This is a genomic window from Sporosarcina sp. GW1-11 (assembly GCF_033088395.1).
In the GTDB taxonomy this organism is placed as follows: Bacteria; Bacillota; Bacilli; order Bacillales_A; family Planococcaceae; genus Sporosarcina.
Genome location: NZ_JAPMIW010000003.1, coordinates 50,095 through 165,015 on the forward strand (window position 1 = coordinate 50,095; position 114,921 = coordinate 165,015).

Annotated in this window: 127 protein-coding genes, 5 tRNA genes, 4 riboswitches and 2 other annotated features (1 of these 138 only partly in view); of the genes, 119 read left to right on the top strand and 13 right to left on the bottom strand. The window is 41.9% G+C overall.

Annotation, left to right across the window (positions count from 1 at the left end):
• Window position 1: 1 nt before the first annotated feature.
• From opp4B to ORD22_RS03360, 7 genes are read left to right on the top strand one after another with little or no spacing between them, the layout of a single operon-like run.
• Window positions 2-967 (top strand): oligopeptide ABC transporter permease, encoded by a 966-nt coding sequence (gene opp4B, locus ORD22_RS03330; RefSeq protein WP_317644463.1) that lies wholly within the window; start codon window positions 2-4, stop codon window positions 965-967.
• 12 nt (window positions 968-979) lie between these two features.
• Window positions 980-1,879, top strand: a complete 900-nt coding sequence (locus ORD22_RS03335; RefSeq protein WP_317644464.1) for an ABC transporter permease — start codon at window positions 980-982, stop codon at window positions 1,877-1,879.
• A gap of 14 nt (window positions 1,880-1,893) precedes the next feature.
• Window positions 1,894-3,636: an oligopeptide ABC transporter substrate-binding protein gene (locus ORD22_RS03340; RefSeq protein WP_317644465.1), complete on the top strand. Its 1,743-nt coding sequence runs from the start codon at window positions 1,894-1,896 to the stop codon at window positions 3,634-3,636.
• The gene (locus tag ORD22_RS03345; protein WP_317644466.1) at window positions 3,584-3,940 is read left to right on the top strand and encodes a hypothetical protein; all 357 of its coding nucleotides are present in this window, start codon (window positions 3,584-3,586) and stop codon (window positions 3,938-3,940) included. The genes ORD22_RS03340 and ORD22_RS03345 overlap by 53 nt, the downstream gene beginning before the upstream one ends.
• 57 nt (window positions 3,941-3,997) lie before the next feature.
• Window positions 3,998-4,918 (top strand): S66 peptidase family protein, encoded by a 921-nt coding sequence (locus tag ORD22_RS03350; protein ID WP_317644467.1) that lies wholly within the window; start codon window positions 3,998-4,000, stop codon window positions 4,916-4,918.
• Window positions 4,919-6,028: a mandelate racemase/muconate lactonizing enzyme family protein gene (locus ORD22_RS03355; RefSeq protein ID WP_317644468.1), complete on the top strand. Its 1,110-nt coding sequence runs from the start codon at window positions 4,919-4,921 to the stop codon at window positions 6,026-6,028.
• Window positions 6,021-6,911: a C40 family peptidase gene (locus ORD22_RS03360; protein ID WP_317644469.1), complete on the top strand. Its 891-nt coding sequence runs from the start codon at window positions 6,021-6,023 to the stop codon at window positions 6,909-6,911. Before ORD22_RS03355 ends, ORD22_RS03360 begins: the two co-directional genes overlap by 8 nt.
• A 47-nt stretch (window positions 6,912-6,958) precedes the next feature.
• Here ORD22_RS03360 and ORD22_RS03365 read toward each other — a convergent pair whose 3' ends face one another.
• A complete protein-coding gene (locus ORD22_RS03365) occupies window positions 6,959-7,432 on the bottom strand; it encodes an immunoglobulin-like domain-containing protein (RefSeq protein WP_317644470.1) in 474 nt (157 codons plus the stop codon).
• Between the two features lie 126 nt (window positions 7,433-7,558).
• Between ORD22_RS03365 and ORD22_RS03370 the strand changes: the two genes are divergently transcribed.
• A complete protein-coding gene (locus ORD22_RS03370; protein ID WP_317644471.1) occupies window positions 7,559-8,038 on the top strand; it encodes an acyl-CoA thioesterase in 480 nt (159 codons plus the stop codon).
• 281 nt (window positions 8,039-8,319) lie between these two features.
• Here the strand turns inward: ORD22_RS03370 and mscL are convergent, their stop codons facing one another.
• On the bottom strand, window positions 8,320-8,703 hold the full coding sequence (gene mscL / locus ORD22_RS03375) for a large conductance mechanosensitive channel protein MscL (RefSeq protein WP_317644472.1): 384 nt from the start codon (window positions 8,701-8,703) through the stop codon (window positions 8,320-8,322).
• A gap of 27 nt (window positions 8,704-8,730) precedes the next feature.
• Window positions 8,731-9,384 carry a phosphatase PAP2 family protein gene (locus ORD22_RS03380; RefSeq protein WP_317644473.1) on the bottom strand — a complete coding sequence of 218 codons (654 nt, stop codon included), beginning with the start codon at window positions 9,382-9,384 and terminating at the stop codon, window positions 8,731-8,733.
• 274 nt (window positions 9,385-9,658) lie between these two features.
• Between ORD22_RS03380 and desA the strand changes: the two genes are divergently transcribed.
• From desA to dsdA, 4 genes are all read left to right on the top strand, one after another.
• Entirely contained in the window at window positions 9,659-10,705 is a 1,047-nt protein-coding gene (gene desA, locus ORD22_RS03385) for a Delta(5) desaturase DesA (RefSeq protein ID WP_317644474.1), read from the top strand.
• Window positions 10,706-10,819: 114 nt separating this feature from the next.
• Window positions 10,820-11,947 (top strand): sensor histidine kinase, encoded by a 1,128-nt coding sequence (locus tag ORD22_RS03390; RefSeq protein ID WP_317644594.1) that lies wholly within the window; start codon window positions 10,820-10,822, stop codon window positions 11,945-11,947.
• 5 nt (window positions 11,948-11,952) lie between these two features.
• On the top strand, window positions 11,953-12,564 hold the full coding sequence (locus ORD22_RS03395) for a response regulator (RefSeq protein WP_317644475.1): 612 nt from the start codon (window positions 11,953-11,955) through the stop codon (window positions 12,562-12,564).
• Window positions 12,565-12,586: 22 nt separating this feature from the next.
• A complete protein-coding gene (gene dsdA, locus ORD22_RS03400) occupies window positions 12,587-13,897 on the top strand; it encodes a D-serine ammonia-lyase (RefSeq protein ID WP_317644476.1) in 1,311 nt (436 codons plus the stop codon).
• A gap of 454 nt (window positions 13,898-14,351) precedes the next feature.
• Here the strand turns inward: dsdA and thiW are convergent, their stop codons facing one another.
• From thiW to thiM, 4 genes are read right to left on the bottom strand one after another with little or no spacing between them, the layout of a single operon-like run.
• Entirely contained in the window at window positions 14,352-14,840 is a 489-nt protein-coding gene (thiW, locus tag ORD22_RS03405) for an energy coupling factor transporter S component ThiW (protein ID WP_317644477.1), read from the bottom strand.
• Window positions 14,841-14,851: 11 nt separating this feature from the next.
• Window positions 14,852-15,514 (bottom strand): thiamine phosphate synthase, encoded by a 663-nt coding sequence (thiE, locus tag ORD22_RS03410; protein WP_317644478.1) that lies wholly within the window; start codon window positions 15,512-15,514, stop codon window positions 14,852-14,854.
• Window positions 15,514-16,329: a bifunctional hydroxymethylpyrimidine kinase/phosphomethylpyrimidine kinase gene (thiD, locus tag ORD22_RS03415; RefSeq protein ID WP_317644479.1), complete on the bottom strand. Its 816-nt coding sequence runs from the start codon at window positions 16,327-16,329 to the stop codon at window positions 15,514-15,516. The genes thiE and thiD overlap by 1 nt, the downstream gene beginning before the upstream one ends.
• Before the next feature lie 22 nt (window positions 16,330-16,351).
• Entirely contained in the window at window positions 16,352-17,122 is a 771-nt protein-coding gene (thiM, locus tag ORD22_RS03420; RefSeq protein ID WP_317644481.1) for a hydroxyethylthiazole kinase, read from the bottom strand.
• Window positions 17,123-17,184: 62 nt separating this feature from the next.
• Window positions 17,185-17,286: riboswitch (TPP riboswitch) on the bottom strand.
• A gap of 192 nt (window positions 17,287-17,478) precedes the next feature.
• Between thiM and ORD22_RS03425 the strand changes: the two genes are divergently transcribed.
• The 6 genes from ORD22_RS03425 (at window position 17,479) to ORD22_RS03450 (ending at window position 24,946) form a co-directional block, all read left to right on the top strand.
• Window positions 17,479-18,675, top strand: coding sequence for a DUF3238 domain-containing protein (locus tag ORD22_RS03425; protein ID WP_317644482.1), 1,197 nt, complete (start codon window positions 17,479-17,481; stop codon window positions 18,673-18,675).
• Between the two features lie 229 nt (window positions 18,676-18,904).
• Complete coding sequence (locus tag ORD22_RS03430) at window positions 18,905-19,999, top strand: GerAB/ArcD/ProY family transporter (protein WP_317644483.1); 1,095 nt, start codon at window positions 18,905-18,907, stop codon at window positions 19,997-19,999.
• Between the two features lie 27 nt (window positions 20,000-20,026).
• On the top strand, window positions 20,027-21,481 hold the full coding sequence (locus ORD22_RS03435) for a spore germination protein (protein WP_411567613.1): 1,455 nt from the start codon (window positions 20,027-20,029) through the stop codon (window positions 21,479-21,481).
• Window positions 21,478-22,629: a Ger(x)C family spore germination protein gene (locus ORD22_RS03440; RefSeq protein WP_317644485.1), complete on the top strand. Its 1,152-nt coding sequence runs from the start codon at window positions 21,478-21,480 to the stop codon at window positions 22,627-22,629. The genes ORD22_RS03435 and ORD22_RS03440 overlap by 4 nt, the downstream gene beginning before the upstream one ends.
• A gap of 374 nt (window positions 22,630-23,003) precedes the next feature.
• A complete protein-coding gene (gene adh, locus ORD22_RS03445; protein ID WP_317644486.1) occupies window positions 23,004-24,545 on the top strand; it encodes an aldehyde dehydrogenase in 1,542 nt (513 codons plus the stop codon).
• 44 nt (window positions 24,546-24,589) lie between these two features.
• Window positions 24,590-24,946, top strand: coding sequence for a DUF779 domain-containing protein (locus ORD22_RS03450; protein ID WP_317644487.1), 357 nt, complete (start codon window positions 24,590-24,592; stop codon window positions 24,944-24,946).
• Between the two features lie 36 nt (window positions 24,947-24,982).
• Here ORD22_RS03450 and ORD22_RS03455 read toward each other — a convergent pair whose 3' ends face one another.
• Window positions 24,983-25,384, bottom strand: a complete 402-nt coding sequence (locus tag ORD22_RS03455; protein ID WP_317644488.1) for a thiol-disulfide oxidoreductase DCC family protein — start codon at window positions 25,382-25,384, stop codon at window positions 24,983-24,985.
• 170 nt (window positions 25,385-25,554) lie between these two features.
• On the opposite strand from ORD22_RS03455, the gene ORD22_RS03460 reads away from it, so the two are divergent.
• Both ORD22_RS03460 and ORD22_RS03465 read left to right on the top strand, forming a co-directional pair.
• Window positions 25,555-25,755: a hypothetical protein gene (locus tag ORD22_RS03460; RefSeq protein WP_317644489.1), complete on the top strand. Its 201-nt coding sequence runs from the start codon at window positions 25,555-25,557 to the stop codon at window positions 25,753-25,755.
• A 141-nt stretch (window positions 25,756-25,896) separates the two neighbouring features.
• Window positions 25,897-26,253: a hypothetical protein gene (locus ORD22_RS03465; RefSeq protein ID WP_317644490.1), complete on the top strand. Its 357-nt coding sequence runs from the start codon at window positions 25,897-25,899 to the stop codon at window positions 26,251-26,253.
• Between the two features lie 458 nt (window positions 26,254-26,711).
• On the opposite strand, the gene metH is transcribed toward ORD22_RS03465, so the two are convergent.
• A complete protein-coding gene (gene metH / locus ORD22_RS03470; RefSeq protein ID WP_317644491.1) occupies window positions 26,712-30,152 on the bottom strand; it encodes a methionine synthase in 3,441 nt (1,146 codons plus the stop codon).
• Window positions 30,133-31,992, bottom strand: a complete 1,860-nt coding sequence (locus tag ORD22_RS03475) for a bifunctional homocysteine S-methyltransferase/methylenetetrahydrofolate reductase (RefSeq protein ID WP_317644492.1) — start codon at window positions 31,990-31,992, stop codon at window positions 30,133-30,135. The genes metH and ORD22_RS03475 overlap by 20 nt, the downstream gene beginning before the upstream one ends.
• A gap of 129 nt (window positions 31,993-32,121) precedes the next feature.
• A riboswitch (SAM riboswitch) is annotated at window positions 32,122-32,233 on the bottom strand.
• A 164-nt stretch (window positions 32,234-32,397) separates the two neighbouring features.
• Here ORD22_RS03475 and ORD22_RS03480 point away from each other — a divergent pair.
• The 88 genes from ORD22_RS03480 to ORD22_RS03915 all read left to right on the top strand — a co-directional run bounded on the left by ORD22_RS03480 (window position 32,398) and on the right by ORD22_RS03915 (window position 105,514).
• Window positions 32,398-32,595: a hypothetical protein gene (locus ORD22_RS03480; protein WP_317644493.1), complete on the top strand. Its 198-nt coding sequence runs from the start codon at window positions 32,398-32,400 to the stop codon at window positions 32,593-32,595.
• A 162-nt stretch (window positions 32,596-32,757) separates the two neighbouring features.
• Window positions 32,758-33,357, top strand: coding sequence for a biotin transporter BioY (locus ORD22_RS03485; RefSeq protein WP_317644494.1), 600 nt, complete (start codon window positions 32,758-32,760; stop codon window positions 33,355-33,357).
• Window positions 33,354-34,358, top strand: a complete 1,005-nt coding sequence (gene bioB / locus ORD22_RS03490; RefSeq protein WP_317644495.1) for a biotin synthase BioB — start codon at window positions 33,354-33,356, stop codon at window positions 34,356-34,358. Before ORD22_RS03485 ends, bioB begins: the two co-directional genes overlap by 4 nt.
• Before the next feature lie 225 nt (window positions 34,359-34,583).
• Window positions 34,584-35,054 (top strand): CtsR family transcriptional regulator, encoded by a 471-nt coding sequence (locus ORD22_RS03495; protein WP_317644496.1) that lies wholly within the window; start codon window positions 34,584-34,586, stop codon window positions 35,052-35,054.
• The gene (locus ORD22_RS03500; protein WP_317644497.1) at window positions 35,051-35,614 is read left to right on the top strand and encodes a UvrB/UvrC motif-containing protein; all 564 of its coding nucleotides are present in this window, start codon (window positions 35,051-35,053) and stop codon (window positions 35,612-35,614) included. Before ORD22_RS03495 ends, ORD22_RS03500 begins: the two co-directional genes overlap by 4 nt.
• On the top strand, window positions 35,604-36,692 hold the full coding sequence (gene mcsB, locus ORD22_RS03505) for a protein-arginine kinase McsB (protein WP_317644498.1): 1,089 nt from the start codon (window positions 35,604-35,606) through the stop codon (window positions 36,690-36,692). The genes ORD22_RS03500 and mcsB overlap by 11 nt, the downstream gene beginning before the upstream one ends.
• Before the next feature lie 184 nt (window positions 36,693-36,876).
• A complete protein-coding gene (locus ORD22_RS03510) occupies window positions 36,877-39,324 on the top strand; it encodes an ATP-dependent Clp protease ATP-binding subunit (RefSeq protein WP_317644595.1) in 2,448 nt (815 codons plus the stop codon).
• 89 nt (window positions 39,325-39,413) lie between these two features.
• Window positions 39,414-40,784: a DNA repair protein RadA gene (gene radA, locus ORD22_RS03515; RefSeq protein ID WP_317644499.1), complete on the top strand. Its 1,371-nt coding sequence runs from the start codon at window positions 39,414-39,416 to the stop codon at window positions 40,782-40,784.
• Window positions 40,785-40,933: 149 nt separating this feature from the next.
• Window positions 40,934-42,022, top strand: coding sequence for a PIN/TRAM domain-containing protein (locus tag ORD22_RS03520; protein WP_317644500.1), 1,089 nt, complete (start codon window positions 40,934-40,936; stop codon window positions 42,020-42,022).
• 28 nt (window positions 42,023-42,050) lie between these two features.
• Window positions 42,051-42,722 carry a 2-C-methyl-D-erythritol 4-phosphate cytidylyltransferase gene (gene ispD, locus ORD22_RS03525; protein ID WP_317644596.1) on the top strand — a complete coding sequence of 224 codons (672 nt, stop codon included), beginning with the start codon at window positions 42,051-42,053 and terminating at the stop codon, window positions 42,720-42,722.
• An 8-nt stretch (window positions 42,723-42,730) separates the two neighbouring features.
• Window positions 42,731-43,210, top strand: a complete 480-nt coding sequence (ispF, locus tag ORD22_RS03530; protein WP_317644501.1) for a 2-C-methyl-D-erythritol 2,4-cyclodiphosphate synthase — start codon at window positions 42,731-42,733, stop codon at window positions 43,208-43,210.
• Window positions 43,211-43,292: 82 nt separating this feature from the next.
• Entirely contained in the window at window positions 43,293-44,753 is a 1,461-nt protein-coding gene (gene gltX / locus ORD22_RS03535) for a glutamate--tRNA ligase (protein WP_317644502.1), read from the top strand.
• A 56-nt stretch (window positions 44,754-44,809) separates the two neighbouring features.
• Window positions 44,810-45,026 (top strand) — a binding site (T-box leader).
• 86 nt (window positions 45,027-45,112) lie between these two features.
• Window positions 45,113-45,787, top strand: coding sequence for a serine O-acetyltransferase (cysE, locus tag ORD22_RS03540; RefSeq protein ID WP_317644503.1), 675 nt, complete (start codon window positions 45,113-45,115; stop codon window positions 45,785-45,787).
• Complete coding sequence (cysS, locus tag ORD22_RS03545) at window positions 45,768-47,168, top strand: cysteine--tRNA ligase (RefSeq protein ID WP_317644504.1); 1,401 nt, start codon at window positions 45,768-45,770, stop codon at window positions 47,166-47,168. The genes cysE and cysS overlap by 20 nt, the downstream gene beginning before the upstream one ends.
• Before the next feature lie 4 nt (window positions 47,169-47,172).
• Entirely contained in the window at window positions 47,173-47,592 is a 420-nt protein-coding gene (locus ORD22_RS03550; RefSeq protein ID WP_317644505.1) for a Mini-ribonuclease 3, read from the top strand.
• Window positions 47,589-48,347 carry a 23S rRNA (guanosine(2251)-2'-O)-methyltransferase RlmB gene (gene rlmB / locus ORD22_RS03555; protein ID WP_317644507.1) on the top strand — a complete coding sequence of 253 codons (759 nt, stop codon included), beginning with the start codon at window positions 47,589-47,591 and terminating at the stop codon, window positions 48,345-48,347. Before ORD22_RS03550 ends, rlmB begins: the two co-directional genes overlap by 4 nt.
• A complete protein-coding gene (locus ORD22_RS03560; RefSeq protein ID WP_317644509.1) occupies window positions 48,344-48,859 on the top strand; it encodes an NYN domain-containing protein in 516 nt (171 codons plus the stop codon). Before rlmB ends, ORD22_RS03560 begins: the two co-directional genes overlap by 4 nt.
• A gap of 82 nt (window positions 48,860-48,941) precedes the next feature.
• Window positions 48,942-49,580: an RNA polymerase sporulation sigma factor SigH gene (gene sigH / locus ORD22_RS03565; RefSeq protein ID WP_317644597.1), complete on the top strand. Its 639-nt coding sequence runs from the start codon at window positions 48,942-48,944 to the stop codon at window positions 49,578-49,580.
• A gap of 80 nt (window positions 49,581-49,660) precedes the next feature.
• A complete protein-coding gene (rpmG, locus tag ORD22_RS03570) occupies window positions 49,661-49,810 on the top strand; it encodes a 50S ribosomal protein L33 (RefSeq protein WP_317644510.1) in 150 nt (49 codons plus the stop codon).
• A 56-nt stretch (window positions 49,811-49,866) separates the two neighbouring features.
• Window positions 49,867-50,052, top strand: a complete 186-nt coding sequence (gene secE / locus ORD22_RS03575; RefSeq protein WP_114925007.1) for a preprotein translocase subunit SecE — start codon at window positions 49,867-49,869, stop codon at window positions 50,050-50,052.
• Window positions 50,053-50,159: 107 nt separating this feature from the next.
• A complete protein-coding gene (gene nusG / locus ORD22_RS03580; RefSeq protein WP_317644513.1) occupies window positions 50,160-50,696 on the top strand; it encodes a transcription termination/antitermination protein NusG in 537 nt (178 codons plus the stop codon).
• 172 nt (window positions 50,697-50,868) lie between these two features.
• On the top strand, window positions 50,869-51,294 hold the full coding sequence (gene rplK / locus ORD22_RS03585) for a 50S ribosomal protein L11 (protein ID WP_317644514.1): 426 nt from the start codon (window positions 50,869-50,871) through the stop codon (window positions 51,292-51,294).
• Between the two features lie 121 nt (window positions 51,295-51,415).
• Entirely contained in the window at window positions 51,416-52,114 is a 699-nt protein-coding gene (rplA, locus tag ORD22_RS03590) for a 50S ribosomal protein L1 (protein ID WP_317644515.1), read from the top strand.
• A 43-nt stretch (window positions 52,115-52,157) separates the two neighbouring features.
• Window positions 52,158-52,295, top strand: a sequence feature (ribosomal protein L10 leader region).
• Between the two features lie 30 nt (window positions 52,296-52,325).
• Window positions 52,326-52,826, top strand: a complete 501-nt coding sequence (gene rplJ / locus ORD22_RS03595) for a 50S ribosomal protein L10 (protein WP_317644516.1) — start codon at window positions 52,326-52,328, stop codon at window positions 52,824-52,826.
• 66 nt (window positions 52,827-52,892) lie between these two features.
• Complete coding sequence (gene rplL, locus ORD22_RS03600) at window positions 52,893-53,252, top strand: 50S ribosomal protein L7/L12 (protein ID WP_317644517.1); 360 nt, start codon at window positions 52,893-52,895, stop codon at window positions 53,250-53,252.
• Window positions 53,253-53,332: 80 nt separating this feature from the next.
• Complete coding sequence (locus ORD22_RS03605) at window positions 53,333-53,953, top strand: class I SAM-dependent methyltransferase (protein WP_317644518.1); 621 nt, start codon at window positions 53,333-53,335, stop codon at window positions 53,951-53,953.
• Window positions 53,954-54,154: 201 nt separating this feature from the next.
• Complete coding sequence (gene rpoB / locus ORD22_RS03610; protein WP_317644519.1) at window positions 54,155-57,700, top strand: DNA-directed RNA polymerase subunit beta; 3,546 nt, start codon at window positions 54,155-54,157, stop codon at window positions 57,698-57,700.
• Window positions 57,701-57,925: 225 nt separating this feature from the next.
• Window positions 57,926-61,516 carry a DNA-directed RNA polymerase subunit beta' gene (gene rpoC, locus ORD22_RS03615; RefSeq protein WP_317644521.1) on the top strand — a complete coding sequence of 1,197 codons (3,591 nt, stop codon included), beginning with the start codon at window positions 57,926-57,928 and terminating at the stop codon, window positions 61,514-61,516.
• Window positions 61,517-61,815: 299 nt separating this feature from the next.
• Complete coding sequence (rpsL, locus tag ORD22_RS03620) at window positions 61,816-62,235, top strand: 30S ribosomal protein S12 (protein ID WP_029053282.1); 420 nt, start codon at window positions 61,816-61,818, stop codon at window positions 62,233-62,235.
• Window positions 62,236-62,269: 34 nt separating this feature from the next.
• Window positions 62,270-62,740 (top strand): 30S ribosomal protein S7, encoded by a 471-nt coding sequence (gene rpsG, locus ORD22_RS03625; protein ID WP_317644522.1) that lies wholly within the window; start codon window positions 62,270-62,272, stop codon window positions 62,738-62,740.
• 48 nt (window positions 62,741-62,788) lie between these two features.
• Window positions 62,789-64,867 carry an elongation factor G gene (gene fusA, locus ORD22_RS03630; protein WP_317644523.1) on the top strand — a complete coding sequence of 693 codons (2,079 nt, stop codon included), beginning with the start codon at window positions 62,789-62,791 and terminating at the stop codon, window positions 64,865-64,867.
• A gap of 118 nt (window positions 64,868-64,985) precedes the next feature.
• A complete protein-coding gene (gene tuf, locus ORD22_RS03635) occupies window positions 64,986-66,173 on the top strand; it encodes an elongation factor Tu (protein ID WP_317644525.1) in 1,188 nt (395 codons plus the stop codon).
• A 473-nt stretch (window positions 66,174-66,646) separates the two neighbouring features.
• A complete protein-coding gene (rpsJ, locus tag ORD22_RS03640) occupies window positions 66,647-66,955 on the top strand; it encodes a 30S ribosomal protein S10 (RefSeq protein ID WP_029053278.1) in 309 nt (102 codons plus the stop codon).
• 38 nt (window positions 66,956-66,993) lie between these two features.
• On the top strand, window positions 66,994-67,623 hold the full coding sequence (gene rplC, locus ORD22_RS03645; RefSeq protein ID WP_317644527.1) for a 50S ribosomal protein L3: 630 nt from the start codon (window positions 66,994-66,996) through the stop codon (window positions 67,621-67,623).
• Between the two features lie 25 nt (window positions 67,624-67,648).
• Entirely contained in the window at window positions 67,649-68,272 is a 624-nt protein-coding gene (gene rplD, locus ORD22_RS03650) for a 50S ribosomal protein L4 (RefSeq protein ID WP_317644530.1), read from the top strand.
• Window positions 68,272-68,556 (top strand): 50S ribosomal protein L23, encoded by a 285-nt coding sequence (gene rplW / locus ORD22_RS03655; protein WP_317644532.1) that lies wholly within the window; start codon window positions 68,272-68,274, stop codon window positions 68,554-68,556. Before rplD ends, rplW begins: the two co-directional genes overlap by 1 nt.
• Before the next feature lie 32 nt (window positions 68,557-68,588).
• Window positions 68,589-69,419, top strand: coding sequence for a 50S ribosomal protein L2 (rplB, locus tag ORD22_RS03660; RefSeq protein WP_317644533.1), 831 nt, complete (start codon window positions 68,589-68,591; stop codon window positions 69,417-69,419).
• 60 nt (window positions 69,420-69,479) lie between these two features.
• Complete coding sequence (gene rpsS / locus ORD22_RS03665) at window positions 69,480-69,758, top strand: 30S ribosomal protein S19 (RefSeq protein ID WP_081243208.1); 279 nt, start codon at window positions 69,480-69,482, stop codon at window positions 69,756-69,758.
• Between the two features lie 20 nt (window positions 69,759-69,778).
• Window positions 69,779-70,123: a 50S ribosomal protein L22 gene (gene rplV, locus ORD22_RS03670; protein ID WP_099687615.1), complete on the top strand. Its 345-nt coding sequence runs from the start codon at window positions 69,779-69,781 to the stop codon at window positions 70,121-70,123.
• A gap of 3 nt (window positions 70,124-70,126) precedes the next feature.
• Window positions 70,127-70,783, top strand: a complete 657-nt coding sequence (rpsC, locus tag ORD22_RS03675) for a 30S ribosomal protein S3 (protein WP_317644534.1) — start codon at window positions 70,127-70,129, stop codon at window positions 70,781-70,783.
• A 2-nt stretch (window positions 70,784-70,785) separates the two neighbouring features.
• Entirely contained in the window at window positions 70,786-71,220 is a 435-nt protein-coding gene (rplP, locus tag ORD22_RS03680) for a 50S ribosomal protein L16 (RefSeq protein ID WP_317644535.1), read from the top strand.
• Entirely contained in the window at window positions 71,210-71,410 is a 201-nt protein-coding gene (gene rpmC / locus ORD22_RS03685; protein WP_009499049.1) for a 50S ribosomal protein L29, read from the top strand. The genes rplP and rpmC overlap by 11 nt, the downstream gene beginning before the upstream one ends.
• Before the next feature lie 17 nt (window positions 71,411-71,427).
• Window positions 71,428-71,691 carry a 30S ribosomal protein S17 gene (gene rpsQ, locus ORD22_RS03690; RefSeq protein WP_317644536.1) on the top strand — a complete coding sequence of 88 codons (264 nt, stop codon included), beginning with the start codon at window positions 71,428-71,430 and terminating at the stop codon, window positions 71,689-71,691.
• 39 nt (window positions 71,692-71,730) lie between these two features.
• Window positions 71,731-72,099, top strand: a complete 369-nt coding sequence (gene rplN, locus ORD22_RS03695) for a 50S ribosomal protein L14 (protein WP_317644537.1) — start codon at window positions 71,731-71,733, stop codon at window positions 72,097-72,099.
• A gap of 36 nt (window positions 72,100-72,135) precedes the next feature.
• Window positions 72,136-72,447, top strand: coding sequence for a 50S ribosomal protein L24 (gene rplX, locus ORD22_RS03700; protein ID WP_099687619.1), 312 nt, complete (start codon window positions 72,136-72,138; stop codon window positions 72,445-72,447).
• 26 nt (window positions 72,448-72,473) lie between these two features.
• Window positions 72,474-73,013 (top strand): 50S ribosomal protein L5, encoded by a 540-nt coding sequence (gene rplE / locus ORD22_RS03705; protein WP_085132008.1) that lies wholly within the window; start codon window positions 72,474-72,476, stop codon window positions 73,011-73,013.
• Between the two features lie 20 nt (window positions 73,014-73,033).
• Window positions 73,034-73,219 carry a type Z 30S ribosomal protein S14 gene (locus tag ORD22_RS03710; protein ID WP_317644538.1) on the top strand — a complete coding sequence of 62 codons (186 nt, stop codon included), beginning with the start codon at window positions 73,034-73,036 and terminating at the stop codon, window positions 73,217-73,219.
• Window positions 73,220-73,249: 30 nt separating this feature from the next.
• Window positions 73,250-73,648 carry a 30S ribosomal protein S8 gene (gene rpsH / locus ORD22_RS03715; protein WP_029053265.1) on the top strand — a complete coding sequence of 133 codons (399 nt, stop codon included), beginning with the start codon at window positions 73,250-73,252 and terminating at the stop codon, window positions 73,646-73,648.
• 30 nt (window positions 73,649-73,678) lie between these two features.
• Window positions 73,679-74,218: a 50S ribosomal protein L6 gene (gene rplF, locus ORD22_RS03720; RefSeq protein ID WP_317644539.1), complete on the top strand. Its 540-nt coding sequence runs from the start codon at window positions 73,679-73,681 to the stop codon at window positions 74,216-74,218.
• Between the two features lie 33 nt (window positions 74,219-74,251).
• Entirely contained in the window at window positions 74,252-74,614 is a 363-nt protein-coding gene (gene rplR, locus ORD22_RS03725; protein ID WP_317644540.1) for a 50S ribosomal protein L18, read from the top strand.
• A gap of 22 nt (window positions 74,615-74,636) precedes the next feature.
• On the top strand, window positions 74,637-75,137 hold the full coding sequence (gene rpsE / locus ORD22_RS03730; protein ID WP_317644541.1) for a 30S ribosomal protein S5: 501 nt from the start codon (window positions 74,637-74,639) through the stop codon (window positions 75,135-75,137).
• A gap of 13 nt (window positions 75,138-75,150) precedes the next feature.
• A complete protein-coding gene (gene rpmD, locus ORD22_RS03735) occupies window positions 75,151-75,333 on the top strand; it encodes a 50S ribosomal protein L30 (protein WP_317644542.1) in 183 nt (60 codons plus the stop codon).
• A 32-nt stretch (window positions 75,334-75,365) separates the two neighbouring features.
• A complete protein-coding gene (rplO, locus tag ORD22_RS03740) occupies window positions 75,366-75,806 on the top strand; it encodes a 50S ribosomal protein L15 (RefSeq protein ID WP_317644543.1) in 441 nt (146 codons plus the stop codon).
• Entirely contained in the window at window positions 75,806-77,098 is a 1,293-nt protein-coding gene (gene secY, locus ORD22_RS03745; RefSeq protein ID WP_317644544.1) for a preprotein translocase subunit SecY, read from the top strand. Before rplO ends, secY begins: the two co-directional genes overlap by 1 nt.
• A 48-nt stretch (window positions 77,099-77,146) precedes the next feature.
• Window positions 77,147-77,800: an adenylate kinase gene (locus tag ORD22_RS03750; protein WP_317644545.1), complete on the top strand. Its 654-nt coding sequence runs from the start codon at window positions 77,147-77,149 to the stop codon at window positions 77,798-77,800.
• Window positions 77,801-78,143: 343 nt separating this feature from the next.
• Complete coding sequence (infA, locus tag ORD22_RS03755; RefSeq protein WP_040759924.1) at window positions 78,144-78,362, top strand: translation initiation factor IF-1; 219 nt, start codon at window positions 78,144-78,146, stop codon at window positions 78,360-78,362.
• Between the two features lie 38 nt (window positions 78,363-78,400).
• Complete coding sequence (rpmJ, locus tag ORD22_RS03760; RefSeq protein ID WP_076758849.1) at window positions 78,401-78,514, top strand: 50S ribosomal protein L36; 114 nt, start codon at window positions 78,401-78,403, stop codon at window positions 78,512-78,514.
• 24 nt (window positions 78,515-78,538) lie between these two features.
• Complete coding sequence (rpsM, locus tag ORD22_RS03765) at window positions 78,539-78,904, top strand: 30S ribosomal protein S13 (protein WP_317644546.1); 366 nt, start codon at window positions 78,539-78,541, stop codon at window positions 78,902-78,904.
• A 25-nt stretch (window positions 78,905-78,929) separates the two neighbouring features.
• The gene (gene rpsK / locus ORD22_RS03770) at window positions 78,930-79,319 is read left to right on the top strand and encodes a 30S ribosomal protein S11 (protein ID WP_009499031.1); all 390 of its coding nucleotides are present in this window, start codon (window positions 78,930-78,932) and stop codon (window positions 79,317-79,319) included.
• A gap of 124 nt (window positions 79,320-79,443) precedes the next feature.
• Window positions 79,444-80,388: a DNA-directed RNA polymerase subunit alpha gene (locus ORD22_RS03775; RefSeq protein WP_009499030.1), complete on the top strand. Its 945-nt coding sequence runs from the start codon at window positions 79,444-79,446 to the stop codon at window positions 80,386-80,388.
• 31 nt (window positions 80,389-80,419) lie between these two features.
• A complete protein-coding gene (gene rplQ, locus ORD22_RS03780) occupies window positions 80,420-80,800 on the top strand; it encodes a 50S ribosomal protein L17 (RefSeq protein WP_317644547.1) in 381 nt (126 codons plus the stop codon).
• A 269-nt stretch (window positions 80,801-81,069) separates the two neighbouring features.
• Window positions 81,070-81,927 carry an energy-coupling factor ABC transporter ATP-binding protein gene (locus ORD22_RS03785; protein ID WP_317644548.1) on the top strand — a complete coding sequence of 286 codons (858 nt, stop codon included), beginning with the start codon at window positions 81,070-81,072 and terminating at the stop codon, window positions 81,925-81,927.
• Window positions 81,903-82,778: an energy-coupling factor ABC transporter ATP-binding protein gene (locus tag ORD22_RS03790; RefSeq protein WP_317644549.1), complete on the top strand. Its 876-nt coding sequence runs from the start codon at window positions 81,903-81,905 to the stop codon at window positions 82,776-82,778. The genes ORD22_RS03785 and ORD22_RS03790 overlap by 25 nt, the downstream gene beginning before the upstream one ends.
• A complete protein-coding gene (locus ORD22_RS03795; protein ID WP_317644550.1) occupies window positions 82,772-83,569 on the top strand; it encodes an energy-coupling factor transporter transmembrane component T family protein in 798 nt (265 codons plus the stop codon). The genes ORD22_RS03790 and ORD22_RS03795 overlap by 7 nt, the downstream gene beginning before the upstream one ends.
• 5 nt (window positions 83,570-83,574) lie before the next feature.
• The gene (gene truA / locus ORD22_RS03800; protein WP_317644551.1) at window positions 83,575-84,312 is read left to right on the top strand and encodes a tRNA pseudouridine(38-40) synthase TruA; all 738 of its coding nucleotides are present in this window, start codon (window positions 83,575-83,577) and stop codon (window positions 84,310-84,312) included.
• 172 nt (window positions 84,313-84,484) lie between these two features.
• Window positions 84,485-84,922 (top strand): 50S ribosomal protein L13, encoded by a 438-nt coding sequence (rplM, locus tag ORD22_RS03805; RefSeq protein WP_317644552.1) that lies wholly within the window; start codon window positions 84,485-84,487, stop codon window positions 84,920-84,922.
• Between the two features lie 19 nt (window positions 84,923-84,941).
• Window positions 84,942-85,334, top strand: a complete 393-nt coding sequence (gene rpsI / locus ORD22_RS03810) for a 30S ribosomal protein S9 (RefSeq protein ID WP_099687636.1) — start codon at window positions 84,942-84,944, stop codon at window positions 85,332-85,334.
• A gap of 206 nt (window positions 85,335-85,540) precedes the next feature.
• Window positions 85,541-85,717: riboswitch (cobalamin riboswitch) on the top strand.
• 132 nt (window positions 85,718-85,849) lie between these two features.
• On the top strand, window positions 85,850-87,508 hold the full coding sequence (gene cobJ, locus ORD22_RS03815; RefSeq protein WP_317644553.1) for a precorrin-3B C(17)-methyltransferase: 1,659 nt from the start codon (window positions 85,850-85,852) through the stop codon (window positions 87,506-87,508).
• 9 nt (window positions 87,509-87,517) lie between these two features.
• Window positions 87,518-88,300 carry a precorrin-6A reductase gene (gene cobK, locus ORD22_RS03820; RefSeq protein WP_317644555.1) on the top strand — a complete coding sequence of 261 codons (783 nt, stop codon included), beginning with the start codon at window positions 87,518-87,520 and terminating at the stop codon, window positions 88,298-88,300.
• The gene (locus tag ORD22_RS03825; RefSeq protein WP_317644598.1) at window positions 88,290-88,955 is read left to right on the top strand and encodes a precorrin-8X methylmutase; all 666 of its coding nucleotides are present in this window, start codon (window positions 88,290-88,292) and stop codon (window positions 88,953-88,955) included. Before cobK ends, ORD22_RS03825 begins: the two co-directional genes overlap by 11 nt.
• 16 nt (window positions 88,956-88,971) lie before the next feature.
• A complete protein-coding gene (locus ORD22_RS03830; protein WP_411567615.1) occupies window positions 88,972-90,066 on the top strand; it encodes a cobalt-precorrin-5B (C(1))-methyltransferase in 1,095 nt (364 codons plus the stop codon).
• Window positions 90,041-91,234 (top strand): precorrin-6y C5,15-methyltransferase (decarboxylating) subunit CbiE, encoded by a 1,194-nt coding sequence (gene cbiE / locus ORD22_RS03835; protein ID WP_317644601.1) that lies wholly within the window; start codon window positions 90,041-90,043, stop codon window positions 91,232-91,234. Before ORD22_RS03830 ends, cbiE begins: the two co-directional genes overlap by 26 nt.
• Window positions 91,234-91,938, top strand: coding sequence for a precorrin-2 C(20)-methyltransferase (cobI, locus tag ORD22_RS03840; RefSeq protein WP_317644556.1), 705 nt, complete (start codon window positions 91,234-91,236; stop codon window positions 91,936-91,938). Before cbiE ends, cobI begins: the two co-directional genes overlap by 1 nt.
• Window positions 91,938-92,720 (top strand): precorrin-4 C(11)-methyltransferase, encoded by a 783-nt coding sequence (gene cobM / locus ORD22_RS03845; RefSeq protein ID WP_317644602.1) that lies wholly within the window; start codon window positions 91,938-91,940, stop codon window positions 92,718-92,720. Before cobI ends, cobM begins: the two co-directional genes overlap by 1 nt.
• The gene (locus ORD22_RS03850) at window positions 92,713-93,846 is read left to right on the top strand and encodes a cobalt-precorrin 5A hydrolase (RefSeq protein WP_317644558.1); all 1,134 of its coding nucleotides are present in this window, start codon (window positions 92,713-92,715) and stop codon (window positions 93,844-93,846) included. The genes cobM and ORD22_RS03850 overlap by 8 nt, the downstream gene beginning before the upstream one ends.
• Window positions 93,846-95,201, top strand: coding sequence for a cobyrinic acid a,c-diamide synthase CobB (locus ORD22_RS03855; protein ID WP_317644559.1), 1,356 nt, complete (start codon window positions 93,846-93,848; stop codon window positions 95,199-95,201). The genes ORD22_RS03850 and ORD22_RS03855 overlap by 1 nt, the downstream gene beginning before the upstream one ends.
• Window positions 95,201-95,830: a precorrin-2 dehydrogenase/sirohydrochlorin ferrochelatase family protein gene (locus ORD22_RS03860; RefSeq protein WP_317644561.1), complete on the top strand. Its 630-nt coding sequence runs from the start codon at window positions 95,201-95,203 to the stop codon at window positions 95,828-95,830. Before ORD22_RS03855 ends, ORD22_RS03860 begins: the two co-directional genes overlap by 1 nt.
• Window positions 95,827-96,588, top strand: coding sequence for a uroporphyrinogen-III C-methyltransferase (cobA, locus tag ORD22_RS03865; RefSeq protein ID WP_317644562.1), 762 nt, complete (start codon window positions 95,827-95,829; stop codon window positions 96,586-96,588). The genes ORD22_RS03860 and cobA overlap by 4 nt, the downstream gene beginning before the upstream one ends.
• Window positions 96,582-97,136 carry a nitroreductase family protein gene (locus ORD22_RS03870; protein WP_317644563.1) on the top strand — a complete coding sequence of 185 codons (555 nt, stop codon included), beginning with the start codon at window positions 96,582-96,584 and terminating at the stop codon, window positions 97,134-97,136. The genes cobA and ORD22_RS03870 overlap by 7 nt, the downstream gene beginning before the upstream one ends.
• Window positions 97,137-97,149: 13 nt before the next feature.
• Window positions 97,150-97,689: a cob(I)yrinic acid a,c-diamide adenosyltransferase gene (locus ORD22_RS03875; protein WP_317644565.1), complete on the top strand. Its 540-nt coding sequence runs from the start codon at window positions 97,150-97,152 to the stop codon at window positions 97,687-97,689.
• Window positions 97,689-99,170 (top strand): cobyric acid synthase, encoded by a 1,482-nt coding sequence (locus tag ORD22_RS03880; protein ID WP_317644566.1) that lies wholly within the window; start codon window positions 97,689-97,691, stop codon window positions 99,168-99,170. Before ORD22_RS03875 ends, ORD22_RS03880 begins: the two co-directional genes overlap by 1 nt.
• Window positions 99,171-99,206: 36 nt before the next feature.
• Complete coding sequence (locus ORD22_RS03885; protein WP_317644567.1) at window positions 99,207-100,046, top strand: methyltransferase domain-containing protein; 840 nt, start codon at window positions 99,207-99,209, stop codon at window positions 100,044-100,046.
• The gene (locus ORD22_RS03890; protein ID WP_317644568.1) at window positions 100,039-101,079 is read left to right on the top strand and encodes a FecCD family ABC transporter permease; all 1,041 of its coding nucleotides are present in this window, start codon (window positions 100,039-100,041) and stop codon (window positions 101,077-101,079) included. Before ORD22_RS03885 ends, ORD22_RS03890 begins: the two co-directional genes overlap by 8 nt.
• A gap of 2 nt (window positions 101,080-101,081) precedes the next feature.
• Window positions 101,082-101,846: an ABC transporter ATP-binding protein gene (locus ORD22_RS03895; protein ID WP_317644569.1), complete on the top strand. Its 765-nt coding sequence runs from the start codon at window positions 101,082-101,084 to the stop codon at window positions 101,844-101,846.
• A 16-nt stretch (window positions 101,847-101,862) separates the two neighbouring features.
• A complete protein-coding gene (locus tag ORD22_RS03900) occupies window positions 101,863-102,855 on the top strand; it encodes an ABC transporter substrate-binding protein (RefSeq protein ID WP_317644570.1) in 993 nt (330 codons plus the stop codon).
• 21 nt (window positions 102,856-102,876) lie between these two features.
• Window positions 102,877-104,070 (top strand): CbiX/SirB N-terminal domain-containing protein, encoded by a 1,194-nt coding sequence (locus ORD22_RS03905; RefSeq protein WP_317644571.1) that lies wholly within the window; start codon window positions 102,877-102,879, stop codon window positions 104,068-104,070.
• A gap of 172 nt (window positions 104,071-104,242) precedes the next feature.
• Window positions 104,243-104,348, top strand: a riboswitch (TPP riboswitch).
• Window positions 104,349-104,433: 85 nt separating this feature from the next.
• Complete coding sequence (gene tenA / locus ORD22_RS03910; RefSeq protein WP_317644572.1) at window positions 104,434-105,126, top strand: thiaminase II; 693 nt, start codon at window positions 104,434-104,436, stop codon at window positions 105,124-105,126.
• A 55-nt stretch (window positions 105,127-105,181) separates the two neighbouring features.
• The gene (locus ORD22_RS03915; RefSeq protein ID WP_317644573.1) at window positions 105,182-105,514 is read left to right on the top strand and encodes a DUF3889 domain-containing protein; all 333 of its coding nucleotides are present in this window, start codon (window positions 105,182-105,184) and stop codon (window positions 105,512-105,514) included.
• Window positions 105,515-105,670: 156 nt separating this feature from the next.
• Here the strand turns inward: ORD22_RS03915 and hpaB are convergent, their stop codons facing one another.
• The gene (gene hpaB / locus ORD22_RS03920; RefSeq protein WP_317644574.1) at window positions 105,671-107,104 is read right to left on the bottom strand and encodes a 4-hydroxyphenylacetate 3-monooxygenase, oxygenase component; all 1,434 of its coding nucleotides are present in this window, start codon (window positions 107,102-107,104) and stop codon (window positions 105,671-105,673) included.
• 135 nt (window positions 107,105-107,239) lie between these two features.
• On the opposite strand from hpaB, the gene ORD22_RS03925 reads away from it, so the two are divergent.
• The 4 genes from ORD22_RS03925 (at window position 107,240) to ORD22_RS03940 (ending at window position 110,184) form a co-directional block, all read left to right on the top strand.
• On the top strand, window positions 107,240-107,836 hold the full coding sequence (locus ORD22_RS03925; RefSeq protein ID WP_317644575.1) for a hypothetical protein: 597 nt from the start codon (window positions 107,240-107,242) through the stop codon (window positions 107,834-107,836).
• Between the two features lie 88 nt (window positions 107,837-107,924).
• A complete protein-coding gene (locus tag ORD22_RS03930) occupies window positions 107,925-108,221 on the top strand; it encodes a rhodanese-like domain-containing protein (protein ID WP_317644603.1) in 297 nt (98 codons plus the stop codon).
• Window positions 108,222-108,335: 114 nt separating this feature from the next.
• Window positions 108,336-109,049 carry an N-acetylmuramoyl-L-alanine amidase gene (locus ORD22_RS03935; protein WP_317644576.1) on the top strand — a complete coding sequence of 238 codons (714 nt, stop codon included), beginning with the start codon at window positions 108,336-108,338 and terminating at the stop codon, window positions 109,047-109,049.
• A 76-nt stretch (window positions 109,050-109,125) separates the two neighbouring features.
• The gene (locus ORD22_RS03940; RefSeq protein ID WP_317644577.1) at window positions 109,126-110,184 is read left to right on the top strand and encodes a P-loop NTPase; all 1,059 of its coding nucleotides are present in this window, start codon (window positions 109,126-109,128) and stop codon (window positions 110,182-110,184) included.
• 21 nt (window positions 110,185-110,205) lie between these two features.
• Here the strand turns inward: ORD22_RS03940 and gerD are convergent, their stop codons facing one another.
• Window positions 110,206-110,799 (bottom strand): spore germination lipoprotein GerD, encoded by a 594-nt coding sequence (gerD, locus tag ORD22_RS03945; RefSeq protein ID WP_317644604.1) that lies wholly within the window; start codon window positions 110,797-110,799, stop codon window positions 110,206-110,208.
• A gap of 138 nt (window positions 110,800-110,937) precedes the next feature.
• Between gerD and ORD22_RS03950 the strand changes: the two genes are divergently transcribed.
• Window positions 110,938-111,627 (top strand): KinB-signaling pathway activation protein, encoded by a 690-nt coding sequence (locus ORD22_RS03950; RefSeq protein ID WP_317644578.1) that lies wholly within the window; start codon window positions 110,938-110,940, stop codon window positions 111,625-111,627.
• Window positions 111,628-111,768: 141 nt separating this feature from the next.
• Here ORD22_RS03950 and ORD22_RS03955 read toward each other — a convergent pair whose 3' ends face one another.
• Complete coding sequence (locus ORD22_RS03955; protein ID WP_317644579.1) at window positions 111,769-112,434, bottom strand: polysaccharide deacetylase family protein; 666 nt, start codon at window positions 112,432-112,434, stop codon at window positions 111,769-111,771.
• 179 nt (window positions 112,435-112,613) lie between these two features.
• Here ORD22_RS03955 and ORD22_RS03960 point away from each other — a divergent pair.
• From ORD22_RS03960 to ORD22_RS03985, 6 genes are all read left to right on the top strand, one after another.
• Window positions 112,614-112,685: transfer RNA gene (locus tag ORD22_RS03960), tRNA-Asn, on the top strand.
• 10 nt (window positions 112,686-112,695) lie between these two features.
• A tRNA-Thr gene (locus tag ORD22_RS03965) sits at window positions 112,696-112,771 on the top strand.
• Window positions 112,772-112,786: 15 nt separating this feature from the next.
• Window positions 112,787-112,861, top strand: a tRNA-Glu gene (locus ORD22_RS03970).
• A 29-nt stretch (window positions 112,862-112,890) separates the two neighbouring features.
• Window positions 112,891-112,975 (top strand) — tRNA-Tyr (locus ORD22_RS03975).
• Window positions 112,976-113,021: 46 nt separating this feature from the next.
• A tRNA-Gln gene (locus ORD22_RS03980) sits at window positions 113,022-113,096 on the top strand.
• A gap of 183 nt (window positions 113,097-113,279) precedes the next feature.
• Window positions 113,280-114,921: the 5' portion of an EAL domain-containing protein gene (locus ORD22_RS03985; protein ID WP_317644580.1), read on the top strand. 455 nt of this gene lie beyond the right edge of the window; the window shows 1,642 of its 2,097 coding nt (coding positions 1-1,642); its start codon is at window positions 113,280-113,282; the stop codon falls past the right edge of the window.

Below are 114,921 nucleotides of genomic sequence, written 5' to 3' on the forward strand. Positions count from 1 at the left end.
GATCGCATTCATTATCAAAAGGACCTTCCTAATGATTCCGCAATTACTATTATTGAGTGTGCTTATTTTCTTTTTAGCGAAACAGATGCCGGGTGATGCGGTGACGGGAGCATTCATGGGGAAACCGAATGTATCAGCTGAACAGATGGAGAAGATTCGACTACAGCACGGTTTGAATGACCCGTGGATTGTTCAGTACGGGCGCTGGATTGGGGACGCTATTCGAGGAGATTTCGGGCAATCATTCGTGCATAAACAACCCGTTACACAATTACTAGCCGGGCGCATTGAAAATACGATCTGGTTATCGCTAGCAACGCTGATCGTTACGTACTCACTAGCGATTCCACTTGGCTTACTAGCGGGTAGGTGGACAGGAAGCTTTGCAGATCAAGTGATCGTGACGTATAACTATATTTCATTCGCAACGCCGGTGTTTGTTTTTGCGTTGTTGATGTTGTATGTCTTCGGCTTTGTCCTTGATTGGTTTCCTAGTGGAGGCAGTGTAGATATTCGAATGGAAGAAGGCACTGCGGAATACGTCTGGGATAAGCTGAAGCATTTAGTATTGCCTGTGTTGTCTGGCTCCCTTTTATTGACGTATTCCACGGTACAGTATTTACGCAATGAGATCATTGAGACGAAAATGAAGGATTTTGTGAAGACTGCGCGAGCGAAAGGTGTGCCGGAAAATGTGGTCTATCGTCGGCATATATTGCGCCATTCGATGTTGCCAATCGCTGCGTTTTTAGGCTATGAACTTACGGGATTAATCGCAGGTTCCGTATTTATTGAAACGATTTTTAGCTATCCGGGACTCGGGCGGCTGTTTATTGATTCGATTATGGCAAGGGATTTCACTGTAGTAACGGCACTCGTACTTATTTCGGGAGCTGCAGTTATTGTTGGGACATTGCTGTCGGATATCATTTTGCGAATAGTTGATCCACGGATTCGTCTTGGATGAGGAGGGGTGGCATTGACACTTTCAAAAGACGCAGTGCAAATAGCGAAAGCGGAAAATCGTTCATTTCTATCTATGGTTTGGTACGAAATTCGCCAGGATCGACTGGCATACCTATCCATAATCTTGCTTACTTCCATAGTAGTCATCGCTTATTGTTCACCACTCTTTTTCCCTGTCGACCGTGTCACAAGAATTGAGTTATCGCGTATTTATCAGCCGCCATCTGCTAGCTACTTGCTTGGGACAGATGATGGCGGGCGCGATGTGTTTGGCCAGTTATTACTTGGGGCAAGGAACTCGTTTACGATTGGTGTTTGCGTTACATTGCTTGCTAGTTTATATGGTTTAGCGATTGGCTTATTGGCAGGTTATTACGGAGGCATTGTCGATCAAATCATTTGTCGGATTCTCGACTTTTTAATGATTTTACCGTCGCTAATGATCATTATTGTATTTGTTGTCATTGTACCGAATTATAGCGTCTTAAATTTCATCCTCATTATGAGCGTCTTCGCCTGGTTCGGCAAAGCGCGTCTCATTCGATCGAGGGGACTTGCTGAGCGGGAGCAAGAGTATATTCAAGCTTCTAAAACGCTTGGAACGCCTGATTGGAAGATCATGTTGTTTGAAATGTTGCCGAATTTAAGCTCGCTTATTATTGTCAATATGACGTTGACGCTAGCGGGCAATATTGGATTGGAAACAGGTTTGACGTTTCTCGGTTTCGGCTTACCGTCGGGAACACCTTCACTTGGCACATTGATCGCGTTAGCTAAAAATCCAGATATTGTCCAAAACAAATGGTGGGTCTGGTTACCCGCTGCCTTGCTCATTTTAGTCATCATGCTGTGCATCAATTATATCGGTCAAGCGGTGAAGCGAGCAGCAGACGCTAGGCAACGAATCGGATGAAGGAGGAGAATGGTTTGCGAAAACAGTGGATCATACTAGTAGTGGGTTTATTATTGGCAGGATGTAGTGAATCACACTCGCAAGCCCGTGTGGAAATGGAGCTACCTATATTTCCAGTAGAAGTATCCAATACGAGCCTTCCACTAGAAGATGGGGAAATGACTGTCGCATTGGTCAGTTCAGATCCGTTTGAAGGAACGCTTAGCCGGCCATTTTACAGTGGTTCATTTGATGCGGAAATCATGACGTGGTTTGACGAATCGCTACTTTCGATAAACAGTGACTTTGAGATTACGAATGAAGGTGCCGCGACATATGAGTTATCTGAAGATAAACGGACAATCACGTTGCGCATAAAAGAAGGTGTCTATTGGCATGATGGTGAACCTGTCAAAGCGAGTGATTTACTATATGCCTATGAATTATTAGGTCATCCCGAATATGCAGGAGAGCGCTACACGTTTACGATTGAAAATATCGTGGGGATGGATGCTTATCATGCCGGGCGCGCAAAGGAAATTTCCGGAATCAGTGTACCTGATGAACGAACGATTCGTGTGACATTTAAAGAGGCGACTCCTTCCATCCTGACTGGTTTCTGGTCCGTTCCGGTTCCAAGGCATCATGTAGGAGATGTGACGAAAGGTGAGTTGACGATGAGAGATCTAGAAGCCTCCGATAAAATTCGTGTCACACCCATCGGTTTCGGTCCGTATATCATCGTCAAGATTGTGCCAGGCGAGTCTGTTTTATTGGAACGCAATGAAAACTATTGGCGAGGCCGACCACAACTGCAATCAGTCGTGCTAAAAACAGTGAATGAATCGATTATAGTAGAGTCGCTTAAAAAAGGAGATGTGGATTTAGCTAGAGTACCTGTAGATCAATATGAATCGGTCGGCAGGCTCTCAAATATTGAACTGCTTGGAGATTTGGACATGGCCTATAGCTATATTGGGTTTAAACTCGGTACATGGGATGACAAAAAGAAAGAAAATAGAATGAATCCTAACGCAAAATTGGCGACTAAACTTGTTCGCCAAGCAATGTGGTATGCGCTTGATAATGAGTCAGTCGGTATGTATTTATACCATGGTTTGCGATTTCCAGCGACGACACTTATCGTTCCTGTATTTGATTCGTATCATGATGTGGGGAACCAGGGGCGTCCATATGATCCTATAAAAGCAAACGCTTTACTCGATGAGGCAGGCTATATCGATGTGACAGGGGACGGCTACCGGGAAGATCCTAATGGTAAGCCGTTCATTCTGCGTTTTGCTTCGATGGCAGGGGGAGATGTGGCAGAGCCAATTGCGAAGTATTATATTCAAAATTGGGCAGATGTCGGTTTGCAAGTGGAATTAACGGACGGCCGCCTACATGATTTTCACTCCTTTTATGAGTTAGTAAAATCAGATGACCCTAAAGTCGATATTTTCCAAGGGGCGTGGGGGACGGGTTCTGATCCTGATCCGTCGGGGTTATATGGACGTCAGGCACTGTTTAATTACTCGAGATATACGAGTAAGTTGAATGATCAATTATTGAAGGCGGGAACATCAGAAAAGGCTTTTGATGCGGAGTATAGGCGAGCGATCTATAAGGATTGGCAAGCATTGATGGTCGAAGACGTGCCGCTCGTACCGACGTTGTATCGCTATGAGTTACTTGGTGTGAATAAGCGTGTAGTAAATTATTCGATTGATTCGAAATCAGAAAATCGTCATGTGTGGAGGTGGGGCGTGTCAGAATGATTATGGTGTTTGCGCGCTTATAGCCCCTGGCTTCGCGCTCATAGAATGCGTTCGCGCGCTCATAGATCCTGGCTTCGCGCTCATAGATCCCGTTCGCGCGCTCATAGAATCCGTCTTCGCGCTCATAGATCCCGTTCCCGCGCTCATAGATCCCGGCTTCGCGCTCATAGATCCCGGCTTCGCGCTCATAGAATCCGTCTTCGCGCTCATAGATCCTGTTCCCGCGCTCATAAAATCCGTCCTCGCGCTCATAGCCCCACCACTTCGAATATATAGTTTTCATCCAAATGTGGAACTGCGGTAGTAAGTATGTCCGTTGTTGAATATGATAGAGTAAGTTGTAGAAAGGGTGATAAATAGAATGATTCGTCCAGAACGATTAGTAAAAGGTGATGTGATTGGAATTGTAGCACCTGCTAGCCCGGTTACACGCGAACAAGTAGAGCACTCATTTTCATTTTTAGAGCAACTCGGACTGCGCTATAAAGTAGGACAGTCTGTTTATGCGAAGAACGGCTATTTAGCAGGATCTGATGAAGAGCGACTAGCTGATTTACACGAAATGTTTAAGGATCCTGAAGTAAAAGGAATTATTTGTGCTGGCGGGGGGTATGGTTCTGCGCGCTATGCAGAACAACTTGATATGGAATTAATTCAAGAAAATCCAAAAGCGTTTTGGGGATTTAGCGATATTACGTATTTACATACGGCGATTCGGCAGGGAACGGGCCTTGTTACTTTCCACGGACCGATGCTGGCTTCCTGTGTTGCGAAAAATGAATTCCACGAACTGTCAGGTAAAATGTTCGGACAACTATTTGCCCCTGTAGAAGTTCATTATTCACAAGCGATTTCGCCATTGGAAAGAATTGTTGGCGGTGTAGCAGAAGGGGAAGTTGTTGGAGGGAATTTGACACAACTGGCAAACAGTCTTGGCAGTGAATTTGAGATACAAACCAATCAAAAGTTACTGTTTATTGAGGATGTTGGGGAAGAGCCGTATAAAGTAGATCGCTTATTGAATCAACTGAGACTAGCGGGTAAGTTACGTGAAGCGGCAGGTATCATTATAGGGGACTTTGCGAAGGCGGAACCAGCCAATAAAGACGCAACACTTACGCTAGACGAAGTGTTTGTTCATTACTTTAGCAATTTAGGTAAGCCTGTTGTTAAAGGTTTCAAAATGGGACACTGTGAACCGAATATCGCTATTCCGCTCGGAGTTAAAGGGCGTTTGAATGCCGAGGAATTGACGTTGACTATTTTACCAGGAGTGAACTGATTGAAAATACGCACCGTAGAAACGTTTTTGGTGCATTCACCGCTACGTAAACCATTCATCACTGCGCTACGCACCGTTCATACAGTGCAGTCGGTAGTTGTGAAGATTACTGCGGATAATGACATGATCGGCTGGGGTGAAGCAGTACCAACACATGTGATTACAGGCGATTCACTTGGCGGTATTCGTTATGCTATTGATCACATTCTAGCACCAGTATTAATTGGACAGGATCTGACGAGGCGTGAAAGGATATTTGACCGAATGCACCGGGTGACTATTGGTAATACGAGTGCAAAAGCGGCTGTTGATATGGCACTTTATGATTTATTGGGGCAGTATTGTGGATTGCCGGTAAGTCGTTTATTGGGTGGTTATCGAAAGGCTTTGGTGACCGATCTGACTGTTAGTATCGGTACACCGAATGAGATGGCAGATGAAGCAGCTGAGCATGTGGCGAAAGGATTCACTACGTTGAAAGTGAAAATGGGAACGGGGAATTTTCATGAAGAAAGGGAACGGATACGAGCGATTCGTCAGCGTGTGGGTCCAAAAACGATCATTCGTTTAGATGCCAATCAAGGTTGGAAACCGAAAGAAGCGATTCGCATCATTCGCCGGTTGGAGGATGATGGATTCGATATTGAACTAATCGAACAACCAGTTGCTGCACATGACATAGAAGGATTAAGTGAAGTGACAAAGAGTACGTCGACACTCATTATGGCGGATGAATCAATGTTTTCTGCAGTAGATGCACGTAAATTACTGGCGTTACGTGTTGTAGATGTTTTGAATATCAAATTGATGAAGTCGGGGGGAATCCACGAAGCCTTGAAGATAAACGCATTGGCAGAGTCGTATGGTGTGGAGTGCATGGTTGGTAGCATGATGGAGACATCAATCGGAGTGACAGCTGCTGCACATTTGGCTGCGAGTCAGCCGAATGTTACCCGAGTAGATTTAGATGCACCACTTTTAGTAATGGATGAATTTACGGCTGGCGGATTGAAGTATCAAGGGTCCGTCATTGAGTTCGATGGTATGCCTGGTCTCGGTTTTGATGCAGAACGGATGATTACATGGGTGAAGGAGCATGCATGTGAATGAGCGTTGGATATGTGCGGTCAGTGTTGCAGCTGTTTGGACAGATCCAGATGCAGCTCGCTTAGTGGATCTTCCTGCTTTGGATCATCCAGTGCAGTTGGAAAAATGGCTTGGACAACTGTCATATCAAGAGCGCCTCGCTTTAAGTACAGAGAAGCGTATTCAGACCCAACTTTTATATGGCGAGTCAGTGATTGTGGAAGAAGTAGTAGGTGATTGGGCAAAGATCATTGCGATTTCGCAACCTTCGCAAAAAGATCCGCGTGGTTATCCAGGCTGGGTGCCACTTGTCCAATTGTCGATGCGAGAAAAACCGCGTGTGCAGCAATTTGTCAGAGTGACAGCCCGCGAGACATGGATCACAGAACTAACAGGTGAACCGTTTTTACGTGTGTCATTTAATACAGTGTTCCCATGTGGCTTACCTGAAGGAAAACGAATGCGTGTATGGACTCCGCATGGTTGGAAGTTAATCGGTGTTTCAGTTGTTGAACGTCTAGATGAAGTAACTAATCCTAACCCACTAACTGCAGGCAGAAAATTTATCGGATTACCGTATTTATGGGGCGGAATGTCTGCATGGGGCTTTGATTGCTCAGGGTTCATCCATAATCTATGGAAAGCTTGTGGTGTTTTATTACCTCGCGATGCTTGCGATCAGGCGGAAACTGGAATTCCTGTCTCACTGAATCAGGAGGAGTGGAAACTAGGTGATCTGCTGTTCTTTAGTACTAATGAAGATACGTCTATAAGCCATGTGGGGATGTATGCTGGAAATGGGCGTATGCTCCATGCGCCGTCTACTGGTAAATCAGTGGAGCAGATCAAACTAGTGGGATCCGAATATACTGAGAGTTTATGTAGTGTGCGTAGAGTGAATGAGTGATTATCTTTGTGGAAAAACCGAACGGGATAGTCGTTCGGTTTTTATATTTATTGAACTGTGAATGGAACTGCCACTGTCACTTCGTGGTAAGGATCGTGCTGCAGTACTGTTTTGACGAGTCGGTACGTTCCAACAGGTAAACTGATACCTAACTTCTCTACAGAAAAGGTTTGTTGAATCTCTTGATGTCCCTCAAGTACCATTCCTCCATCTCGAAATTGTGGATCTCGAAGAAATACGGCATCGGAATATGTGAGAATGTACCAAAGATCATCCTTTAATACTTCTATATGATAAAATGGACCAATTTCAAATGCATCAGCATTTGCATTGATTACTTTCGTTTCGATATGAGTGGGAGGCTCTGCAAATTCATGCTGCAATAGTTTCAATGAAATCCCTTCACTTTCTGATGGAATGACTTGGTTTGGGACAGGGTCAACCAATGTAGTAATAGATTGTTCATTTCCGCAACTAGCTAATAAAAATAATGTGCTAACTAAAAACAACCATTTTTTCATATTCCTCACCTCCCAATAATTATAAAATTATAGAGCGTACAAAACCTTGATGCCTATCAAGAATTAGTGAAATGCGTCTCGTTTTAGTTATACTAGAACTAGGAAGTAAAAAAGGGAGTTGTCGTAATGTCTGAAAGAAAATCAATGAGCCAATCCAGAACGATTCAAAGTAAACTGGTCTTGCCGCCAGACACCAATCACATTCATTCCATTTTTGGAGGGAAGGTATTAGCGTATATCGATGAAATTGCGGCTATTTGTGCAATGAAACATGCGGGCACGAGAGCAGCCGTCACCGCATCCATTGATTCAGTCGACTTCGTTTCGCCTGCATTGTTAGGAGACGTCATTGAACTCGAAGCAATTGTCACTTCTGTCGGTCGCACATCAATGGAAGTTTTCGTTTCTGTTCATTCGAAAAACTTGGTGACAGGAGAAGTGAAGCTGACGACAGAATCGTTCTGTACGATGGTGGCGGTAGATGATACGAATCGACCGATCCCGGTTGCTGATATTTATCCGGAAACGGAATTCGAACGACGCCTCTATAACTCTGCACCAGCGAGGAGAGAACTTCGTCAGCAAAGACGATTGATGAAACATTAAGTAACGTAAAAACAGCAGCAAATGGAGTGGCTAGAACCACTTCATTTGCTGCTGTGTGTTTGTTTTTTAGTTATTGCTGCTGAATGTACGAACTAAGCCTAGTATAGTTCCACCTAGAATAAATGCAAACAACGCATACATGATGTAAACGAACCACATGAATATCCACTCCTTTAATCAGTATCCTGCCTACCATTGTAACACTGAGCAAGTCGCGTTGCAATGACGTTTGTCAGACAATTATGTCGGCAGAGCGACTAAATGAACGGATACTATTTATTTTATTGTTGCTTCTTCAATAAATCGCGGATATCAGTTAGCAATTCTTCTTTCATATCCAACGGTTTTGCTTCTTCCTCTTCGACAGGCTCTGGTTCTTGCATTTTAAACTTCATAAGCACGCGTAGGAAGACGAAGATAGAACCTGCTACAATCAAGAAATCAATTATGGATTGAATAAATAGGCCATATTTTATTTCAGCATCATCAACTGTATAACTTAGTTGTGAGAAGTCCAGACCACCTAATAAAATACCAAAAATCGGTGTCATAATATTTTCGACTAGTGAAGACACGATTGTACCAAACGCCGCACCAATTACGACACCTATTGCCAAATCAAAAATATTTCCCTTAAACGCAAACTCCTTAAAATCTTTCCACATACACATCATCCTTTTTCATTTTTTTCTTTACTCAGTGCTGTTTTTCTCCTTTTGACGTTGAAATCTCTGATACATCGCAATGGAAGCGATTAGCCATACCATACTCGCAAGAACGCCACCGACGATGTCACTAGGGAAATGAACGCCTAAATAGATTCGACTCAACGCAATCATAGCAATCATCACAGCAGCCAAGACCACAACAACTACACGACTCCAAGTAAACCGCAAGTTCCGCCATACGATATACGCTAGAATCGTATACAAGCTAAATGCCATCATCGTATGTCCACTCGGAAAGCTATAGCCTCCGATATCGATTAGGCGATGAAAGGTAGGTCGCTCTCTTTTGAAAATGAATTTCAGCACTTGATTTAAAATACCCGTTCCAGCCAAAACTGAAACTAATAAAATAGCTTGTGCACGATTTTTTTTCCATAGTAGAAAAGCTAACGTGAAAACGGTTAGCAATGCGACGATAGTTGTCGAACCAATTGTTGTAAAAGCTTTCATAATCGTCGTTAGCCAAGGAGTTTCTGTACCTTGTACAAAATCAATAATCGGATCATCAAAACTAGTAATAGTATGTAAATGAATGGTTCTGGCAAGAAACGCAAAAAAGCCTGTCAAGAGTATACAGATCAACCAAGTAAACAATAAACGTAGAGATAATTCACGCACGACTAACATCCTTTCTATATCATTTATATTTTGAACGAAGCTTAAAAAATGTACCGTGAAAGATTGAATAACGCAAATTACATTGCTGTTTTAAAAAATGTCTACTATCAAAGCGCATCCTATCAAAAGGGGACGTTTTTTCATATACTGTCATAGATATGATGGCTAGTGTGACATTTGTCATATCAAAGTCATGACATCTACATCTACCCCTATAGATGGCTGCGAGGTATTCTTAATGTATTAGCAAACCCACTAGGAGGGAAATTCAAACATGAGTAAAGAGAAAACGAAGCAACTGCACAAAGACGTTGCCCCTTTTGCGAAGTCTGACTTAAAGAAAAGTATTTTTCAGTTGGTGAATACAATACCGCCTGTTTTCATTTTATGGTTCTTAGCGTATCAAAGCATGGAAATTTCTATCATGTTGACAGTTGGCTTGTCCATAGTGGCTGCATTCTTTGTAGTCCGTACTTTCATCATCTTTCACGACTGCACGCACGGTTCATTCTTCCGCAATAAAAAAGCAAATAACATTGTTGGAACAATTACTGGCGTCCTGACATTATTCCCTTATGAAAAGTGGAAAAGAGAGCACTCAATCCACCACGCGTCTAGTTCAAATTTAGACAAACGCGGTGTTGGAGACATTTGGGTAATGACAGTTGAAGAATATCAAAATGCTTCGAAGTTAACGCAATTAGGTTATCGCTTCTATCGTAGTCCCCTAGTATTGTTTGGATTTGGACCTTTGTATTTAGTATTAATCTCAGGTCGTTTCAACCGTAAAGATGCACGTAAAAAAGAACGTATGAATACGTATCTTATCAATATCATCTTAGTTGTATTATATAGTGTACTAGTTGTATTGGTTGGTTGGAAAGCATTCTTGCTAATCCAAGGAACGATGATGTTCACAGCAGCTGCACTTGGAATTTGGTTGTTCTACATTCAACACACATTCGAAGATTCATACTTTGAAGAAGAAACGGATTGGGATTATGTTAAAGCGGCTGTCGAAGGTAGCTCATACTATAAATTACCACGTGTTCTGCAATGGGCAACAGGTAATATCGGTTTCCACCACGTGCATCACTTAGCACCACGTGTACCGAACTACAACCTTGAAATGGCACATGAGTTAACACCACCATTGCACAAGGCAACAACGATTACGCTGAAAACAAGTCTAGAATCATTACGTTATCGCTTGTATGATCCGACAAACAAAAAGTTCATTACATTTAAAGAAGCGAAGCAATCCGCAATGAAAAAGAAATTGTCGATTGATTTAAAACCAAAACGTACAACATTACAATAAACAGGCGTGAGAGGGTCTTCCTTCTCCGCCTTTTTATTTTGTGTAAATAGCTTCAGTATATGAAATGTGAGATATTTGTTACAATGAAATGACAGAAGGTGGCGATGAGTGGCGATGAGCAGTTGGTACAGTATTTTTCCAAAAAATCCATGGCTTAGTATTTACGCATGGGTTGTGTTTTGTATACTACCTTTTTTCTATATTCTACGGAGTGCATCACCGTTCGATTTAATGATTGGTATTATTCTTCTAGTATTCTTTTTCCTATCCTATTACTTCTCCACTAAATCTCAGAGTGGGCTTATGTATATGTGGATTAGTTTTGAAATTGTTATAACTGTTTTAATGACGTTGTTATTTGGTTATGTATATTTATCTATTTTTATTGCTTTCTTTATCGGGAATATTCGAAACCCAGTTGGCTTTTTCATTATATATGGTTTACATATTGCTATTTTAATCGGGGCTGTCGTCGCAGGATTCTTTATTGAAATTGAGTTGTTTTTACCACAAATTCATTTTATTATCATTTCTATTATTGGAGTCGTCCTACTGCCGTTTAACTTATATAACAGACAGAAACGCGAACGGCTTCAAGATCAGTTGGAAGTTGCTAGAAAGCGAATTTCAGAGTTGACGATCATTCAAGAGCGTGAACGAATTGCGAGGGATCTTCATGATACACTTGGTCAAAAGTTATCAATGATTGGCTTGAAAAGCGATTTAGCTGTTCGTTTAATCGAGAGGGATAAACAGGCGGCTATGGAAGAATTGCAAGATATTCGGCAAATCTCCAGTACTGCATTAAAAGAGGTTCGTGATTTAGTCAGTGGAATGCGCCGCGTGAAGTTGAAAGATGAATTAGTTCGCGTACAGCAATTACTCAAGGCAGCAGAAATCGAATTAGAAATAGAAGGAGATCCGAACTTTCCAGACATGTCACCGATTGTAGAAAACGTCTTAGTCATGTGCTTGAAAGAAGCGATCAATAATGTTGTGAAACATAGTTATGCTGAGCGGTGTTGTATCGTGTTTCGACGTACAACGAAAGAGTTTACTATTAAAGTTAAAGATAACGGCATTGGGATTGCGCAAAATGGAGTCAATCTACCAGGCAACGGATTAGACGGTATGGAAGAGCGGTTAGAGTTTGTAAATGGCAAGTTACGGATTGCTAATGAAGAAGGAACGGAATTAAAAATAACAGTTCCTGCAGTATTAAAGCAAATAAAGGAAGGGTGATTTATATGATCCGCATTGTAATAGCGGAAGACCAAGGGATGATGCTCGGTGCGTTAGGGTCGTTATTGAATTTAGAAGAAGATATGGAAGTTGTCGGTATGGCGAAAAATGGCCAGGAAGCTGTGGATCTAGTTAAAAATCTGGAACCTGATATTTGTATTATGGATATTGAAATGCCTATTAAAACGGGTTTGGATGCAGCGGAAGAGTTACAGGATTTGGATTGCAAAATTATTATTTTGACAACATTCGCAAGAGCAGGATATTTCGAGCGAGCGCGTAATGCAGGGGTACGGGGTTATTTACTGAAGGATAATCCAATTGAAGAACTCGTTCGATCAATTCATTCCATTATTAAAGGTGGACGAATTTACGCACCAGAACTAATCGACTTGGCATTTGATATGAAAGAAGAAGAGAAGAATCCGTTGACTGAACGTGAAGCGGAAGTTTTAAAGTTAGTTTCTGAAGGTAAGACGACGAAACAGATTGCAACTGAATTATTTCTGTCACCTGGAACTGTGCGGAATTATGTTTCAACTATATTAGATAAATTAGGTGTTCGAAATCGAATTGAAGCGATTTCAATGTTCCGAGAAAAAGGCTGGTTTAAATAATTAATAAGGAGCGATCGATTGAATGAATCATCTGACGCAAAGTGATTGGATAGCCAAACTACCTTTATTACAGGCTGTTATGGAGAAGAATGAAGTATTGTGGCGTAATCCTTCCGTTGAGCCAATGACGACCGGGTTGGCTAAGACGAACTTATCAAAAGTAGATGTAACAGATGCTAGTGAACGGTTGGAACGATTTGCATCGTATCTAGTAAAAGTATTTCCAGATACTTTGGAAAACCACGGCATCATTGAATCGCCAATCACATCTATTGCAGCAATGAAGAAAGTGCTTGCGAAAGAGTACGCGATCAACATTCCAGGAAAACTCCTATTAAAACAAGACAATGCCTTGCCTATATCAGGCTCAATTAAAGCGCGTGGTGGTATTTACGAAGTATTGAAACATGCTGAAACATTAGCGATTAAAAGTCAGCTACTCAACGATACACAAGACTACAGTCAGTTTGCAGAACCTGCGTTTAAAGAGCTGTTCTCAAAGCATAAGATTGCGGTTGGTTCGACAGGTAATTTAGGATTAAGTATTGGTATTATGAGTGCAAAATTAGGATTTAACGTCACGGTTCATATGTCTGCCGATGCCAAGCAATGGAAGAAAGATTTACTGCGTTCTAAAGGGGTTCAAGTCGTTGAGTATCAAGAGGATTACAGTAAAGCGGTAGAAGAAGGCAGACGGCAAGCGGATGCAGATCCCGCATGTCATTTTATAGATGATGAAAATTCGACAGATCTGTTCATGGGCTATGCCGTGGCTGGAGAACGCGTGGCGAATCAGCTAAAGGCGCAACAAATACGAGTCGATGAAGAACATCCTTTGTTCGTCTATTTACCTTGTGGAGTAGGCGGAGGGCCAGGCGGCGTGGCATTCGGATTAAAATTAGCATTTGGTGACCATGTGCATTGTTTGTTCGCAGAACCTACGCATTCACCGTGCATGATGATCGGTATGATGACGGGGCTACATGATCAAGTGTCCGTAGCTGATTTCGGTTTAGATAATAAAACAGCAGCTGACGGTTTAGCAGTCGGCACAGCTTCTGCATTTGTCGGAAAAACGATGGAGCCATTGCTAGCAGGTTGTTACACAATCGAAGACCAAACCTTATTCAATCTACTGAAACAACTAGCGGACAGTGAAGATATTTGGTTAGAACCTTCCGCGCTAGCGGGAATGATAGGTCCGGTGCAAGCGATACAGTCTGCTCTTCCGTCAGCTAATTCTCCGCAAGCGACTCATCTTGTATGGGCAACAGGCGGGAATATGGTTCCAGCAGAAGAAATGCAAAGCTATTACAAGCAAGCAGGGAAATAATCCGCGTTATTTCCCGGGGAATCGACAGGGAATTTGTATGTGAAAAGTATATCATTTTACTTCGTTCCAAGCGTTTCAGGTGACGACCTCAGAATAGAATCTTCTACTTCCGTTTACTACAATCAAAAAGAAAAATGCGTGAAGGCGAATTATCCTTCACGCATTTTTCTTTTGACTGCTTATTGATAAACGTATCTTTTTTAAATACGGAGTGTACCGGAGCGGAAAAAGGCCGACTCCTGCGGGATCTAGCACGAATGTTGAGACCCCGCAGGAAGAGCCGTCACGAAGAACGGCTTTTGCGAGTAAAAGCGTCAGCGTTAGGAGCACGGTTCCAGCGACGAGGAGGCTCAAGCGTGCCCCGCGGAAAGCGTGCCTTTTGGAGCGCAGGGGAACGGACTATTTTCTAGTCATGTCCCAGTCTCTATTTTTGTATGGTTTTATGTAACTAACTTTAACGCAAGTTCTGAAACATCTTTAACTTCAAAAGTCGGGGAGCGAGTAGTAGACCGATGATCGTACCACTTATTGTTGACACTAAGAATGGCGGGAAAAAGAAGAAGGCCGTTACGGTTGTCCCCATTAAAATCTTCGCATACGGAACAGCGAATAATGGAGCAATCAACCCTGTGCCTATAATCTCGCCTAACCCCGCACTCCAATTCTTTTTAAATGCTTTATAGAAGACACCCGCTAAAAGCGCGCCAATCATACCGCCTGGGAATGCGAGCAATGAACCTGTTCCAGTGAGCACGCGCACGAGACCAGTCATAAAAGCTACAATGACTGCAGGAACAGGTCCCATGACGATTGCGACGATGACGTTTACAGCATGCTGGATTGGATAGGCTTTAGCGATGCCAGCAGGGAAAGAGACGAAAGCAGAACCAGCTACTGCAATCGCGACAAACATAGTCATGTAAATCATTTTACGTGTATTCATAAGTACCTCATTTACTTTTTTAATAGGGTTTGTATTTCTTCAGAAAAAAGTTGTGTAGCTTTTAAAGGATGTTCTGCTGAAGCGATTGAAGAAATAATCGCGATACCATCAGCTCCTGCATGGAAAACAGGTTCAATGTTCGCCATAGAAATGCCACCAATCCCAACGAGCGGCATCGACGGAAATGCGCTACGAATTTCTTCGATTAGTACAGGTCCTACAACAGCGGATGCATCCAATTTTGACGTGGTTGGATAAATTGGACCGAGTCCAACGTAATCAGCACCGATCGACTTTGCCAGACGTACTTCCTCTACGTTATGTGTAGAGACACCAAGCCACTTATCTGGACCAATCCGTTTACGGACGAGGCTAGCTTGCTCATCGTCTTGCCCTACATGTACACCATCGGCATTAAGTGCAAGTGCCAGATCTACATCGTCATTGATGATAAAAGGCACGCGGTACAGTCTGCATAAGGCTTGGCACTTTCTCGCAAAATTTAGCAACGCTTCACCTTCTAATGCACCTAGTCCTTTTTCGCGTAACTGAAAACAAGTAATACCCCCACGAAGTGCTGCTTCTAAGACAGCTAACGGTTCGCGTGTATCAACATTTTGTGTACCCATGATAAAATATAGACTCATCGCGTTTCGTACATCTGTGTTCCGCATCAGTTCATCTCCTGCTTTAACTTGCTATAAGCCCAATGATTCGTAGGTCCGTGTCCAGAGCCGATACGCAGGCCGTTTTCAATCGCGACTTGGATGAATTGTTTTGATTCAGCCACTGCGTCAGGAAGGGAGCAGCCTTTAGCTAAAAATCCTGTCAAAGCTGCTGCGAATGTGCAACCAGTCCCGTGTGTATCCTTTGTGTGGATCCAAGGAGTTGTCAGTGTGAATGACTGGCCTTCGCAATCGACGTAATAATCTTTTGCTTCTAGTACATCGTTGCGGTGTCCGCCTTTCATGACAACTGCTTTTGCACCTAACCCAATAATTATTTGTGCAGCTTGCTGGATCTCCTCATCTGTAACGATTTTCATCCCCGTTAGCACTTCAGCTTCCGGAATATTAGGTGTCACAATCGTAGCAAGAGGAATCAAGTGATCCTTCAGCGCTTGAATCGCTTCTTGTTGCAACAATGATTGACCACCTTTGGCAATCATGACAGGATCAATTACGAGTGGGATGGGTGGATATTCTTTTAGCACAGTAGCAATCGCTGTAATAATTTCTGCCGAGAATAGCATGCCTGTCTTACACGCTTTCACATCAAAGTCATCTAATACCGCCCGCACTTGTGCGACGACGCCTTCTTTGGCAACAGGATAGACCCCATGAACGCCTTGCGTATTTTGTGCAGTCACTGCTGTTAGTGCTGATGTACCGAATACTTCGAGCTCTTGAAACGTTTTTAAATCTGCTTGGATACCTGCTCCACCACCACTATCTGAACCAGCGATGGTTAGCGCCACTTTTACTGTCAATGAAAAAACCCCCTTGCGTTAGTTATACTAAGAACGTTTTTGTTTCACGATCTAATGTATGTAGTATATTTAAAAAATTCATAGCAAAATCACCAGGCCCTGTTGAAATTTTAGCTGTTTCTTCGCCTACTCGTTTATAAAATGAAAGTGCCTCTGCAGTTGCTTCTAACGGCTTTTCCATTCCTGCAGTTAAGAATGCACCTACTACAGAGCTAAGCAAGCAACCTGTACCCGTTATATTCGTCATCATCGGGTGACCACCTGTAATGGTTAGCGTAGAGTGTCCGTCCGTAACGATGTCTACTTCACCGGATACTGCTACAAGACATCTATGCTCGAGTGCGACCTCTTTTGCAATTTTTTCTATATCTGCGTTACCCTCGCCAGCATCCACGCCTTTAGCATGCCAAGGAATGTTAGCGATTGCGGCTAGCTCACCAGCATTACAGCGAATGACAGTCACATCCACTTCTTTTAATACGTGTAAGGCACTTGCTTTACGGAAAGGTGTCGCTCCTGCGCCGACGGGATCTAATACGACTGGTTTTCCAGCTGCGCGCGCACTTTTTCCTGCTAAAATCATCGCGTCTACCGTTTGTTGTTTTAAAGTGCCGATATTTAGGACACTACAAGCCGCCACATTCGCGATATCTTCTGCTTCTTCTATTGCATCCGCCATGACCGGAGAAACGCCAAGAGCTAATAGTCCGTTTGCTTGGAAGTTGGCTACGACAAAATTTGTAATGCAGTGAATTAGCGGTTGTTCTTTTCTAAGTTGTTGAATCAGTTGCATGTTTCTCTTCCTTTCTTTAAAGGTATATATACAAAAAACCCATACAAAGATGGGCTGTTGGGTACGCGAACTACCCACTTCCCTCCGCTAGCATGTACTAGATCAGGTTCCAAGGGTTTGCATAATTACATCTCAGCCGAATGACGGCACCCCTAGTGGTGAATATGAATTAGACAGCCTAATTATAACATACACATCTAAAAGGATAAAACGATACCGGAAAGAGAAGAATATATTGTATGAAATTGAGTGATTGCGCATAGTGAGGAAAGTGTAATGATATGTCCAACATTACATAATCCCTTAAGTTATGACAGAGGATTCATATGGAGTAGCCAAAAGGAGTGGATAGAAAAATGGAGGATTTATTCGAAATTCAACGGATGACACATTCATTGGGTGAATTATTTTTTGCCTGGACAGATAGCGGGGAATACTATCGAGTCTATAAAAATAAACAGCAAGTATATGAAGGTACGGCGGCAAAACTTACCGATGGGGAGCTCGATACTAGACAACCTTTCCAATATACGATTGAACGTGTCGATGGAGGGCAGGTCAAGGACGTCATCGTGATTCAAACATCTGCTTTAACAGAAGTAAAAGAAGACGAACATCCGTTACAGCGTTTAGTCATTACGGTTATTGTAGCTTCTTCGCAGATTGCTTTGTCTTGGGAACGCATCAAAGGAGTAGAAACATTTGATATTTATCGAGACGGTAAGTTTCTACAGACCGTGGAGGATAATCGTTTCATCGACCGCGAAATGGATGTATCTGATTCTGTCACCTACAGCGTAACTGCCACTCGTCCATTGATCGACAGTAATCGAAAATTGAATGTTAGCAAATCGATTGCAGCCACGCTATTTGAAGCTGTTATACCATCAAGTACTAACAACAAACCGACAGAAGAAATTTATACATTCACTGTTCGTGTCAATCGCCGTGATCAATTATTACGTCCTGTTACGGATCACAAAAAAGCGAAAGAAGTAGCACGATGGAAGTTTCGCTACGCCACATTTTTGAAAGAGGATATCATCAAAAATCCAAACTTTATGTCACCGTTCCCATACTTTACAGGAGATGATCGGAATTTTGATGTGCAAAGTGAACGTTTCCGGACACGCGTTGACATGCAAGGTGAATTTACGGCTGGAAAGAGTTCGCTTACGTATACAAAAGCAACTGGTCCAACGATTGGTTTGAATTATGTAAAGCGCTATAAACGCCACGACCATGCTTCAGTAGATGATATTGTAATCGAGCGCTTAGACGCAAAGCCGACAGACATTCGTTTTACAATATCTCATGATGTCGGCAATCCGCTGACAGCTTCACCCCCTATCCACTACGAAGTAACAGGACGTCTGGATCAGGAAGGCAATATAGATCTGGTTGGCTATCATAATATCTCGCCTCATCATGAAATCTATCTTTCACTCGATGATCAGGAGTGGCAGACTGTACATCTGGCGGAAAGTGAAGGGTTAGCTTATTTGTCAGGTGTGCCAGGCAATAATTATTGGCGTTATATGACATGTGACTAATGTAATGACAAAAAAACGCTGTATTCCTATTTGGAGTACAGCGTTTTTTTGTCATTATAGTAATCCAGTTGCAAAAAACTAAAACTCTATTGTACTAGTATGCGAGAAATGTTGTAAACACTGCTGTACGAAAATAGCATCCTTACCTTCAATTCCATCGCCTAGTAAGTATAATTCTAGGCATTTTTGTCAAGGCTACATGATATTAAAAATGTTAGAGGGTTTTCATATGAAAAAAACAGGATCTATAAGCGTTTTACACGTTATTTTCCTGTCCATGACAATGGTTGGTTTGAAAAATCATGTAACCATTATTCCGTCGTTACTAAAAGGGGCAGGGAGGGATGGGTGGATATCTATTCTGTTGGCTACTATTGCAATCTTTCCTTGGCTTTTTCTAGTACTTTACATTCACAAGAAATCGAATCAACAGCCACTAACAGAGTGGTTGGAAAACACTATTGGAAAAGTTGCTTCAGCCATTGTTCGGTATGTGGTCGCCATTTTTTTACTTATTATGGCCGCTTTTACATTAGGTGAGACAATGTCGTGGATTATTTCTACCTTTTTACCGAAATCGTCCGTGGTGCTATTGTTAATCGTTTTTACTATTCTATGCATCCTACTTGTTACTACCAACTTACAAACGATTGCGATGGTTAACGTGCTCGTTCTCTTTTGGGTCGTTGTCTTAGGTTTTTTTATTGCATTTACAAATCTGCAAGTAAAAGATTATATGTTGCTCCGACCCTTTTTGGAGCATGGGTGGCAACCTGTTCTAACAACGACCGTGTTTGCTGCATCCGGTTTTGTCGAGATCCTGCTTTTCCTGTTCATTCAACATAAAGTAAAAGATCGTATTCGATGGTATCATTTTGCGGTCATGCTATTCATTTTAATGGGGTTAACAATGGGGCCTACCATTGGAGCTATAACGGAGTTCGGCCCAATCGAGGCGGCGAAACAAAGATTTCCAGCCTATGAAGAATGGCGAATTGGGTCAGTTGGTCGTTTTATTGAACACTTTGACTTTTTTTCGATTTATCAATGGCTGACTGGTGCATTCATACGCGTGGGGCTTCTTTTATTCATTGCAGCGGATTTATTGAAGATGACGGGAGATAGACAGCGTATTTGGAAAGTACTAACGCCAGCCTTTTTCTTTATGACCTTGTCGTTGGTTCCTATGGGTGACGTTCTTTTTCATCGCATTAAAGGAGATTATTTATTGAAAATCACCTTTTTCTTCATGCTTTTACTCTCCCTTTTTTTGGGAACTGTTGCCCTTGTCTCAGGAAAGTCATCTAAGAAGATCAAAACATAAAATCTATGCAGAAGATGGTGAAGAGCAATGGAGTCGGATGAAAAGGAAATGGATTTAAATTCCGTGAAACAAATGTTTCAAAAATCCGCTGATATTCAGTTTCAATCCTATACGTTCAATCAACGTCAAGTAGTATTTATCACATGCGATGCTATGATTGACCAGCAACTATTGAATCAAGTCATTGTTCAGCGAGTTCAACTTATAATGGATAATTTGAAGGGTGAAACGATAGAAGAAGCGGTCGTTGCGCAATTACACATTCCGGATTTTAAAAAAGTAGAAGACATTAATGAAGTAGGTACACTCGTGTACACCGGCCATTTACTTTTATACTTTGAAGATGAAGGTTTTCTCTTTTCGAGTAATATTGCGAAAAAGCCAAATCGTAATCCAGAGGAGACAAAAATAGAAGTACCGGTAAAAGGGCCAAGGGATAACTTTATTGAAGATGTTTCGGTTAATATTGCGTTAATCCGAAAGAGGTTACCAACGAATTCATTATGCGTAGAGAAGTTCGAATTGGGGAAACGAACTAAAACGACGGTAGCTCTTCTGTATTTTGACGATATTTCCAGTAAAGAGACATTGTATAGCATAAAAAAACAGTTGAAAAAGGTCAATACCGACATTATCTATAGCGGGGACATACTGATGGAAAGTGCGAATATGAGTGCCAAACTTTTTCCAAGGCATGATTATACAGGTCGACCCGACAGTGCGATTCAAGCGCTTGTAAGAGGACGGTTCCTTATTCTTATTGACGGAGTAGCTTATGGTGTGATTACGCCAGTGAACCTATTACTGCTTATAAAAACAACTGATGATGATGATAGCCCTACCATATTCAGTTCCCTTGATCGATTACTGCGTGTTTTTGGGATGGCCATCGGTATTGGTTTGCCGGCATTTTGGCTTGCCTTAACAACTTTTCATCAAGATCAATTGCCACTTCTATTACTGGCTACAGTCGTAAAGTCGAATACGGGACTTCCATTTCCTACAGCGCTTGAAATGTTAATTATGCTAATTATGTTTGAATTATTTCGGGAAGCCGGGTTACGTCTTCCATCAGTACTTGGAGGAACGATTGGTGTGGTTGGTGGGTTAATTATTGGTGATGCCGCCATTCGGGCCGGAATTACTAGTCCGGCGATGATTGTCATTATTGCGACTTCGACGATTGCAACTTTTACGTTGGTCAATCAATCGCTAGTGGTAGCCGTGAGTGTGCTACGGGGGTGTTTCATTATCCTAGTATCGTTTTTTGGAATGTTTGGGTTCCTTGTCTCACTATTACTTACTATCCTTTTTTTATCAAACATTCGTGTGTTTGGGGTTCCGTATATGAATATTGCGGCAGATTTAAGTTGGGAGACACTGAAGAAGTCATATCTGCGCTTATCAGCTAATCAATATAAGGAACGTCCGAATATGTTGAATCCCAAGGATAAAACACGGAGTAAAGAGGGGGAAAAATGAATAAACGTATACTAGTGATGATCGTGCTACTTTTGACATTCCTTTCAGGCTGTTTAGATATGAATGAACCTGAAAGAATGCTTTATGTTAATGGAATCGGTATAGATTTTAAGGATGGAAAATATGAGCTTTATACTCAGTTTGTTAATTTTTCCAATACAGCAAAATCCGAACAACCTATTGATGTTGAGGCAGTGCAGGCTGAAATCGGACATGCTACGGGTGAGACAATGGACGAAGCCATTTTTGAATTATACCATTCCGTAGATCAAAAGATTTATTGGGGTCTTATGACCTATATTGTTGTATCAGAAGAAGTGATGGTAAATAGGAAATTGAGTCCGGTTATCGATGCTTTTATTCGCTTTAAAGAAACGCGGTACCAAATATGGGTGTATGCTACTAAAGATTCCGTGCAAGACGTTCTATTAATAAGGCCTGTTCTCAATGCATCATTAACGTTGTCTAAGCTTAGTGATCCCAAGAACTCCTTTAAGCAGGAATCTTTTATTGAGCCAGTAGATTTCCGCAGAGTTATTGTCGGCCTGAACGAACCAAGCCACGAAGTAAATATTCCGCTAGTTTCAGTAGAGGAAAATTGGCAATCGTTGAATGGTACCATTAAAGCACCGGTTTTATCAGGGGTTGGGGTGGTTACTCCGACTAGCTTCAAAGGATTCATCTCGGGGGACAAAGCGCTTGGAATACAGTGGATGTCAAGCAAAATGAAAAGAGGGCAAGTGACCTTTAAACTGGACGGGGGAAATTACTTCACAATGATTATAGATCATGTGGAAGTGAAAATTAAACCAATTGTCCAGAAAGGAGAAGTGAAGTTTGATATTGATGTCCAGTTGGAAACATCCGTCAGTAGTATTGGAGGAAAGATTACAAAAGCGCAGATTCGCAAGGAGATAAAAAAAGTGATTAAAAATGATATCCAAGCAACGTATCAAGAAGCTTTGGAGAAAGACATTGATATTTACAATTTTTCTAACGTTCTATACCGTAAAAACGTTAAGGAGTGGAAGAAGTACCACAAAGACGGTGAACTTGACTTGACAGAAGATTCTATTCGAAACCTTAAGGTAACTATTACCAATCTTACTTCTGAAAGAAAATCATATGAAGAGACGATTAAACCTTAAGGAACAGACTCACAACTATGGAAAAGATGCTTTCCGTTCAATAGACTAAAATCGTGGCGGGGAGTGGTATCCAACTTGATATATCAAAGTTGCAATACTACTTCCAGCTTTGTATATATTCTCATTTTATAAAGAGCGAGTTAGGTTTTAATAGGTTGCTTCTATGCGATGGATGGACAGAATTTCTTTCAATTATTTCCAGCTAGATGTAAATAGTTGAAAGAACCACAATACTCCGATAGAATAAAAGATAATTCTTGTAAGCGTATTCATTTGACATAAAGCTAGTAAAAGATTCATATAGTAGCTTTGTGTGCAAAAATGATTGCACTAAAGTACAAGCAAACTAAAGTGAATAGGGAGTGTGAAGCAATATGGTACAAACTACAGAAAATCAGGTGTATGCGAACCCGAATACAGAAGGTGCAAAGGTTCATTTTAAAGAACGCTACGATAACTTTATCGGTGGCAAATGGACAGCGCCTGTAAAGGGTCAGTATTTTGATAACACAACACCTGTGACGGGGAAAGTGTTCACACAAGTAGCGCGATCCACAGCAGAAGATATTGAACTAGCACTCGATGCAGCTCATGCAGCAAAAGACGCGTGGGGTAAAACTTCAGTTACTGAACGTTCAAATATTTTATTGAAAATTGCAGACCGTATTGAAGAGAACTTAGAGATGCTTGCGGTTGCAGAAACTTGGGACAACGGGAAAGCAGTTCGAGAAACATTAAATGCAGATCTTCCGTTAGCGATCGATCATTTCCGCTACTTTGCTTCTGCTATTCGTGCGCAAGAAGGCGGCGTTAGCCAACTTGATAATAATACAGTGGCCTATCATTTTCATGAACCACTTGGCGTTGTCGGACAGATCATTCCTTGGAACTTCCCGATCTTAATGGCAGTGTGGAAACTCGCGCCCGCATTAGCAGCGGGGAACTGTATCGTCTTAAAGCCAGCAGAGCAGACACCTACCTCTATCTTAGTGTTGGTTGAGTTAATCGAAGACTTGCTTCCACCGGGCGTTCTTAACGTCGTCAACGGCTTTGGTCTAGAAGCGGGTAAGCCTTTAGCTTCTAGTCCACGAATCAGCAAGATTGCATTCACGGGTGAGACGACAACTGGTCGTTTGATCATGCAATATGCATCTCAAAATTTAATTCCTGTTACGTTGGAATTGGGTGGGAAATCTCCAAACATTTTCTTTGAAGATGTAATGGCAGAAGATGATGCGTTCTTGGATAAAGCAATTGAAGGGTTTGTTATGTTCGCCTTGAACCAAGGGGAAGTATGTACATGTCCGTCCCGTGCATTGATTCAAGAATCTATTTACGATAAATTTATGGAGCGTGCACTAGAACGCGTAAAAGCGATCAAGACAGGCAATCCGCTAGATCCAACAGTGATGATGGGTGCACAGGCGTCTACAGAGCAATTGGAGAAAATCCTTTCGTACTTAGACATCGGTAAGCAAGAAGGTGCTGAATGCCTGACAGGTGGAGAGCAAAATATGCTAGAAGGCGACTTGAAAGATGGATATTATGTAAAGCCTACTGTATTTAAAGGCCATAATAAAATGCGTATCTTCCAAGAAGAGATTTTTGGTCCAGTGTTAGCAGTAACGACATTTAAAGATAAGGAAGAAGCGTTAGAAATTGCGAATGATACATTATACGGACTAGGATCAGGTGTATGGACACGCGATATGAATACAGCGTATCGTTTCGGACGTGGTATTCAAGCGGGCCGTGTATGGACAAACTGCTATCATGCGTATCCTGCACACTCTGCATTCGGTGGCTATAAAGCATCTGGTATTGGCCGTGAGAATCACTTGCAGATGCTAGCGCATTATCAACAGACGAAAAATATGCTAGTGAGCTATGATGAAAGCAAACAAGGATTCTTTTGATCGAATCTGTCTCGAGGATCCGAAGTGAAATGGAGGAATCCATCATGCCAGATCGTGTAATAGCTACAGACGAAGCATTGGCCCTCATTAAACTACTACAAGAAAAACATGGTCCTTTAATGTTTCATCAGTCAGGTGGTTGCTGTGACGGCTCGTCTCCTATGTGTTACGAGGAAGGCGATTTGCTTATCGGCGATCAAGATGTCTTGCTAGGTCATATCGGCGATGTGCCTTTCTATATGATGAAAAGCCAATATGATTATTGGAAACATACTCAATTGATCATCGATGTAGTGGATGGTCGTGGCGGGATGTTTTCGCTCGAAGGAGTGGAAGGCAAACGGTTCTTGACTCGATCCCGTGCATTTACAGATGAAGAATATAGACAGTTAACCTTGTAAAAAATGCCTTCCGGGTTTATCGGAAGGCATTTTTGGTTATGATATGAAACGTTTGCGTTCCTCTGGGGTAGGTAACATACACGATAGCTCTTTTTTGCCGAACCATTTATAGCGATTGGCAGCAATAAAGTCATACACCCGATTACGTATAGCGGGTGGCACGATAATGAAAAGAAAAGCTAAATGCCAAAGCCCATCTAATTTCTTGGCAATCCGCAATGCAGCGCCTGACTTCGTGTGAGCTTTACCATTCTCAATCAATACCAAACTATCTACGTCGTCTGGAATCTGATATTTTTCGCGTAGTTCTTTCCCTACATCGTCCTGTAAAGATGCAAAAGAAAAGTGTTGATAGGGATCGCGTTTAATGATGAACTGCACACTGGCATCGCAAAAGTTGCATTCACCATCAAATAATACGATTCGATTTCGATTCATATACGTTCTCTCCTTACTAATCAGTTATATCGTAGTATACCCTGTTCTATTAGATTTCACTCCTAACGTTCTAATTTGAATGTTTGAACTACTCGTATAGCGGGGTATATTAGATAGTAAATAGATTAGTTTGGACTTGTGAATAATGAATTTAGAAAGGGTGAAAGAGTATGGAACGTCAATTCATTGATCCTGCTGAGCTTGAGTTACGGCGTGATTCTGACTTTTTACGCTCTCAAAATATGGTGGGCGAAGGTGCACCAGTCTACGATCCATTGAACGAATGTGAGATTATGGTGAAGAAGCTTGAAATGATCGAAGCCGCAAAAGGTTATGATGGTCCAGCAGCACCTAGAAGTTGCGAATTATAAAAAAGTAAAAGTAATCCTTCCTATCTGCATCACATGAGAAGGGTTACTTTTTTATATTTATCGTCAAATTTCTGCTTCCCATGGCGCTAGCCCGTAGTAAGTGCGAAGACTCGCATGTAATAGGGTATAGGAGGTGAGATGATGAATCAAGGACAATGTGGAATGTCAGGACATTACCAGGGAATGCCGGGTCAACACCTAGGGATGCCGGGTCAACAACCAGGCTTTCCAATGCAACCAATAGTTTGCCCGACGCAATACCGTTATAATGATTGTTTTACCACGCAAGAAATTCCTTATATCCATCCGATCGTCAACGTCAATCGTCATAACACAGTGGGTGTACCGCAACACTATTATACTGAAACAACACAGGACGTCATGGGTTCTACAATTATGCCAGGTAGAGGACCAGGATATGGACCAGGAATGGGACCAGGATACGGGCCGGGACCAGGTTACGGAGGATGTGGCCGCCGTAGAAGATGCGGTCGGTAATTCCTAAGTAGAATAAGAAAAACCGCTGTCTCTATTTTATTAGAGATGGCGGTTTTCGTTATTGTCGCCTCTGATCAGCCGTTTCTGCTTTAGTTATCGTCCAGCTACAGACGCCAACCTCTCGGGCCGTTTCGGACTTGCTAAAAAGGCAAAGAGCGCCTTTCCAGCAAGCCCTCCAACGCCTGTCGAGGCTAATACGGCGTCTTCCGCTTTAGTTATCATCCAGCTGCAACGGCTAGCTCCTCGGGACGTTTCAGGAAAGCAGTAAAGGCAAAGAGCGCCTTTATTGCTTTCCTTCCAACGCCTGTCGGAGCTGACCAGCCGTTTCCGCTTTAGTTATCGTCCAGCTACAACGGCTAGAGGCTCGGGTCATAAGCCAAAGCTGCTGTGTGGCAAAAGGCGCCACTTCGCATCTTCGTCTTATGCCTGCCGCCTCTGACCAGCCGTTTCCGCTTTAGTTATTCCACGTTAAAGTATCTTGCGTCTGGGTGTGCGAAGACGATGGCGGATACGGATGCTTCTGGTTCCATCATGAATTCTTCGGTTAATACGACGCCGTGGTCTTCGGGTTTGATGAGGCCGAAGAGTTTTGCTTGGTCTTCTAGGTTCGGACATGCTGGGTAGCCGAATGAGAAACGTTGGCCTTGATATTTGGCTGCGAATCGTTCGCGCATTGTGAAATCTGTTGCGTCGGGGAAGCCCCATTGGTCACGGATTTCTTGGTGGATTCGTTCTGCGAATCCTTCTGCTAATTCCAAAGCTGTTGCTTGGAATGCGTGACTTTCTAGGAATTTACCTTGTTCTTTTAGTTCGTTTGCGTATTGACGAACACCTTTACCTGCAGTTACTTGCATGAAAGCTACATAATCCATTTCGCCACTATCGACTGTTTTTAAATAGTCAGCTAGACAAAGGAATGGTTCTTTTGCCTGGCGTGGGAATGTGAAACGCTCGATTTCTGTTGTTGAATCTTCTGGATCGTAGATAATGACGTCATCTCCATCTGCTTGGGCAGGGAAGAATTGATAGATACCAGAAGCGGTCAGTTTATCAGATTTCAAGAACTCTGTTACCATTTCATGAAGCTGTACAGCACGTTCTTCTTTCTTCGCTAACATGCTGTCGACATTTCCGCGTAAACCTAGGTGATGACCGATCAGTGTGCGCATGTTTACGTAAGGATGTAAGTGAGCTACTGAATAATCTTTTATTACGCGTCTGCGTAAATCTGTCGGCACGAACACAGGGACATCTGTGCGAACCGTTTTTACTGGGCGGGGGGCGACGGCTACATTTGTTGTTCCGCGACTTGCTTTAATCGCATCATTCGTTTCACGTTTTTCAAGGTTCTCCTGCAATTCATCAAGAAGTGCTTCTTTGCCATCGCTTTGTAGTCTGTTTGCTAAGTCTAGTCCTTGCATCGCATCTTTCGCGAATATTACAGGACCGTCATATTCAGGTGCGATTTTTGTTTCTGTAAATCGTCTTGTCAAAGCAGCTCCACCGACCATAACAGGCAAATCGATACCTGCTGCTTTGAAGTCCTGCGCTGTAATGACCATTTGCTGTGCAGATTTTACTAATAAACCTGACAAGCCGACAATATCCGGTTTTTCTTTACGAATCACTTCGATTAATGCTGCCGGAGTAACTTTGATGCCAATATCAATTACTTTAAAGCCGTTATTGCTTAAAATAATATCGACTAGATTTTTCCCAATATCATGAACATCGCCTTTGACGGTGGCAAGAATGATTTTACCTTTTCCGCTGTCGTCTTCTTTCTTATCCATGAATTGCTCTAGGTAGGAAACGGATGCTTTCATAACTTCGGCACTTTGTAGTACTTCCGCTACGATTAGCTGGTTGTCGTTGAATAAACGACCAACTTCCCCCATCCCTTCCATCAACGGCCCATTAATGATGTCAAGCGGCGTATCATATGTTTTCATCGCAGCTTCTAAGTCTTGGATTAGACCTTCCTTCGTGCCTTCTACTACATAATAGGCAAGACGCTCAGGCACTGTTTTCGGAATATCATCTTCCGTTTTTTCTTTTTTCTTATCACGATAAAAGTCTGCAAAGTCTGCCAATGTTTCATCAGTTGTTGTAAATAATAAATCATTAGCTAGTTTAATTTCTGCTTCCGGAATAGAAGCAAAGCGTTCTAATTTCTCTGTATTAACAATCGCGTAATCTAAACCAGCTTGCGTACAGTGGTATAAATACACAGCGTTTAACACTTCACGACCTACTGGAGGCAAGCCAAATGAAACGTTACTGACACCAAGTGTTGTCAAGGTGCGAGGTAGTTTTTCCTTTATCAAACGGATTCCTTCAATCGTCTCTACAGCAGAACCGATATACTGTTCGTCACCTGTGCCGACAGGGAAGACTAAAGGATCAAAAATAATGTCTTCTGGTGCGATTCCCCATTTGTTCACGAGTAAGTCATATGAACGTAAAGCAATTTCAAGTTTGCGTTCTCTAGTGACAGCCATCCCGATTTCATCGATTGTACCAACAACTACAGCCGCTCCATACTTTTTCACGAGTGGTAATACAGCGTCAAAACGTTCTTCTCCATCTTCTAAGTTGATCGAGTTAATGATTGCTTTCCCTTGAGAAAACTTCAATGCTTCTGCAATGACATTTTCATCAGTGGAGTCAATTACTAAAGGAACTTTAACCTTTTTAACAACTTCCTTCATGAATCGTGTCATGTCATACAGCTCATCACGGTCTGGGTTCGCTAAGCAAATATCCAGTACATGCGCGCCACGCCTTACTTGAGCTCGTGCGATTTCAGAGGCTTCTTCAAACTTTTCGTCAACGATTAACTGCTTAAACTTTCGTGAACCGATAACATTTGTCCGTTCACCGATCAGTAGTGGTCGTAATGTATCATCGTAAAGTAAAGGTTCGATACCAGATATGGCATGCCCGTGTGGTTCTTCTGGCATTTGACGAGGGGCTTTATCTTTTACAGCTTCCCGTATTGCACGGATATGATCAGGAGTCGTACCACAACAGCCGCCAACCATATTTAACCAACCTTTATCAGCAAAGCCTTCAAGCTTCTTAGATAGAGATTCAGGAGATTCGTGGTAATGACCTTCCTCGTCGGGAAGTCCAGCGTTCGGATAACACGTAACATAGCTAGTTGCCAAATCTGAAAGTGAACGTAGGTGGTCTGTCATGAATTCAGGACCAGTCGCACAGTTTAAACCGACAGAAAGGGGGTTAACGTGTTCAATGGAAATATAAAATGCTTCAATACTTTGACCAGCAAGCGTTGTACCCATCGGTTCAATCGTACCTGAAATCATAATAGGTACTTCGCGTCCGAGTTCTTCAAATGCTTTTTTAATTCCGATTGTGCCTGCTTTAACATTCAGCATATCTTGACTTGTTTCCATTAAGATTAAGTCGCTTCCTGCGGCTACTAGTGCTTTTGCTTGTACGTAGAAGTCATTGGATAATTCGTCGAATGTAATACCGCCTGTAACGGAAAGCGTCTTAGTTGTCGGCCCAATCGCACCAGCTACAAAACGAGGCCATTCAGGAGTCGAATACTTTTCAGCACTTTTTTTTGCAATTTCAACGGATTTCGTGTTGATCTCATCTGCACGATGGCCGAGGGAGAATTCATTTAACACAAGGGGAGTACCACCGAAAGTATTCGTACAAATAATATCGGCCCCTGCTTCCAAGTATTCATCATGAATTCTTTCCAAAATGTCAGGACGTAAAACACTTAAGTATTCGTTACAGCCATCATATTCTTCGCCGCCGAAATCTTTAGTAGAGAGATCTTCTGCCTGCAGCATCGTCCCCATCGCACCATCAATGATAAGGATTCGTTTCTCTAGTTGCTCTTCAATAGGATGTTTCTGCATGTTTTAATTCCCTCTCCTTCTGTTCATCTAAGTGCTTAATATACTCATATAATTCAAGTGTCATGTCGTAACGAAGGAATGGAGTGATCAAATAGATTCCATTAAAGTATTTCGCAGCTGTATCGATAAGCTCTTTTGCAATATCAATACCTGTTGCGGTGGATTGCCCTCGATCATCTCCACATTCGCGCATTCTTTCCAGCACATCCTCGGATAGTTTAATCCCTGGAACTTCGTGATGTAAGAACTCGGCATTACGAATATTCGTCAACGGCATGATCCCGATGAAAATCGGAGTATCTAAATGCTTCGTAGCTTCGTACACGTCAATGATCTTTTCTTTTGTATAAACAGGCTGGGTAATGAAATAATCCGCACCTGCTTCAATTTTCTTCTCAAGCCGCTGCACTGCACGATCAATTACGCGTACATTTGGATTGAAAGCTGCAGAAACAGAGAAGTTTGTTTTTTTACGCAATGGTTTACCAGAGAATGAAATTCCTTCATTCAACTGCTTAATCAGTTGCAATAGTTCCATACTCGAGACGTCATAGACACTTGTCGCACCAGGGAAGTCGCCTACTTTTGTCGGGTCACCCGTTACTGCGAGAATGTCATGTATGCCTAGTGCATCAAGTCCCATCAAATGTGACTGTAAACCGATTAAGTTATGGTCACGACACGTCAAGTGAACAAGGGGACGGATATTGTGTTGCATCTTAATGATAGAACCCATCGCCATATTACTGATTCGTGGTGATGCTAATGAGTTATCCGCCATAGTGATAGCATCTACACCTGCATCATATAAGAGGTTTGCACCTTTAATGTAATCTTCAGTTTCTAAATGACGTGGCGTATCCAGTTCAACGATGACAGTACGTTCTGTCTTCGCTTTTTCGTGAAGTGGCTGATGTTTAACAGGACCTGCTTCTTGAATAATAATTGGTTTTGCAGGTGCTACAACTTTCTCGGTAACAGGAGCTAACCCTTCCAAGCGTGTTTTAGCTGCTTTTATATGTTTAGGTGTTGTTCCGCAACATCCACCGATTAATCGAACGCCTTGATCACGTAGCAATACAGCAGCGCGACCGAAATACTCAGCTTCTGATTCATAGACGATACGACCATCTTCTACGTCTAGCAAGCTAGCGTTAGGGAAAGCTGATAAAAATGCCTTATCCGGCAATGTAACGTTTTCGAATGCTTGAATTGTATGGTAAGGCCCTAAGCGGCAATTCACTCCGACAATGTCAGCGCCTAGTGATTCTAACTGATGTAGTGCATCGTTTAATGAAAGGCCATTTTGCAGCACACCAGGGTCATGCATTGAAACTTGCGCAATTAACGGAACATCTGTGATTTGGCGCAAAGTGGTGACGACGGATGAAAGTTCTTCAAAATCATAATAGGTTTCTAACAATAAGCCATCCGGATCACCAGTCAGTAATGCGTTCGCTTGTTCAAGCACAACTTTCTGGATTTCATCTAATGAGGCATCGCTTTTTCTAATCCCACGCAAACCACCAATCGTCCCAAGCACAAACTGACCTCCTGGTGCTGCTGCGCGTTTGGCAATTTGAATCGCCGCTTTGTTAAATTCTGTAACTCGACTTTCCAATCCGTAACGAGCTAACTTCACCGCATTGGCACTGTATGTGTTCGTTTGGATTATATCTGCCCCTGCAGTAATGTAATCTTGGTGGATTTTCTCTATTATTTCAGGTTTCTCTACGTTTAATTCCTCATAACAATAATCTATACCGTATGAATACAATATCGTTCCCATTGCCCCATCCGCTGTTAAGACATTTGTTTGAAGTTTCTTTAGCAATGACATAGTCAAGTCTCCCCTTTTACTTTAATAATCTATCTACATGTGTCAGAACGTCTAGACATTTCACCTTTTTACTAATCAAAAAAAGCCTTCAAGTAAAAAGAAGGCTTTGTAATCACAATGACTAGATCCCTCTCATCTGTCAGTTTGCCGCTAGGACAAACCGCTGGAAGTAGCACCTTGCCTATAATGGCTGGTTGCTGAAGCGTCGACGGGCCAGTCCCTCAGCTTCTCTTGATAAGATATGATTCTTATTAAATTATTTCGATTATTCTAAGCATAGCATAGCGAGTTTGTTAGTTATCGTCAAGTGAATGTTTAGTGAAGTTGATAAAGGGAGCTCGTCGCATAGAGAAAACTGGAGGAATATGATAAAATTAAAGGACTAACTTGAAAAGGTGAGGGATTATGCAATTTTTTAAATACTCTATTCCGATTGCCTTCTTAGTAGGTACGCTTGCTTGGATTATGCTAGGTAATAGTTATGAAGAAGTACCCTATGATTCACGTGTCTATATAACATTTGGTGCAGCCGTATTTAGTGGTTTAATTGCTTTTGTGTTATTCCGGAAAGAAAAAGAAGAGAAAATTGATAAAAAGAAGTAAGCTGACAAAAAGTATATCGACAGCCTAAGCTGTAGCTAAACTCACGAAAAGGAGTTTGGCTACAGCTTTTTTCTTTTGTTAACTAGATTCTTAAAGTTGTTGACACAATATGTGTAAACCATTATCATTTTTATAGTAACTAAAATATGAAGAGGTGGAATGATGGCAACAGTAACAGAAGGGCGTTCCCAAAGTAAGTTCAGTGCATTAACTATTGTATATAGTGGAATGTTCGCAGCGCTAATGATGATTGGAGCGAATATTACTTCATTCGTTCCATTTTTGGTGGTCGGGGGAGTACCGATTACATTACAAACATTCTTTGCCATATTGTCAGGATTGTTATTAGGTAGTCGACTAGGTGCATTATCTATGACCGTCTATATGTTGATTGGTCTTGCAGGGGCACCTGTATTCGCTAAATTTTCAGGCGGCTTTGGACAAATACTGAGCCCGACATTTGGCTTCATTCTTACCTTTATCTTAATCGCCTACATAGCAGGTAAAATAGTCGAGCGGAAACGAACATTATCCGCATTCATTATTGCATCTCTTGTAGCAACTTCAGTTAACTACTTACTTGGTACGAACTGGATGTATTTTGCCTATAAAATGTGGGCTGCTGCACCAGATGCATTTACGTATAAAGTTGCTTGGCTTTGGATGGTTCCGCCACTGCCAAAAGATATTGTATTAGCGGTACTCGCAGGAATCTTTGCTTTTAGAATTTCAAAACACTTGAAGGTGAGGCGTACATTTTGACAAATTATCAGCTGTTGGCAGACAAAGTATTGCAAGGACATATTCTTACAGACGCAGAAGCGCTCTCTATATTGAACAGTCCAGACGAAGATTTATTGTTGCTACTTCACGCGACCTATTCGATTCGTTCTCATTACTATGGAAATAAAGTAAAACTAAATATGATTATCAATACAAAATCAGGACTATGCCCGGAGAATTGTGGGTACTGTGCACAATCTATCGTTTCAAAAGCGCCTGTTGAAAAGTATGCGATGATGAAAGCGGAAGAAATCTTAGAAGGTGCAGAACGCGCAGCCGCTAATAAAGCTGGTACGTATTGTATCGTAGCTAGTGGACGTGGACCTCGCGACAGTGAACTTGAAATCGTAATTGATTCCGTTAAGCAGATCAAAGAAAAGCATCAAGGGATGACTGTCTGTGCATGCCTCGGTATCTTGAAGCCCGAGCAAGCCGTTCGATTGAAGGAAGCGGGCGTGGATCGTTATAACCACAACTTGAATACTTCTGCAGCGCACCATGAAAGCATCACAACATCACATACGTATGATGATCGTGTAAATACAGTAGGACATGCAAAAGAAGCAGGGATTTCACCATGCTCAGGCGTGATCGTTGGTATGCGTGAAACAAAAGAAGACGTAATTTCCATGGCGCATAGTTTACGCGTTCTTGATGCAGACTCTATTCCAGTAAACTTCTTACATGCTGTAGATGGTACGCCGTTAGAAGGTACATCTGAGTTAGATCCGCGCTATTGCTTAAAAGTGCTTTGCTTATTCCGTTATATCAATCCAACAAAAGAAATCCGTATTTCAGGCGGACGCGAAGTTAACCTTCGCAGTCTACAGCCACTTGGCCTATACGCAGCAAACTCCATCTTCATCGGTGACTACTTGACAACAGCCGGTCAAGAAAATGATCAAGATCGAAAAATGCTAGAAGACATGGGCTTCGAAGTAGATTTAGAACCATTGAAAAAAGAACCAGTTACTATATAAAATACAAAAAACCACGTAAATCCATACGTGGTTTTTTAGTATGTTTAAAAAGATCGGGACTCTATGAATAATCGTCTATGAATAGAGACAGCCTATCGCTATAAATTTGAAATAAAAAGCATACGCCGCCAATCAAAAGAATTGCATCCAGCCTAATTTCTGCGATACAATCAAGTCAAAGATAGTCAAAGTCAACCAAGAAATGAGCAGAAACGAGGTGACGAGATGCGGAATATTTCTGACATTATAGAAGGGTATTTGAAGTCGATTATCGAAAAGGAAGATAGTGCTTCTATTGAGATCAAACGGAATGAAATTGCCGAGAGGTTTCAATGCGTTCCTTCGCAAATAAACTATGTAATTAAAACACGCTTCACGGTCGAAAGAGGCTATGCAGTCGAATCGAAACGTGGAGGTGGAGGCTACATTCGGATTTATCGTGTGCAGACGAACTCCCGTAAGGATCTGCTAGAACAAGCATTAGACATCTTAGAAGTAGAAGCGTCCTCCACTATGGCGGAAGATGTAATCTATCGTTTAATTCAAGAAGAAGTAATTTCAGAGCGAGAAGCCAAACTTATGCTAGCCGCGGTTGGTCGTGCGACACTGCGCTACATGTTACCGGAACGTGATGCATTGCGTTCACGTATACTTCGCGCCATGTTAGTTACGTTACTATACGAAGAAGTAGAATGAGGTGGATACAGATGCTTTGTGAAAACTGCAAAGAACGACCTGCAACTGTAGTCTTTAAACAAGAGACGATGAATGGTGTAACCGAAAGGCATTTGTGTGATAAATGTGCATTTTATTCTCAGACATTTTCATTCAGTCCAGATCAAGAACCGTTATCCATTCAACAATTTTTAGCGCACTGGTTAGGCGGCACGGAACTGTTATCGGGGCAAAAGCCGAACGAAGTAGTCGCAGGTCCGGAATGTCCAAATTGTGGTCTGACGTTTCATCGTTTTTTAGACGTCGGAAAATTTGGCTGTGCGACTTGCTATGACACGTTTCGTGAACAATTACCACGTGTGTTTGCTAAATTGCATAATGGTAACTCAAGTCACAGTGGGAAGATACCGGTTTCTCTAAACGAACGTTTTGCTTTGAAAAAGAAGCTGGAAGATATTCGAGTAAAGATGCGGGAAGCAGTAGACAATGAACGCTTTGAAGAAGCTGCGGTTTTACGTGATGAAGCCAATCAAGTCAAACAGCAATTGTCTGATGGAGGTGATGATCAAGATGTCATTTGAAAAATTCATCAAACGTGAACTGGCTGGCTGGATGGTCGCAAAAGGTGAACATTCAGACATCGTTCTATCCACGAGAATCCGTCTGGCGCGCAACTTACAAGATCGGCTATTCCCTATTTGCGCCTCTGAAGAAGAAGCTAAACGTGTCAATGAAGCCGTCGATCAAGCAGTAGCAACGATGGAAGAACACCAATTCGCGGGGATATCGATGGCGGACTTATCATCCCTTGAGCGACAAATTCTAGTGGAAAAACATCTAGTAAGTCCGCAGTTGATTGAACCTGATCGATATGGGTCTGTTCTATTATCTGAAGATGAGACAATTAGCATTATGGTGAACGAAGAGGATCATATTCGCATTCAATGTATTTATCCAGGCTTTCAAATCGATACTGCATACGAACAAGCGGATCATGTGGATAGTGAACTAGAACGTAATCTAGAGTATGCATTCGATGAGACATTTGGTTATTTAACTAGCTGCCCATCGAATACAGGAACGGGCATGCGGGCATCTGTCATGATGCATTTGCCAGCGCTAACCATCACTAAGCAGATTGAGCGTATCATTCCAGCAATCTCGCGGCTAGGTATGGTTGTCCGTGGAAGCTATGGTGAAGGTAGCGAAGCACTCGGTAATATTTATCAAATATCTAATCAAATTACACTAGGTAAATCGGAATCAGAAATTTTGAAGGATTTAGAAAGTATTACGAAACGTTTGATTGCACATGAGAAGAAATCGCGTGAGTTGCTTCTAGCAAAATCTGAAGTGCATTTGGAAAATCGTCTATTCAGATCCCTCGGTACGATTACGCATGCAAGAATTCTTCCTTCAGCAGAAGCGGCTAGATGTTTGTCGGACGTTCGTTTGGGTATTGATTTAGGTATCATCAAAAATATCGACATGGCCATTTTAAATGAATTAATGATTTTTATGCAACCGGGTTTTCTTCAGCGTTACAAGGGGACGGAATTAACATCTGATCAACGAGACGTTCTACGCGCACAATTATTCCGTGATCGCCTTCTAATGGCGAAGTCGACAGTTGAAGAGGATGCGCCTGAAGAGTCATAAGCAAACTTTTTGCAAGATCCTTAATTTAGATTTATAATTAATCAAAGATAGTCAAAGTCAATACAAATGATATGGCTTTTTATGAAGTAGTTTGAATATGTATAGTAATGCGGAGTAAAGCAAGGTTGCTTCAATTGGCATACCATAGAATATATCTACTGATGAAGGAAAGAGGGGAATGGATATGATGTTCAATCGATTTACACAACGTGCACAAAAAGTTTTACAACTTGCTCAAGAAGAGGCGATCCGCTTAAAACATGAATCTATCGGTACGGAGCATATTTTGCTTGGGTTAATCCGAGAAGGTGGCGGAATTGCAGCGAAAGCACTGGAAGCGATTAATGTGAATGCAGATACAATCGAACGTGAAGTGGAGATTCTTGTAGGTGTGGGTTCGAAAGATGTGGGCCCGATCGTTCATTATACGCCGCGCGCAAAACGTGTCATAGAACTTTCAGTTGATGAATCACGTAAATTGGGTCACTCCTATATTGGTACAGAACATATTTTATTAGCTTTGATTCGCGAAGGTGAAGGTGTAGCAGCTCGCGTACTAAATAATGCAGGCGTTAGTTTGAACAAAGCTCGTCAGCAAGTGCTTCAATTGCTTGGCAGTGATGAAAGTTCTGTTGGGAGTACAGCGAACTCAGCTTCAGCTGCAACACCGACTTTGGATAGTTTAGCTAGAGACTTAACTGAAATTGCACGCGAAGGCACGCTTGATCCAGTAATTGGACGAAGCAAAGAGATCATGCGTGTAATTGAAGTGTTAGCCCGTCGTACGAAAAACAACCCTGTGCTCATTGGGGAACCAGGTGTTGGTAAAACGGCGATTGCCGAAGGTTTGGCACAACAAGTCGTGAATAACGAAGTGCCTGAAATCCTACGTGATAAACGCGTCATGACGCTGGATATGGGTACAGTCGTTGCGGGTACGAAATATCGTGGTGAGTTTGAAGATCGTATGAAAAAGGTAATGGAAGAAATCCGTCAAGCAGGGAATATTATTCTCTTCATTGATGAGTTGCATACATTGATCGGTGCAGGTGGAGCGGAAGGTGCGATTGACGCATCTAATATTTTAAAACCTTCACTTGCTCGTGGGGAACTGCAATGTATCGGTGCGACAACACTTGACGAATACCGTAAATATATTGAAAAAGATGCAGCTCTTGAACGCCGTTTCCAACCGATTCAAGTGGATGAACCTACAGTAGACGAAACAATCCAGATTATTAAAGGATTGCGTGACCGCTACGAAGCGCATCACCGTGTGAAGATAACTGACGAAGCTGTTGAAGCAGCTGCGAAAATGTCTGACCGTTATATTTCAGATCGTTTTTTACCGGATAAAGCGATTGACTTGATTGATGAAGCGGGATCAAAAGTCCGACTTCGTTCATATACAACGCCGCCGAATCTAAAAGAGCTAGAAGTAAAGTTGGAAGCCATTCGTTCTGAAAAGAATGCAGCTGTTCAAAGTCAAGAATTTGAAAAAGCCGCTTCATACAGAGATAAAGAACAAAAGATGAAGGAAAAGCTGGAAAAGACGAAGGCAGCTTGGAAAGAGAAGCAAGGAAAGACGGAATCTGAAGTAACAGTTAACGACATCGCGACAGTTGTAGCAATGTGGACAGGGATTCCAGTCGATAAGATTGCTGAAACAGAATCTGCGAAGTTGCTCAATATGGAAGAGATTCTACATGAACGTGTAATCGGTCAAAACGAAGCAGTGCTAGCTATTTCTAAAGCAATTCGCCGTGCTCGTGCGGGATTGAAAGATCCGAAAAGACCAATTGGTTCATTTATCTTCCTTGGTCCAACGGGTGTAGGTAAAACAGAACTAGGTCGTGCACTAGCTGAAGTGATGTTCGGCGATGAAGATGCGATGATTCGTATCGACATGTCAGAGTATATGGAAAAACACGCGACATCACGTCTTGTCGGATCACCTCCAGGGTATGTAGGCTATGAAGAAGGCGGTCAGTTGACGGAGAAAGTTCGCCGTAAGCCATATTCTGTCGTCTTGCTAGATGAAATTGAAAAAGCGCATCCAGATGTTTTCAATATCTTACTGCAAGTATTGGAAGATGGACGTTTAACAGATTCTAAAGGACGAACAGTTGATTTCCGTAACACGGTCATTATCATGACATCTAACGTCGGAGCGACTGAATTGAAGAAGAACCGTTATGTTGGCTTTAATATCGGTGATGCTGATTCTAGTTATGACGATATGAAAGAAAAAATGCTTGCTGAATTGAAGAAAGCATTTAGACCAGAATTCCTAAACCGTGTGGATGATATGATTGTGTTCCACTCCCTTGAAAAAGAACACCTACGTCAAATCGTTAGCTTGATGTCAAATGAGCTGTCTAAGCGATTGGCTGAACAGGACATCGAGTTAGTGTTGACTGAAGCTGCGATGGACAAAATTACCGATGAAGGATATGATCCGGAATATGGTGCGCGTCCACTACGTCGTGCATTACAAAAACATGTTGAGGATCGTTTATCTGAGGAGTTATTAGAAGGTAAAGTTCTGATGGGTGAAAAAGTAGTAATTGATGTGGAAGAGGATAAGTTTGTTGTTAAGACTGAAAAACAAACACAAACTGTAGAAAATTAATTAAATGAAGATCAGGATAGCTCGCTCGCTTGGAATTTCAAAAAGCGTGGCGGGCTGTCCTTTTCGTATTTCAAGAAAGGAGATATCGTATGGCAAAGCGTAAATCGAAGTTTATGTGTCGTTCCTGTGGGTATGAGTCCCCTAAGTGGATGGGGCGCTGTCCAGGTTGTGGGGAATGGAACACAATGGATGAAGAAGTAGAAATCGTACAAAAAGGACCGCGTGGTGCTTTTCAGCATGGAGATAAAGTAAAGCAGAAAGCATTGCCAATCAGCAAAGTTGAAATGGTTGAAGAGCCGCGAGTGAAAACGGAACTAGAAGAATTGAATCGTGTATTAGGTGGAGGAATCGTGCCTGGCTCGCTTATATTGATCGGTGGAGATCCGGGTATCGGTAAATCGACTTTGCTTTTACAAGTTTCCTCATTGCTTGCGAATCAGCAACAGCGCGTACTATATATTTCTGGTGAAGAGTCTATTCGCCAGACGAAATTACGGGCGGAAAGATTAGGTGTGAAGTCGGATGAACTTTATATTTATGCAGAGACCGACCTCGGCATGATTCATGAAACGGTCGATGAAGTTCAGCCGAAATTCGTCATTGTGGACTCTATTCAAACGGTACACCACCCAGAGGTTACATCAGCCCCCGGTAGTGTTTCACAAGTTCGTGAGTGTACAGCGGAGCTGATGAGAATTGCTAAAACGCAAAACATCGCTATTTTTATCGTTGGACATGTGACTAAAGAAGGGCAAATTGCTGGACCAAGATTGCTCGAGCATATGGTAGATACTGTGTTGTATTTTGAAGGGGAACGACATCATACATACCGTATTTTACGTAGCGTGAAAAATCGTTTCGGTTCGACTAACGAGATTGCTATTTTTGAAATGTTACAGTCAGGTTTAAAGGAAGTATTGAACCCGTCCGAATTATTTTTACGAGAACGATCGCAAGGCGGAGCGGGTTCCACCATTGTTGCTTCTATGGAAGGGACTCGTCCAATTCTAGTTGAAATCCAAGCGTTAATGACGGCTTCTAGCTTTAATTATCCAAAACGAATGGCGACCGGACTGGACCAAAACCGCGTGTCGTTACTGATGGCGGTACTTGAAAAGCGAGCGGGTATGCTATTACAGACACAAGATGCGTATATTAAAGTTGCTGGTGGTGTGAAGTTAGATGAACCGGCGATTGATTTAGCGGTCTTGCTGAGCATTGTCTCGAGCTACAAGGACGCCGCAGTCGGTGCGCGAGATTGTTTTGTTGGAGAAGTAGGATTAACAGGTGAGGTTAGACGGGTATCTAGAATAGAACAGCGTGTAACAGAAGCTGCTAAGTTGGGGTTTGATCGAGTCATTATACCAGCTTCAAACCTTGGTGGTTGGGATATCCCGTCCGGCATCGAAGTGGTAGGGGTAGAAACAATTACAGAAGCGCTTGGGATTGCATTTAAATAATGGCAGTTTAATGAAACAATAGGAACCTCTGATTTGATAATATAGTCCTATTATAGATAGTGGGGAATTTTCAGAAGTTCCTCACTTAACCTAAGCGACTAAGTGTAATTCGTTGTATACTAATAGGAAGGAAAAGGAGGTGGGAAAATATGTTGAACAGAGCGGTTCAAGTTTCTTTTCTTTTAATTGGAGGAACTCTTGGTGTTTTATTTTTGCCGCACTTATTTGCTATGTTTGCATTTACATCAAAACCCATAATTAATAATGCATACGTAGAGGCCGTTTTAGGAGCCATTATTCTATATTTATTAAGCTTATTTTTAACAGAACCGATTGTGAATTTTATTAAATGGATTGAAGAGCGACTTTTGAAAGCGCCAATTATGGATCTATTGTTTGGAACCATAGGGTTAATTGGAGGTTTGAGTGTTGCATTCTTATTTAGTTTTGGTTTGAATGCTATTGATATTCCTGTAATTTCGTCCGTATTACCGGTCTTACTATCTATTCTTTTAGGCTATTTAGGATTCCAAGTTGGATTTAAAAAGCGTGAAGAGTTTATCGGCGCCATGTCTAGTATGCGTAATACGACGAAAAAGAAAGAGCTTGTGGAAACTACAGAGCCCATGGCACCACAAAAAGACGTCTATAAATTATTGGACACAAGCGTTATTATTGATGGAAGAATCGCGGACATTGTAGCGACTGGATTTTTACAAGGGATTTTAGTCGTTCCGCAATTTGTGTTGACTGAACTTCAACATATAGCGGATTCATCAGATACGCTAAAACGAACGAAGGGCCGACGTGGATTAGACATACTTAAACGTCTCCAAACCGACGATGGCCCACACGTTTTGATTACAGATGAAGATATACCGAGCGTTGCAGAGGTTGATTTGAAACTTGTGAAACTAGCGAAAAAAATGCAGGGTCTTGTGGTGACAAATGACTTTAATTTGAATAAAGTATCTGATCTACATGGTGTGGCGGTATTGAATATTAATGATTTAGCTAATGCGGTAAAGCCGGTCGTTATTCCAGGTGAAGAAATGCATGTAGTTGTGATCAAAGATGGTAAAGAGCATAATCAGGGTGTGGCTTATTTGGATGATGGGACGATGATTGTTATTGAAGAGGGTAGGTCACATATCGGCCAGGCAATTGATGTTGTGGTGACGAGTGTCCTGCAAACATCTGCCGGAAGAATGATCTTTGCGAAGCCGAAAGGTCGATGAATTTATGAAGGAAAGCAGAGGAACGAATGTGAAATATACAGTGATGATTCCGGCTGCAGGTAGCGGTAAACGCATGGGCGCCGGACAAAATAAACTTTTCTTAAAAATTGGCGAACATCCTATTCTGTATCATACAGTTCGTGTGTTTCAACAAGATCCTCAATGCGAAGGAATTATTATCGCGGTAAAACCTGAAGAGCAGACGGTTATTCAAGAGATTCTTGAACAGCCTGAAAGTATTACGTTTGTTGAAGGTGGAGGCGAGCGACAGGACAGCGTTGCAGCATGTATTGCAGCGTATAAAGGCAACGGCATCGTGCTTGTGCATGATGCTGCGAGACCTTTCCTGAAGTCGTCTGTCATAGGTGATTTAGTCAACGCCGCGAATGACAAAGGTGCTGCAATTGCGGCGGTAAAAGTAAAGGATACGATTAAGTATGCGGAAAACGGCACGGTACAGCAAACGGTAGATCGGGAAAAGTTATGGATGGTTCAGACACCCCAAGCCTTTCGTTATGAATTGTTAAAAGAAGCATCTGATCAAGCTATTCGAGATGGTTTTCTAGGCACCGATGAATCGATGCTTGTAGAACGTCTTGGGCATAGCGTGCAAATTGTGGAAAGCTCATATGATAATGTAAAAATGACAACACAGGAAGATCTAGCGATAGGCGAAATCTTGCTGGCGAGAAGAAAGTAGGATGGACGATGTTTAGAATTGGACAAGGTTTTGATGTACACGCATTTGCAGAAGGAAGACCACTCATTATTGGAGGGATTACAATCCCGCATACGAAAGGGTTAATCGGTCACTCCGATGCAGACGTTTTATTGCATACTGTTACTGATGCGGCGCTTGGAGCTATCGGGAAAGTAGATATAGGTACACATTTTCCAGATACAGATGATGCTTTTAAAGACGCGGACTCTGCCATATTACTTGAAAAAGTATGGAAGATGGTAAAAGAGGAAGGCTACCGCTTAGGCAATATCGATTGTACGATCATAGCTCAGCGACCGAAAATGGCACCCTATATAGGTGAAATCCGTCAACGCGTAGCAGAATTGCTTGAAGCTGATTTATCGCAAGTGAATGTCAAAGCAACGACTACGGAGCGTCTAGGCTTCCCAGGACGTGAAGAAGGTATCGCGGCGATGGCGACAATCTTACTAATGAAAAACCAGTGACTTTCAAAACTTTCTACAGAGTGCTAAAATAGATAGGAAATTACGCCAAGGTGTAATAGAACTAGAACGGAGAGGTAAATTTATGACACAAGAAGTACGTGTGCGTTACGCACCAAGTCCAACAGGCCAATTACATATCGGTGGTGCACGGACCGCTTTATTCAACTACCTATATGCTCGCCATTATGATGGAAAGTTCATCATTCGAATTGAAGATACAGATACAGAACGAAATATTGAGGGCGGCGAATTGTCGCAGTTAGAAAACTTAACGTGGCTAGGCATCCGTCATGATGAATCTATCGATATTGGTGGTGAATATGGACCGTATCGCCAAACAGAGCGTTTAGATTTATATAAGAAATATGCAGATGAAATGCTAGAGCAAGGAAATGCATACAAATGCTTCTGTACACCTGAAGAATTAGAAGAGAAACGTGATGCTCAAAAAGCAGCAGGTGTTGCAGCTCCGATGTATGATGGCACATGCCGTCATTTAACAGCAGAGCAAGTAGAAGAAAAAGAAGCAGCTGGTCTCTCTTATAGTATTCGCATGCGTGTACCTGAAGATGTAACGTATACAATCGAGGACTTAGTTCGAGGTACAGTAACGTTCGAATCTAAGGATATCGGCGATTGGGTTATGGTCAAAACAAACGGTATTCCAACGTACAACTATGCGGTAGTAGTGGATGATCACTTGATGAAAATTACTCACGTATTCCGTGGAGAAGAGCATTTGACAAATACACCGAAGCAGTTAATGGTGTTTGATGTGTTCGGTTGGGAGCATCCGCGATTCGGTCATATGACATTAATCGTTAATGAAGATCGTAAAAAACTTTCAAAACGTGATGAATCAATCATTCAATTCATCACACAATATAAAGAGTTAGGGTATTTACCTGAAGCGATGTTCAACTTCTTTGCATTGCTCGGTTGGTCACCAGGTGGGGAAGAGGAAATCTTCTCGCATGATGAACTAGTTGAGTTATTTGATGAAACTCGTTTGTCTAAATCACCATCTATGTTCGATACGCATAAGCTAACATGGGTGAACAACCAGTATATTAAGAAATTATCGCTTGATGAAGTGATTGACTTAACGTTACCGCATCTACAAGCCGCAGATCTTGTCTCGAAAGAAATGACTGCTGAAGAACAAGCGTGGGTACACGACTTAATTGCTTTATATCATGGGCAATTAAGCTTCGGAGCTGAAATTGTTGAGCTGTCTGCCCAGTTCTTCACCGATGTAGTTGAATATGATGAAGCAGCACAGGAAATTTTAGCGGGTGAACAAGTGCCAGAAGTGATGGCTTCATTGAAGCAACAACTAGAAGCACTTGAAACATTCGACGCACCATCTATCAAAGCGGCAATTAAAGCTGTTCAAAAAGAAACAGGACACAAAGGTAAGAATTTATTCATGCCTGTCCGTGTGGTAGCAACTGGTCAAACATCGGGACCTGAATTACCAGACTCCATCGCATTGATTGGTAAGAAGAAGATTATCGAACGCGTCGAAAGATTTGCAAAATAATCAATATTGACTTTTTTGCAATTGTGTGTAAAATGAACATACTATGAATTTGCATATGAAAAGCGTTGAGAAGGAGAGTATATGTTGAATGCTCTATAGAGAGGGTCATCTAGGCTGGAAATGACCTGAGCTAATTCAACATAGAAATGCACCTTTGAGCGATGAGCTGAACAGTGTAGTAGGCCCATACGTATAGTCTGCGTTAAAGACCTTAAGCGGGGAGATATATGTCTCCCAAGCGGAGTGGAACCACGCAAACTATGCGCCTCTGTCATCATAAATGACAGGGGCGCTATTTTTAATTCAATAGCGGAAAGCGTCGTTTAACCTAAGGATTTATATAAAAAGGGGGAAGTTCATTGTTTAAACGTATGAAAGAAGATATCCACTGCATTTTCGAGCAAGATCCAGCTGCTCGCAGCACGGTTGAAGTAATTTTGACGTATTCAGGGCTCCATGCTATTTGGTTACATCGTGTAGCGCATGCTTTCTACAAACGAAATCTTCGTTTTCTCGCTCGTGTTGTCTCGCAGGTCAGCAGATTTTTCACGGGTATCGAAATTCATCCGGGGGCAGTGATTGGAAGAAGACTCTTTATTGACCATGGGATGGGTGTAGTCATCGGAGAGACATGTGAAATTGGAGACGATGTCACGCTATATCAAGGTGTAACACTAGGTGGAACGGGTAAAGAAGGTGGGAAGCGACACCCGACATTATGTGATAATGTATTAGTCGCATCAGGTGCCAAAGTTCTTGGGTCGATTACGATTGGAGAAAACAGCAAAGTGGGCGCTGGATCCGTTATTCTTAAAGAAGTGCCACCGAACTCAACAGTTGTTGGAATACCTGGTAAAATAGTCATTTCAAACGGTGTTCGTGTGAATGATAAATTAGACCATACATTGCAAGACCCTATATCTGATGAAATCAAACGCTTAGAACAGCAAATTCAAGAATTACAGCTGCGGACACAACAGCTGGAAACAATGAACGGAAAAAAGGGAGATTTACATGAGCATTCAACTTTATAACACATTGACTCGGAAAAAAGAGAAGTTCGTTCCGATAGAAGAAGGAAAGGTCAAAATGTACGTCTGTGGCCCGACTGTCTATAACTATATTCATATTGGGAACGCACGGCCGGTTATCGCTTTTGATACCGTCCGTCGTTACTTAGAATACCGTGGATATGAAGTAAACTACGTTTCAAACTTTACCGATGTAGACGACAAAATTATTAAAGCGGCAAACGAATTGAATGAAGAAGTTGGAGAGCTGACGGAGCGTTTTATTCAAGCGTATTTTGAGGATGTCCATGCGCTTGGCTGTGGGAAAGCGACAGTTCACCCGCGTGTAACGGAACATATTGAAGATATCGTGAAGTTTATTCAATTACTAATTGAAAAAGGGTTTGCGTACGAATCCAATGGCGATGTCTATTACCATACGCGTGAATTTGAGGGGTACGGTAAGTTGTCCCACCAATCCATTGACGAATTGAAGGTTGGCGCGCGTATCGAAGAAAATGCGATTAAATCGGACCCGCTGGATTTTGCACTTTGGAAAGCTGCTAAAGAAGGCGAAATTTCATGGAACAGTCCGTGGGGAGAAGGGCGTCCAGGTTGGCATATTGAATGTTCTGTTATGGCTAGAGAACATCTTGGCGACACGATTGACATTCACGCGGGCGGTCAAGATTTAACATTCCCGCATCACGAAAATGAGATAGCGCAATCTGAAGCGGCAACGGGTAAGACATTTGCTAATTATTGGATGCATAATGGGTATATTAATATCGACAATGAAAAGATGTCTAAATCCCTTGGAAACTTCATTTTAGTACATGATATTCGTAAGCAAATCGATCCGAAAGTTCTTCGTTTCTTCATGCTTTCTGTACATTATCGTCACCCTGTCAACTTTGCACAAGATTTAGTGGAGAGTGCAGCGAATGGGCTTGAGCGAATTCAGACGGCGTACAATAACTTGCAGCATAGACTTACTGTTTCTGCTGATTTAGCGGAGGATTCAAAACTGTGGATCACAGGTATTGAAGAACAGGTTAAGGCGTTTGAAACTGCGATGGACGATGACTTCAATACTGCGAATGCTATTGCGGTTATTTTCGAATTATCGAAACAAGCAAATATCTATTTACTAGAAAAAAATACAGATTCTCGCGTGTTGCAACGATTTATCGAAGTTTTTGATTTGTTAATGGGTGTGCTCGGCTTACCTTTCGAAACTGCGGATGAATTAGTAGATGAGGAAATTGATGCACTTATCCAAGAGCGTTTAGATGCGCGCAAAAACCGTGATTTTGCACGAGCAGATGAAATTCGCGATGAGTTGAAAGCGGTGGGTATTGTGCTAGAAGATACAGCGCAAGGTACTCGCTGGAAAAGAGGGTAATTGCGTGGGTAATTTGCGTGATATAGACGTTAAACAACTTAATGCCCTCGCTCTTGCGTATATGGGGGATGCAGTGTACGAACAAGCAGTTAGAGAACATTTATTGCGAAGTGGTCGTGTGAAACCACAAATTTTGCATAAAGAGGCTACGCGTTTTGTCTCTGCCAAAGCCCAGGCACGAATAATTATGACGATGAAAGAAAAAAAGTTGCTGACAGAGGAAGAAGAGGCCGTGATGCGCCGCGGTCGTAATGCGAAAGCGGGCTCTGTCCCTAAAAACACGGATATTACTACGTACAATTATAGTTCTGCGTTCGAAGCGGTCCTAGGGTATGTGTATCTTTTGAACCGACAACAACGTCTTGCGGAACTAATAGCTGAAGCGATTCGTTACGTAGAACATCCTGAGGAGGAAATGCTATGACGGAGCAAGAAGTTGAACTGATTGGCGGTAGAAATCCAGTTGTTGAAGCATTACGGTCTGGTCGACAACTAAATAAAATATGGGTAGCGGAAGGAGTCAACAAGAAAAGCATTGGAGAAATCATGAAGCTTGCGAAAGAAGCGGGAGTGGTCGTTCAGACATCTCCTAAACAAAAACTTGATGGCATGACAGATGTTAGTCATCAAGGGATTGTTGCTTCGGTAGCAGCATACGATTACGCTGAATTGGATGATTTATTCGCAGTTGCGAAAGAGAGGAAGCAAGATCCTTTCTTCATCATTCTGGATGAACTCGAAGATCCTCATAACTTAGGTTCTATTTTGCGAACCGCAGATGCTTCCGGTGTTCATGGAATCATTATTCCGAAAAGAAGAGCGGTTGGTTTGACGGGGGTTGTAGCGAAAGCGTCAACAGGTGCAATTGAACATATCCCGGTTGTGCGAGTAAATAATTTAGCGCAAACAGTGGAAGATTTAAAAAAACGTGGGGTGTGGATAGCTGGAACGGATGCAGCTAATTCAACTGATTATCGCCATATGGATGCAACATTACCACTAGCTATCATTATCGGCAGTGAAGGCAAAGGTATGTCAAGAATCTTACGAGAGAAGTGTGATTTTCTTTACAGTTTGCCTATGGTTGGACAAGTAACCTCATTGAATGCTTCGGTGGCGGCAGCCTTGCTGATGTATGAAGTTTTACGAAAGCGCCAATCTTCCCAGGCTCCATCATGAAAAAAGATGTGCTACTCGTCGATGGCTACAATATCATCGGGGCATGGCCAGAATTACAAGAGCTGAAAAAAGAAGATTTCGCACAAGCGCGAGATCGTTTAATAGAGCGAATGGCAGAATTCCAAGCGAACAAAGGATGGCGTGTCATTGTTGTGTTCGACGCACATTTGGTTCCAGGTATTGAAAAGCGTAAGAAACAATACCGTGTAGAAGTGGTATTTACGAGAGAAAATGAAACTGCGGATGAGCGAATTGAAAAACTTGTATCAGAATTATCGAATCGATTGACGCAAATCCACGTCGCAACTTCCGATCTGGTAGAGCAATGGGTTGTGTTTGCGCAAGGTGCACTTCGAATATCTGCCCGTGAACTAGAAATTGCAATGAAAGAAGTCGATTATTTAATTGCCCAGAGTGTTAGGAATTCCAGAGAAGAGCGGCCTCTTTCGAAGATACCGTTGTCAGAAGAAGTTGCTACTGCATTTGAAAAAATGAGGCGTGGAGAACAATGAGCGGTTGACGGAAAAAAGTTCCACGTCTATACTAACTTGATAAAACCAATAAAACTCTGGGGTGGAGAGGTTGGTGGGGAATATGGAATATGATAAGATTGGAAATGACTTTTCTAGACTTTCAGATGAAGAGATGATCGAACTAATACATCTGGGAAACTCAGATGTCCTTGACTTTTTGATTACTAAATTTCAACCGATTGTTCGGATGAAAGCTAGAACGTATTTTATCATTGGTGGAGATAGAGAAGATATCGTGCAAGAAGGAATGATCGGACTCTATAAGGCAATTCGAGATTTTCGACCAGATCGATTGAGCTCTTTCAAAGTGTTTGCTGAGCTATGTATTACGAGGCAAATAATCACAGCTATTAAAACAGCAACTCGGCAAAAGCATATTCCGCTCAATACTTCAGTTTCGTTGGATAAGCCTATATATGACGAAGAGCAAGAACGCACCTTGCTAGATGTCATTGCGGGTTCTACGCTTGATGATCCTGAAGACTTGATGATTCATAAAGAGAGTTTTTCTTTCATGGAAGAAGAGATGAATAAAGTGTTGAGTGCATTAGAAAAGGAAGTGCTCACCCTTTATTTAGAGGGTCAATCCTATCGAGAAATATCGGAAGTGCTGAATCGTCAAGTGAAATCTATTGATAATGCACTTCAACGAATTAAACGTAAGCTAGAGCATTCAATGGCAATGGATCTTGTGCGCTGACCGCGCGGAAAGTGAATTGACATGTCGTGTGTAAGATGGTACTCTTTAGCAAGACTATTGTCTCGAATAGGTGAATCTACGTGGCGAAAAAAATAATCATTTGCTGTGAAAAATGTGGCTCGCGAAACTACACTTTACCTGCTAGTAATCAAGCGCGTGAAGGAAGAATTGAATTAAAAAAGTTTTGCAGTCATTGCAACGCACATACGTTGCATAAGCAAACCATTTGACCAGTTACATAGAGTTCTAGATAGGGCGCTATGTCATTCGGAAGGGTTGGAGAATAATGAGCAAGATCAGTGATTTTTTGAAAAAAGTCATTTCGGAAATGCGGAAAGTCAGTTGGCCAAAGCGTAAGGAATTGACGAAGTATACTGTAGTTGTTATTTCAACTGTCATTTTTATGGCTGTTTATTTCGGACTAGTAGATATGGGTATTTCAAGTGTTATGAAATGGTATACTGGTCTCTAATAGTGAAAGTATGAATAGCTTGAGAATATCCCGTTTTGATGAATAAACGGGTTTTTTCAGTTCTAATTAGAAGGAGGGACGGACGCGTAGTCCTCAACATGATGGAAATGGATAAAAATTGGTATGTAGTCCATACGTACTCAGGATATGAGAATAAAGTAAAAGCAAATCTTGAAAAACGTGTTGAAACAATGGGTATGTCAGATAAAATTTTCCGTGTCGTCATTCCGGAAGAAGAAGAAACAGATATTAAAGATGGCAAAAAGAAAACAGTTATGCGTAAAACGTTTCCTGGGTATGTACTTGTGGAATTGATTATGACAGACGATTCTTGGTACGTTGTCCGTAATACGCCAGGTGTGACAGGATTTATCGGATCTTCAGGTGGAGGAGCGAAGCCGACTCCGTTGTTGCCAGAAGAAGTCGAATTCATTCTGAAACAAATGGGTATGAAAGAGCAACGTATAGATGTGGACTTCGAAGTGGGTGAAAGAGTTACTGTATTAGAAGGACCGTTTGCACACTTTGAAGGTAAAGTGGAAGAAATCGAACTAGACAAAGGTAAAGTAACTGTTACTGTCGATATGTTCGGACGCGAAACGAAGATGGAACTATCGTTTGATCAAGTAGAAAAAATGGATTGATGAGGTAATGGGATAATTTTCTCTTGCAAATAGTATGTAATGGTGGTATCATTTCAAAGGTCAGACTTAGTCTGGACGGATTAACCAATTCTACCGACATTGTCGGCAGGCACATATTTGAGTGGGAGGGGCAACCCAATGACCACATCACGGACTTAAGGAGGTGTGTCTCGTGGCTAAAAAAGTTACTAAAGTAGTGAAGTTACAAATTCCAGCTGGTAAAGCAAACCCAGCACCACCAGTAGGGCCGGCGTTAGGTCAAGCAGGTGTTAACATCATGGGATTCTGTAAAGAATTTAACGCTCGTACAGCTGATCAAGCAGGTCTTATTATTCCTGTTGAAATCTCTGTTTTCGAGGACCGTTCATTTACATTCATCACAAAAACTCCGCCGGCAGCAGTATTGCTAAAGGTTGCAGCAAACGTTCAAAAAGGTTCAGGTGAGCCTAATAAAAACAAAGTTGCTACAGTTAAACGTGATAAAGTTAGAGAAATCGCAGAACAAAAGATGCCGGACTTAAACGCGGCGTCAGTTGAAGCGGCGATGGCAATGGTCGAAGGTACTGCTCGCAGTATGGGAATCAAAATCGAAGACTGATTTTGGTTCTTCTTAATAAAGCAACGGTTTGAAGGTGAAGGCTGCGGTCGAATGAGATGCGCAGCCTTCATTAAGTGGGAGGTTTAATCCGTTAAAACCACAAATGAGGAGGAAAATTCAGATGGCTAAAAGAGGTAAAAAATTCGTAGAAGCTGCAAAGCTTGTAGATCGTACAGCTACATACTCTGCGAAAGAAGCAATTGAACTTGCTAAAAAAACTAGCACGACAAATTTTGATGCGACAGTTGAAGTAGCTTTCCGTCTTGGTATTGATACTCGCAAGAATGATCAGCAAATTCGTGGAGCGGTAGTGCTTCCGAATGGTACTGGTAAAACTCAACGCGTATTAGTATTCGCAAAAGGTGAAAAGTTGAAAGAAGCAGAAGCTGCAGGCGCAGATTACGTAGGCGACGCAGATTACATTGCTAAAATTCAACAAGGTTGGTTCGAGTTTGACGTAATCGTTGCTACACCTGACATGATGGGCGAAGTTGGTAAGATCGGTCGAGTTCTAGGGCCAAAAGGTCTTATGCCGAACCCGAAAACAGGAACAGTAACATTCGACGTAGCAAAAGCTGTTGAAGAAATCAAAGCGGGTAAAGTAGAATACCGTGCGGACAAAGCTGGAATTATCCACGCGCCAATCGGAAAAGCTTCTTTCGATCAAGAAAAGTTGGAAGAAAACTTCTTGACGATCTTTGAAACTATTCAAAAAGCTAAACCGGCTTCATCAAAAGGAACGTTCATGAAATCAGTAAACGTTACAACTACTATGGGCCCTGCTATTAAAGTAGATCCGGCTAGTGTAACTATAAAATAATTATTGACAAGCATGAAGTGATCTGTTAAGATTACGCTTGTTATGATGATAACCATTTGTACCGAAGACAGCAGGTGTGGCTTGCCACTTAAAGATCCTGCCGAGGACAAGACGCTCTTTTTAAAAGATGACGACTTTTCTGCCCTCATGTCTAAGACATTGAGGGCTTTTATATCGGTATAAGTGACCCTAATTTCCAGGAGGTGTCAACATGAGCAAAATTTTAGAAGCTAAACAAGCGGTTGTAACAGAAATCGCTGATAAGTTGAAAGAAGCAGTTTCTGTAGTTGTTGTAGATTACCGTGGTCTAACGGTTGCACAAGTTACGGAATTGCGTAAACAACTTCGTGAAGCAGGCATTGAGTTCAAAGTCTATAAAAACTCGATGACTCGTCGTGCGGCTGAATCAGCAGGACTGGAATCTTTGAATGAAAGTCTTGTAGGTCCGAACGCTATTGCCTTCTCAACTGAAGACGTAGTAGCGCCGGCGAAAATCTTGAATGATTTCGCTAAAAAGAATGATAAGCTTGAAATTAAAGCGGGTGTGATCGAAGGAAACGTTGCGTCGGCAGAAGAGGTCAAAGCATTGGCTACTCTACCATCACGCGATGGTCTATTGTCTATGCTACTCAGCGTACTTCAAGCACCAGTACGAAACTTCGCACTTGCTACAAAAGCAGTTGCAGAACAAAAAGAAGAACAAGGCGCGTAATATCGCATCTTGACCACGGCCGGACCAAAAGAACCGGTTAATACAACTTTCCAGGAGGAACTTAAAATGACTAATGCACAAATCTTAGACGCAATTAAAGAAATGACAGTTCTTGAACTAAATGACTTAGTAAAAGCAATTGAAGAAGAATTCGGCGTAACAGCAGCAGCTCCAGTTGCAGCAGCTGGAGCAGTTGCAGAAGCAGCTGAAGAGAAAACTGAATTTGACGTAATGCTTGCATCAGCTGGCGATCAAAAGATCAAAGTAATCAAAGTTGTTCGTGAAATCACTGGATTAGGCTTGAAAGAAGCTAAAGCTCTTGTAGACGAAGCTCCTAAAGCTGTTAAAGAAGGCGTTTCTAAAGAAGAAGCAGAAGAAATGAAAGCTAAACTTGAAGAAGTTGGCGCATCTGTAGAAGTTAAGTAATTTCTACTTCCTGAGAAAAGCCCGTCTATTTGACGGGCTTTTTTCTTCATATACAGGTATTTATAGTAGGAGGTATATATATGGGGGAACATTATTACTCGAAAAACCCTCAAGTTTCTAGTGCTCCGAAGCATTGGAAAGCGGAAATACGCAATAAGATGTTCACGTTTACGACTGATGCTGGTGTCTTCAGTAAAGGTGGTATAGACGGAGGATCGAAATTATTAGCTGAAACGTTTAAAGAGCCTTCTGTAGAGGGAGACTTGTTAGAAATTGGTTGTGGCTATGGTCCGATTGCGTTGTCTATTGCATCTGACTTTCCAGAGCGCTTAGTTCATATGGTAGACGTTAATGAACGTGCGCTAGCCCTTTCTAAAACGAATGCTCAAAACAATCAACTCCAAAACGTCAAGATCTATGAAAGCAATGGTATTGATCAAGTAGAACAAGCTGGTTTTGCTGCAATTTTGACAAATCCACCTATAAGAGCGGGGAAACAAACGGTTTTTTCTTTCTATGAAGGTGCGTATGAAAAACTTGCTTCGGGCGGAGAGTTATGGGTTGTTATTCAAAAGAAACAAGGTGCGCCTTCTACGGTCGCGTACTTAAAAGAGTTGTTTGGTAATGTGGCGACTGTTGCAAAGAAGAAGGGTTATTTCATTTTGTTAGCAAAAAAGATTGACAGCTCGGTAATCTTGTAGTAGCATTATAAAATGCATAAATAATTATATTGCAGCTGTATGCCCTTTTGCGTGATTTAGAAGAGGAAAGGGTATACTGATGTTTGGATAAAGATTGTGAAATCGAAAATGAGCTCTTGTCGGAACTCGTTTTCTTTTTGTTTTTTCGAAGTCACAGCTGAATTTCTGATTTTGCAAAAACTAATATTGTCTTAATGAGGGGTGAATGAGTTGACAGGTCATTTAGTTCAGTATGGTCAACATCGTCAGCGTAGAAGTTTCGCGCGAATCAACGAAGTGCTCGATCTGCCAAATTTGATTGAAATTCAAACGGCATCGTATGAGTGGTTCTTAGAAGAAGGGTTACGTGAAATGTTCAAGGATATTTCTCCTATCCAGGACTTCACTGGGAACCTATCATTAGAATTTATCGACTACAAACTGGGTGAACCAAAATATCCAGTGGACGAATCAAAAGAGCGCGATGTGACATATGCAGCACCACTTCGTGTAAAAGTACGTCTTCATAACAAAGAAACAGGCGATGTCAAAGAACAAGACGTTTTCATGGGAGATTTCCCGCTAATGACTGAAAACGGCACATTCGTTATTAATGGAGCGGAAAGAGTTATCGTTTCACAGCTCGTTCGTTCGCCGAGTGTCTATTACAATGGTAAAACGGACAAAAACGGTAAACGTGGTTTCGGTGCTACCGTAATTCCGAACCGTGGTGCGTGGCTTGAGTATGAAACAGATGCTAAAGACGTTGTGCATGTCCGTATTGATAGAACACGTAAATTACCGATCACTGTGTTGCTGCGCGCATTAGGTTTCTCAACAGATCAAGAAATTATTGATCTAATCGGTGATAACGAATATTTGCGTAATTCACTTGAGAAAGATAATACCGAAACTTCGGAAAAAGCGATGCTTGAAATCTATGAGCGACTACGTCCAGGTGAACCACCAACGCTAGACAGCGCGAGAAGTCTGTTGTATTCTCGTTTCTTCGATCCAAAGCGCTATGATTTGGCGAATGTTGGACGTTATAAGATGAACAAGAAACTTCATTTGCAAAACCGTTTGTTCAATCAAACAGCTGCAGAAACACTCGTCGATCCAGAAACTGGTGAAATACTAGTAGAAAAAGACCAATTAATCGATCGACGCACGTTAGATAAATTGCTACCGTTCTTGTCTAAAGGTATCAACACGCAGTCGATTGAACATGTTGGAGCTATTTTAGAAGAACCGATGGTCATTCAAACACTGAAAATTTACGCTCCGAAAAATGAAGATAAACAAGTACTCAATGTTATTTCTAATGCTGAAGTAGACGAGTCTGTTAAGCATATTACCCCTTCGGATATTGTAGCTTCAATCAGCTATTTCTTTAACCTATTACATGGTGTAGGAAATACAGATGACATTGATCATCTCGGTAATCGTCGTTTACGTTCTGTAGGTGAATTGCTACAGAACCAATTCCGTATTGGTTTATCCCGTATGGAACGAGTGGTAAAAGAAAGAATGTCTATCAATGATACACAGTCTATCGTACCTCAACAATTAATCAATATTCGTCCAGTTATTGCATCTATTAAAGAGTTCTTCGGTAGCTCTCAACTTTCGCAGTTTATGGACCAAACAAATCCATTGGCTGAATTGACGCATAAACGTCGTCTATCAGCACTAGGACCTGGTGGTTTGACACGTGAACGTGCAGGAATGGAAGTTCGTGACGTACACTACTCTCACTATGGTCGTATGTGTCCGATTGAAACGCCGGAGGGTCCGAACATTGGACTAATAAACTCTTTATCGACATTTGCAAAAGTAAATCGTTTTGGTTTCATTGAAACTCCTTATCGTAAGGTGGATCCTGAAACAGGTCGCGTAACAGAGCAAATCGATTACTTAACTGCTGATATTGAAGATAACTATGTAGTAGCGCAAGCCAATGCAGTGCTTGGAGAAGATGGATCATTTGTCAATGAAGATGTTGTCGGTCGTTTCCAAGGGGATAATACAGTCTTCCGCCGCGATCAAATTGACTATATGGATGTTTCACCTAAGCAAGTTGTGTCTGCGGCAACCGCATGTATTCCATTTTTGGAAAACGATGACTCCAACCGTGCGTTAATGGGTGCGAACATGCAACGACAAGCGGTACCTTTATTGAATCCTGAAGCGCCATTCGTTGGGACGGGGATGGAACACATCTCAGCCCGTGATTCTGGTGCGGCTGTCGTTTCTAAACATCATGGAATCGTAGAGCATGTAGAAGCAAAAGAAGTTCGTATTCGTTGTATTGAAGAAATAGACGGTAAAGAAGTGAAGGGTGACCTAGCAGTTTATCGTTTGTCTAAATTCATTCGTTCCAACCAAGGAACTTGTTATAACCAACGGCCTATTGTCAGAGTTGGCGACCGTGTAAAACCACTTGATATTCTCGCGGACGGTCCTTCTATGGAGCAAGGAGAACTTGCGCTTGGTCGTAACGTTCTAACTGCGTTCATGACATGGGATGGCTACAACTATGAGGATGCTATTATTATGAGTGAGCGTCTAGTGAAAGATGACGTCTTCACATCCGTTCATATTGAAGAGTATGAATCAGAAGCGCGTGATACGAAGCTAGGGCCGGAAGAGATTACTCGTGATATACCGAACGTCGGGGAGGATGCATTACGCAACTTGGACGACAGAGGGATCATCCGTATTGGGGCGGAAGTACGCGATGGCGATATCTTAGTTGGTAAAGTAACACCTAAGGGAGTTACGGAACTAACTGCTGAAGAGCGTCTATTGCACGCAATCTTCGGGGAGAAGGCACGTGAAGTCCGCGATACGTCGCTAAAGGTTCCGCACGGTGCAGGCGGAATTGTTCTGGATGTTAAAGTGTTCAACCGTGAAGATGGCGATGAGTTATCTCCGGGTGTTAACCAATTAGTTCGTGTGTATATCGTACAGAAACGTAAAATTTCTGTGGGAGATAAGATGGCTGGACGTCACGGTAACAAAGGGGTAATTTCCCGAATTTTACCTGAGTCTGAAATGCCGTATCTACCAGACGGTACACCAATTGATGTTATGTTAAATCCACTAGGTGTTCCATCACGTATGAACATCGGACAGGTTCTTGAAATGCACCTTGGTATGGCTGCGCGTAGTCTAGGTATTCACACGGCTTCTCCGGTATTTGATGGAGCAAACGAGGAAGATGTTTGGTCTACAATGGAAGAAGCGGGGATGAACCGTGACGGTAAAACAACGCTATACGATGGTCGTTCAGGTGAACCGTTTGATAACCGCGTATCTGTAGGTGTCATGTATTTGATCAAACTTGCGCACATGGTAGACGATAAGTTACACGCGCGTTCTACTGGACCATACTCACTCGTTACACAGCAACCACTTGGCGGTAAAGCGCAGTTCGGTGGACAGCGTTTCGGTGAGATGGAAGTATGGGCACTAGAGGCATATGGTGCTGCTTACACATTGCAAGAAATTCTAACAGTTAAATCAGATGACGTTGTAGGTCGTGTGAAAACATACGAAGCAATCGTCAAAGGTGACAGCGTCCCTCAACCGGGCGTACCTGAATCATTCAAAGTACTCATCAAAGAACTACAAAGCCTTGGACTAGACGTCAAAATGTTGACGGAAGACTTTGAGGAGATTGAATTACGGGACTTGGATGACGAAGAAGATTTGCAACCAACTGATGCACTAAACTTGATGAAAGAAGACCAACCGATTGGCTAAAACCGTAAGTGCTACTTAGCCTTGCGCTTGTGGCTGGATGTTAGCTAAACAAAAGTGGTTGATCTGAAATAATATAAATAATGCAATCCCAACAGAATAGAAGAGGGCTTCGAGCACCTTCTTCTATTCTATTCAGTTGAATAAGTATTTTGACTGAATGTGATATTATAAGTAAAGTTGCCTGACAAGCCATTGCGGCGATTAGACTAAAGGGAGGTAGGCTCCTTGATAGATGTTAATAATTTTGAGTATATGAAGATTGGTTTAGCTTCACCAGACAAGATTCGTTCTTGGTCATATGGGGAAGTGAAGAAACCCGAAACTATAAACTACCGTACGTTAAAGCCGGAGAAGGACGGATTATTCTGTGAAAGAATTTTCGGACCTACTAAAGACTGGGAATGTCACTGTGGGAAGTATAAACGGGTTCGTTATAAAGGTGTTGTCTGTGATCGTTGTGGCGTAGAGGTAACGCGTCAAAAAGTGCGTCGTGAACGAATGGGGCATATTGAACTTGCAGCACCAGTGACGCATATATGGTATTTCAAAGGAATTCCGAGCCGTATGGGATTAATCCTAGATATGACACCGCGTGCATTGGAAGAAATCATTTATTTCGCATCCTACGTAGTAGTTGAGCCGGCCGATACACCGCTAGAGCGAAAGCAGTTGTTATCTGAAAAAGAATATCGACTGTATCGTGAAAAGTATGGTTCTAAGTTCCAAGCAGCAATGGGAGCAGAAGCTATTGAACAGCTTTTACGTGCCATTGATCTAGATAAAGAAACAGATTCATTGAAAGAAGAGTTGAAAACAGTTCAAGGTCAGCGTCGTACGCGCGCGATCCGACGTCTGGAAGTTGTGGAATCATTCCGTAACTCTGGGAATCGTCCGGAATGGATGGTATTAGAGGTTCTTCCTGTAATTCCACCAGAATTGCGTCCGATGGTACAACTAGACGGTGGGCGTTTTGCGACATCTGACTTAAATGATTTGTATCGTCGGGTCATTAACCGGAATAACCGCCTAAAGCGTTTATTGGATCTGGGAGCACCTGGTATCATCGTACAAAACGAGAAACGGATGCTTCAAGAAGCGGTAGATGCACTAATTGACAACGGTCGCCGTGGAAGACCGGTAACAGGTCCTGGTAATCGTCCGTTGAAATCTCTTTCTCATATGTTGAAAGGTAAGCAAGGCCGTTTCCGTCAAAACTTACTAGGAAAACGTGTAGACTATTCTGGTCGTTCCGTTATCGTAGTAGGTCCAAACCTTAAAATGTATCAATGTGGTCTACCAAAAGAAATGGCAATCGAGTTATTTAAACCGTTTGTTATGAAGGAATTGGTGGAACGTAATTTAGCACATAACATTAAAAGTGCGAAGCGGAAGATCGAGCGTCTGCATTCAGAAGTATGGGATGTATTAGAAGATGTCATTAAGGAGCATCCGGTACTACTTAACCGGGCACCAACTCTTCACCGTTTGGGAATTCAAGCGTTTGAACCAATTCTTGTAGAAGGTCGTGCGATTACATTGCACCCGCTCGTTTGTACAGCGTATAACGCTGACTTTGACGGTGACCAAATGGCTGTTCACGTTCCACTTTCAGCTGAAGCTCAAGCAGAAGCACGCCTATTGATGTTGGCTGCTCAAAATATCTTGAATCCGAAAGACGGGAAACCAGTTGTTACACCTTCTCAGGATATGGTTCTTGGAAATTATTATTTAACAGTCGAGCGTAAAGATGCAGCTGGAGAAGGTAAGATATTTAGCGATCCGAATGAAGCGTTAATTGCTTATCAAACAGGTCACGTTCACTTACATTCTCGTATTGCAATCCAAGCAGGCAGTATTAATAATCCAACGTTTACGGAACAACAAAATAGACAACTATTACTTACTACAGTAGGTAAAGTGATCTTCAATGAAATTCTGCCAGAGTCGTTCCCTTACATTAACGAACCGACACTTAGCAACTTACAAGTGAAAACACCTGCTAAGTACTTCGTAGATGGAACTGTTAATGTTAAAGAATACTTGAAAGATACAGAATTGGTTGCACCGTTCAAAAAGACAATCCTTGGAGAAATCATTGCGGAAATCTTCAAACGTTTCCACATTACAGAAACGTCAAGAATGCTAGATCGCATGAAAAATCTTGGGTTTAAATACTCAACGCGTGCAGGAATCACAATTGGTATTTCTGATATCGTAGTTTTACCGAATAAAGCTGAAATCCTCCATGACGCACAAGAAAAAGTAGACAAGGTTACTCAGCAGTTCCGCCGTGGTTTAATTACCGAAGAAGAACGCTATGACCGTGTCATCTCTTACTGGAGTGCTGCGAAAGACATCATTCAGAATAAACTGATGGACTCACTTCATAGTGAAAACCCAATCTATATGATGAGTGACTCTGGAGCCCGTGGTAACGCATCTAACTTTACGCAACTTGCAGGAATGCGTGGATTGATGGCCAACCCGGCCGGGAAAATCATCGAGCTTCCGATTAAATCTTCATTCCGTGAAGGTCTAACGGTACTTGAATACTTTATTTCTACTCACGGTGCGCGTAAAGGTCTTGCCGATACAGCACTGAAGACAGCTGACTCAGGTTACTTAACACGTCGTTTGGTAGACGTAGCACAAGATGTTATTGTTCGTGAAGACGACTGTGGCACAGACCGCGGTTTAGAGATCACTGCTCTTACAGAAGGTAATGAAATGATTGAAACGTTGATGGAGCGTATTGAAGGTCGTCACGCGAAGAAGACAATTAAACATCCGGAAACAGGCGAACTAATTCTCGAAAAGAATGGCTTGATCACAGCGGATGTTGCAAACGCAATTATTGCAGCTGGATTTGAGAAAGTAACGATTCGTTCTGCTTTCACTTGTAATACAAAGCATGGCGTTTGTAAGAAATGTTATGGTATCAACTTAGCTACAGGGGAAACAGTAGAAGTAGGGGAAGCTGTAGGAATTATAGCGGCTCAATCTATTGGAGAACCTGGTACACAGCTTACAATGCGTACATTCCACACAGGTGGAGTTGCTGGGGATGATATTACACAAGGTCTTCCGCGTATTCAAGAGATTTTCGAATCTCGGAATCCGAAAGGACAAGCGGTTATTTCTGAAATTGCAGGAACAGTTATTGAAATTGATGAAATCCGTGAAGGTCAAAAAGAGATCACAATCGAAGGTGAAGTGGAAACACGTAAGTATTTGGCGCCGTACAATGGTCGCTTGAAGGTTGAAGAAGGCGATGTAGTTGAACGTGGTCAAACATTAACGGAAGGTTCTATTGATCCGAAAGAATTGATCGTAGTAAAAGATGTAGCAACTGTACAAGAGTACTTGCTAAAAGAAGTACAAAAAGTTTACCGTATGCAAGGGGTAGAAATTGGTGATAAACACGTAGAAGTGATGGTTCGCCAAATGCTTCGCAAAGTTCGTGTAATTGAAGCTGGAGATACAGATCTTCTACCAGGTTCGTTGTTGGATATTCATCAGTTCTCTGAAGCGAATAATAAAGTGTTGTTAGCGGGTAAAGTGCCGGCGACTTCACGTCCAGTTATCCTTGGAATTACGAAAGCATCTCTTGAGACAGAGTCATTCTTATCCGCGGCTTCCTTCCAAGAAACGACGAGAGTACTTACGGACGCGGCAATCAAAGGGAAAACCGATGAATTGCTTGGTCTGAAAGAAAACGTCATTATCGGTAAGTTAGTGCCAGCAGGTACAGGAATGCAAAGATATCGTCAGATTAAAATGCAACATGAGGAAGAAGAAACAGTTAAGGTGGATTAAAAAATAAACGGGACATCGTTCCCGTTTATTTAATTAAAACTGTTGACAAGACTTTCTGCAGATGATAATATACAAAAGGTTGATAGTTGTTGGCCGATACTTTTTCGGAGAAATTATATTTCACATGAACAAGTGAAAGGCGAGAAACAATCATCATTATAAAATAACAGTGAGCAGAGATCTCTAAAACTTACTGTCACCCGTTTTTGTGTGTGCACGCACAAAAACTTTGTTTTTACTTAAAAATGAACCACCTGGGTGTGTGGTATTATAGAAAATTCGGAAGGAGGAACAATCTGATGCCTACAATTAACCAATTAGTCCGTAAACCTCGTAAGTCTAAGTCGGAGAATTCTAAATCACCGGCACTAGGAAAAAGCTATAACAGCTTTAAAAAGTCAATGACAAACGTAAACTCACCACAAAAAAGAGGTGTTTGTACACGTGTTGGTACTATGACTCCTAAGAAGCCGAACTCGGCGCTACGTAAGTATGCTCGTGTTCGTTTGACAAATACATTGGAAGTTAACGCTTATATCCCGGGCGAAGGCCACAACTTGCAAGAACACAGTGTGGTACTAATCCGTGGAGGACGAGTAAAAGACTTGCCAGGTGTTCGTTACCATATCGTACGTGGAGCGCTTGATACAGCTGGAGTTACCGGCCGTATGCAAAGCCGTTCAATGTATGGTGCTAAAAAACCAAAAGTTAAGAAGTAATATAAACTAAAGATATCGAAAGGAGGAACTAATTATGCCTCGTAAAGGTCCAGTTGCAAAACGCGATGTACTACCTGATCCGATTTATAATTCTAAGCTTGTAAGCCGCCTTATCAACAAAATGATGGTAGACGGTAAAAAAGGTACTTCACAGAAAATTCTTTATGGAGCGTTCGAAATCATTAAAGAACGTTCTGGACAAGAGCCGATTGAAGTGTTCGAAGCTGCACTAAATAATGTAATGCCAGTTCTTGAAGTGCGTGCTCGCCGAGTGGGTGGAGCTAACTATCAAGTGCCAGTTGAAGTTCGTCCAGAACGTCGTTCAACACTAGGTCTTCGTTACCTTGTTAATTATTCACGTACACGTGGAGAGAAAACAATGGAAGAGCGCCTAGCAAACGAAATTCTTGATGCATCAAACAACACAGGTGCTTCTGTTAAACGCCGTGAAGAAATGCATAAAATGGCTGAAGCCAACAGAGCATTCGCTCACTATCGTTGGTAAGTCCGGATACGCTAAAAGAGTAATCCGAAACGGAAGGAGTTTGCAAAAATGGGTAGAGATTTCTCCTTAGAAAACACTCGTAATATTGGAATCATGGCTCACATTGACGCTGGTAAGACAACGACAACTGAGCGAATCCTTTATTACACAGGTAAAATCCACAAAATTGGTGAAACGCACGAAGGTGCTTCACAAATGGACTGGATGGAGCAAGAACAAGAGCGTGGAATCACAATTACATCTGCTGCAACAACAGCAGCTTGGAAAGGTCACCGCGTAAACATCATCGATACACCGGGACACGTAGACTTCACTGTTGAAGTTGAACGTTCACTACGTGTATTAGATGGAGCTGTTGCAGTACTTGATGCTCAATCAGGTGTAGAGCCGCAAACAGAAACAGTTTGGCGTCAAGCGACAAACTACAAAGTACCACGTCTTGTATTTGTTAACAAAATGGATAAAACGGGTGCGGATTTCCTTTACTCTGTAGGCACACTACGTGAGCGTCTTCAAGCTAATGCTCACCCAATCCAATTGCCAATCGGTGCGGAAGATAACTTCTCAGGAATTATCGACCTAATCGAAATGACAGCAACTATGTATCCTAATGATCTAGGTACAGATACAACGGTGGAAGAAATTCCTGCTGAATATCTGGAACAAGCACAAGAATACCGCGAAAAGCTAATTGAAGCGGTTGTAGACTTCGACGAAGATTTAATGGAGAAGTACCTAGGCGGCGAAGAACTTACAAACGAAGAAATCACAGTAGCAATTCGTAAAGCGACATTGGCGGTTGAGTTCTACCCTGTAGTTTGTGGAACTGCATTCAAAAACAAAGGAGTACAATTAGTGCTAGATGCAGTAGTAGACTACCTGCCATCACCACTTGATGTACCACCGATGATGGGCTTCAACCCTGAAACTGAAGAGGAAGAAGTACGTGAATCTTCTGACGAGGCGCCATTCTCAGCGCTTGCATTTAAAGTAATGACGGATCCTTACGTAGGGAAACTTACATTCTTCCGTATTTATTCAGGTGTTCTACAAGCCGGTTCTTACGTTGCGAACTCCACAAAAGGCAAGCGTGAGCGCGTAGGACGTATCTTACAAATGCACGCTAATAGCCGTGAGGAGATTTCTGAAGTACACGCAGGTGAAATTGCTGCTGCTGTAGGTTTGAAAGATACGACAACTGGTGACACTCTTTGTGATGAGAAAGCATTGGTCATTCTTGAATCAATGGTATTCCCGGAGCCTGTTATCTCTGTAGCTATCGAGCCGAAAACAAAAGCAGACCAAGATAAAATGGGCCAAGCTCTTGGTAAGTTACAAGAAGAGGATCCAACATTCCGTGCACATACAGATCAAGAAACAGGAGAAGTAATCATCGCAGGTATGGGTGAACTTCACTTGGACATCATTGTTGACCGTCTAAGACGTGAATTCAAGGTAGAAGCAAATGTGGGCGCGCCACAAGTTTCTTACCGCGAAACATTCCGTCAGTCAGCTGAGATCGAAGGAAAATTCGTTCGCCAATCAGGTGGACGTGGACAGTTTGGTCACGTGTGGATTGAATTTGGTCCAAACGAAGAAGGAAAAGGATTTGAATTCATTAACAACATCGTTGGTGGTTCTGTTCCTCGTGAATATATCCCAGCAGTTGAAGCAGGAATTCGTGATTCATTAGAGAATGGTATTTTAGCTGGTTATCCATTAATCGATGTGAAAGCACGTCTATTTGACGGGTCTTACCATGATGTTGACTCCAACGAAATGGCATTCAAGGTCGCTGCATCTATGGCTTTGAAAAATGCAGCATCTAAATGTTCACCAGTACTTCTAGAACCTACAATGAAAGTAGAAGTAATCATTCCGGACGAATACATGGGCGATATCATGGGTGATATTACATCACGCCGTGGCCGTGTAGAAGGTATGGAAGCTCGCGGAAACGCACAAGTCGTTCGCGCAATGGTTCCACTTGCTGAAATGTTCGGTTATGCAACATCTCTACGTTCAAACACGCAAGGCCGCGGGGTATTCTCTATGGTGTTCGATCACTATGAAGAAGTTCCAAAGTCTGTTGCTGAAGAAGTAATTAAGAAAAACAAAGGTGAATAATAAAGTTCATCCTTGTTTCCTGTAATAAATACTTGTAAGATATGGGTAGTCGAAAGTTTACTTTCGACTACAATACTAAAAAAACTAAACTTTTTCAAATAAAGGGAGGATCTCTAAAATGGGTAAAGAAAAATTCGACCGCTCCAAGGAGCACGCAAACGTAGGAACAATTGGTCACGTTGACCATGGTAAAACAACTTTAACTGCTGCAATTGCAACAGTTCTATCTAAAGCAATGGGTGGAGAAGCAAAGTCATATGCTGACGTTGATAACGCACCTGAAGAAAAAGAGCGTGGAATCACAATCAGTACTTCACACGTTGAGTATGAAACTGAAAAACGTCACTACGCACACGTTGACTGCCCGGGTCACGCTGACTATGTTAAGAACATGATTACTGGTGCTGCACAAATGGACGGCGGAATCTTAGTAGTATCTGCTGCTGACGGCCCAATGCCACAAACTCGTGAGCACATCCTTCTTTCACGTCAAGTAGGTGTTCCTTACCTAGTTGTATTCATGAACAAATGTGACATGGTAGATGACGAAGAACTACTTGAATTAGTAGAAATGGAAATTCGTGAACTTCTTTCTGAATATGACTTCCCTGGCGATGACATTCCTGTTATCCGTGGATCTGCACTTAAAGCTCTTGAAGGAGAGCCAGAGTGGGAAGAAAAAATTATTGAATTAATGCAAGCTGTTGACGACTATATCCCAACACCGGCTCGTGATACTGATAAGCCATTCATGATGCCAGTTGAGGACGTATTCTCAATCACAGGCCGTGGTACAGTAGCAACTGGACGTGTTGAGCGTGGAGTTGTTAAAGTCGGAGATGTTGTTGACATCATCGGTCTTGCTGAAGAACCAAAACCTACTACTGTAACTGGAGTAGAAATGTTCCGTAAACTTCTTGACTATGCAGAAGCTGGAGACAACATCGGTGCTCTTCTTCGTGGTGTTTCACGTGAAGAAATCGAACGTGGACAAGTTCTTGCTAAACCAGGCACAATTACTCCACACACTCAGTTCAAGTCTGAAGTATATGTACTATCAAAAGAAGAGGGTGGACGTCATACTCCATTCTTCTCAAACTACCGTCCTCAGTTCTACTTCCGTACAACTGACGTAACTGGTATCATCCAACTTCCTGAAGGCGTAGAAATGGTTATGCCTGGGGATAACGTTGAAATGACAGTTGAACTGATCTCTCCTATCGCGATTGAAGAAGGTACTAAATTCTCAATCCGTGAAGGTGGACGTACAGTAGGCGCTGGTGTTGTAGCAACAATCATGAAATAATTTTTTTGAAACCCCATCCTCGTGATGGGGTTTTTTGTAGGATTGTGAGAAATAGTCGCTAGATTCTAAAATGTATCCTGAACGTTAGAGTTGTAATCTATCGTTCAGGATATTTTCTTGTGGTTATATATCTTGAACAATGTAAGGTTAGGAATGTTCGCAAGATTGACTATAGAGCGTTAGAATTCATGCGCAATATAAAGAAATACATAGTGTTTTAACCGGATGAAAAAACTTAGTAAAATACGTGCATCTCAGAATAAAACCTGTTAGAATAATAAACGGGTTAAAAAACAAACTAATTTATTTAAAAGGGTTGCACAAACCTTAGAAACAGTGTAGAATGTTTAATGTTGGTCTTTGACTGCGATGAAGCGAGAGGTTGCCGATACACCAGGCCGCTTTGCCATGGCGGTGTATGGGAAATTTTCGTGGAGAATTGTCTAGAGAATAGGCGAAAGGGAGGGAAAGTAATGGCAAAACAAAAGATTCGTATCCGATTGAAAGCTTATGATCACAGAATGATAGATCAGTCAGCTGAAAAGATTGTTGAAACGGCTAAACGTTCTGGAGCTAGTGTTTCAGGTCCAATTCCGTTGCCAACTGAAAGATCAGTTTACACAGTATTGCGTTCAGTTCACGTATACAAGGATTCACGTGAGCAGTTTGAAATGCGTACACACAAACGTTTAATCGATATCGTTAATCCAACTCCACAAACTGTGGACGCATTAATGAAGCTTGATTTACCATCAGGCGTCGACATCGAAATCAAACTATAAAAAATACAAAACAAACAATATTACAGGAGGTGTGACTAATGAGCAAAGGAATCTTAGGAAGAAAGATCGGTATGACGCAAGTATTTGCTGAAAACGGTGATTTAATCCCAGTAACGGTGATCGAAGCTACTCCAAACGTAGTTCTTCAAAAGAAGACAATCGAAACAGATGGCTACGAAGCGATCCAACTAGGATTTGACGACAAGCGTGAAAAGCTTTCAAACAAGCCTGAACTAGGCCATGTGGCAAAAGCTAACACGACACCTAAGCGCTTCATTCGCGAAGTTCGCGGTGCTGACGTTAGTGCATACGAGGTTGGACAGGAAGTTAAAGTCAATACATTCGCGGAAGGCGAAGTAGTTGATATTACAGGAGTTTCAAAAGGTAAAGGATTCCAAGGTGTTATTAAGCGTCACGGTTTCTCACGTGGACCAATGACACACGGATCTCGTTTCCACCGTGCACCAGGTTCTCTAGGTGCTGTAGATGGACAACGCGTATTCAAAGGAAAAAAACTACCTGGACGTACTGGTGGCAAAACAGTAACGATCCAAAACGTAGAAATCGTACGAGTTGACGAAGAGCGCAACTTGTTACTAGTAAAAGGTAACGTTCCTGGAGCACGCAAATCACTGGTACAAGTGAATAGCGCAATCAAAGGGAACTGAGTGAAACAGGAAGGAGGAAATAGGAATGCCTAAAGTATCTGTAGTAAGTCAAACAGGTTCTGCAGTCGGAGATATCGAGTTAAACGAAGCTATCTTCGGAATCGAGCCGAACGAAGCAGTATTGTTCGAAGCAATTATTCAACAGCAAGCTTCTTTACGCCAAGGTAACCACAAGGTTAAAACTCGTGCGGAAGTTGCAGGCGGCGGTCGTAAACCATGGCGTCAAAAAGGCACAGGTCGTGCTCGTCAAGGTTCTATCAGATCACCACAATGGCGTGGAGGCGGTATCGTATTCGGTCCATCACCACGAAGCTATAGCTATAAAATGCCTAAGAAAGTTCGTCGTTTAGCACTTCTTTCTGCACTTTCAACGAAAGTACGCGCAGAAGAGCTAATCGTTCTTGACAACTTAGCATTTGATGCACCACAAACAAAAGGCTTTGTTAAAGTGCTTGAAGATCTTTCAATCACTAAGAAAGCATTATTTGTTACAGCTGACCTAGAAGAAACAGTAGCATTGTCTGCTCGTAATATTCCTGGAATCAGCGTTGTTACAGCGAATGGTATCAATGTACTCGACCTAGTCGGGCATGATCAACTCGTTATGACAAAAGCAGCAGTACAAAAAGTCGAGGAGGTGCTTGGTTAATGGAATCACGTGATATTTTGAAGCGTCCGGTCATTACCGAGCGTACTTCTGAGCAAATGGAATTCAGAAAATACACATTCGAAGTTGATACACGCGCGAATAAAACGCACGTTAAACAAGCTGTCGAAGAAATCTTCGGTGTGGAAGTAGAAAAAGTAAACGTTCAGAACTATAAAGGTAAGTTCAAGCGTATGGGGAAACATGCTGGTTATACAAACAAGCGCCGCAAAGCAATTGTTACATTAACTGCTGATTCCAAAGATATTGAACTTTTCGAAATGTAATTAACGAACAATAAATGAAGGAGGGAACACAAATGGCGATCAAGAAGTACAAAGCTACCTCCAACGGACGTCGTAATATGACTACTTCTGACTTTGCTGAGATTACTACAGACAAGCCAGAAAAATCATTGCTTGAACCAGTCAAGCGTAAAGGCGGCCGTAACAACCAAGGTAGAATGACAGTTCGTCACCAAGGTGGAGGACACAAGCGCCAATACCGTGTCATCGATTTCCAACGTCGGAAAGATGGCATTCCAGGACGCGTTGCTACGATCGAATACGATCCAAACCGTTCAGCAAACATCGCATTAATCAATTATGCAGATGGAGAAAAGAGATATATCCTTGCGCCTAAGGGATTGCAAGTAGGTTCTACAATTATGTCAGGACCTGAAGCGGATATCCGCGTTGGAAATGCTCTACCACTAGAGAACATTCCAATGGGTTCTACAATCCATAACATTGAAATGAAACCAGGTAAGGGTGGACAATTAGTTCGTTCTGCTGGAACTTCAGCTCAATTACTTGGACGTGAAGGTAAATATGTTATCATCCGTCTACAATCAGGCGAGGTACGTATGATTCTTTCAGCTTGCCGTGCAACTATCGGTCAAGTAGGTAATGAACAGCATGAATTGATCAACATTGGTAAAGCAGGTCGCTCACGTTGGTTAGGCAAGCGCCCATCCGTTCGTGGATCTGTAATGAACCCTAACGATCACCCACACGGTGGTGGTGAAGGACGTACACCAATCGGTCGTCCAAGTCCTGTTACTCCTTGGGGTAAACCAACTCTTGGATTCAAGACTCGCACAAAGAGCAATAAATCAGATAAGTTTATTGTACGCCGTCGTAAAAAATAATTTAAATGCACTGCGGTTCATTAGATGGACCGTAGTACAGACTCGGAAGGAGGTTCCAGAATGGGCCGCAGCTTAAAAAAAGGACCTTTTGCAGATGACCACTTATTAAAGAAGGTTGATGCACAAAAAGATTCAGAAAAGAAGCAGGTAATCAAAACATGGTCACGCCGTTCAACAATCTTCCCGACATTCATCGGATTGACAATTGCAGTATATGATGGACGCAAACATGTTCCTGTTTATGTAACAGAAGATATGGTAGGTCACAAACTAGGTGAATTCGTACCTACGCGCACATACAAAGGCCATGGTGCCGACGATAAGAAAACAAAACGCTAATTGAGAGGAGGTTTATCCTGATGCAACAAGCTAAAGCATCTGTACGCACAGTCCGCATTGCTTCTCGCAAAGTTCGTTTGGTCGTTGATCTTATTCGCGGCAAGAATATCGGTGAAGCTATGGCGATCCTACGACTTACGCCCAAAGCGGCATCTCCGGTTGTAGAAAAGCTACTAAAATCAGCAATTGCAAATGCTGAGCATAACTACGAAATGAACACTGAGAATTTATATGTCAGCGAAGTATTCGTAGACGAAGGACCAACAATGAAACGTTTCCGTCCACGTGCACAAGGTCGTGCAAGTGCGATTAACAAACGTACAAGCCACATTACATTAGTGGTATCTGAAAAGAAGGAGGGGTAATTAGTGGGCCAAAAAGTACATCCTAATGGACTGCGTGTCGGTGTCATCCGTGACTGGGACTCGAAATGGTACGCGGAAAAAGATTATGCGTCCTTACTACACGAAGACTTAAAGATTCGTGAATATCTTGAAAAGCGTCTTGTAGATGCATCACTTTCTAAAGTAGAAATTGAGCGTGCTGCTAAGCGTGTAAATATTACAATCCACACTGCAAAGCCAGGTATGGTTATCGGTAAAGGTGGTTCTGAAGTTGAAACACTTCGTAAGAGCCTTAACGAAATCACGGGCAAGCGTGTACACATCAATATTGTAGAAGTAAAACGTGCTGATTTGGATGCGAGATTAGTCGCAGAATCAATCGCTCGTCAATTAGAAAGCCGTGTTTCTTTCCGTCGTGCTCAGAAACAAGCGATTCAACGTACAATTCGCTCTGGCGCAAAAGGAATTAAAACACAAGTGTCTGGTCGTCTAGGCGGTGCTGATATCGCTCGTGCTGAACACTATAGTGAAGGAACTGTCCCTCTTCATACATTGCGTGCAGATATAGATTATGCACACGCTGAAGCTGATACTACTTATGGTAAGCTTGGCGTTAAAGTATGGATTTATCGTGGCGAAGTCCTTCCAGTCAAGAAGAACTCTGCGGAAGGAGGCAAATAATTATGTTGATGCCTAAACGTGTTAAACATCGTCGTGTTTTCCGTGGGAAAATGCGCGGTCAAACAAAAGGTGGCGCTACAGTTCAATTTGGTGAATTTGGTCTTCAATCTCTTGAATCAGGTTGGATCACAAACCGTCAGATTGAATCAGCTCGTATTGCTATGACTCGTTATATGAAGCGTGGCGGTAAAGTGTGGATCAATATTTTCCCACACAAACCATATACAAAGAAGCCTCTTGAAGTCCGGATGGGTTCCGGTAAAGGTGCTGTAGAAGGCTGGGTAGCAGTTGTTAAACCTGGTCGAGTAATGTTCGAAATTGCAGGTGTTTCAGAAGAAGTAGCTCGTGAGGCATTAAGACTCGCATCGCACAAACTTCCTGTAACAAGCAAGTTTGTAAAACGAGAAGAAATTGGTGGTGAGTCTAATGAAAGCTAAAGAAATTCGTGACTTAACAACTGCAGAGATCGAGCAAAAAGTGAAATCACTTAAAGAAGAGCTTTTCAACCTTCGCTTCCAGTTAGCGACAGGTCAATTAGAAAACACTGCACGCATCCGTGAAGTACGCAAATCGATTGCGCGCATGAAAACTGTAATACGTCAAAGAGAAATCAGTGCAAATAACTGATGAAGGAGGTTGCAGCCATGACTGAGCGTAACCAGCGCAAAGTATACACAGGCCGTGTCGTTTCCGACAAAATGGATAAAACTGTCACGGTAATGGTAGAAACATACAAAAAACATTCTTTATACGGTAAGCGTGTAAAGTATTCTAAAAAACTAAAAGTTCATGATGAGCTGAATGAAGCGAAAATCGGCGACGTAGTTCGTATTATGGAAACTCGTCCGTTGTCAGCTACTAAGCGTTTCCGTCTTCTAGAAGTCGTTGAAAAAGCAGTCATCATCTAATAGGTTTTTAACTCAGATTTTCGGAAGGAGGTAACCTCGATGATTCAACAGGAAAGTCGAATGAAAGTTGCTGACAACTCTGGAGCACGTGAAGTACTAACAATTAAGGTGCTTGGTGGTTCAGGTCGTAAAGTAGCTAATATCGGTGATATCGTTGTTTGTACGGTTAAGAAAGCAACACCAGGCGGAGTTGTTAAGAAGGGTGACGTTGTAAAAGCGGTCATCGTTCGTACGAAAAGTGGAGTTCGTCGTAAAGACGGTTCTTACATTTCATTTGATGAAAATGCTTGTGTTATTATCCGTGATGATAAAGGACCACGTGGAACACGTATTTTCGGACCAGTTGCTCGCGAACTTCGTGATAACAACTTCATGAAAATCATTTCACTTGCTCCAGAAGTTCTTTAATTCTAATGACAGAGCCAGTCAAGGAGGTGCGATAGAATGCACGTTAAAAAAGGCGACAAAGTTATGGTGATCTCTGGGAAAGACAAAGGTAAAACAGGTGTGATCCTAACTGCTTATCCAAAAAAAGATCGTGTGCTTGTTGAAGGTATCAATATCGTCAAAAAACATACGAAACCTAACCAAGAGAATCCTCAAGGTGGAATTGTAAGCCAAGAAGCTGCGATTCATGTCTCAAACGTGATGGTCATCGATCCTAAAACAGGTGAGCCGACTCGTGTTGGTTATAAAGTAGAAGACGGTAAGAAAGTACGTATTGCAAAAAAATCCGGTGAAGCACTGGACAAGTAAGCAAGGTATGAAAGGAGGTCCGACTGATGAGTCGATTGAAAGAGAAATTTTCTAAAGAAATCACACCTGCTCTAATGAGCAAGTTTGAATATACATCTGTTATGCAAGTACCTAAAGTAGATAAAATCGTTATCAACATGGGTGTAGGTGATGCAGTTCAGAATACAAAAGCACTTGATGCTGCTGTTGAAGATCTTGCGACTATCTCAGGTCAAAAGCCAGTCATAACAAAAGCAAAGAAATCTATCGCTGGTTTCCGTTTGCGTGAAGGTATGCCGATCGGAGCTAAAGTAACGCTTCGCGGTGAGCGTATGTACGAGTTTCTTGATAAATTAGTTACTATTTCATTACCCCGTGTACGTGACTTCCGTGGCGTTTCTAAAAAAGCGTTCGATGGTCGTGGGAACTATACACTAGGTGTAAAAGAGCAACTTATTTTCCCGGAAATTGACTTCGATAAAGTATCAAAAGTACGTGGGATGGACATCGTCATCGTGACGACTGCAAACACTGATGAAGAAGCACGTGAATTGCTCGCACAGTGTGGCATGCCGTTCCAAAAGTAAAATAATAGGGAGGCGAAAACGTGGCTAAGAAATCAATGATAGCTAAACAGAAACGTACGCCAAAGTACGAAGTACAAGCATATACTCGCTGCGAACGTTGTGGTCGTCCACATTCAGTATATCGCAAATTTAAACTTTGCCGTATTTGTTTCCGCGAACTTGCATACAAGGGACAACTTCCTGGCGTCAAAAAAGCCAGCTGGTAAACCCCTAATTAGGGAAGGAGGTTAATTCAAATGACAATGAGTGATCCGATTGCAGATATGCTTACACGCATCCGTAACGCGAACATGGTTCGCCACGAGAAGCTTGAGGTACCTGCTTCAAACGTAAAGAAAGAAATCGCTGAAATCTTAAAACGAGAAGGTTTCGTTCGCGATGTAGAATACGTGGAAGATAACAAACAAGGTATCATCCGCATTTTTCTTAAATACGGTCAAGATAACGAACGCGTCATCAATGGCTTAAAACGTATTTCTAAACCAGGACTTCGTGTGTATGCAAAATCAAATGAAGTACCTAAAGTATTAAATGGTCTAGGTGTTGCACTAGTTTCTACATCAAATGGTGTACTAACTGACAAAGAGGCCCGCGCTAAACAAGTCGGCGGAGAAGTCGTCGCTTACGTTTGGTAATCAGCAACAAATGAATGGAGGTGCAATTGAATGTCCCGTATTGGTAATCGTCAGATCGATGTTCCTGAAAACGTTACTGTAACAATTTCAGATGAGAACTTCGCAACTGTTAAAGGACCGAAAGGTGAACTTTCGCGTCAATTAGATAAAGAGATCATGATCAATCAGGAAGGCAATGTCATTACATTGGCTCGTCCTTCTGAATCTAAAGCTCACCGTTCAATCCACGGTACTACACGTTCTGTGCTTAACAACATGGTAGTTGGAGTATCTACAGGATTCGAGCGTACACTAGAATTAGTTGGGGTTGGATACCGTGCGTCAATGCAAGGCAAGAAGCTTGTATTGAATGTTGGGTACTCACATCCAGTTGAATTTACACCAGAAGAAGGTGTAGAAGTTGAAGTACCAGCGAACACTAAAATTATTGTTCGTGGCTACAACAAAGAACACGTAGGTGCTCTTGCTTCTAACATCCGTCAAGTACGTCCACCAGAGCCGTATAAAGGCAAAGGTATTCGTTATGAAGGCGAAGTCGTTCGTCGTAAAGAAGGTAAAACAGGTAAATAATACCGCCTGAGGTATTTGGAAGGAGTGACCACGATGATTACGAAACAAGATAAAAACGCTGTCCGTAGAAAACGTCACGCACGTGTGCGTTCGAAAATCAGCGGAACTGCAGAGCGTCCACGTCTAAACGTTTACCGTTCAAACAAACATATCTATGCACAATTGATTGACGACACAAATGGTGTAACAATCGTTAGTGCTTCTACAATGGATAATGGTGTTGAGGCTGGATCTACAGGTAACACTGAAGCTGCAGCTAAAGTCGGCGAGCTTATTGCAAAGAAAGCTGTAGAAAAAGACGTCAAAAAGGTTGTCTTTGACCGTGGCGGATATCTTTTCCATGGCCGTGTTAAAGCCCTAGCTGACGCAGCACGCGAAAATGGACTTGAATTTTAATTAAGAAGGAGGGACATATTTCATGCGTCGTAATGATCAAAACAAAAGTGAGTTTGAAGAACGCGTAGTAACGATCAACCGAGTTGCGAAAGTTGTAAAAGGTGGACGTCGTTTCCGCTTTACTGCACTTGTCGTAGTCGGTGATAAAAACGGTCGTGTCGGTTTTGGTACTGGAAAAGCACAAGAAGTTCCAGATGCAATCCGTAAAGCAATTGAAGATGCAAAGAAAAACTTAATTGTAGTACCAATGGTTAAGGGTACAACTCCACATGAAGTTATCGGCCGTTTTGGTGCAGGACAAATCCTCATCAAACCAGCTGCTCCAGGTACTGGAGTAATTGCAGGTGGACCTGTCCGTGCGGTACTTGAGCTTGCAGGTATCACTGATATTCTTTCTAAATCTCTTGGATCAAGCACTCCAATCAACATGGTACGTGCAACAATCGAAGGATTGCAGAATTTGAAACGCGCAGAAGAAGTAGCAAGATTGCGTGGTAAATCTGTAGAAGAACTTTTAGGTTAAGGGGGGAAACACAATGGCGAACAAACTTGCAATCACCCTTACGAAAAGTGTAATCGGTTCTAAGCCGACACAACGTAAAACAATTGAAGCATTAGGTCTTCGAAAGTTAAATCAAATTGCTGAGCACCAAGACAATGCTTCGATCCGTGGTATGATCACTAAAGTAAGCCACTTGGTTACAGTTAAAGAAATTTAAGTAACACTTTATAATAAGGAGGTGCCGATAAGATGAAGTTACACGAACTAAAACCAGCTGAGGGATCACGTAGAAACCGTAAACGCGTTGGTCGTGGGATCGGATCTGGAACTGGAAAAACTTCTGGTAGAGGTCATGATGGTCAAAACTCACGTTCAGGCGGCGGTGTACGTCTTGGTTTCGAAGGTGGACAAATTCCTCTTTTCCAACGACTTCCTAAGCGTGGGTTCACGAACATCAATCGTAAGGATTATGCAATCGTTAACCTTGATACGTTGAATCGTTTTGAAGAAGGCACGGAAGTAACGCCGGAATTGCTACTTGAAACAGGTGTTGTAAGTAACGCTAAATCTGGTATCAAGATTCTTGGTAATGGAACTCTTGACAAAAAGATTACCGTGAAAGCTAACAAATTCTCCGCTTCTGCAAAAGAAGCAATTGAAAAAGCAGGCGGGCAAACAGAGGTGGTATAATGTTTCAGACAATCTCTAATTTCATGCGTGTGAAAGAGATCCGGTCTAAAATAATTTTCACCCTCCTAGTGCTCATCGTATTTAGACTAGGGACATTTGTTCCGGTTCCAAACGTCGATGCAACTGCTTTACAACAATCAAATAACCAGTTTATCGGTTTTTTGAATACTTTCGGTGGAGGAGCACTTTCCAACTTTTCAATCTTCGCGATGGGGATCATGCCGTACATTACGGCTTCCATCATTGTGCAGCTCTTGCAAATGGACGTTGTGCCGAAGTTTACTGAGTGGTCTAAGCAAGGGGACGTCGGAAGACGAAAGCTTGCACAGTTCACGAGGTACTTCACGATTGTTCTTGCTTTTATCCAAGCTATCGCTATGTCCTTTGGTTTCAACCAAACATTCGGCGGTGCGCTAATTAAAGATAACAGTGTGTCTACATACGTCGTCATTGCGATTGTGTTGACTGCAGGAACAGCTTTCCTTCTATGGCTTGGTGAGCAAATTACTGCAAAAGGTGTTGGAAATGGTATTTCAATCATTATCTTTGCAGGGATTGTCGCGGGTATTCCGAATGCTGTAAACCAGTTGTATGTAACGCAAATACAAGACGCTGGAGATGCACTATTCATTCGAATTGCAACAATGGTCTTACTATTACTCGTAATCGTTGCGATTGTTGTTGGAGTTATTTATTTCCAAGAAGCATTGCGGAAAATTCCGATTCAATATGCAAAACGCGTATCAGGACGTAGTCAATCCGTTGCAAGTCAACAAACTCATTTACCTTTGAAACTGAATGCTGCGGGTGTTATTCCAGTAATCTTTGCGGTGGCTTTCTTCATCACGCCACAACAAATCGCTCCGTTTTTCGGTGAGAATAGTGTAACTAAAACAATCATACGGATTTTCGATTATACGAATCCGATTGGTATGATTTTATACGTAGCACTTATTATCGCGTTTACTTATTTCTATGCGTTCATTCAAGTGAACCCAGAGAATATGGCAGACAACTTGAAAAAGCAAGGTGCATATATTCCAGGAATTCGTCCGGGTGCAAACACTCAAAAGTACTTAACAAGTACTCTGTACAGACTAACATTTGTCGGCTCTATTTTCTTAGCAGTCGTCGCTGTTATGCCGATCTTCTTCATTAATTTGGCGAATCTACCTCAATCTGCCCAAATCGGTGGAACGAGTTTGCTCATCGTAGTCGGGGTTGCACTTGAGTCGATGAAGCAATTGGAATCACAGTTAGTGAAAAGACATTACAGAGGATTTATGAAATAAAAAGCAATAGCCTGACCTATTGTGTAACTAAATGGAGGGCAAGGACGTATGAATATCGTATTAATGGGTCTGCCGGGTGCTGGTAAAGGTACGCAAGCAGACAAAATTGTCGAGAAGTACGGAATCCCTCATATTTCTACAGGCGATATGTTCCGTGCTGCCATCAAAGATGGCACGGAACTTGGAGTTAAAGCAAAATCGTTCATGGATCAAGGCGCATTAGTTCCTGATGAAGTTACCATTGGTATCGTACGTGAACGTTTGAGCAAATCGGATTGTGACAAAGGCTTTCTTCTTGATGGATTTCCTAGAACAGTCCCTCAAGCTGAAGCATTAGATGCTTTGCTTGAAGACTTAGGTAAACAAATTGAGTATGTATTAGACATTGAAGTCGATACAGAAGAATTAGTTGCTAGATTATCAGGACGTCGTATTTGTAAAGTGTGCGGAACTTCTTACCACTTGATTTTCAATCCATCAAAGGTTGAAAATGTTTGTGATAAAGATGGTGGCGAACTTTACCAACGTGCAGATGATAATCCCGAAACTGTCATGAATCGTCTGGAAGTAAATATGAATCAGACAGCACCTTTACTCGACTTTTATGGCGAAAAAGGCGTGTTGACAAAAGTTAATGGTCAACAAGACATTACTCTCGTATTCAAAGACTTGGATGCAGTTTTACAACAAAGTACAAAGTAATCAATCCTTTTCGGGCACATCTGCATCACTTTTCGGAAAGCAATGATTGAAAACGAGCTGCAAAAGCGTAAATTGCCCGGTATTGGACAAATGAGAGTTTATAATTGATTCTTAAGTTGTTGCTACATGCATTGTGCTGCAAATCGCGGTATAATATGTAATTGGTAACAGCTGTGAACCATAAAGGATCTCACTCGCAGAAATGCGAAACAGCGAAATGTGGCAGACGTCTTTCGAACATCACTCATGCGAACTGGACATATGTTGAAGGAAGCTTTTTGAAGGCGACTGATGCCGCTCGATGGTGAAAGCCTTTATTGGATATAGAAGGGAGACAGGATTGATGGCGAAGGACGACGTAATTGAGGTAGAAGGAACTGTTCTTGAAACGTTGCCAAATGCGATGTTTAAAGTGGAGTTAGAAAACGGACATACGGTACTAGCACACGTATCGGGTAAAATTCGTATGCACTTTATTCGTATATTGCCTGGCGACAAAGTGACAATGGAACTTTCGCCTTATGATTTGACACGTGGTCGTATCACATACCGTTTTAAATAAACTTTTGCACTCCGGAATACTGAAGGAGGTTGGGTAAGATGAAAGTAAGACCATCTGTAAAACCGATCTGCGAAAAATGTAAAGTTATTCGTAGACGCGGCCGAGTAATGGTAATCTGTGAAAATCCAAAACATAAACAAAGACAAGGCTAAAACACAAGGAGGTGCACAACTTATATGGCACGTATTGCTGGTGTAGACGTTCCGCGCGATAAGCGCGTTGTCATTTCATTGACATACATTTTTGGTATTGGTAAGACAACTGCAAAAAGTATTTTGAATGCAGCTGAAATTTCTGAAGAGACTCGAGTTCGTGACTTAACAGATGCTGAACTTGATAAAATTCGTGAACAAATTGACGGCTTGAAGGTAGAAGGAGATCTACGTCGTGAGACTTCTCTAAACATCAAGCGTTTGATGGAAATCGGTAGTAACCGTGGAATCCGTCACCGTCGTGGATTGCCTGTTCGTGGTCAAAACACGAAAAACAATGCACGTACGCGTAAAGGTCCAAAACGTACAATTGCAAACAAGAAAAAATAATAGGTAAAGGAGGGCTCTTTCCAACATGGCACGTAAACAACAAACTCGTAAACGTCGTGTGAAAAAGAATATTGAAACTGGTATTGCACATATCCGTTCGACGTTCAATAATACTATCGTTACTATTACAGATAGCCACGGTAATGCACTTTCATGGTCTAGCGCTGGTGCACTTGGCTTTAGAGGTTCCCGTAAATCTACTCCATTTGCTGCACAAATGGCTGCTGAAACTGCAGCAAAAACAGCAATGGAACACGGTTTAAAATCATTGGAAGTAACAGTTAAAGGCCCTGGTGCTGGTCGTGAAGCGGCTATCCGTTCACTACAAGCTGCAGGACTTGAAGTTACAGCGATCAGAGACGTAACTCCGGTTCCGCACAATGGTTGCCGCCCGCCAAAACGTCGTCGCGTATAATCGGTTTGAATCTATTGGATTAAGAAAGACAATTTTTGTTAATACTGTTGAAATAGGTTATCTATTATCAGTGAATTCAATATGGTTAAACCACTATAGAAGACGTTTTGAGGAGGGTAAATAAATGATCGAGATTGAGAAACCAAAGATTGAAACAGTAACAATTGGTGAAGATTCACAGTTTGGTAAGTTTATTATCGAACCATTAGAGCGTGGATATGGAAATACCCTAGGGAATTCCTTACGTCGCATTCTTTTGTCTTCATTGCCAGGAGCTGCTGTGACATCAATTCAAATCGATGGAGTACTTCATGAATTCTCTACAATTGAAGGCGTCGTTGAAGACGTATCTACAGTTATTTTGAATGTGAAGAAACTTGCTCTCAAAATTTACTCAGATGATGAGAAGGTTATTGAGATCGATGTGAAGGGTGAAGGCGTCGTGACGGCTGCAGATATCACACATGATAGTGATGTCGAAGTATTAAATCCAGATCTCCCGATTGCTACTCTCGGTAAAAATGGACATTTACGTATGCGTATGTATGCTGTACGTGGACGCGGATATGTTCCTTCCGATCAAAACAAACGTGAGGATCTAGCGATTGGTGTGATTCCAATCGACTCGATTTACACTCCGGTTTCACGCGTTAATTTCCAAGTTGAAAATACTCGCGTCGGCCAAAGTACCAACTTTGATAAGTTGACACTTGATGTATGGACAGATGGCAGCATAGGTCCTAAAGAGGCTGTTTCACTAGGAGCTAAAATTCTAACTGAACACTTAAATATATTCGTTGGTATGACTGACGAAGCACAAACTGCAGAAATCATGGTAGAAAAAGAAGAAGACCAAAAAGAAAAGGTTTTAGAGATGACGATTGAAGAACTTGACCTTTCTGTCCGATCTTATAACTGCTTGAAGCGTGCAGGCATCAATACTGTTCTAGAACTTGCTAACAAGTCCGAAGACGAAATGATGAAAGTGCGAAACTTGGGCCGTAAATCACTTGAAGAAGTGAAGGCTAAATTAGACGAGCTAAACCTTGAGTTACGCTCTGAAGAATAACTGACATATACTTGAAGGAGGGTAACTTCAAATGGGATACAGAAAACTTGGACGCACAAGTTCACAACGTAAAGCAATGCTACGCGACCTAACTACAGATTTAATCGTTCATGAGAGCATCCAGACAACTGAAGCACGTGCGAAAGAATTGCGTTCTGTAGTTGAAAAGATGATCACTCTTGGTAAACGTGGAGATCTTCATGCACGTCGTCAAGCTGCTGAATATATGCGTCGTGAATTGGTAACTGTTGAAAATGAAGAGGGCGAAGAAGCAACTGTGTATGCACTTCAAAAACTTTTTGATACAGTGGCACCACGTTACGCAGATCGCCAAGGCGGTTATACACGTATAATGAAAATGGGTCCTCGCCGCGGCGACGGAGCACCAGTAGTAATTATCGAATTAGTGTAATTCCGTAAACTTAGAGGGTGTGTCTGTCAAGCACAGCCACACCCTTTTATTTCATTTATAAGATTTATACGACTGAAAAGCTGAGTGTTATGATCCGCGAGCAATCGACTGGTCTAGCTCTACGTACCTCATCTGAGATGTCGGCATGAGCACCCGGCATTTACGTTTTCAAAAGGCGCATTCCTTAGATGAGGTACGCGCTTTTTTTTTATACATAAGAATTGTTGCTTACTGATCACTACATAGAATATCCAAAAGGAGGAGCCTGAATGAAGGAAATTGCATCGATGCATCATGTAAAGTTTTCATATGATACAGAAGAGGAAGAGGCTTCACATGTCCCGAAGAAAGCACTAGATGATGTGTCCTTTACTCTATATGAAGGTGAGTGGCTAGCAGTTGTAGGTCACAATGGATCAGGAAAGTCGACACTTGCGAAGCTGTTAATCGGTTTGTTGTTTCCTTCGTCTGGCGAAGTTAACCTCTTTTTGGAAAATTTGAACGAAGGAAACTTATGGCAGGCGCGCTCACGTATGGGCATTGTTTTTCAGAATCCGGACAACCAATTCGTAGGTTCTACAGTTCAGGATGATGTGGCATTTGCATTAGAGAATAATGGAGTCTCTCACGACATCATGGTAAAGCGTGTACATGAAGCGCTAGATCAAGTGAAAATGGTGGATTATATCAACCATGAGCCACACCATTTATCTGGCGGGCAGAAGCAGCGAGTAGCAATCGCTGGGGCACTAGCACTACAACCGGATTTGTTAATCTTGGATGAAGCAACGTCTATGCTCGATCCACAGGGTCGAGAAGAAGTAATTGAGATTGTAAAAAAACTGCGTGCTGAAATTGGTTTGACAGTTGTCTCGATTACGCATGATTTGGAAGAAGTCTTACTAGCAGATCGGATCCTCGTCATGAATGAAGGGAAAGTTCTACTGACAGGAACACCGCAAGAGATATTCGGAAAAGGCACAGAGCTTGAAACCATTGGACTGGATTTACCGTTTGCGTTACGGGTTTCAGAGTTACTAAGAGAATTAGGTTTCGAGATTCAGGGCAACCATATGACAGAAGAAGAGTTGGTGAATGAATTGTGGACATTTCACTTAAGCAAGTAGGTTATTTATACGCGAAAGATTCACCGTTTGAAAAGCGGGCATTGCAGGACGTGACTGCCACTATTCCTTCAGGCTCTTATACGTCAATCATCGGTCACACGGGGTCAGGTAAATCGACACTGTTACTTCATTTGAATGGTCTGTTGAAACCATCTGAAGGTGTAGTAAAGATTGGTGAGACAATAATTACAGCACAGACGAAAGGTAAGCAGATGAAGGAAGTGCGACAGAAGGTTGGTATCGTTTTTCAATTCCCAGAGCATCAGTTGTTTGAAGAGACGGTGGAAAAAGATATAATGTTTGGACCTCTTAATTTCGGAGTCCCCAAAGAAGTAGCACGTGCTCGAGCCCATGAATTGGTGAAATTGCTCGGTCTGCCTGAAGATGTCCTTCAAAAGTCGCCGTTTGAGCTGTCAGGCGGTCAAATGCGGCGTGTGGCGATAGCTGGAGTACTAGCGTTCAAGCCGTCTGTGTTAGTGCTGGACGAGCCAACAGCAGGTCTAGATCCTAGGGGACGTAAGGAAATCATGGAACTGTTTAATCAACTTCATGAACAGGAAAACCTGACGACTATTTTAGTGACGCATAGTATGGAAGATGCGGCTCGTTATAGTGATCGGATTGTTGTTATGCACGAAGGAACATCAGTAATGGAAGGCACGCCTGAGGAAATTTTCAGTCAAGAAGAACGATTACACTCTTATAGGCTTAGTGTGCCGCGATCGGTTCGTTTCCAACGTAGAATGGAAAACTTAATTGGTCAGCGATTTAGTCGGCTTGCCTTAACAGAAGAAATACTAGCGCAAGAGTTATCCACAACCCTTGCTGGAAAAGGAGAGCGGCCATGCTAGAAAAAATGATTATCGGCCGTTTTATTCCTGGAAATTCTATAGTCCATAGGATGGATCCCCGTTCTAAGTTATTATTTGTATTTTTATTTGTTGTTGCCGTTTTTTTGGCAAATAATGTCGCATCTTATGCCGTGTTACTAGCCTTTACAGTATTCGTTATCGCACTTGCTAGAATTAGACCTTACTTTTTAGTGAATGGTTTGAAACCAGTCATATTTTTGATTGTCTTTACGCTGTTATTGCATATATTCTTTACGCGTGAAGGTCCGATCATATTTGAATGGAAGTTTATCAAAATCTATGAAGAAGGATTGCGAATGGGTATTTTCATTTCTATTCGTTTCCTAGTGCTCGTGTTAGTCACGACAGTGTTAACGCTGACAACTTCTCCGATATCGATTACCGATGGACTAGAGACGTTGCTTAATCCGTTCAAGAAGTTAAAATTGCCCGTTCATGAACTAGCGTTAATGATGTCGATTTCATTGCGTTTTATTCCAACATTGATGGATGAAACGGATAAAATTTTGAAGGCTCAATTGGCGAGAGGTTCTGACCTAAGTACTGGCTCGATTAAAGAACGGATCCAAGCAGTTATTCCATTGCTCGTCCCCTTATTCGTCAGTGCATTCAAACGAGCCGAGGATTTGGCTGTCGCTATGGAAGTGCGAGGCTATCGCGGTGGTGAGGGAAGGACAAGGTTCCGCCAGTTATCCTGGCAAATGAAAGATACAGCTGTACTGATTACATTTGTGTTATTAGTTGTCGTGCTTGTTTGGGTAAGGAAGTGAATAAAATGAAACGAATGAAAGCAATCGTATGCTATGATGGGACGAATTTTGCAGGCTATCAATCGCAACCGGGGATGCGCACGGTTCAGTCTGAAATCGATAAAGTATTAGTTAAATTGCATAAGGATCCTTCTATTCACTCTGTAGCGAGCGGCCGTACGGATTCCGGTGTTCATGCATTAGGACAAGTCATTCATTTTGATACACCGCTAGATTTGGCTGATCGATGGGTGACTGCGCTGAATGTATTATTGCCGAAAGATGTTCGCATAACGAAAGTGGAGGTCGTGTCTGACGATTTTCATGCGCGATATGGAGCAAAAGGGAAGACGTATAGATATAAATGGTCCTACAGTGAAGTACAAAGCCCTTTTGAGCGAAATTTTTCGGTTCATTTAGGTAGATGGAATCCGGATATTGATCGTATGAATGCAGGAGCCGTACACTTAATCGGGACGCATGATTTTACAAGTTTTTGCTCAGCGAAAACTGCAACGAACAATAAAGTTCGGACAATTCGTAAGTTAACACTTGAACGACAGCAGGATGAATTAATATTAGAAATAGAAGGCGATGGCTTTCTTTACAATATGGTACGTACGATTGCAGGTGTTTTATTGGCGGTAGGGATTGGCTGGGATGAGCCGGAAGACGTCTACAAGATACTTCAGGCAAAAGATCGTCAAAAGGCCGGCAAGACAGCGCCGGCACATGGTTTGTACCTAGTGGAAGTCACGTATTGAAGGCATGGCAACTAATCCTGGTGTTTTCATAAAAACGCTTGACTTTATTGAAAATAAAGGTTAACATGATAAATGGTATTTCAATAACCCCACAATGAGCCCCGGAAGTTTATTTGTGTTTAGGGATAGAGAAAACAATGGAACAGATTGATACTTTTAGGAGGATTACAATATGCGCACAACATTCATGGCTAAAGGTCACGAAGTAGAACGTAAATGGCTAGTTGTCGACGCTGAAGGACAAACGCTTGGACGTCTTGCTTCAGAAGTTGCAACACTATTACGCGGTAAACATAAACCAACGTTTACACCACATGTTGATACAGGTGACCACGTCATCATTATCAATGCAGAAAAAATTCAATTGACTGGTAACAAGTTGAAAGACAAGCTTTACCACCGTCACTCTGGGTACACAGGTAGCATTAAAACTCGTACTGCTCTTGAGATGCGTACTAACTACCCGGTTAAAATGCTTGAACTTGCGATCAAAGGAATGCTTCCAAACGGTCCTCTAGGTCGTCAAACAATCAAGAAATTACACGTTTATGCTGGTCCAGAACATCAGCACGCAGCACAAAAACCAGAAGCATTTGAGCTTCGCGGATAATTAAGAGGAGGAAACACACTTGGCACAAGTACAATATATCGGCACTGGCCGTCGTAAAAGTTCAGTAGCTCGTGTACGTCTAGTTCCTGGCGAAGGCAAAATTGTCGTCAACAACCGTGACGTAGAAGACTACGTACCATTCGAAACACTTCGTGAAATCATCAAACAACCACTAGTTGCAACGGAAACACTTGGAAGCTACGATATCCATGTTAACGTAAACGGTGGAGGTTACACAGGTCAAGCAGGAGCAATCCGTCACGGCGTAGCTCGTGCGTTGCTAACTGTAGATCCAGATTTCCGTCCAGTATTGAAATCAGCTGGCCTTCTAACACGTGACCCACGTATGAAAGAACGTAAGAAGCCAGGTCTTCGCGGCGCTCGTCGTGCACCTCAGTTCTCAAAGCGTTAATATTGGTTTCATACCAAACTTTACAGCCCCTTTCCGAGTTTATCGGAAAGGGGTTTTTTAGATTCTCAAACAACTCGCACAGACTATAGAGGAATAGAAATCGCAATTATCCATAGCGGAGCAAATAATCTTTCTTAAGGGTTCCGAAAATAAACCTGGTGTATATTTGTAGATTCAAAGATTGTATGTTATATTTATGAAAATTAAATAACTTAATTTAAATAAGTGCTCACATTGTGAGGTAAAAGGGAAACTAGTGAAAATCTAGTACAGCCCCCGCTACTGTAAAAGCTGATGAAATTACAAAACCACTGAGAAATCGGGAAGGTGTAAGAGTAAAATGAAGCTTGAGTCAGGAAACCTGCTTATTTAAACGACACATACTTTTCGGAGGGAGAAGTATAGGCGGGACAATTTTATTAATTGTCCTATGTTTCAGTATGATTTCTATATACTTTCACATGCCTACACTTCCTTGAAAAGGAGTGTAGGCATTTTTTATTTGGAGGGAAACCATGAAAAAGGGAAAAATTTTTGTTGTTGGATTCGGTCCCGGAGCTACTGAACATATTACAGGACGAGCGTTAACGGCACTGCAAGAAAGTGATTATATTATTGGTTATAAAACTTACGTAGAGCTGATTAAGCATTTAGTGACAGCGAAGTCCATTGTTAGCACAGGCATGACAGAAGAAGTATCGCGTGCAATAGATGCTGTTAAGAAAGCGGAGGCGGGCGGTATTGTCTCAGTTATTTCCAGTGGTGATTCAGGTGCGTATGGTATGGCAGGATTAGTGTATGAAGTGCTTGTTGAAAAGGGTTGGACTGAAGCAGAAGGAATTGAAGTAGAAATTGTTCCAGGTATATCAGCAATTAATTCATGCGCGAGCTTACTGGGCGCACCTGTCATGCATGATTCTTGTACGATCAGTTTAAGTGACCATCTAACACCATGGACGGTTATCGAAAAACGAATTGAAGCAGCTGGGATGGCGGATTTTGTAATTGCTTTATACAATCCGAAAAGTGGACGCAGAACACGTCAAATTGTAGAAGCACAAAATATTTTACTAAAATATCGTTCCCCTGACACACCTGTAGGGCTAGTGAAAAGTGCGTATCGTGAAAATCAACACATTGTCCTGACAACATTATCTGAAATGCTTGAGCATGATATCGGAATGTTGACAACTGTCATTATCGGTAACTCTTCCACTTTCTTTTATGAAGATAAAATTATTACGCCAAGGGGCTATCAACGAAAATATACATTAGGGGAAGGTAAACAAAGATTAAGACCGCATCAGCGCTTAAAAAAGGAAGCGGAACCATGGGCGCTTGATCAAGAAACTGGAGAAGCGCAATCAGGTTATGAGGAAATCATTAGAAAGACACCTGAGCAGGCTCCAATACAACAGAAAGAACAAGAGCAAAAGGTTCAGACAATGGACATGGCTTTAAAGGCCTTATCACTGGTGTCAAAAGAAGAAGTGCCAAATCCATTTTTGGTAAGACAGCCTATCGAGAATATATTTGAATTTTCAGTTTCACCTGGTGTTGCTAATAAAATGATCACAGCAGAGCAAATGCGTGTAATGGCTGAAGTCGTTGGTGAGAAGGGTACCTTGGAATATACTCCGGATCATCGTTTTTTAGTAAAGGTTACAACAGATAATCCTGAAGCGATTGTTGAAAAGCTTGAAGAAAATCATTTAACAGTCATGCCGGCAGGGGAAGTCTTAAAAGTCAAAGCATGTGATTTTTGTTACGGAGAAAAGGCAGATTCTATCCCATATGCAGAAGAAATCGCAGCAAAGTTTGAAGGGATGAAGCTTCCGAAGCAATTGCATGTTGGGTTCAATGGTTGCGGAATGGCGTGTTATCGCCCTGTGTTTGATGATATTGGGATTGTGTACCGGAAGAAAAAATTTGATTTATTTATTGGTGCGAAGCCAGTTGGTCGTACTGCCCATGCCGCTCAACCTATAGCAGAGGGAATTGAGCCAGAAGATTTAATCCCACTAGTAACCAAAATTATAGAAGAATACGAACAAAATGCACATCCTAACGAACGTTTCTTTAAGTATTTTAAACGTGTCAAAAAAGTTTTGAACTATGACTATTACGACATGAGCTGCAAGATTGAAGTAGAGCCAGCACCTTGTGGAGATTAGGAGGAAACTATGATTTTATTTTTAGCAGGTACTAGCGATGCTAGAGCTTTAGCCATTCGTTTGCAGAGTCTCGGCTACCCTCTAATAGCCACAGTAGTCACCGAATCTGCGGCAGAAAGTTTAAAAGAGAACGCTATCTCGTATCAGGTGGGTCGGTTAACAGTGGATGACATGGTAGCGCTGATCAAGAAGTATGAGATGACTTGTGTAGTGGATGCTAGTCATCCCTATGCGGAAGAAGCTTCGAAAACTGCTATGACAGCAGCAAAGGCATGCGGTATTCCATATATTCGCTATGAACGTCCGAAAGAAGAATTTGTTTCTCCGCTGATTACAGAGGTTGACAGTTATGAAGACGCTGCTAAGCTAGCTCAAACGCATAAAGGGACGATTATGTTAACAACGGGCAGTAAGACGTTGGAAGTGTTTACAAACTACTTATTGCGCGATGAAATTAGATTGATTTGCAGAATGCTCCCAAACGTAGGGAATATGGAAAAATGCGACAGATTAGGGATTAAACAAAAGGATATTGTCGCAATACAAGGACCGTTTTCTGAATCACTCAATAAGTCTTTGTGCGAGCAATATGATGTGACGTTAATGATTACTAAGGAAAGCGGCAAAGTAGGTTCTGTTGATGAGAAAATAACAGCCGCCTTAGAACTAGAGATACCCGTTATTTTGATTAAACGACCAAAGCTTCAATATGAAAATTTTTGTACGTCTTTTGAAAAAGTTACACAACTATTAGGAGGTTTTACTTTTGAAAAATCCAAACATGAACTTTAATACGAAATTCACACCGCTAACTGTAGATCCAGATAAAATTTATGATCACAGTTTCTCAATCATCAAAGAAGAGATGGGGGAACATCCATTTACAGACGAGCAGTGGATGGTAGTTCGCCGCGTGATTCATGCTTCAGCAGATTTTGAGTTAGGACGCAGCATGATTTTCACACCTGATGCACTCGAAGCAGGAATCCAATCGATTTTAGCAGGCCGTCACGTCGTGGTGGATGTACAAATGATAGAAAGTGGCTCAGGCCGCAAACGATTCCAGAAGCATAACAGCGACTTACATTGTTACATTGCGGATGAGGATGTCGCAAAAGAAGCGAAAGCCCAAGGTACAACACGTGCGATTATTTCGATGCAAAAAGCAACACGTTTGCACGAAGGTGGAATTTACGCCATCGGTAATGCGCCAACTGCATTGTTAGAGTTAATTCGTTTAATTAAAGAGGGTATCGCCAAACCGGATTTAATTATTGGAATGCCGGTCGGCTTTGTTTCGGCAGCGGAATCAAAAGAGGAACTGGCAGTACTTGAGGGTATTCCATTTATCACTAATGTGGGGAGAAAGGGTGGCAGTACAGTGACAGTAGCCGCACTGAATGCCATTTCGATTATGGCAGATGAGCGCGCAAAGCAAACAAACTAAAAAAGATCCTTCAAAAATGCGTCATGGCTACACTACAGGATCTTGTGCAACTGCGATGACGAAAGCAGCGTTGCAAGGATTGGTGACGGGGATAGTACCGGAAGAAGTCACTATCTATTTACCGGTCGGCAAATACGCCACATTCAAAGTATCAGCATTTGAAATAGTCGATGGCGGCGTAATGTGTGAAACCATCAAAGATGCGGGCGATGATCCTGATGCTACACACAAAGCCCGAATTCAAAGTACCGTTTACTATTCAAAAGAAGAAGGCATCCATTTGGACGGAGGGGTTGGTGTAGGACGGGTGACAAAACCGGGTCTACCCGTCCCCGTCGGTCAGGCGGCCATTAACCCGGTGCCGCGCAAAATGATACTTGGGGTTGTACAGGAAGGATTCGAGTACTACCAATTAAAACGCGGAATCGATGTAGTGATTTCCGTGCCTGACGGAGAAGAAATTGCCAAGAAAACACTAAATGGACGTCTGGGCATTATTGGAGGAATTTCAATACTAGGAACCCGCGGAACAGTTGTGCCATTTTCGAGTTCTGCCTTCATGGCAAGTATTGCACAAGCAATTAGTGTCGCAAAAGAAGCAGGCTGTGATCATGTGGTGATCACGACAGGCGGCCGCAGTGAAAAGTTTGCGTTTAAACAATATCCACATTTACCGGAAGAAGCCTTCATAGAAATGGGCGATTTTATTGGTTTTACGCTAAAGAATATTGCGCGCAAGAAAATCCCTAAAGTGTCCCTTGTAGGAATGATGGGGAAGTTTTCAAAACTGGCACAGGGCGTAATGATGGTTCACTCGAAAAGTGCACCGATCAACTTCGGTTTTTTGGCGGAAATGGCAAATAGAGTAGGTGTCGATGAAAAGACACAGCAAGAAATTCTGCAGGCCAACACTGCATCACAAGTCGGTGAAATACTCCAAGGAAATGATGCATTCTTTGAAGCACTTAGTAAAAATTGCTGCTATTACGCACTGAATCACATGAATGCGGAAATTGAAGTATCGACATCATTGTATGCCATGAATGGAGACTGTTTAGGAAAGGCTGAGAACATTGACAAATTGGATGAAAATGATTGGTATAGGGGATAATGGCACGTCAGGATTGCTTCCTCAATATATAGAGTGGATCAATGAATGTGATGTGCTTGTAGGTGGAGAACGCCATCTTCAATTTTTCCCTTCCTTTGAAAAAGAGAAGAAAGTAATAAAGGGCGGTTTATCAGCATTAACAGCAGAATTACAGGAAGAAACACGTAATGTCGTTATATTAGTGTCCGGCGATCCGTTGTTTTATGGACTGGGAGGCGTACTTGCAAAAAAACTTCCCCTGGAGATCTATCCGTATACCAGCTCGGTTCAGCTGGCTTTTTCAAAAATGCAGGAAAGTTGGCAAGATGCGTTCATTGTCAGTTTACATGGTCGTTCTATAAAAGGTTTTGCACAGAAAATCGACGGGCGTAAAAAAATAGCTGTATTAACCGATGAAACGAACTCACCGCAAGCCATTGCGACATATTTAAAACGCTTTAACATGACAGAGTATGATGCCTTCGTTGCTGAAAATTTAGAAGGTGAAAACGAGCGCTGCCGCATGCTCTCATTGGACGAAATGGAACAAACTTCATTTTCCCCTTTGAATGTAGTGATATTAAAGCAACGCCATATCGTAGAACGTGCTTCTCTTGGTATTCCAGATGATGCATTCCTACAGCGAAAACCAGATAAAGGTTTAATTACGAAAAGAGAAATTCGAACACTTTGTCTACAAGAGCTGAAACTTAAAGAAAACAGTATTGTTTGGGACATTGGAACTTGCACAGGATCTGTTGCGATTGAAGCAGCAAAAGTGGCTAGAGAGGGAGCAGTCTATGCCATTGAAAAAAACGAGGCTGACCTCGAAAATTGCTTAGAGAATCAGTTGAATCATCGTACAGACTTTGTTGCGGTGCTAGGTAAAGCGCCGGACCGCCTTGAAGAATTCCCAGATCCCCAAGCAATTTTTATTGGTGGTAATGGAGGGAATATGGAGTTGCTATTGCAAACCTGTGTTTCACGTTTACAGCCGAACGGTCGACTTGTCATGAATATCGCAACGATAGAAAATCTAGCTGAAGCGATGAGCAATTTAAAAGCATTAGGCTGTGAAGTATCCATATTGCAGGCACAACTTTCAAAGAGTAAACCGATTTTACATTTAACGCGTTTTGAACCGTTAAATCCCATCTACATAGTAACAGCACAGAAAGGACAAGAATAATGACAATAGGAAAATTATACGGATTAGGCGTTGGACCAGGAGATCCTGAGTTAATTACTGTAAAAGCATTTCGTAAATTACAAGAATGCCCAGTCATTGCATATCCCAAAAAATTAAGGGGCAGTAAATCTTATGCCCATCGTATTGTGGATGTATATATTCAACCAGCTGAAAAAGAGATGCTCGGTATAGTGTTCCCCATGACCAAAGACGAAGAGGTATTGCGTGTCGCATGGGAAAAAGCAGCAGAAGAGATTTATACCTACTTAGCGGAAGGAAAAGATGTAGCGTTTGTGACCGAAGGAGACCCGATGCTGTTTAGTACATTTATTCATCTTTTGCGCTTAATGAAAACAAAGCATCCAGAGGTGCCAATTGAAACGGTGGCGGGTATTTCGTCATTTAATGGTTCTGCAAATCGTTTAGGTATACCGTTAGCCGAAGGTGATGAACATGTGGCGATGATTCCGGCTACAGATAATATGGAAGAGATGCGTCAAGTAATCGAAAGTCACGATGCTATCGTCTTTATTAAGGTAGCCAAAGTTATGGATGAGTTGTTGGATTTATTGGAAGAAATGAACTTACTGGAAAAAACGCATGTAGTGACAAAAGTTACATCTGACGAAGAAGTCATTTGGAATACGGATGAACTTAGAGACGCGGATTTAAATTACTTGTCATGTATGGTGGTGCGCAAATGATGAAGAAGATTTGGATTATCGGTGCAGGCCCAGGAGATCCCGACTTAATAACGGTAAAAGGTTTAAAGCTATTACAACGAGCGGATGTTGTCATGTATACCGATTCACTCGTAAGCGAAAAGTTGGTGGAGGAAGCAAAGGAATCGGCAGAAGTTATCCGTACGGCAGGGATGCATCTGCAAGAAATGGTAGATTGTATTGTCGAACGGGTCAATGCCGGAAAAATGGTTGTACGATTACATACAGGGGACCCAGCGATGTATGGCGCAACAATGGAACAAGTGGCATTACTGAAGCAGCATGATATTGGTTATGAAGTGGTGCCGGGTGTGAGTTCTGTTTTTGCAGCTGCAGCGGCAGTTGGTGCAGAGCTGACGGTCCCTGATTTAACACAAACACTTATTTTAACTAGAGCTGAGGGGCGTACTCCAGTACCGGAGCGCGAAAAGTTACAGAAACTTGCAAGTCATCATTGTACGATTGCTATGTTTTTAAGTGCGACATTGACAAAGAAAATTGTGAAAGAATTGCAAGCGGCGGGCTGGGCAGATGATACGCCAGTAGCTGTCGTGCAGCGTGCTACATGGCCGGATGAAAAAATTGTTCAGACAACATTAATTGAATTGGATGAAGCGATGCGTGTCAATGGTATTCGTAAGCATGCGATGATATTGGCGGGATGGGCATTAGATCCAAATATTCATGAAAAAGAGTATCGTTCTAAGCTTTACGATAAAACATTTACCCATGGTTTCCGAAAAGGTGCGAAGGCGGATGATTAATTTACGTGAAGGTGAAATCCCTACCATCGAAAAACGCAAACCTTATGCTCTCGTCGCCATTACGAAACACGGAGTTGCCAATGCAAGAAGCTATACGGAAAAATTTCCATATGCGGACCTTTACTATATGAAGAAATTCGCTAAAGGTGATGAAGAAGCACGCCAAATCCAATTGTTTGACGGCACGGTACGATTATTATTGCCTGCTTTGTTCCAGCAATACAAAGGAGTTATTTGTGTCATTTCGCTGGGTGCTGTCGTTCGTATGATAGCTCCGATTATGGTTAATAAAATGACGGACCCCGCCGTATTGGTTGTCGATGATCTAGGTCAATACGTCATAAGCGTATTATCAGGGCATATTGGTGGTGCTAATGCACTGACTTATGAATTTGCAAACGCAATCGGCGCTGTCCCTGTAGTTACGACTGCATCTGATGTGCAAAAAACAATTCCTGTCGATTTATTCGGTGCGCAATTTGGCTGGATGTGGGATAGCGAAGAAAAACTACTGCCAGTCAGTGCATCGGTTGTTAATGAAGAGCATGTCGCAATCGTGCAGGAAACAGGTGAGAAAAATTGGTGGATGCATGATCGTCCAATGCCAACCAACTTGAAAATTTATCCATCGACGACAGAAGCAATTCAGGCAAAGCCGCAAGCAACCTTGCTTATAACAGATCGATTAATTGATGCACATGAGGAAGTGTTGTTGGAAAAAGGAGTGATCTACCGTCCGAAATCGATTGTGCTCGGCATTGGCTGTAATCGCGGAACTGCGCTAGAGGAAATTGAGCAAGTCATAGACGAAACATTAACAGAATTGCGTTTGAGTAAAAAAAGTGTTAAAGCAGTAGCAACTATAGATTTGAAGAAAGACGAGATAGGCCTACTTGAATTAACTGCCAAGCATAATTGGCCATTTATTACGTATACGCCTGAACAGCTTAATGAAATGCCGCTTCTTAACCCATCTGAAACAGTGTTTAAATATACAGGCGCATACGGTGTAAGCGAGCCGGCAGCATTGCGTTATGCGAATGCAAAAGAATTAGTATTAGAGAAAAAGAAAAGTGGCAATGTGACGGTATCCATTGCACGCGTCAATTTTGAGGAGAGAGGATAATGAATCGATTTGTGCTAGCCGGTACAGGAAGTGGTGTTGGGAAAACAACGTTCACGATTGGGATTATGCGAGCACTTATGAAGCGTGGTTTAACAGTACAAGGCTTCAAATGCGGTCCAGATTATATCGATCCGACTTATCATACAGCTGTTACAAAACGCCCTTCTCGAAACATTGATAGTTATATGATGGCTCATGATATCATTCGTGCCATTGTCGCAAGAGCTAGTCAAGATACAGACGTAGCTATTATTGAAGGCGTGATGGGCTTTTACGACGGCAAATCCCCCTTATCAAATGAAGGATCAGCCGCTCATATTAGTGAGATTACAAAAAGTCCTGTCATTTTAATTGTCAATGCAGCAAGTATGGCGAGAAGTGTAGCAGCAATCGTTAAAGGATTCCAGTTGCTGGATGAAAGCTCCAATATTGTCGGCGTTATCGCGAACCAATTGGGGAGTAAAAACCATTTCAATATAGTCAAAACAGCAATCGAAGAAGAGTGCGGAATTCCTGTTATCGGTTATTTGCTGAAGGATGCTGTTCCTACGATGCCGAGCCGTCATTTAGGTTTAGTTCCGGCCATCGAGCGTGGTGACCTGAATTCATATTTTGATAGCTTGGCGACGGTCATTGAAGAAACTGTGAATATTGATCAGCTAATAGAAATTACAAAAGCGCAACCGATAGAAGTATCCTCATCAATTTTTGATGCTCAACCAGATAGGCCAGTAGCTCATATCGCAGTAGCTAAGGATGCGGCGTTTAACTTCTATTACGAGGAGAATTTAGAATTATTGCGTGCACATGGCGCGATCCTGCATTTCTTCTCTCCGTTACAAAATGAAGAAGTTCCGAAAGAAGCGCAGGGATTGTACATCGGGGGCGGCTTCCCGGAAGAGTTTGCTGAACAATTAGCAATAAACGAGAAAGCAAAGGAGTCTATAAGAAACGCAATCAATCGTGGATTACCGACATTAGCCGAATGTGGCGGTTTTATGTACTTAACAGAAGAAATAATAGATCGTCAGGAACGAGTGTTTCCAATGCTCGGAGTGATCCCAGGACGTGTGCTTATGCAAGATAAGCGAGCGGCACTTGGTTACAGGGAAATTACAGGCGTTGCAGGCAATTTCTTAATTAATGAGGTGACACAGGCAAAAGGGCATGAGTTTCATTATTCAAAATACGTGGGAGAGCATACTAGCCCTGCTTATTTTAGTAAAGGTCGTTTTCGTGAACAGCAAGAAGGTTATTTACATAACAATCTTGTAGCGGGTTTTACACAATTTCATTTTGCTTCAAATTCAAAGCTCGTGGAGAATTGGTTGAAAGCATGTTTGGAGGGAGAGTAATGGATTATTTTCCACTGTTAATGAATGTGGATTATAAAAAGGTTGTCATTGTTGGGGGTGGCCATGTAGCGCGTCAAAAAATTGAAGCCTTACTACCAACAAAAGCACTAATAATTGTAGTTAGCCCATCGGTGACTGAGGCCGTACATCAGTATGTTAGTGAAGGGCTTGTGACATGGCAAGAAAAAGCATTTGAAGCAGCCGATTTAGATGATGCTACATTGGTTTTTGCTGTTACAAATGATGAAGAAGTGAACAATGCAGTGGAAGAAGCAACTCAGCATTGGCAATTACTCAGCCGTGCGGATGCAAAAGGACGGGTTGATTTTATCAATCCGGCAGTCGTTCGCCGCGGAGAATTCGTTGTGACTGTCTCAACATCTGGGGCTAGTCCAGGTTTAACACGTAAAGTAAAGACGGATTTAGCGGGGCAATTTGGAGACTATTATGCGTCTTATGTGTCTTTCTTAAGGGAAGCTCGTCAGCAAGTGTTACAAGTGTTTACCGGAGACGCGAAAAAACAAGTTCTTGCGGAACTGCTGGATCCGAGACTTTTGCAGTGGATGGAGCAAGGCGAAAACCAAAAGTGTGAAGAGTGGTTACAACAACGGATAGGAGAACAACAGTGAGCGGATCTGTATATATTGTAGGGGCTGGTCCTGGTGACCCGAAACTATTGACAATTAGAGGATTAGAATGCATTCAGCAAGCAGACGTGATTTTATATGATCGTCTAGTGAATGTTGAATTATTACAACATGCGAAAGCAGATGCTAAGTTGATTTATTGTGGTAAAGAGCCAGGAAAACATGGAATGATTCAAGATGAAATCCACCGTGTGTTAGTTGAGCAAGCAAGTCTTGGTAAGCAAGTGCTGCGCTTAAAAGGTGGAGATCCGTTTGTCTTTGGACGCGGTGCTGAAGAGGCAGCGGTTTTACGGCAAGCACGTATACCATATGAAATTGTTCCAGGGATAACAGCAGGAATTGCTGCGCCAGCTTATGCAGGGATTCCAGTTACACATCGTGATCATGGCGCAAGTTTTGCAATTGTTCCAGGCCAAGGTCGTGCAGAAAAAGGAAAAGATTTTTTAAATTGGGCAGCACTTGCACAAATTGATACTGTAGCATTTTATATGAGTGTTGGTAACATCGAACATATTACGAAAAGTTTAATAGAAAACGGTAAAAAAGATACAACTCCTGTTGCGGTTATCGAATGGGGAACAACTGAAAATCAACGTACGATTACAGGTAATCTGGCAACAATTACACGAGAAATTCTAACACATCACATCTCGAATCCTTCAATGATATTAGTAGGTGATGTAGTAGGTGTACGTGAAGAAATTTCTTGGTTTGAAGAAAAGGAGCTAAAACAATGTTAGAAGCATTAAAAAAACGTCGTGCGATTCGACAATTTGAAACGCGTGAAGTGGAACGAGAAAAAATTGAGACGCTATTGGAAGCAGCAACCTATGCACCAAACGACCGTATGCGAGAGCCTTGGCATTTCTATATTTTACAAGGTGATAGCTTGATGCAGTATGAACAAGTGGCACTTGATTATTTACAAAAACGCTTTCCGACAAAGCCACATTTAGTGGAAGGTTCAATGGAAGCGATCACACAAACCCCGCTAATTATCGTGGTAACTTCGGCCATCGTGGATGGAGATGAGGGTGCGACGAAGGATAATACCTTTGCGGTGAGCGGTGCCATTATGTCAATGTGGTTAATGGCAGAACAGCTAGGTTTAGGCATGGTATGGCGTACACGTGGTGTAGGTTTAGTGCATGAAACAGCATTGCATACATTTATCGGTGCATCGGATAAAGAACAATTAATAGGAACGCTATGTATCGGGTACCCGGCAGAAGAAATAACTTCTACAAAAAAACGTACACCATTTACCGAAAAAACAACCTGGCTATAAGGGGGAATTGAGCATGGCAAGACAAGGAATGTTGCTAGTGTATACAGGTGAAGGCAAAGGAAAAACTACCGCTTCACTTGGTGTTACTTTACGTGCCATTGGTCGCGGCATGAAGGTGAAATACTTTCAATTTATTAAATCACCCGAACGTACATATGGTGAGCAAATTGCTTTGCGGAAACTTGGTGTTGAAACCGTGCAATTAGGTATCGGATTCACATGGACGAAAACACCAGAAGAACATCGGGAAGCGCTCGCAAAAGCATGGCAAACGGTAAAAGAAGAGCTACAAGATGAAACGACAGATGTTTTAGTGCTGGATGAGCTGAATAATGCGTTATCCATCACACGCTTTCCAGTCGATGATGTATTGCCGTTAGCAGAAGTTTTAGAGGCAATCGTAAACCGTCCAAAATCCATGCACTTAGTCATCACAGGACGCTCTGCGCATCCATCCATTCTCTCATTAGCCGATTTAGTATCAACGATTGACGCAACAAAACATTATTATGCTGAGCAAGATGTCCAAGCAATGAAGGGCCTTGAATTTTAATGAAAGCAATTATGATTCAAGGAACTGCATCGGATGTTGGAAAAAGTGTTTTGTGCACTGCACTCTGCCGTATTTTAGTTAATGATGGGTACCAGGTTGCACCATTTAAATCGCAAAATATGGCGCTGAATTCCTACATTACCAAAGATGGAGGGGAAATTGGGCGGGCTCAGGGTGTCCAAGCAGAGGCTGCAAAAATAGACGCCACAACCGATATGAATCCAATTTTACTGAAACCGACAGGGAATATGGTTTCAGAAGTAATTTTACATGGCAAGCGATTTGCTGATATGGATGCGGTTTCGTATCGCGAAAATTTCGTTGAGCAAGTAATGCCGGAAGTGCGAAAGTCGCTACGACGTTTAGAGGCACAATATGATGTACTAGTATTGGAAGGTGCAGGAAGCCCTGCTGAAATCAATTTAAAAAACCGAGATATCGCCAATATGCGTATGGCCCATGAAACAGATGCAGCCGTTATTTTAGTAGCCGATATTGAACGTGGCGGAGTTTTTGCATCACTTGTTGGGACTTTGATGTTACTAGATGACGAAGAGCGTGCGCGTGTAAAAGGGATTGTTATAAATAAATTCCGCGGCATGAAGGAATTGCTCGTTAGCGGCATCGATTGGCTGGAGGAGTATACAGGCATTCAAGTACTTGGCGTCATTCCGTACTTTGATGTGCAAATTGAAGCAGAGGATTCGATGGCCCTATCAAGCTTGCGTTTAAAAAAATCTCAGCATGAGGAGTTTGATATTGACGTAGCGGTCATTCGTTTCCCTATGATTTCTAATTTTACAGATTTCGATCCATTATTAGGGGAACCAGACGTAGGCGTGCGCTTCGTTTCCTCCTTAAAAGAACTGAAAAATCCGGATGTCATCATTCTACCGGGAACGAAGAATACAATTGATGATTATTTGTGGTTGCAAGAAACAGGTTTAGCCCAAGAAATTTTACAACGGGCGCGAAGAGGAAAGAAAATTATCGGGATTTGTGGCGGCTACCAAATGCTTGGTGAATCGATAGTAAATCAGCAGACGGTTGAAAACGGAGGTAGGACGTATTCCACGCTCGGTTTACTGCCGATTGAAACCGTGTTAATTGGTGAGAATCAAACAACTCAAATCAAAGGTACGAACTATGCAGGTCAGGAAATGAAAGGTTTTGTATTTCATCTAGGGTGCAGTACACCAACGCAACCAATCCAAAGCTTTATCTGCCTAGAAGACGGCAGACAGGACGGTGTGTATACAGAGCAAGTGATTGGTACATATTTACATGGTATTTTTCAAAATCGCTCGTTCACTCGAGAGTATTTCAATCAAATTCGTGTAGGAAAAGACTTGGAAGAAGTCTCAAGTGAAATTCAGTCAGACTATGAACGGCGGGAGCAGGCGTATGAAATGTTGGATTATCATGTGCGTAAACATTTGAATATGGATAAAATCTATGAATTACTAGATGAATCAATGTAGAAATACGATTACAGAATGCATTGAGGAGAAGGTTCAATGATGAAGGAATCCCCTTTACAAATCGATTTTGAAAAGTTCTGGAAAGAGGGCATGTTGGATTGGCAGGGCAAGATGCCCGAACGCATGGTGGATGATGAGTTGGAAGAAGCATTTTGGGCGCAATCAATCAAGAAAAAAACATATAAACAAATAGATGACTACGCCGAAAAAATCTATGAAAAAATGAAACAGCATATTCCGCAAGACGCAAGCTGCATGGAAATCGGACCGGGGTGGGGAAATTATACATTCCAATTGAGTGAAGATGTAAAAAGTCTAACACTTGTAGATGGTTCTGAAAGTGTGCTTGCTTATTTAAAACAATACTATGAGACCGATGCACCGGTTCAGTTTGTGTATAGTAAATGGGAAGAAGCGCAAATTGAGCCGCACGATGTTGTCGTCGGGGTGAACTGCTTTTATCGTATATATGAAATGAAAGCAGCACTGAAGAAAATGAATGAATTTGCAAAAAAACGTGCCATCATTGGCTTGACGACGGGCCCAATTCAACCACATTATGTTGTCTTAGATAAGCAGTATGGCTATAAAATTAAATACCCGCGTCGCGATTATATTGCCATTCTCAACATACTGTATCAATTGGGCATTTATGCAGATTGTGAAATGGTCAAGCTAGAGCGTACATACCGTTACGATACATCGGAACAACTTTATGAAGCGCAAAGTAAAAAAATCTTATCATCACAGTTTGAAGTGGCGCATGTGAAATCCTCACTTACACCTTTTATTACGTTGGAGGATGACCAATATGTGTACCGTCATCCATTCTATGCAGCAATCATTAGTTGGGAGCCTTTGAATTCACATGACTAAGTTACGATTTACATTATTAATAGTCGCGTTAATAGCGGTATTGCTTGCTTCTATAACATGTGCGGTGATGATGGGTTCAGTTGGAATAACGCCAAGTATTATTTGGGAAGTCTTATTTTCGAAAATCGGTTTATCTATAGAGAACACGGCTACAAAAGCACAGAGTATTATTATATGGGAAATTCGTTTACCACGGATTATACTTGCAGCGATTGTTGGAGCTGCCTTGGCAATCAGTGGCGCGGCAATTCAAGCGCTAGTAAGGAACCCTATTGCAGATCCTTATATTTTAGGGGTGTCGTCTGGGGCATCAGTTGGCGCGACATCGGTCATTTTATTTGGTGCATTCAGCTTTTTAGGAACCTATGCATTATCCTTTGCCGCTTTTTTAGGAGCTATTTTTGCAGTCGTAATCGTGTTTCTATTGGCACGTGTCAACGGACGTACGTCTGTTATTCGTCTGCTTCTAGCAGGGATTGCGATATCGATGGTGTTTTCGGCTATCACAAATTTCATGCTTATGACATCAAAACAACAAGGTGGTATTCAAGCTGTAATACATTGGATGCTTGGTAGTTTAGCGGGCGCGAAATGGTCAACAATTGGAATACCGTTTTTTACATTCGTTCTAGTTTTTATATTACTATTATTGAATTATCGCCAGCTTAATACACTGCTCCTTGGTGAAGAACTAGCTACTACGCTTGGTATGAATTTAGACCGTTTTCGGATTTTTATTATCCTTGTTGTCTCGTTACTGACGGGTGTTGTGGTTGCAAGCAGCGGAAGCATTGGTTTTGTTGGATTAATAATACCGCATTTTGTGCGAATGATAGTAGGTTCGAATTACAAACTGGTACTGCCTATTAGTGCATTAATGGGGGCAGTTTTCCTAGTCTGGGCGGACATGGTCGCACGTATTGCAATTGCACCTGAAGAAATGCCTATCGGAATTGTGACTGCTATTTGCGGTGGTCCCTTCTTTATATGGATGCTTAGACGCCGTCGATACTCTTTTGGGGATGGTGAATAAAGTTGTTACAAGTAAAAAATATTTCATTTTCAGTACCGGAAAAGAAAATTTTGCATGATATTTCATTTTCATTGGATCAAAGCAAGCTAATTGGCATTATTGGTCCTAATGGCAGCGGGAAATCGACGATGCTAAAAATCATCTACCGTTATTTAAAACAAACAAGCGGAGTTGTGACGTTATATGAAAAAGACATGGATCAAATGACTCAAAAAAACATCGCCCAGGAAATGGCTGTCGTAAGTCAGGAAACCCCTGTACTCTTTGACTTTACTGTAAAAGATTTAGTCATGATGGGACGGACGCCATATAAACAATGGCTTGCAAAAGATAGCAAAGAAGACTTTGCTATTGTTGAGGAAAGCATGCAACTTGCCAACGTCCTATATTTAAAAGACCGAACGCTAGGGAAATTGTCCGGTGGCGAAAAGAAACGGGTTATGCTAGCACGCGCACTCGCGCAGCAGGCAAAAATCTTAATTTTAGATGAACCAACCAATCATTTAGATATTGAACACCAGCTCCAGTTAATGGATTTGGTGAAGGAACTGCCTATTACAATTATAGCAGCATTGCATGATTTGAATTTAGCATCTAGTTATTGCGATGAATTACTTTTAATAAAAGAAGGGACTCTGCATATGAAAGGGACTCCTGAACAGGTACTGACAGAGGAGACTATAGAGCAAGTGTTCCATGTACAAGCTGGTGTTTCAAAGAATCCATTTACACAAAAACTACATTTATTTTTTACACAGAAAGCTTAGGAAGGATTGTGTACATATGAAAAAGAAATTAATCTGGGCATTCATGTCTTTAACTATATTGCTTTTATTAGCAGCATGCTCTAATAAAAATACAGAAACAGAAGAAGAGAAAGATGATGTGGAAAGTGGGCAAAAAGAGCAGGTTGAAAAAGTCGTTATTGACAATAGTGACTTTGTGATTGAGTACGATAAAGCGCCAAAACGTGCAATTTCATTAAATCAGCACGTAACAGAAATCATGCTAGCGCTTGGCTTAGAAGATTCAATGGTCGGTACAGCTTATTTAGATGACGAAATTTACAAGCCATTTCAAGAAGCATATGAGTTAGTACCAGTATTGGCCGAACAATATCCATCCAAAGAGCAAGTGATTGAAGTGGAAGCAGACTTTCTTTATGGTGGTTGGTCAAGTGCGTTTAACGAAAAAGGTATTGCAACACGTGAAGAGTTAAAGGAGTTAGGTATTGATAGCTATTTACAGATGTCATCTACTAAAGTAGCACCAACAGTAGAAGACATTTATACAGACATTCGTAATATTGCAAAGATATTCCGAATAGAAGATCGTGGGGAAGAACTAGTTCGCCAAATGAATCAAGATATTGAAGCGATTACAGCTAAATTACCTGAAGTGAAAGAGCCATTGGATGTTTTAGTGTTTGATAGTGGAGATACAGAAGTCTTCACGGCAACACAGAACTTTATGAATTCACTAGTGACGATGGCGGGCGGTAATAATATTTTTGGCGATGTGGAAGGGAACTGGTCTACCGTCTCAAAAGAAGATGCAGTTGAACGTCAGCCAGAAATGATCGTTATAATTGATTACGGCTCAACTACAGTAGAACAAAAAATAAACTTCCTAAAATCAGATCCAGCATTAAGTCAAACACCTGCCGTACAAAATGAGAAGTTTGTCACTTTGCCATTGTCGGCAGCTTCTGAAGGTATTCGTGTAGCAGAAGCAGTCGAGATTTTAGCAAAAGGTTTCTACCCGGACGTTTATTAAAAGAATGGGAGGTTACAAGTTATGACAACATGGAATTTAACAGAAATGCAACGCCATGTGCTCATCTGCAATGGGTCTACTTGTATGGGAGCTGGAGCTGAAGAAGTCACACAACAGATCCGTGATGAAATCCGTATACACCGTTTAGATGAGAAGATTCATACATCGCGCACACGTTGTAACGGTCGTTGTAAAGATAAATGTGTCGTCATAGATTATCCAAAAGGAACATGGTACTCCGTACAACAAGAAGAAACTGCACGCGCCATTGTTCATGAAACCGTTGAAGAAGATTCAATTATTTATTCAATGGAACAAGGTGAACGTAAACGCGGTGAATCACGCTTTAAAGGAATCAATAAATACAGAAAGGGAAAAGGACCGATGAAAAAAGCTGTATTGTTTGTTGGGCATGGCAGTAGGTTGGAGGCGGGAAATGAAGAAGTCCGCCAATTCATCGATCAAACAAGAGGGGATATCGATTCGTCTTTACTTGTAGAAACTTGTTTTTTAGAATTCGCCTCACCGAATATCGAAGATGGGATTCAATTATGTATTGAAAAAGGTGCAGATGAAATCCATGTGATCCCAATCATCTTGTTACACGCTGGACACTCAAAATTGCATATCCCGGCCGAAATAGAACATGCGAAAGAGCATTTCCCGGATATTCGATTCACTTATGGCCAAACGATAGGTGTTCATGATGAGGTTATTGAAATTTTAAAGACAAGACTTACTGAAGTAGGACTTGATGTGAATCAAAAGCATGAGGATACGGCAATTCTCTTAATAGGAAGAGGTGGTAGTGATCCATATGCAAATGCTGATTTTTATAAAATTAGTAGATTGTTATGGGAGAGTTTAGATGTGTCTATCATTGAAAACGCCTTTATGGGAGTTACAAAGCCTACCGTGCAAGATGGGATGGAACGTTGCATCAAATTAGGCGCGAAAAAAATTGTCATGTTGCCGTACTTTTTATTCACAGGGATTTTAATGGAACGCATGAAAAAAAATGCTGAACAGTTCAGAAGTGACTATCCACATACGACGATCGAGATTGCTGAGTATTTTGGCTATCATCCGAAGTTACGGACAGTATTACTAGAACGCATGAATCAAGCATTAGACGGTACTTCGACTGGAATGCAAGATTTAGAGAACTTCCGTATATATGCAGAAGAGCATGGATATGAGCACCATCATCATTAAACAGTAATCAAGTGCACGAGCAAGCGGGTTATTACATATTGGACGTCGCTTCAACAAAACATCATTTGGGTATTACGATTTTTCCACCACTAACTGCTAAGTTCATTTTTTGTATTAATCAGTTGACCTTTCTACAACCTATGCCTACAATGAAGACAATCAATGAAATATTTTTTGCCGCTAGGGGTGCTCTACTATGAGCTGAGAGAAGCGTTTCGCTTTAACCCTTCATACTTGATCCGGATCATACCGGCGTAAGGAAGTGGTGAGGATTTGCTACTTTTTTCTGTTTAGCAAAATCACTCTGCCGCTTCTTACCGAGAAGCGGCTTTTCATTTGGCTATAGAAAAGGAGAGAGTATACATGAAATTCACTGAACGTTTATTAGAAAAGACTTTACCGATTTGGAGACAGAATCACAGTCACCCATTTGTGCAAGGGATAGCAGATGGTACGTTGGATTCGGATAAATTCCGCTTTTATATGGTTCAGGATTATTTGTACTTAATCGACTATGCTAAAGTGTTTGCGGTAGGTGCGATGAAAGCTACGGACGTACAGACGATGGGGAAATTCGCTGCGTTGTTGGATGGTACGTTGAATACTGAAATGGAATTACATCGTAACTATGCCGCGCGTTTTGGAATTTCTGAAGAGGAGCTTGAAAACGCGAAGCCATCACCTATTGTTTTAGCGTATACGCATTATATGCTACATGTCAGCCAAAATGGATCGCTGGCTGAAGTGATTGCAGCCCTTCTTCCTTGTGCGTGGAGTTACTGGGAAATCGGTAAAGAGCTTGCTGTACTTCCTGGCGCGCTCGATCATCCGCTATATGGCGACTGGGTACGCATGTATTCATCCGATGCGTTTGGTGAGCTTGCAAAATGGTGTATCGACTTGATGGATGAAGCGGCAGAAGGAAAACCAGAAGCGGAACTGGCGAGACTTGAAGAAATCTTCCTAAACACTACTCGCTATGAGTATATGTTCTGGGATATGGCTAATACGAAGCAAATGTGGCCAGGTATGCAAGAGCAAACAGCAATTCAATAATTCGTAGACTATAGAATGTAAATATTCAAAACAGCGCATGCTATCCATAAAGGAGGTGTGCGCTATTTTTCGTAAATTATTCATAGCGCTTGGAATTTTAGTGGCGGGAACTTCGACAATCATCGAGCCACCTGTTCTTGGCAAACTAGAAGTACCTGCGTATGCCAAGTGGTCGCGACTCGCTATTAAACAAACGATGTTTAAGTATCCACATGCGGATATTACCGATTACTTGCACATCGCAAGTGATTCGAAAGGAGAGTTGGGCGTCGAGAAGTTTCGGCTTTGGTTGAAAGAAGAAAGTCGTGAATTTGGCGTGCTAGTGACGGTGACATATGCAGCTGAAACAGGTAAGTTGATTCGTGTGGAATTTCAAGAGCTGAACTAAAACGAAACGCCCTCTAACCTAAAGGCATGGGGGCGTTTTCCTATTACACTGTTTTTGTACATAGTATGATAGTTACCAACTTCGGATATCTAGTCTAGCGCTGAAGTTAGTGGAATAAGTGAATAGATATCACATGAATAGCACCTTTCCCATACGTTAAGGATCTAGTAATTGCTCTAACATCTCCATGCCAGTCATTTTTGGATACTTACGATACAGCTGACTAGCTAAGCGTACGGGATCACCGAAAAAGTATCGTTCATATTGTGTTTGGCGTGTGCCGAATGAACTCATCGTAAGATCCCAAGCGATTCTGAAGATTTTCACCCGATTTTTTGCTGTTTCAGTAGCTCCTTGTAAATACATTTCCAAATCCGGTGTAATTGCTGAATGAAAGTCTTTTTCGGTAGGTAATGCAACCATGCCACTAGCGCCGATCAGCTGGATGATTTCACTAAAGCGTGGAAAGATTTTGGAAGAAAGAGAGCTAGCGGCTTGTAGAGGTTTGAGACATGGTCGCATATAACCCCATAGATCAAGTGATGCATCTTGCTCTGATTTAGCTAGGAGCGCTTTCATTGTTTCAAGCCCTATAATGATTTCTGATAGTTTTTCTTGTACATGTAGATATTCACCTACATTTATTGTCTGGACAACCTTTTCTGCAATGCTAAGTATAAATTCTGTTTTCACTACTTGTCTTGTAAGTACTTGGTGAATAGTAAATGGATGAAAAGAACTGACGGAAAAGAAGTCTTCCGCAACTTCCGTATTACAATAGAAGAACGCACGCTCCCAAGGTACAACGACATGATCGAATACGACAATGGAATCGGGCTCTTCGAATCGGGAACTTAGGGGATAATTAAACGAAGATTCTCCGCCAACAAATGATTCACGGCAAATAAAACGCAACCCTTTCGTATCTGAAGGGATTGAAAATGCGAATGCTTCATCGGGATCTCCAAGAATTCGTGGCGCACTGAAAATAAGTACTTCATCAGTAAGACCGCCTTGCGTAGCGAGTAGTTTAGCTCCTTGAATAATAAGTCCTTCATTCGTTGTGTCGATAATTTTTGCCGAAATAGGTTTATCGGACATTTCAAAATAACTTTGTGCCCGATTAACTTGTGGATTGACGAAGCTATGGGTAAAGGATAAATCCTGGTCACGTGCCCGTTCGTAAAGCGCCTGGATATGTTGTGGAAAACAATTTTCTTTTCCTTGTAAATAAGAGGCGGAAGAAGCGAAACTCATGATGACGGAATTCAAATAATCAGGGCTTCTACCTAACAAGCCATACGTCGAACGCGCCCACCGTTCTATCATGTTGCGTCGCCTTTGTAAATCATCAATAGTTCTCGGTTGTAAATAGGAAAGGCCGACACGCTCTTTTGTAACGGGAGACTCAAAAGTCATAGACGCTTGATCGACCATTTGTAAGTCATAAAGTGCCGCCTTTGTTTTCATAATACCTTTAAAGGCTGGATGTTGTGAGAGTGGTTTTTTCACTCGTTGACCATCTAGCCAAATTTCTGTATCCATCTGATCAATCCGACTGATAAACTGACCGCCAGTTATCGCACCCATCGCGTTCCTCCTTTCGTATATACCCTAGAGTATTCAACAATGTCTGTATGTGATTAAAAAGTGTAGTCTGCATTTCACAACTGATTTTGTTACAATGAAAGAAATGTAAAGGTAAACAGGTAGGTGGCTTATGAAATGAATAGTTCTAATGAGGAATTACTAGTAGATTATATCGTAGCATGCACTAATTTATATGGCGTGACCCCATTTGATCATGTACATAGTATTTATAACGAACAAAATGAAGATCAAATTTCATTGGAGGATTTAACTACTACAGTGAATTCAATAGCTATAAAAGAGATATTGGAAGAACGATTCGTCTATGTGCAGTCCAATGAATTTGTTTCGGAAGCCATTAGAATGCCAAAGGAAAAACAGAGGTTGAAAGAAGTGGTGATGGGAAAACCTTACTACGTGCCAGACCAAGCAGAGTTGCTACGATTCGTCGATGAACAATATATCCAGCACACGCCACAACAAGAGCATCTTAAGAACATGTTACGTGAAGATTTTGGTGAATCATACCCAGTCGATGAAGAAGTAGAGGGGCTTGTTTATAGCCTTCAAGTCAGTGGTGGGGATTTCTCTACGATTCTCTCTATGTTTCTTGATGATTTACAATTGCCTATTCAGAGGGCAGAACGCTATATTCCCGTAATTGTTGAAATTGCAGAGACTACCAGAATGTGGGAACATCGAGGGCACACGCAAAATGAATTACTAAAATAGTTTGGGAATGCATTTCTATAGACATTCATTCCTCAAACGATATAGAATAAGGATAAATTGTATACTATGGAGGGTATTACTCATGGCATTGAAAGAGCTGACAGCAAAAGAAGTACAAGAGCAGTTGGAAAGCGGTAAGGAACTGAATTTAATCGACGTCCGCGAAGACGACGAAGTAGCAGAAGGAATCATTCCTGGAGCAAAGCATATCGCGCTAGGCAATCTTCCTATTGAAATGCATGACTTGGATCAGGAAACACCTTATATCCTTGTTTGCCGTTCAGGCGGTAGAAGTGGCCGTGCACAAGAAATCATGGCTGATGAAGGATTTGATGTAACAAACATGGTAGGCGGCATGCTAGCATGGGAAGGTAAAACTGAATAATAAACCGACAGCCGGAAGAGAGTAATTTCTCTACCGGCTTTTTTGCGTTCTATACTTACTCATACATAACCACAAAAGGCCAAGCGTATAGTGAAGGAAAAAGGCGGTGTTTAGATGAAAAAATGGTTTGTAGCAGTCTTGCTGTTATTTTTTTCATTGGGCGGTGTATGGTATGGCGTGAAAGCGTCAGACAAAGGTTTTTTTATGCCAGCTGAATTAGCGGGCGTAAAGATCATGATCGATCCAGGACATGGTGGGGAAGATGGGGGTGCTTCAGCAGAAAATGTGATTGAAAAAGATATTACGCTGAATATCTCGCATGAAGTACGAAAAATACTTGAGAGAAAAGGTGCTACTGTATTGATGACACGTGAGAAAGAAGGCGACGCAGTTGCGGAGCACGCGCCTTCAGAGAAATTTCATTCGAACCGAAGTCGTAAATTTGCGGATTTAAAGTTGCGCGAAAGTATGGCCATCGAAAATGATCCCGATCTTTTTATAAGTGTACATGTTAACGCCATTCCAGAAGAACGTTGGCGCGGAGCACAGGTATTTTATCATCCTTATGGACATCCAGAAGGTAAGCAATTGGCGACGTCGATTCAAGATGAAATGCGCAATCAGCTAAAAAATACTGATCGAGAAGCTATGAAAATTACAGGTGTCTATTTATTGAAAAAAGTACCGGTCCCTGCAGTACTAGTAGAAACAGGTTTCTTATCTAATCCAGAAGAGCGCAAGTTATTAGCGGATAAGTCCTATCAGAAAAAGGTGGCGGCTGCAATTGTCGATGGAATCGTAAAATATGAACACGCGGAAGAACAATGAGCCAAATGAGGGTTGGCTAGATAGGGAATATGCTATACTAAAGGGGAGTGAATGAATCTAGTTAGGAGTGTAGACTGTGATTAATGAACAACAAGTCCGTGAATTGATTGGCGCATTGAAAGATCCGTTTTTACATAAAACATTGGCAGAAACAAATGGCATTTTGGATGTTACCATCAAGCCTGAAAAACAACATGTCAGTGTTAAAGTAGCGATTGCTAAAGTGAATACCGGAGAGCAATTGGCGCTTCAATCAAAAGTAGTGGAAGTTTTGAAAGAGGCAGGGGCAGACTCTGTCGGTATTCGTTTCGAAGAGTTACCGAAAGAAGTGCTTGAGCAATTCCGTGGAACAGTAACGGAAGCGGAGCCACAAGATATCTTGTCACCTTTATCCACTATCGAATTTATTTCGATTGCATCTGGAAAAGGCGGTGTCGGAAAGTCTACAGTGTCTGTCAACCTGGCAGTTGCTTTAGCAAGACGCGGCAAGAAAGTCGGATTAATCGATGCAGATATTTACGGGTTCAGTGTTCCGGACATGATGGGCATTACAGCAATGCCAGAAGTTAAGGAAGATCGTATTATTCCCGTTGAACGTTTTGGCGTGAAAGTTATCTCAATGGGCTTTTTCGTAGAAGACAATGCGCCTGTTGTATGGCGTGGTCCAATGCTTGGTAAAGTTTTGGATCAGTTTTTCCGCGATGTAGATTGGGGAGAGCTTGATTATTTATTACTTGATCTACCGCCGGGAACAGGCGATGTAGCGCTTGATATTCATCAAATGATTCCAGCGTCAAAAGAAATTGTTGTAACGACTCCACACCCTACAGCGGCATTTGTAGCTGCTCGTGCAGGTGCTATGGCGTTGCAGACTGACCATGAGTTACTCGGTGTCGTCGAGAACATGGCTTGGTTTGAGTCGAAAACTTCAGGTGAAAAGGAATATGTCTTTGGTCAAGGTGGCGGTGTTCGCCTATCTGAAGAACTTCGCACAGAGTTATTGGGCCAAATTCCATTAGGGCAGCCTGACTGGAACGAAGTAGAATTTGCACCCTCTGTTTATGGTGAAGATCATCCAATTGGACAAATTTATTTACAAGTTGCAGATACCGTAATCGCTAAGTGCACTAAATAATAATTAGAGGGCGAGGGGGGATTATTCTCCTCCGCCTGTTTTTTTGTCTTCTCCTCCGCTTTTTCCTCCTTTATCGCTTGCCTCCGCGGTTCCTTTGCCGGCTTTCATAATAAGCTGTTGCCATTTAGCTTGCATCAATGGACTGTTAATAGTATCTTCTACAGCCTTTTCCATTTCCTTTTTCAGTGTGCTCGAATTTATGACTTTCTCCATTTGTTTCATCATATCAGGCTGACCAAAGAATTTTTCCATTTCCTTTTGGAATGAGGCGTCGCCCATTAAATCTTTCATGATATCTGCTTGTTGTTTTTTCATGCTTTTGGCTATCGATTCCGTGAACTTAGGATCTTCAAAAGCGGTTTTCCAAAAGCGTTCCCCCTCTTTTGAAAGGAGAACATTTTCGATACTTTGTTTTACTTCCGGCTGTTCCAGAACTAATAATTCCCTGAATTCAGGATCGGTCATTAATTTACGTAAAGCTTTCTTTCCGTCTTCCGTTTGGATTGCATCCGTCATCATTTTCTTCATTTCATCATAGCTCGGACCTGCTTGTTGTCCTCCGCTGCAACCCACAAGGAATAGTAGGAATAGAAAAATGCCTATAAGTTTTTTCATTCCAATCAACCTTCCACTTGTATTTTCATTTATTGTTCACAATATAAGAAGGAATATGCATGATTTGTTCAATGAAATAGATTTTTCTGTCGAACGTTGATACACTAAGGAGGACATAAAAAAAAGGGGAACAGTGCTGTGACTATACGAAATTGGGTTAAATTTTTCTTGCGCGCGATGGCAATTGGTGGAGCGATTACAGCTGTTGTCGGACTAATTGTACGTTGGGACTTTTTTTATGGATATATACAATCAGGCGAGATTTGGCAATTTCTTGGTGCCTTTTTATGGATGGTCTTTTTAGGGTTTACGATGAGTGTCGTTGCACAGATGGGCTTCTTTGCTTATTTAACGGTTCATCAATTTGGCGTTAATATGTTCAGAACGCTTACATTATGGAACTGGGTGCAAATGCTGATTATAGTGGTTGTCCTATTTGACCTCGTGTTTTTCCGTTTCCAATTAACAAAAGAAGATACGGGACGCACGGTCTTATATATTTTCTTGTTGCTGGTGTTAATTACAGTATCTGCAATTACGGCATACTTTAAAGCCCAGTGGACAAAAAAACATGCGCTAATTTCTGCATTATTCTTTATGATCGTCATTACGACTCTAGAATGGCTACCGGCACTTATGGTAACCTCAGGAAACCGGGATGAATGGGTAACAATTCTTCTATTCCCGTTACTTGCAGTAAATGCCTTTCAGTTATTGGTTTTGCCGAAATACAACAGACAGTCCGATATAGACAAAGCAAAACTAGACAAGCGCCGCAACGAACGAAAAAAGTCCAAATCACTAAAAAAAGCCGCTAAAGCAAAATAAAAACGACGGGAGACTTTTCTCCGGTCGTTTTTTACTATGCAAAAAGATGTACGAATAATTGAATAGTTAAAATGGGAGCTATATAAGTAGTCTGGTCTTTGCGCTACAGAGTGGGACACAGTGAAATGCTATTTCTCTTCATTACTCGGGCACCTTTTTCGTCTTAATACTTGGTTTAAACAGAAGATCTTCAACAGATCGGAATGGTCGACTTGAAGATAAACGCTTCAAATCTTTCAAAGCTACCTGGTCGTCACGATGATGAGGAACTGCGATAATCTCGCCCGCTACTTTTTTCGGCAAATCACCATCTTTCCAATGAACAGTTGAACCAAGCGCATTTATTTCAGCCGAGTGTAGTAGTTGGAGCAGAGAGTGTGGGAATTGCTCGTCTACTGTTCGGAACCATAAGGGCTTGGCTTCGAAAACATCTTCGAATTGTTTCACTTGCAATGCAAATAATTCAGGATTTGTTTCGTATTGTTCACCTGCTACACCAAGCAATGCAACAGGCAATGAACGTGTCTTTATTTCTTCTACAAGTTCCGGAAAGCGCTGTGCCCAAGCGATATCTACAAATAATAAAGGAGCTGGGTCTATGAGCTGTTCTAGAAGATTTTCCACTTCTTGTTCGCCAAAGGAAATATTAACTGTCAAAGCAGAACCTTGTGCACCCCTTACAATGACAATAGGGTCGCCAGTTAAACGAAAAACAGTTAACAGAGAAGAAGAGGGCTTGAACAATTGCGGAACATATAAAACGCATAATAGACTTAAAATAGTGAGGAGTACAAGTTTTTTTAACATGAAAATCTCCTTATTCGTATAAAGTATAGCGTATTATATGAAAAAGGCTTGACGCATATGACGAGACCGCTATATACTAATAGAGGCTTGCAAGTAATGAAAAATACTTGTTGCACAAATATAAAAGCCATGTTATAATGGTTTTTGTCGTTAGAGATTAACGCTAACGTTCGTATTATTCCGCAGTAGCTCAGTGGTAGAGCAATCGGCTGTTAACCGATCGGTCGTAAGTTCGAGTCTTACCTGCGGAGTCATTTTATTGCTTCTATAGCTCAGCAGGTAGAGTGCTTCCATGGTAAGGAAGAGGTCGCCGGTTCGAGCCCGGCTAGAAGCTCCATGAACACATTTATATGGCCCCTTGGTCAAGCGGTTAAGACACCGCCCTTTCACGGCGGTATCACGGGTTCGAATCCCGTAGGGGTCACCATTTATACTTTTGAAATATGAATTTAACACGGTGGGGTAGCGAAGTGGCTAAACGCGGCGGACTGTAAATCCGCTCCCTCCGGGTTCGGCGGTTCGAATCCGTCCCCCACCACCATGTTTGTTATACTTGTAAATTCCTAATTATGTAGCCATCTACACGTTGGGGTATAGCCAAGCGGTAAGGCAACGGACTTTGACTCCGTCATTCGTTGGTTCGAATCCAGCTACCCCAGCCATTTTACTTAAAATCAATCGTTATTGTGTCTAATCCTCGTTATTTTGAAATAATGAAGGGTTTTTTTGTGATTAAATTTCTTAGGATATATTAAATTAAATATATTTACGTGTATACTATGTATAGGCAATTACTCTCGTAGAATAGAAGGAAAATATTTAAATATAGGGATTGTGATATATAGATGCAGAAGTTTCTCAGTGGTTTAGAGAAGTTCACTGGAAAAGATAGTGAAGAAGGATTACAGAAGATCCTTGGTGATATCGCTTATACATTGGAACAAGCAGCTATCGTCTCCATTACTGACTCTCGCGGCATTATACAATATGCTAATGAACATTTTGTAAAGCTGTCCAAATTCCCATTATCAGAACTAATTGGTGCCAAGCAAAGTATTATTAATTCGGGCTATCATGAAGCATCTTTTTTTAAGCAGATGTGGGCTACAATTGGAAGTGGTAAGACGTGGAGGGGCGACATTTGTAACCTCGCAAAAGATGGTTCGTACTATTGGGTTGATACGATAATTGTACCTTTCTTAAATGAAAAAAATAAACCGTACCAATATGTATCTATTCGATATGATATTACAGAAAGAAAATTAATGCAGGAGGAAATGCGCAAAAGTGCAGAGCTCTATGAAATTATAACTGCGAATGCATCTGATTTTATAGCGATTATTGATCGAGAGGGACAATTCCAATACGTTTCACCTTCTTTTGAAAAGTTGCTAGGATTTCAATTAAACAGTTTGATTTCCCGCTCTTTCTATTCACTGATTGATTTGAAAGATCAGAAAAGAGTTGAGAGGAGGGTTAAACAATTACATGGGTTCCAACAACAAGCCGTTAGTTTAGAATTTTCTTTTGAAGATGTAGAAGGCGGCTTGCATATCATGGAAGCGAAGATCAATGAAGTAAAAGAAACAATAGAGTATGGTGAGCAATTATTGGTTGTCATGCGTGATGTGACGGAACGTGTGAAGTCTGAAGAGAAAATCAGACATCTAGTTTATAATGACCAACTTACATCGTTGATGAACCGAAACACTTTCCAAGAACAGCTGGCATTAGCAATTGAACGGGCGCGTACTAGAAAGCAAGTATTTGCGCTCGTTCATATGAATATTGATCGTTTACGCTACGTAAATGATTTGTTTGGGCATGACGCAGGAGATTACTTGTTGGCGATGGTAGCTGAACGATTGAAGCATAAAACGGAATCAGAAAGCTTACTAGCTCGTATAGCCGGAGACGAATTCGCATTTATAGTAACAGGATTAACTGATGAGACTGAAATCTTTAACTACGTTGAAAGTGTCAGGAAATACTTGGAGCAACCTGTACAAATCGGAAAGCAGGCATATAACTTGTCAATTAGTAGTGGTATTTCATTATATCCTGAACACGCTAACAAGCCGTCTGAACTGGTGACAAAAGCAACATTAGCACTTGGAAAAGTGAAACTGCGTGGTGGCAGTGATAGTGAAATGTACGAACACGGCACATCTAAAATGTCATTAGAGCGAATTTTATTGGAAAATGAACTTCGGAAAAGTGTGCAACAACAACATTTCTATTTGGAATATCAGCCTAAAGTAAGTTTAGGTACGGGTGAATTAACTGGTGTGGAAGCGCTAGTACGCTGGAAACATCCGGATCTAGGTGTAATTCCACCAATGAAGTTTATTCCACTCGCGGAAGAAACGAAAATTATCGTTCCGCTAGGTGAATGGATTATGCGGGAAGTGTGTAAGCGTGCAGTGGCTGAAATGGAAGATGGCTTTTTCTGCAAATTTGCAGTTAATGTTTCGACTGTCCAGATTA

What these genes read in the sequence shown, in the direction of transcription:
- ORD22_RS03560 (WP_317644509.1), top strand. Translation starts at nt 48,344, where the DNA reads ATGAAAAAAGATGTGCTACTCGTCGATGGCTACAATATCATCGGGGCA.
- rplQ (WP_317644547.1), top strand. Translation starts at nt 80,420, where the DNA reads ATGGGATACAGAAAACTTGGACGCACAAGTTCACAACGTAAAGCAATG.
- rpmD (WP_317644542.1), top strand. Translation starts at nt 75,151, where the DNA reads ATGGCGAACAAACTTGCAATCACCCTTACGAAAAGTGTAATCGGTTCT.
- ORD22_RS03875 (WP_317644565.1), top strand. Translation starts at nt 97,150, where the DNA reads ATGGCAAGACAAGGAATGTTGCTAGTGTATACAGGTGAAGGCAAAGGA.
- ORD22_RS03830 (WP_411567615.1), top strand. Translation starts at nt 88,972, where the DNA reads ATGCGTCATGGCTACACTACAGGATCTTGTGCAACTGCGATGACGAAA.
- ORD22_RS03900 (WP_317644570.1), top strand. Translation starts at nt 101,863, where the DNA reads ATGAAAAAGAAATTAATCTGGGCATTCATGTCTTTAACTATATTGCTT.
- nusG (WP_317644513.1), top strand. Translation starts at nt 50,160, where the DNA reads ATGGATAAAAATTGGTATGTAGTCCATACGTACTCAGGATATGAGAAT.
- ORD22_RS03480 (WP_317644493.1), top strand. Translation starts at nt 32,398, where the DNA reads ATGCAATTTTTTAAATACTCTATTCCGATTGCCTTCTTAGTAGGTACG.
- dsdA (WP_317644476.1), top strand. Translation starts at nt 12,587, where the DNA reads ATGAATCATCTGACGCAAAGTGATTGGATAGCCAAACTACCTTTATTA.
- rpsJ (WP_029053278.1), top strand. Translation starts at nt 66,647, where the DNA reads ATGGCAAAACAAAAGATTCGTATCCGATTGAAAGCTTATGATCACAGA.
- cobI (WP_317644556.1), top strand. Translation starts at nt 91,234, where the DNA reads ATGACAATAGGAAAATTATACGGATTAGGCGTTGGACCAGGAGATCCT.
- rplM (WP_317644552.1), top strand. Translation starts at nt 84,485, where the DNA reads ATGCGCACAACATTCATGGCTAAAGGTCACGAAGTAGAACGTAAATGG.
- rplV (WP_099687615.1), top strand. Translation starts at nt 69,779, where the DNA reads ATGCAACAAGCTAAAGCATCTGTACGCACAGTCCGCATTGCTTCTCGC.
- ispF (WP_317644501.1), top strand. Translation starts at nt 42,731, where the DNA reads ATGTTTAGAATTGGACAAGGTTTTGATGTACACGCATTTGCAGAAGGA.
- desA (WP_317644474.1), top strand. Translation starts at nt 9,659, where the DNA reads ATGAGTAAAGAGAAAACGAAGCAACTGCACAAAGACGTTGCCCCTTTT.
- ORD22_RS03795 (WP_317644550.1), top strand. Translation starts at nt 82,772, where the DNA reads ATGCTAGAAAAAATGATTATCGGCCGTTTTATTCCTGGAAATTCTATA.
- tuf (WP_317644525.1), top strand. Translation starts at nt 64,986, where the DNA reads ATGGGTAAAGAAAAATTCGACCGCTCCAAGGAGCACGCAAACGTAGGA.
- ORD22_RS03785 (WP_317644548.1), top strand. Translation starts at nt 81,070, where the DNA reads ATGAAGGAAATTGCATCGATGCATCATGTAAAGTTTTCATATGATACA.
- ORD22_RS03350 (WP_317644467.1), top strand. Translation starts at nt 3,998, where the DNA reads ATGATTCGTCCAGAACGATTAGTAAAAGGTGATGTGATTGGAATTGTA.
- rplO (WP_317644543.1), top strand. Translation starts at nt 75,366, where the DNA reads ATGAAGTTACACGAACTAAAACCAGCTGAGGGATCACGTAGAAACCGT.
- ORD22_RS03935 (WP_317644576.1), top strand. Translation starts at nt 108,336, where the DNA reads ATGAAAAAATGGTTTGTAGCAGTCTTGCTGTTATTTTTTTCATTGGGC.
- ORD22_RS03860 (WP_317644561.1), top strand. Translation starts at nt 95,201, where the DNA reads ATGGATTATTTTCCACTGTTAATGAATGTGGATTATAAAAAGGTTGTC.
- rplD (WP_317644530.1), top strand. Translation starts at nt 67,649, where the DNA reads ATGCCTAAAGTATCTGTAGTAAGTCAAACAGGTTCTGCAGTCGGAGAT.
- ORD22_RS03870 (WP_317644563.1), top strand. Translation starts at nt 96,582, where the DNA reads ATGTTAGAAGCATTAAAAAAACGTCGTGCGATTCGACAATTTGAAACG.
- ORD22_RS03880 (WP_317644566.1), top strand. Translation starts at nt 97,689, where the DNA reads ATGAAAGCAATTATGATTCAAGGAACTGCATCGGATGTTGGAAAAAGT.
- ORD22_RS03925 (WP_317644575.1), top strand. Translation starts at nt 107,240, where the DNA reads ATGAATAGTTCTAATGAGGAATTACTAGTAGATTATATCGTAGCATGC.
- ORD22_RS03390 (WP_317644594.1), top strand. Translation starts at nt 10,820, where the DNA reads ATGAGCAGTTGGTACAGTATTTTTCCAAAAAATCCATGGCTTAGTATT.
- ORD22_RS03520 (WP_317644500.1), top strand. Translation starts at nt 40,934, where the DNA reads ATGTTGAACAGAGCGGTTCAAGTTTCTTTTCTTTTAATTGGAGGAACT.
- rpsG (WP_317644522.1), top strand. Translation starts at nt 62,270, where the DNA reads ATGCCTCGTAAAGGTCCAGTTGCAAAACGCGATGTACTACCTGATCCG.
- ORD22_RS03435 (WP_411567613.1), top strand. Translation starts at nt 20,027, where the DNA reads ATGGAGTCGGATGAAAAGGAAATGGATTTAAATTCCGTGAAACAAATG.
- rpsK (WP_009499031.1), top strand. Translation starts at nt 78,930, where the DNA reads ATGGCACGTAAACAACAAACTCGTAAACGTCGTGTGAAAAAGAATATT.
- rpsE (WP_317644541.1), top strand. Translation starts at nt 74,637, where the DNA reads ATGCGTCGTAATGATCAAAACAAAAGTGAGTTTGAAGAACGCGTAGTA.
- ORD22_RS03825 (WP_317644598.1), top strand. Translation starts at nt 88,290, where the DNA reads ATGAACTTTAATACGAAATTCACACCGCTAACTGTAGATCCAGATAAA.
- rplX (WP_099687619.1), top strand. Translation starts at nt 72,136, where the DNA reads ATGCACGTTAAAAAAGGCGACAAAGTTATGGTGATCTCTGGGAAAGAC.
- cbiE (WP_317644601.1), top strand. Translation starts at nt 90,041, where the DNA reads ATGAAAATGATTGGTATAGGGGATAATGGCACGTCAGGATTGCTTCCT.
- rplF (WP_317644539.1), top strand. Translation starts at nt 73,679, where the DNA reads ATGTCCCGTATTGGTAATCGTCAGATCGATGTTCCTGAAAACGTTACT.
- hpaB (WP_317644574.1), bottom strand. Translation starts at nt 107,104, where the DNA reads ATGGGTGCGATAACTGGCGGTCAGTTTATCAGTCGGATTGATCAGATG.
- metH (WP_317644491.1), bottom strand. Translation starts at nt 30,152, where the DNA reads ATGCAGAAACATCCTATTGAAGAGCAACTAGAGAAACGAATCCTTATC.
- ORD22_RS03365 (WP_317644470.1), bottom strand. Translation starts at nt 7,432, where the DNA reads ATGAAAAAATGGTTGTTTTTAGTTAGCACATTATTTTTATTAGCTAGT.
- secY (WP_317644544.1), top strand. Translation starts at nt 75,806, where the DNA reads ATGTTTCAGACAATCTCTAATTTCATGCGTGTGAAAGAGATCCGGTCT.
- truA (WP_317644551.1), top strand. Translation starts at nt 83,575, where the DNA reads ATGAAACGAATGAAAGCAATCGTATGCTATGATGGGACGAATTTTGCA.
- ORD22_RS03890 (WP_317644568.1), top strand. Translation starts at nt 100,039, where the DNA reads ATGACTAAGTTACGATTTACATTATTAATAGTCGCGTTAATAGCGGTA.
- rplR (WP_317644540.1), top strand. Translation starts at nt 74,252, where the DNA reads ATGATTACGAAACAAGATAAAAACGCTGTCCGTAGAAAACGTCACGCA.
- tenA (WP_317644572.1), top strand. Translation starts at nt 104,434, where the DNA reads ATGAAATTCACTGAACGTTTATTAGAAAAGACTTTACCGATTTGGAGA.
- infA (WP_040759924.1), top strand. Translation starts at nt 78,144, where the DNA reads ATGGCGAAGGACGACGTAATTGAGGTAGAAGGAACTGTTCTTGAAACG.
- rplP (WP_317644535.1), top strand. Translation starts at nt 70,786, where the DNA reads ATGTTGATGCCTAAACGTGTTAAACATCGTCGTGTTTTCCGTGGGAAA.
- cobM (WP_317644602.1), top strand. Translation starts at nt 91,938, where the DNA reads ATGAAGAAGATTTGGATTATCGGTGCAGGCCCAGGAGATCCCGACTTA.
- gltX (WP_317644502.1), top strand. Translation starts at nt 43,293, where the DNA reads ATGACACAAGAAGTACGTGTGCGTTACGCACCAAGTCCAACAGGCCAA.
- ORD22_RS03455 (WP_317644488.1), bottom strand. Translation starts at nt 25,384, where the DNA reads ATGAATCGAAATCGAATCGTATTATTTGATGGTGAATGCAACTTTTGC.
- ORD22_RS03905 (WP_317644571.1), top strand. Translation starts at nt 102,877, where the DNA reads ATGACAACATGGAATTTAACAGAAATGCAACGCCATGTGCTCATCTGC.
- ORD22_RS03370 (WP_317644471.1), top strand. Translation starts at nt 7,559, where the DNA reads ATGTCTGAAAGAAAATCAATGAGCCAATCCAGAACGATTCAAAGTAAA.
- sigH (WP_317644597.1), top strand. Translation starts at nt 48,942, where the DNA reads ATGGAATATGATAAGATTGGAAATGACTTTTCTAGACTTTCAGATGAA.
- rpsH (WP_029053265.1), top strand. Translation starts at nt 73,250, where the DNA reads ATGACAATGAGTGATCCGATTGCAGATATGCTTACACGCATCCGTAAC.
- ORD22_RS03450 (WP_317644487.1), top strand. Translation starts at nt 24,590, where the DNA reads ATGCCAGATCGTGTAATAGCTACAGACGAAGCATTGGCCCTCATTAAA.
- ORD22_RS03500 (WP_317644497.1), top strand. Translation starts at nt 35,051, where the DNA reads ATGAGGTGGATACAGATGCTTTGTGAAAACTGCAAAGAACGACCTGCA.
- ORD22_RS03955 (WP_317644579.1), bottom strand. Translation starts at nt 112,434, where the DNA reads ATGTTAAAAAAACTTGTACTCCTCACTATTTTAAGTCTATTATGCGTT.
- secE (WP_114925007.1), top strand. Translation starts at nt 49,867, where the DNA reads ATGAGCAAGATCAGTGATTTTTTGAAAAAAGTCATTTCGGAAATGCGG.
- thiW (WP_317644477.1), bottom strand. Translation starts at nt 14,840, where the DNA reads ATGAATACACGTAAAATGATTTACATGACTATGTTTGTCGCGATTGCA.
- thiE (WP_317644478.1), bottom strand. Translation starts at nt 15,514, where the DNA reads ATGCGGAACACAGATGTACGAAACGCGATGAGTCTATATTTTATCATG.
- ORD22_RS03775 (WP_009499030.1), top strand. Translation starts at nt 79,444, where the DNA reads ATGATCGAGATTGAGAAACCAAAGATTGAAACAGTAACAATTGGTGAA.
- ORD22_RS03430 (WP_317644483.1), top strand. Translation starts at nt 18,905, where the DNA reads ATGAAAAAAACAGGATCTATAAGCGTTTTACACGTTATTTTCCTGTCC.
- rplE (WP_085132008.1), top strand. Translation starts at nt 72,474, where the DNA reads ATGAGTCGATTGAAAGAGAAATTTTCTAAAGAAATCACACCTGCTCTA.
- ORD22_RS03495 (WP_317644496.1), top strand. Translation starts at nt 34,584, where the DNA reads ATGCGGAATATTTCTGACATTATAGAAGGGTATTTGAAGTCGATTATC.
- ORD22_RS03465 (WP_317644490.1), top strand. Translation starts at nt 25,897, where the DNA reads ATGAATCAAGGACAATGTGGAATGTCAGGACATTACCAGGGAATGCCG.
- ORD22_RS03855 (WP_317644559.1), top strand. Translation starts at nt 93,846, where the DNA reads ATGAATCGATTTGTGCTAGCCGGTACAGGAAGTGGTGTTGGGAAAACA.
- rplL (WP_317644517.1), top strand. Translation starts at nt 52,893, where the DNA reads ATGACTAATGCACAAATCTTAGACGCAATTAAAGAAATGACAGTTCTT.
- rpsS (WP_081243208.1), top strand. Translation starts at nt 69,480, where the DNA reads ATGGGCCGCAGCTTAAAAAAAGGACCTTTTGCAGATGACCACTTATTA.
- mcsB (WP_317644498.1), top strand. Translation starts at nt 35,604, where the DNA reads ATGTCATTTGAAAAATTCATCAAACGTGAACTGGCTGGCTGGATGGTC.
- rplA (WP_317644515.1), top strand. Translation starts at nt 51,416, where the DNA reads ATGGCTAAAAGAGGTAAAAAATTCGTAGAAGCTGCAAAGCTTGTAGAT.
- rplB (WP_317644533.1), top strand. Translation starts at nt 68,589, where the DNA reads ATGGCGATCAAGAAGTACAAAGCTACCTCCAACGGACGTCGTAATATG.
- fusA (WP_317644523.1), top strand. Translation starts at nt 62,789, where the DNA reads ATGGGTAGAGATTTCTCCTTAGAAAACACTCGTAATATTGGAATCATG.
- ORD22_RS03605 (WP_317644518.1), top strand. Translation starts at nt 53,333, where the DNA reads ATGGGGGAACATTATTACTCGAAAAACCCTCAAGTTTCTAGTGCTCCG.
- rplW (WP_317644532.1), top strand. Translation starts at nt 68,272, where the DNA reads ATGGAATCACGTGATATTTTGAAGCGTCCGGTCATTACCGAGCGTACT.
- rplC (WP_317644527.1), top strand. Translation starts at nt 66,994, where the DNA reads ATGAGCAAAGGAATCTTAGGAAGAAAGATCGGTATGACGCAAGTATTT.
- rpsL (WP_029053282.1), top strand. Translation starts at nt 61,816, where the DNA reads ATGCCTACAATTAACCAATTAGTCCGTAAACCTCGTAAGTCTAAGTCG.
- ORD22_RS03440 (WP_317644485.1), top strand. Translation starts at nt 21,478, where the DNA reads ATGAATAAACGTATACTAGTGATGATCGTGCTACTTTTGACATTCCTT.
- ORD22_RS03750 (WP_317644545.1), top strand. Translation starts at nt 77,147, where the DNA reads ATGAATATCGTATTAATGGGTCTGCCGGGTGCTGGTAAAGGTACGCAA.
- rpmC (WP_009499049.1), top strand. Translation starts at nt 71,210, where the DNA reads ATGAAAGCTAAAGAAATTCGTGACTTAACAACTGCAGAGATCGAGCAA.
- ORD22_RS03395 (WP_317644475.1), top strand. Translation starts at nt 11,953, where the DNA reads ATGATCCGCATTGTAATAGCGGAAGACCAAGGGATGATGCTCGGTGCG.
- rlmB (WP_317644507.1), top strand. Translation starts at nt 47,589, where the DNA reads ATGACGGAGCAAGAAGTTGAACTGATTGGCGGTAGAAATCCAGTTGTT.
- cobK (WP_317644555.1), top strand. Translation starts at nt 87,518, where the DNA reads ATGATTTTATTTTTAGCAGGTACTAGCGATGCTAGAGCTTTAGCCATT.
- rpsM (WP_317644546.1), top strand. Translation starts at nt 78,539, where the DNA reads ATGGCACGTATTGCTGGTGTAGACGTTCCGCGCGATAAGCGCGTTGTC.
- ORD22_RS03460 (WP_317644489.1), top strand. Translation starts at nt 25,555, where the DNA reads ATGGAACGTCAATTCATTGATCCTGCTGAGCTTGAGTTACGGCGTGAT.
- radA (WP_317644499.1), top strand. Translation starts at nt 39,414, where the DNA reads ATGGCAAAGCGTAAATCGAAGTTTATGTGTCGTTCCTGTGGGTATGAG.
- ORD22_RS03850 (WP_317644558.1), top strand. Translation starts at nt 92,713, where the DNA reads ATGATTAATTTACGTGAAGGTGAAATCCCTACCATCGAAAAACGCAAA.
- mscL (WP_317644472.1), bottom strand. Translation starts at nt 8,703, where the DNA reads ATGTGGAAAGATTTTAAGGAGTTTGCGTTTAAGGGAAATATTTTTGAT.
- cysS (WP_317644504.1), top strand. Translation starts at nt 45,768, where the DNA reads ATGAGCATTCAACTTTATAACACATTGACTCGGAAAAAAGAGAAGTTC.
- gerD (WP_317644604.1), bottom strand. Translation starts at nt 110,799, where the DNA reads ATGAAAAAACTTATAGGCATTTTTCTATTCCTACTATTCCTTGTGGGT.
- ORD22_RS03510 (WP_317644595.1), top strand. Translation starts at nt 36,877, where the DNA reads ATGATGTTCAATCGATTTACACAACGTGCACAAAAAGTTTTACAACTT.
- rplJ (WP_317644516.1), top strand. Translation starts at nt 52,326, where the DNA reads ATGAGCAAAATTTTAGAAGCTAAACAAGCGGTTGTAACAGAAATCGCT.
- rplN (WP_317644537.1), top strand. Translation starts at nt 71,731, where the DNA reads ATGATTCAACAGGAAAGTCGAATGAAAGTTGCTGACAACTCTGGAGCA.
- ORD22_RS03485 (WP_317644494.1), top strand. Translation starts at nt 32,758, where the DNA reads ATGGCAACAGTAACAGAAGGGCGTTCCCAAAGTAAGTTCAGTGCATTA.
- ORD22_RS03475 (WP_317644492.1), bottom strand. Translation starts at nt 31,992, where the DNA reads ATGTCATTGCTAAAGAAACTTCAAACAAATGTCTTAACAGCGGATGGG.
- adh (WP_317644486.1), top strand. Translation starts at nt 23,004, where the DNA reads ATGGTACAAACTACAGAAAATCAGGTGTATGCGAACCCGAATACAGAA.
- rpsQ (WP_317644536.1), top strand. Translation starts at nt 71,428, where the DNA reads ATGACTGAGCGTAACCAGCGCAAAGTATACACAGGCCGTGTCGTTTCC.
- rpmJ (WP_076758849.1), top strand. Translation starts at nt 78,401, where the DNA reads ATGAAAGTAAGACCATCTGTAAAACCGATCTGCGAAAAATGTAAAGTT.
- ORD22_RS03885 (WP_317644567.1), top strand. Translation starts at nt 99,207, where the DNA reads ATGATGAAGGAATCCCCTTTACAAATCGATTTTGAAAAGTTCTGGAAA.
- ORD22_RS03425 (WP_317644482.1), top strand. Translation starts at nt 17,479, where the DNA reads ATGGAGGATTTATTCGAAATTCAACGGATGACACATTCATTGGGTGAA.
- thiM (WP_317644481.1), bottom strand. Translation starts at nt 17,122, where the DNA reads ATGCAACTGATTCAACAACTTAGAAAAGAACAACCGCTAATTCACTGC.
- cobJ (WP_317644553.1), top strand. Translation starts at nt 85,850, where the DNA reads ATGAAAAAGGGAAAAATTTTTGTTGTTGGATTCGGTCCCGGAGCTACT.